103 protein-coding genes, 2 tRNA genes and 1 riboswitch (2 of these 106 only partly in view) are annotated in these 115,343 nt (G+C 41.8%); of the genes, 98 read left to right on the top strand and 7 right to left on the bottom strand.

All coding sequences use genetic code 11. The annotated features are described in order from the left end of the window. The 32 genes from atpG to BRLA_RS21260 all read left to right on the top strand — a co-directional run. Positions 1–592, top strand: the 3' portion of a protein-coding gene (gene atpG, locus BRLA_RS21415) for an ATP synthase F1 subunit gamma (protein ID WP_003334250.1). It extends 275 nt beyond the left edge of the window; only the last 592 of its 867 coding nucleotides appear in the window; its start codon lies off the left edge, out of view; the stop codon is at positions 590–592. A 51-nt stretch (positions 593–643) separates the two neighbouring features. Next, positions 644–2,053, top strand: a complete 1,410-nt coding sequence (gene atpD / locus BRLA_RS21410; RefSeq protein WP_003334251.1) for a F0F1 ATP synthase subunit beta — start codon at positions 644–646, stop codon at positions 2,051–2,053. A gap of 25 nt (positions 2,054–2,078) precedes the next feature. After that, positions 2,079–2,483: a F0F1 ATP synthase subunit epsilon gene (locus BRLA_RS21405; protein ID WP_003334253.1), complete on the top strand. Its 405-nt coding sequence runs from the start codon at positions 2,079–2,081 to the stop codon at positions 2,481–2,483. A gap of 150 nt (positions 2,484–2,633) precedes the next feature. Continuing rightward, on the top strand, positions 2,634–3,380 hold the full coding sequence (locus tag BRLA_RS21400) for a DUF6042 family protein (protein ID WP_003334254.1): 747 nt from the start codon (positions 2,634–2,636) through the stop codon (positions 3,378–3,380). 226 nt (positions 3,381–3,606) lie between these two features. Next, positions 3,607–6,906: a S8 family serine peptidase gene (locus tag BRLA_RS21395; RefSeq protein ID WP_003334255.1), complete on the top strand. Its 3,300-nt coding sequence runs from the start codon at positions 3,607–3,609 to the stop codon at positions 6,904–6,906. 262 nt (positions 6,907–7,168) lie between these two features. After that, positions 7,169–7,540 (top strand): NADH-quinone oxidoreductase subunit A, encoded by a 372-nt coding sequence (locus tag BRLA_RS21390; RefSeq protein WP_003334256.1) that lies wholly within the window; start codon positions 7,169–7,171, stop codon positions 7,538–7,540. After that, a complete protein-coding gene (locus BRLA_RS21385; RefSeq protein WP_003334257.1) occupies positions 7,531–8,049 on the top strand; it encodes a NuoB/complex I 20 kDa subunit family protein in 519 nt (172 codons plus the stop codon). The genes BRLA_RS21390 and BRLA_RS21385 overlap by 10 nt, the downstream gene beginning before the upstream one ends. Continuing rightward, complete coding sequence (locus BRLA_RS21380; protein ID WP_003334258.1) at positions 8,046–9,215, top strand: NADH-quinone oxidoreductase subunit C; 1,170 nt, start codon at positions 8,046–8,048, stop codon at positions 9,213–9,215. Before BRLA_RS21385 ends, BRLA_RS21380 begins: the two co-directional genes overlap by 4 nt. Before the next feature lie 14 nt (positions 9,216–9,229). Continuing rightward, positions 9,230–10,339, top strand: a complete 1,110-nt coding sequence (locus tag BRLA_RS21375; protein WP_041752698.1) for an NADH-quinone oxidoreductase subunit D — start codon at positions 9,230–9,232, stop codon at positions 10,337–10,339. After that, positions 10,340–11,347, top strand: coding sequence for an NADH-quinone oxidoreductase subunit NuoH (gene nuoH / locus BRLA_RS21370; protein ID WP_003334260.1), 1,008 nt, complete (start codon positions 10,340–10,342; stop codon positions 11,345–11,347). A gap of 46 nt (positions 11,348–11,393) precedes the next feature. Further along, positions 11,394–11,807 carry an NADH-quinone oxidoreductase subunit NuoI gene (gene nuoI / locus BRLA_RS21365; protein WP_003334261.1) on the top strand — a complete coding sequence of 138 codons (414 nt, stop codon included), beginning with the start codon at positions 11,394–11,396 and terminating at the stop codon, positions 11,805–11,807. Positions 11,808–11,810: 3 nt separating this feature from the next. Further along, positions 11,811–12,317 (top strand): NADH-quinone oxidoreductase subunit J, encoded by a 507-nt coding sequence (locus tag BRLA_RS21360; protein WP_031309634.1) that lies wholly within the window; start codon positions 11,811–11,813, stop codon positions 12,315–12,317. A gap of 5 nt (positions 12,318–12,322) precedes the next feature. Continuing rightward, positions 12,323–12,634, top strand: a complete 312-nt coding sequence (nuoK, locus tag BRLA_RS21355) for an NADH-quinone oxidoreductase subunit NuoK (protein ID WP_003334264.1) — start codon at positions 12,323–12,325, stop codon at positions 12,632–12,634. Between the two features lie 24 nt (positions 12,635–12,658). Continuing rightward, a complete protein-coding gene (nuoL, locus tag BRLA_RS21350; protein ID WP_003334265.1) occupies positions 12,659–14,575 on the top strand; it encodes an NADH-quinone oxidoreductase subunit L in 1,917 nt (638 codons plus the stop codon). Further along, positions 14,565–16,118 carry a complex I subunit 4 family protein gene (locus tag BRLA_RS21345; protein ID WP_003334266.1) on the top strand — a complete coding sequence of 518 codons (1,554 nt, stop codon included), beginning with the start codon at positions 14,565–14,567 and terminating at the stop codon, positions 16,116–16,118. The genes nuoL and BRLA_RS21345 overlap by 11 nt, the downstream gene beginning before the upstream one ends. 3 nt (positions 16,119–16,121) lie before the next feature. Then, a complete protein-coding gene (gene nuoN / locus BRLA_RS21340; protein ID WP_003334267.1) occupies positions 16,122–17,642 on the top strand; it encodes an NADH-quinone oxidoreductase subunit NuoN in 1,521 nt (506 codons plus the stop codon). 272 nt (positions 17,643–17,914) lie between these two features. Then, positions 17,915–18,154, top strand: a complete 240-nt coding sequence (locus tag BRLA_RS21335; protein ID WP_003342326.1) for a DUF1146 family protein — start codon at positions 17,915–17,917, stop codon at positions 18,152–18,154. Between the two features lie 75 nt (positions 18,155–18,229). Further along, complete coding sequence (locus BRLA_RS21330) at positions 18,230–18,979, top strand: YwmB family TATA-box binding protein (protein WP_003334269.1); 750 nt, start codon at positions 18,230–18,232, stop codon at positions 18,977–18,979. Between the two features lie 20 nt (positions 18,980–18,999). Beyond that, complete coding sequence (murA, locus tag BRLA_RS21325; protein WP_003334270.1) at positions 19,000–20,334, top strand: UDP-N-acetylglucosamine 1-carboxyvinyltransferase; 1,335 nt, start codon at positions 19,000–19,002, stop codon at positions 20,332–20,334. A gap of 158 nt (positions 20,335–20,492) precedes the next feature. Further along, complete coding sequence (locus BRLA_RS21320) at positions 20,493–20,993, top strand: Lrp/AsnC family transcriptional regulator (protein WP_003334271.1); 501 nt, start codon at positions 20,493–20,495, stop codon at positions 20,991–20,993. Beyond that, complete coding sequence (locus BRLA_RS21315) at positions 20,990–22,165, top strand: aminotransferase (RefSeq protein ID WP_003334272.1); 1,176 nt, start codon at positions 20,990–20,992, stop codon at positions 22,163–22,165. Before BRLA_RS21320 ends, BRLA_RS21315 begins: the two co-directional genes overlap by 4 nt. A 100-nt stretch (positions 22,166–22,265) precedes the next feature. Continuing rightward, the gene (gene spoIID, locus BRLA_RS21310; RefSeq protein WP_003334274.1) at positions 22,266–23,264 is read left to right on the top strand and encodes a stage II sporulation protein D; all 999 of its coding nucleotides are present in this window, start codon (positions 22,266–22,268) and stop codon (positions 23,262–23,264) included. An 86-nt stretch (positions 23,265–23,350) separates the two neighbouring features. Continuing rightward, positions 23,351–24,070, top strand: a complete 720-nt coding sequence (locus BRLA_RS21305) for a M23 family metallopeptidase (RefSeq protein ID WP_003334275.1) — start codon at positions 23,351–23,353, stop codon at positions 24,068–24,070. Between the two features lie 261 nt (positions 24,071–24,331). After that, positions 24,332–24,616 carry a sporulation transcriptional regulator SpoIIID gene (spoIIID, locus tag BRLA_RS21300; RefSeq protein WP_003334276.1) on the top strand — a complete coding sequence of 95 codons (285 nt, stop codon included), beginning with the start codon at positions 24,332–24,334 and terminating at the stop codon, positions 24,614–24,616. A gap of 96 nt (positions 24,617–24,712) precedes the next feature. After that, positions 24,713–25,720, top strand: coding sequence for a rod shape-determining protein (locus BRLA_RS21295; RefSeq protein ID WP_003334277.1), 1,008 nt, complete (start codon positions 24,713–24,715; stop codon positions 25,718–25,720). A gap of 12 nt (positions 25,721–25,732) precedes the next feature. Then, the gene (locus tag BRLA_RS21290; RefSeq protein WP_003334278.1) at positions 25,733–26,635 is read left to right on the top strand and encodes a flagellar hook-basal body protein; all 903 of its coding nucleotides are present in this window, start codon (positions 25,733–25,735) and stop codon (positions 26,633–26,635) included. 18 nt (positions 26,636–26,653) lie between these two features. After that, positions 26,654–27,508: a flagellar hook-basal body protein gene (locus BRLA_RS21285; RefSeq protein ID WP_003334279.1), complete on the top strand. Its 855-nt coding sequence runs from the start codon at positions 26,654–26,656 to the stop codon at positions 27,506–27,508. 26 nt (positions 27,509–27,534) lie between these two features. Further along, complete coding sequence (locus BRLA_RS21280) at positions 27,535–27,777, top strand: DNA-directed RNA polymerase subunit beta (protein ID WP_022586165.1); 243 nt, start codon at positions 27,535–27,537, stop codon at positions 27,775–27,777. A gap of 235 nt (positions 27,778–28,012) precedes the next feature. After that, positions 28,013–28,540, top strand: a complete 528-nt coding sequence (locus BRLA_RS21275) for a CDP-alcohol phosphatidyltransferase family protein (protein WP_003334281.1) — start codon at positions 28,013–28,015, stop codon at positions 28,538–28,540. Positions 28,541–28,686: 146 nt separating this feature from the next. After that, positions 28,687–29,115: a 3-hydroxyacyl-ACP dehydratase FabZ gene (fabZ, locus tag BRLA_RS21270; RefSeq protein WP_035301648.1), complete on the top strand. Its 429-nt coding sequence runs from the start codon at positions 28,687–28,689 to the stop codon at positions 29,113–29,115. A gap of 133 nt (positions 29,116–29,248) precedes the next feature. Further along, a complete protein-coding gene (locus BRLA_RS21265) occupies positions 29,249–29,989 on the top strand; it encodes a WecB/TagA/CpsF family glycosyltransferase (RefSeq protein ID WP_003334283.1) in 741 nt (246 codons plus the stop codon). Positions 29,990–30,003: 14 nt separating this feature from the next. Next, complete coding sequence (locus BRLA_RS21260; RefSeq protein ID WP_003334284.1) at positions 30,004–31,119, top strand: glycosyltransferase family 4 protein; 1,116 nt, start codon at positions 30,004–30,006, stop codon at positions 31,117–31,119. A gap of 477 nt (positions 31,120–31,596) precedes the next feature. Here BRLA_RS21260 and BRLA_RS21255 read toward each other — a convergent pair whose 3' ends face one another. Then, the gene (locus tag BRLA_RS21255) at positions 31,597–32,253 is read right to left on the bottom strand and encodes a YigZ family protein (RefSeq protein WP_003334286.1); all 657 of its coding nucleotides are present in this window, start codon (positions 32,251–32,253) and stop codon (positions 31,597–31,599) included. 311 nt (positions 32,254–32,564) lie between these two features. Between BRLA_RS21255 and BRLA_RS21250 the strand changes: the two genes are divergently transcribed. From BRLA_RS21250 to BRLA_RS24440, 3 genes are all read left to right on the top strand, one after another. Beyond that, on the top strand, positions 32,565–33,728 hold the full coding sequence (locus tag BRLA_RS21250; protein WP_003334287.1) for a TolC family protein: 1,164 nt from the start codon (positions 32,565–32,567) through the stop codon (positions 33,726–33,728). A gap of 513 nt (positions 33,729–34,241) precedes the next feature. Next, positions 34,242–37,391 carry an S-layer homology domain-containing protein gene (locus tag BRLA_RS21245; protein ID WP_003334288.1) on the top strand — a complete coding sequence of 1,050 codons (3,150 nt, stop codon included), beginning with the start codon at positions 34,242–34,244 and terminating at the stop codon, positions 37,389–37,391. A 135-nt stretch (positions 37,392–37,526) separates the two neighbouring features. Then, complete coding sequence (locus BRLA_RS24440; RefSeq protein WP_003334289.1) at positions 37,527–40,865, top strand: Ig-like domain-containing protein; 3,339 nt, start codon at positions 37,527–37,529, stop codon at positions 40,863–40,865. A 152-nt stretch (positions 40,866–41,017) separates the two neighbouring features. Here the strand turns inward: BRLA_RS24440 and BRLA_RS21235 are convergent, their stop codons facing one another. Next, a complete protein-coding gene (locus BRLA_RS21235) occupies positions 41,018–41,245 on the bottom strand; it encodes a hypothetical protein (protein ID WP_041752422.1) in 228 nt (75 codons plus the stop codon). A gap of 236 nt (positions 41,246–41,481) precedes the next feature. On the opposite strand from BRLA_RS21235, the gene BRLA_RS21230 reads away from it, so the two are divergent. From BRLA_RS21230 to BRLA_RS24915, 14 genes are all read left to right on the top strand, one after another. Further along, the gene (locus BRLA_RS21230; RefSeq protein ID WP_041752420.1) at positions 41,482–42,852 is read left to right on the top strand and encodes an MATE family efflux transporter; all 1,371 of its coding nucleotides are present in this window, start codon (positions 41,482–41,484) and stop codon (positions 42,850–42,852) included. A gap of 286 nt (positions 42,853–43,138) precedes the next feature. Continuing rightward, positions 43,139–43,747 (top strand): TetR/AcrR family transcriptional regulator, encoded by a 609-nt coding sequence (locus tag BRLA_RS21225; protein WP_003334292.1) that lies wholly within the window; start codon positions 43,139–43,141, stop codon positions 43,745–43,747. Positions 43,748–43,984: 237 nt separating this feature from the next. Beyond that, positions 43,985–44,950 (top strand): NAD-dependent epimerase/dehydratase family protein, encoded by a 966-nt coding sequence (locus BRLA_RS21220; protein WP_003334293.1) that lies wholly within the window; start codon positions 43,985–43,987, stop codon positions 44,948–44,950. Positions 44,951–45,048: 98 nt separating this feature from the next. Further along, a complete protein-coding gene (locus BRLA_RS21215; protein ID WP_003334294.1) occupies positions 45,049–46,020 on the top strand; it encodes an accessory Sec system S-layer assembly protein in 972 nt (323 codons plus the stop codon). A 106-nt stretch (positions 46,021–46,126) separates the two neighbouring features. Next, positions 46,127–47,059 (top strand): SLAP domain-containing protein, encoded by a 933-nt coding sequence (locus BRLA_RS21210; protein WP_003334295.1) that lies wholly within the window; start codon positions 46,127–46,129, stop codon positions 47,057–47,059. A 64-nt stretch (positions 47,060–47,123) separates the two neighbouring features. Further along, positions 47,124–48,128 (top strand): SLAP domain-containing protein, encoded by a 1,005-nt coding sequence (locus tag BRLA_RS21205; RefSeq protein ID WP_003334296.1) that lies wholly within the window; start codon positions 47,124–47,126, stop codon positions 48,126–48,128. Between the two features lie 185 nt (positions 48,129–48,313). Continuing rightward, positions 48,314–50,866: a S8 family peptidase gene (locus BRLA_RS21200; protein WP_003334297.1), complete on the top strand. Its 2,553-nt coding sequence runs from the start codon at positions 48,314–48,316 to the stop codon at positions 50,864–50,866. Positions 50,867–50,939: 73 nt separating this feature from the next. Beyond that, positions 50,940–51,060, top strand: a riboswitch (SAM riboswitch). Between the two features lie 129 nt (positions 51,061–51,189). Beyond that, positions 51,190–52,395, top strand: coding sequence for a methionine adenosyltransferase (metK, locus tag BRLA_RS21195; RefSeq protein ID WP_003334298.1), 1,206 nt, complete (start codon positions 51,190–51,192; stop codon positions 52,393–52,395). 162 nt (positions 52,396–52,557) lie between these two features. Next, positions 52,558–53,568 carry a polysaccharide deacetylase family protein gene (locus BRLA_RS21190; protein WP_003334300.1) on the top strand — a complete coding sequence of 337 codons (1,011 nt, stop codon included), beginning with the start codon at positions 52,558–52,560 and terminating at the stop codon, positions 53,566–53,568. Positions 53,569–53,579: 11 nt separating this feature from the next. After that, on the top strand, positions 53,580–54,758 hold the full coding sequence (locus tag BRLA_RS21185) for a sensor histidine kinase (protein ID WP_003334301.1): 1,179 nt from the start codon (positions 53,580–53,582) through the stop codon (positions 54,756–54,758). A 5-nt stretch (positions 54,759–54,763) separates the two neighbouring features. Continuing rightward, on the top strand, positions 54,764–55,471 hold the full coding sequence (locus BRLA_RS21180; RefSeq protein WP_003334302.1) for a response regulator: 708 nt from the start codon (positions 54,764–54,766) through the stop codon (positions 55,469–55,471). Positions 55,472–55,563: 92 nt separating this feature from the next. Beyond that, complete coding sequence (locus BRLA_RS21175) at positions 55,564–55,944, top strand: hypothetical protein (RefSeq protein ID WP_236867697.1); 381 nt, start codon at positions 55,564–55,566, stop codon at positions 55,942–55,944. 76 nt (positions 55,945–56,020) lie between these two features. After that, positions 56,021–57,967: an ATP-dependent helicase ComFA gene (locus BRLA_RS21170; protein WP_003334304.1), complete on the top strand. Its 1,947-nt coding sequence runs from the start codon at positions 56,021–56,023 to the stop codon at positions 57,965–57,967. Between the two features lie 438 nt (positions 57,968–58,405). Next, on the top strand, positions 58,406–58,786 hold the full coding sequence (locus BRLA_RS24915; protein ID WP_236867692.1) for a ComF family protein: 381 nt from the start codon (positions 58,406–58,408) through the stop codon (positions 58,784–58,786). Between the two features lie 88 nt (positions 58,787–58,874). Here BRLA_RS24915 and map read toward each other — a convergent pair whose 3' ends face one another. Next, on the bottom strand, positions 58,875–59,624 hold the full coding sequence (gene map / locus BRLA_RS21160) for a type I methionyl aminopeptidase (RefSeq protein WP_003334306.1): 750 nt from the start codon (positions 59,622–59,624) through the stop codon (positions 58,875–58,877). A gap of 156 nt (positions 59,625–59,780) precedes the next feature. On the opposite strand from map, the gene BRLA_RS21155 reads away from it, so the two are divergent. The 14 genes from BRLA_RS21155 to BRLA_RS21090 all read left to right on the top strand — a co-directional run bounded on the left by BRLA_RS21155 (position 59,781) and on the right by BRLA_RS21090 (position 69,899). Further along, positions 59,781–60,194, top strand: a complete 414-nt coding sequence (locus BRLA_RS21155) for a TIGR03826 family flagellar region protein (protein WP_003334307.1) — start codon at positions 59,781–59,783, stop codon at positions 60,192–60,194. A 189-nt stretch (positions 60,195–60,383) separates the two neighbouring features. Beyond that, positions 60,384–60,662, top strand: a complete 279-nt coding sequence (gene flgM / locus BRLA_RS21150) for a flagellar biosynthesis anti-sigma factor FlgM (protein WP_003334308.1) — start codon at positions 60,384–60,386, stop codon at positions 60,660–60,662. Between the two features lie 18 nt (positions 60,663–60,680). Beyond that, positions 60,681–61,184, top strand: a complete 504-nt coding sequence (locus BRLA_RS21145) for a flagellar protein FlgN (protein WP_003334310.1) — start codon at positions 60,681–60,683, stop codon at positions 61,182–61,184. Positions 61,185–61,198: 14 nt separating this feature from the next. Next, on the top strand, positions 61,199–62,680 hold the full coding sequence (flgK, locus tag BRLA_RS21140) for a flagellar hook-associated protein FlgK (protein ID WP_003334311.1): 1,482 nt from the start codon (positions 61,199–61,201) through the stop codon (positions 62,678–62,680). Between the two features lie 157 nt (positions 62,681–62,837). Then, positions 62,838–63,746 (top strand): flagellar hook-associated protein FlgL, encoded by a 909-nt coding sequence (gene flgL / locus BRLA_RS21135; RefSeq protein WP_003334312.1) that lies wholly within the window; start codon positions 62,838–62,840, stop codon positions 63,744–63,746. A gap of 21 nt (positions 63,747–63,767) precedes the next feature. After that, complete coding sequence (locus BRLA_RS21130; protein WP_003334313.1) at positions 63,768–64,346, top strand: DUF6470 family protein; 579 nt, start codon at positions 63,768–63,770, stop codon at positions 64,344–64,346. Positions 64,347–64,359: 13 nt separating this feature from the next. After that, the gene (locus tag BRLA_RS21125) at positions 64,360–64,779 is read left to right on the top strand and encodes a flagellar assembly protein FliW (protein WP_003334314.1); all 420 of its coding nucleotides are present in this window, start codon (positions 64,360–64,362) and stop codon (positions 64,777–64,779) included. A 9-nt stretch (positions 64,780–64,788) separates the two neighbouring features. Beyond that, on the top strand, positions 64,789–65,034 hold the full coding sequence (gene csrA / locus BRLA_RS21120; protein WP_003334315.1) for a carbon storage regulator CsrA: 246 nt from the start codon (positions 64,789–64,791) through the stop codon (positions 65,032–65,034). A gap of 199 nt (positions 65,035–65,233) precedes the next feature. Then, positions 65,234–65,605 (top strand): DUF8042 domain-containing protein, encoded by a 372-nt coding sequence (locus BRLA_RS21115; RefSeq protein WP_022586185.1) that lies wholly within the window; start codon positions 65,234–65,236, stop codon positions 65,603–65,605. Positions 65,606–65,658: 53 nt separating this feature from the next. After that, positions 65,659–66,903 (top strand): flagellin lysine-N-methylase, encoded by a 1,245-nt coding sequence (gene fliB / locus BRLA_RS21110; RefSeq protein ID WP_003334317.1) that lies wholly within the window; start codon positions 65,659–65,661, stop codon positions 66,901–66,903. A 239-nt stretch (positions 66,904–67,142) separates the two neighbouring features. Continuing rightward, complete coding sequence (flaG, locus tag BRLA_RS21105) at positions 67,143–67,499, top strand: flagellar protein FlaG (RefSeq protein ID WP_003334318.1); 357 nt, start codon at positions 67,143–67,145, stop codon at positions 67,497–67,499. Between the two features lie 12 nt (positions 67,500–67,511). After that, positions 67,512–69,110 carry a flagellar filament capping protein FliD gene (gene fliD / locus BRLA_RS21100; RefSeq protein ID WP_003334319.1) on the top strand — a complete coding sequence of 533 codons (1,599 nt, stop codon included), beginning with the start codon at positions 67,512–67,514 and terminating at the stop codon, positions 69,108–69,110. A gap of 28 nt (positions 69,111–69,138) precedes the next feature. Further along, on the top strand, positions 69,139–69,531 hold the full coding sequence (gene fliS / locus BRLA_RS21095; RefSeq protein ID WP_003334320.1) for a flagellar export chaperone FliS: 393 nt from the start codon (positions 69,139–69,141) through the stop codon (positions 69,529–69,531). Next, complete coding sequence (locus tag BRLA_RS21090) at positions 69,531–69,899, top strand: flagellar protein FliT (protein WP_003334322.1); 369 nt, start codon at positions 69,531–69,533, stop codon at positions 69,897–69,899. The genes fliS and BRLA_RS21090 overlap by 1 nt, the downstream gene beginning before the upstream one ends. Positions 69,900–69,985: 86 nt before the next feature. On the opposite strand, the gene BRLA_RS21085 is transcribed toward BRLA_RS21090, so the two are convergent. Beyond that, positions 69,986–70,546 carry an acyltransferase gene (locus tag BRLA_RS21085; protein WP_003334324.1) on the bottom strand — a complete coding sequence of 187 codons (561 nt, stop codon included), beginning with the start codon at positions 70,544–70,546 and terminating at the stop codon, positions 69,986–69,988. 139 nt (positions 70,547–70,685) lie between these two features. On the opposite strand from BRLA_RS21085, the gene BRLA_RS21080 reads away from it, so the two are divergent. The 7 genes from BRLA_RS21080 (at position 70,686) to cls (ending at position 79,583) form a co-directional block, all read left to right on the top strand. After that, positions 70,686–71,804 (top strand): DegT/DnrJ/EryC1/StrS family aminotransferase, encoded by a 1,119-nt coding sequence (locus tag BRLA_RS21080; RefSeq protein ID WP_003334325.1) that lies wholly within the window; start codon positions 70,686–70,688, stop codon positions 71,802–71,804. A gap of 161 nt (positions 71,805–71,965) precedes the next feature. Continuing rightward, positions 71,966–72,796 (top strand): motility protein A, encoded by an 831-nt coding sequence (locus BRLA_RS21075; protein ID WP_003334326.1) that lies wholly within the window; start codon positions 71,966–71,968, stop codon positions 72,794–72,796. After that, positions 72,786–73,541 (top strand): OmpA/MotB family protein, encoded by a 756-nt coding sequence (locus BRLA_RS21070; protein ID WP_003344513.1) that lies wholly within the window; start codon positions 72,786–72,788, stop codon positions 73,539–73,541. The genes BRLA_RS21075 and BRLA_RS21070 overlap by 11 nt, the downstream gene beginning before the upstream one ends. Positions 73,542–74,394: 853 nt before the next feature. Further along, positions 74,395–74,592 carry a cold shock domain-containing protein gene (locus BRLA_RS21065; RefSeq protein WP_003334330.1) on the top strand — a complete coding sequence of 66 codons (198 nt, stop codon included), beginning with the start codon at positions 74,395–74,397 and terminating at the stop codon, positions 74,590–74,592. 268 nt (positions 74,593–74,860) lie between these two features. Continuing rightward, entirely contained in the window at positions 74,861–75,412 is a 552-nt protein-coding gene (hpf, locus tag BRLA_RS21060; RefSeq protein WP_003334332.1) for a ribosome hibernation-promoting factor, HPF/YfiA family, read from the top strand. Between the two features lie 153 nt (positions 75,413–75,565). After that, positions 75,566–78,040 carry a preprotein translocase subunit SecA gene (secA, locus tag BRLA_RS21055; RefSeq protein WP_003334333.1) on the top strand — a complete coding sequence of 825 codons (2,475 nt, stop codon included), beginning with the start codon at positions 75,566–75,568 and terminating at the stop codon, positions 78,038–78,040. Between the two features lie 88 nt (positions 78,041–78,128). Beyond that, positions 78,129–79,583, top strand: coding sequence for a cardiolipin synthase (gene cls, locus BRLA_RS21050; protein ID WP_003334334.1), 1,455 nt, complete (start codon positions 78,129–78,131; stop codon positions 79,581–79,583). An 11-nt stretch (positions 79,584–79,594) separates the two neighbouring features. On the opposite strand, the gene BRLA_RS21045 is transcribed toward cls, so the two are convergent. Together BRLA_RS21045 and BRLA_RS21040 are read right to left on the bottom strand one after the other, a co-directional pair. Then, on the bottom strand, positions 79,595–81,013 hold the full coding sequence (locus BRLA_RS21045) for a sensor histidine kinase (RefSeq protein WP_003334335.1): 1,419 nt from the start codon (positions 81,011–81,013) through the stop codon (positions 79,595–79,597). After that, on the bottom strand, positions 81,003–81,743 hold the full coding sequence (locus BRLA_RS21040) for a response regulator transcription factor (protein WP_003334336.1): 741 nt from the start codon (positions 81,741–81,743) through the stop codon (positions 81,003–81,005). The genes BRLA_RS21045 and BRLA_RS21040 overlap by 11 nt, the downstream gene beginning before the upstream one ends. Before the next feature lie 187 nt (positions 81,744–81,930). Here BRLA_RS21040 and prfB point away from each other — a divergent pair. The 17 genes from prfB (at position 81,931) to BRLA_RS20955 (ending at position 101,795) form a co-directional block, all read left to right on the top strand. Continuing rightward, positions 81,931–83,041 (top strand): peptide chain release factor 2 gene (gene prfB, locus BRLA_RS21035; protein ID WP_101669268.1). Its coding sequence is split into 2 segments (ribosomal slippage): positions 81,931–82,011 and positions 82,013–83,041, totalling 1,110 coding nucleotides; the frame shifts between segments, so codons are not numbered across the junction. A gap of 146 nt (positions 83,042–83,187) precedes the next feature. Continuing rightward, positions 83,188–83,270, top strand: a tRNA-Leu gene (locus tag BRLA_RS21030). 7 nt (positions 83,271–83,277) lie between these two features. Continuing rightward, a tRNA-Leu gene (locus BRLA_RS21025) sits at positions 83,278–83,364 on the top strand. Positions 83,365–83,689: 325 nt separating this feature from the next. Beyond that, positions 83,690–84,043 (top strand): cytochrome c551, encoded by a 354-nt coding sequence (gene cccB / locus BRLA_RS21020; protein ID WP_003334339.1) that lies wholly within the window; start codon positions 83,690–83,692, stop codon positions 84,041–84,043. A gap of 122 nt (positions 84,044–84,165) precedes the next feature. Beyond that, positions 84,166–85,218, top strand: coding sequence for an N-acetyl-gamma-glutamyl-phosphate reductase (gene argC, locus BRLA_RS21015; protein WP_003334340.1), 1,053 nt, complete (start codon positions 84,166–84,168; stop codon positions 85,216–85,218). Positions 85,219–85,286: 68 nt separating this feature from the next. Next, the gene (gene argB / locus BRLA_RS21010) at positions 85,287–86,123 is read left to right on the top strand and encodes an acetylglutamate kinase (protein WP_003334341.1); all 837 of its coding nucleotides are present in this window, start codon (positions 85,287–85,289) and stop codon (positions 86,121–86,123) included. 22 nt (positions 86,124–86,145) lie between these two features. Then, a complete protein-coding gene (locus BRLA_RS21005) occupies positions 86,146–87,333 on the top strand; it encodes an aspartate aminotransferase family protein (protein ID WP_003334343.1) in 1,188 nt (395 codons plus the stop codon). A 159-nt stretch (positions 87,334–87,492) separates the two neighbouring features. Next, a complete protein-coding gene (locus BRLA_RS21000; RefSeq protein WP_003334344.1) occupies positions 87,493–88,599 on the top strand; it encodes a carbamoyl phosphate synthase small subunit in 1,107 nt (368 codons plus the stop codon). After that, positions 88,592–91,831, top strand: a complete 3,240-nt coding sequence (carB, locus tag BRLA_RS20995) for a carbamoyl-phosphate synthase (glutamine-hydrolyzing) large subunit (protein WP_003334345.1) — start codon at positions 88,592–88,594, stop codon at positions 91,829–91,831. The genes BRLA_RS21000 and carB overlap by 8 nt, the downstream gene beginning before the upstream one ends. Then, positions 91,776–92,747, top strand: a complete 972-nt coding sequence (gene argF, locus BRLA_RS20990) for an ornithine carbamoyltransferase (RefSeq protein ID WP_003334346.1) — start codon at positions 91,776–91,778, stop codon at positions 92,745–92,747. The genes carB and argF overlap by 56 nt, the downstream gene beginning before the upstream one ends. An 86-nt stretch (positions 92,748–92,833) precedes the next feature. Next, positions 92,834–94,123 (top strand): argininosuccinate synthase, encoded by a 1,290-nt coding sequence (locus BRLA_RS20985; protein WP_003334347.1) that lies wholly within the window; start codon positions 92,834–92,836, stop codon positions 94,121–94,123. Next, complete coding sequence (argH, locus tag BRLA_RS20980) at positions 94,120–95,568, top strand: argininosuccinate lyase (protein WP_003334348.1); 1,449 nt, start codon at positions 94,120–94,122, stop codon at positions 95,566–95,568. Before BRLA_RS20985 ends, argH begins: the two co-directional genes overlap by 4 nt. A 386-nt stretch (positions 95,569–95,954) precedes the next feature. Beyond that, complete coding sequence (ftsE, locus tag BRLA_RS20975; protein WP_003334350.1) at positions 95,955–96,641, top strand: cell division ATP-binding protein FtsE; 687 nt, start codon at positions 95,955–95,957, stop codon at positions 96,639–96,641. Then, complete coding sequence (gene ftsX, locus BRLA_RS20970; protein WP_003334351.1) at positions 96,631–97,524, top strand: permease-like cell division protein FtsX; 894 nt, start codon at positions 96,631–96,633, stop codon at positions 97,522–97,524. Before ftsE ends, ftsX begins: the two co-directional genes overlap by 11 nt. A 46-nt stretch (positions 97,525–97,570) precedes the next feature. Next, a complete protein-coding gene (locus tag BRLA_RS20965) occupies positions 97,571–98,758 on the top strand; it encodes a murein hydrolase activator EnvC family protein (protein WP_003334353.1) in 1,188 nt (395 codons plus the stop codon). 83 nt (positions 98,759–98,841) lie between these two features. Then, positions 98,842–100,323 carry a S41 family peptidase gene (locus BRLA_RS20960; protein ID WP_003334354.1) on the top strand — a complete coding sequence of 494 codons (1,482 nt, stop codon included), beginning with the start codon at positions 98,842–98,844 and terminating at the stop codon, positions 100,321–100,323. A gap of 188 nt (positions 100,324–100,511) precedes the next feature. Next, complete coding sequence (locus BRLA_RS20955) at positions 100,512–101,795, top strand: PDZ domain-containing protein (protein ID WP_041752695.1); 1,284 nt, start codon at positions 100,512–100,514, stop codon at positions 101,793–101,795. A 121-nt stretch (positions 101,796–101,916) separates the two neighbouring features. Here the strand turns inward: BRLA_RS20955 and BRLA_RS20950 are convergent, their stop codons facing one another. Further along, the gene (locus tag BRLA_RS20950; RefSeq protein WP_003334356.1) at positions 101,917–102,882 is read right to left on the bottom strand and encodes a flagellar hook assembly protein FlgD; all 966 of its coding nucleotides are present in this window, start codon (positions 102,880–102,882) and stop codon (positions 101,917–101,919) included. Between the two features lie 174 nt (positions 102,883–103,056). Here BRLA_RS20950 and uvrB point away from each other — a divergent pair, with 174 nt between their 5' ends. From uvrB to hisF, 11 genes are all read left to right on the top strand, one after another. Further along, complete coding sequence (uvrB, locus tag BRLA_RS20945) at positions 103,057–105,033, top strand: excinuclease ABC subunit UvrB (protein WP_003334357.1); 1,977 nt, start codon at positions 103,057–103,059, stop codon at positions 105,031–105,033. A 12-nt stretch (positions 105,034–105,045) separates the two neighbouring features. Continuing rightward, positions 105,046–107,934 carry an excinuclease ABC subunit UvrA gene (uvrA, locus tag BRLA_RS20940; RefSeq protein ID WP_003334358.1) on the top strand — a complete coding sequence of 963 codons (2,889 nt, stop codon included), beginning with the start codon at positions 105,046–105,048 and terminating at the stop codon, positions 107,932–107,934. A gap of 189 nt (positions 107,935–108,123) precedes the next feature. Next, entirely contained in the window at positions 108,124–109,050 is a 927-nt protein-coding gene (hprK, locus tag BRLA_RS20935) for an HPr(Ser) kinase/phosphatase (protein WP_003334359.1), read from the top strand. Between the two features lie 47 nt (positions 109,051–109,097). Continuing rightward, a complete protein-coding gene (locus BRLA_RS20930) occupies positions 109,098–109,580 on the top strand; it encodes an acyltransferase (protein ID WP_022586206.1) in 483 nt (160 codons plus the stop codon). 247 nt (positions 109,581–109,827) lie between these two features. After that, on the top strand, positions 109,828–111,000 hold the full coding sequence (locus tag BRLA_RS20925; RefSeq protein WP_003334361.1) for an ATP phosphoribosyltransferase regulatory subunit: 1,173 nt from the start codon (positions 109,828–109,830) through the stop codon (positions 110,998–111,000). A 35-nt stretch (positions 111,001–111,035) separates the two neighbouring features. Beyond that, positions 111,036–111,653, top strand: a complete 618-nt coding sequence (hisG, locus tag BRLA_RS20920; RefSeq protein WP_050816534.1) for an ATP phosphoribosyltransferase — start codon at positions 111,036–111,038, stop codon at positions 111,651–111,653. 19 nt (positions 111,654–111,672) lie between these two features. Then, complete coding sequence (hisD, locus tag BRLA_RS20915; RefSeq protein ID WP_003334363.1) at positions 111,673–112,956, top strand: histidinol dehydrogenase; 1,284 nt, start codon at positions 111,673–111,675, stop codon at positions 112,954–112,956. A gap of 48 nt (positions 112,957–113,004) precedes the next feature. Continuing rightward, complete coding sequence (hisB, locus tag BRLA_RS20910; protein ID WP_003334364.1) at positions 113,005–113,604, top strand: imidazoleglycerol-phosphate dehydratase HisB; 600 nt, start codon at positions 113,005–113,007, stop codon at positions 113,602–113,604. Positions 113,605–113,608: 4 nt separating this feature from the next. Beyond that, complete coding sequence (gene hisH / locus BRLA_RS20905) at positions 113,609–114,229, top strand: imidazole glycerol phosphate synthase subunit HisH (protein WP_003334365.1); 621 nt, start codon at positions 113,609–113,611, stop codon at positions 114,227–114,229. Further along, positions 114,226–114,972, top strand: coding sequence for a 1-(5-phosphoribosyl)-5-[(5-phosphoribosylamino)methylideneamino]imidazole-4-carboxamide isomerase (gene hisA / locus BRLA_RS20900; protein WP_003334366.1), 747 nt, complete (start codon positions 114,226–114,228; stop codon positions 114,970–114,972). Before hisH ends, hisA begins: the two co-directional genes overlap by 4 nt. Further along, positions 114,966–115,343: the 5' end (the start) of an imidazole glycerol phosphate synthase subunit HisF gene (gene hisF / locus BRLA_RS20895; RefSeq protein WP_003334367.1), read on the top strand. The gene runs 414 nt beyond the window's last position; only the first 378 of its 792 coding nucleotides appear in the window; its start codon is at positions 114,966–114,968; its stop codon lies off the right edge, out of view. Before hisA ends, hisF begins: the two co-directional genes overlap by 7 nt.

Genomic DNA, 115,343 nt, shown 5'->3' with positions numbered 1-115,343 from the left:
TAACGGGAATATCATCCGTAAGGTTCTTCAGGCGGCTAACGAAAAGCATAAATCTAAAGATGAGTATGCGATCTTTGTTATCGGACGCAAAGGCCGCGATTTCTTTGTGAAACGTAACTATCCTGTTATTGAAGAGGTAGTTGGAATGCCGGAAAACCCTAGTTTTTCTGACATTAAGCAAATTGCGTACACAGCAGTTAAATTATATGCGGAAGAACAGATCGACGAACTCTATCTCTGCTATAACGAATTTGAATCTGCTATCTCGCAAGTTCCACAGGTGAAACGCCTGTTGCCACTTCAATCAATTGAATCGGATTCACAGGCCTCTACAGTTAACTATGATTATGAGCCTTCTGCAGAAGAGGTTCTCGCAGTGCTTTTGCCAAAATATGCAGAAACGCTAATCTATAGTGCTGTATTGGATGCAAAAGCTTCAGAGCACGGAGCGCGTATGACCTCGATGGGTAATGCGACTGATAATGCATCTGATATTATCGATCGTTTGACACTCTTCTATAACCGTGCTCGTCAGGCAGCCATCACGCAAGAAATCTCCGAGATTGTTGCGGGTGCGAACTCACAAGTATAACAAAGACAGTTATAAAGGCTTCCAATTAGCTTTTAGGAGGGAAGATTTAAGATGGCGAAAGGGCGCGTAGTTCAGGTAATGGGACCGGTTGTTGACATTGAATTCGACAATGGTCACCTGCCTGCTATCTATAATGCGATCAAAATTTCTTATAAAGCACAAAGCTCCGGGGAACGCGACATTGATCTAGTATGTGAAGTTGCGCTTCATTTGGGAGATAACCAAGTTCGTACAGTTGCGATGTCTTCTACAGACGGTTTAATCCGTGGTATCGAAGCAATCGACACAGGTGCACCAATTTCTGTACCTGTAGGTGAAGTTACATTGGGCCGTGTATTTAACGTATTAGGCGATCCAATCGACGAAGTAGAAATGAACGATGTTCCTCGTCGTGATCCGATTCACCGTCAAGCACCTGCTTATGAAGACCAAGCAACTTCTACTGAGATCCTAGAAACAGGTATCAAGGTTGTTGACTTGCTAGCACCATACGTAAAAGGTGGTAAAATTGGTCTATTTGGTGGTGCGGGTGTAGGTAAAACCGTACTAATTCAGGAATTGATCAATAACATCGCGCAAGAGCACGGCGGTATCTCAGTATTCGCTGGTGTAGGTGAGCGTACTCGTGAGGGTAATGACCTTTACCACGAAATGAAGGATTCCGGTGTTATCGCTAAAACAGCGATGGTATTTGGACAAATGAACGAACCACCAGGTGCACGTCTACGTATCGCACTGACTGGTCTTACAATGGCTGAGTATTTCCGTGATGAAGAAGGCCGTGACGTACTTCTGTTCATCGATAACATTTTCCGTTTCACGCAAGCTGGTTCTGAGGTATCCGCCCTTCTTGGACGTATGCCATCTGCGGTAGGTTACCAACCAACACTTGCTTCTGAAATGGGTAGCTTGCAAGAGCGTATCACTTCCACGAAAAAAGGTTCTGTTACTTCTATTCAAGCGATCTACGTACCAGCGGATGACTATACTGACCCAGCACCTGCTACTACGTTTGCTCACTTGGATGCAACAACTAACCTGGATCGTGGTATTTCCGAGTTGGGTATCTATCCAGCGGTTGACCCGCTAGCTTCTACTTCTCGTGCACTAGCACCTGACATTGTAGGTCAAGAACACTATGAAGTAGCTCGTGGCGTACAGACAATCCTACAACGTTATAAGGAATTGCAAGATATCATCGCGATCCTAGGTATGGATGAGTTGAGCGATGAGGACAAACAAACCGTAGCGCGCGCACGCCGTGTACAACGTTTCTTGTCCCAGCCTTTCCACGTTGCTGAACAATTTACTGGATTCCCTGGTAAATATGTACCAGTTAAGGAGACTGTACGTAGCTTTAAAGAAATTCTTGATGGTAAACATGATGATTTGCCAGAGTCAGCTTTCCTATTTGTAGGTACGATTGAAGAAGCAGTTGAAAAAGCAAAGAACATGAAGTAAGACAACCCTGAAAGGGGAGACGGTAATGAGCAAAATGGTAATAGAGATCGTTACTCCTGAACGGGTTGTCTATAGCGGAGAAGCCACAATGGTCATTGCACGAGGCGTTGAAGGTGAGTTAGGTATTCTTCCTAACCATACGCCGCTAGTGACTCCGTTAAAAATTGCTCCTGTTCGGATTAAGCAAGAAGGCGACAAAGAGACCGTAATCGCAGTTAGCGGCGGCTTCATGGAAGTTCGCGGCCAAGAGGTAACGATTTTAGCAGAAGCAGCAGAGCAATCAACAGACATTGATGCAGCTCGTGCAGAATTAGCAAAACAACGTGCCGAAAAACGTCTCAATGAGAAGTTTCCAGATCTTGACGTTCATCGCGCTGAGTATGCCCTACAACGCGCAGTTGTACGTTTAGATGTGGCACGCCACAAGTAAGCGAAAATCCCCAGGCATTTTAATATGCTTGGGGATTTTCTTTTGGAAGTTGGAAATCTGCCTCTAGTTATGTGTATAATAAACCTAATGTACTTGAGGATTACTAAGAGGTACTCTGTGAAACGCAGTTGTGGATAAGGAGAGTGTAATATGCAAACGATACAAGATCTTCGCACAAAAGGTAGCGACGATATTATTATTCCGAAAGGCTATGACATGCATGGCTGGAGCACCGTGTTCTCTCATGAGATGAACGTATTGTTTAAAGCCGTTTGCTATGCGGTGAGCAAGCTAGAGACAAAAGAAGAAATGTTAAAGTCCATCTATTCTACTAGAGCATTGGAAGGAACTTTCGATACATTGGATAAAAATAAATTCCATGACGAAGAGAACTATGAAAACTATGTGGCTCTATTGGAGAAGTACGCTAACTTTTTGAAGCGTTCTAACTATGAGTATCCGGCAACAGCTCAGGAAGCGTTAGATATGTTCATTAAGTGGGGACTAGTAATTGATAAAGGAACAAGCCTAGATGTACCAGTAGATCCCTTCCCAGAAGTAGTAGATACATTCGAGCTTCGTGATGATGAAATGTTCGCTTTGTATCACATTCGTTTGGAGTCGTTGATTCATCCAGTATTTAGCCAGTTAGTAATGTATCTACATGAAAAAGAAGAGAATGAATTCTCGTTATCCAAAAATGAGATCAAGGAAATTCTAGGAGGCATTAACGATAATATGCTAACAGAAGTCTTGATCAAATTAACACCATACCTAGAAGAGCCGATTGAACGTTTCCAAGAAATTCCGGATAATGAAAAAATGGAATTCAAAGTGGTATGGGAGCGTATTTACGAGGATTTCTTGGGTACAGATAATCCGCAAGCTCTTCAATAAACGTTATTCAAAATACAAATTTTACCATAAAAAAATTAAAAATGACTGCCCTTTAACGTATAGACAATTATACGGAAGGGCAGTTTTTTTAAATTTTGTAAAAACATGACTTTAGGCCTAAAGGAATAAAGAAAAATATAGAGAAATTAATATGTACTGATTTTTTAGAAAACTCAGTATGCCATTATATTTTTTTAAAATTTATTATTTTTAGGAGGGATCATAGTTGTTACGAAAACCGAAAAAGATTACATCAATAGCACTAGCTACTAGCTTGTTGCTAGGAGTTATCCCGTATAATGTTATGGCGGCGACTCCAAAAGAAGGTCTAGAATTGGACGCCCTATTAGACGTTAACGAGTTAACAAAGGCAAAGGTAACGGGGGAAACTGATGAGGAAGTTTCTACTGGCCCTGCGTACATATCTCCTGCTTTGGATACCAAGTCTTCTAAAATGGTCACGGTTATTGTCCAATTAAAAGCTGACCCAGTTGTTGTAACGAAAGGAAAGTCGAAAAGTTCTGAAAGAGAAGCCCGTTCACTAGTATCTGATGATCAGGATGATTTTGAAGGACTTATTGAAGACAAGGGCCTTGATGTAGATATCGAGAAGAAGTTTGAAGAAGTATTTAATGGAATGGTAGTGACTCTGCCTGCAAATGAAATCCCTAAGCTGGCTGAACTGCCTAATGTAAAAGCTGTTTATAACAACATTAACTACTATTCCCAACCAGAGGTAGAGGTTGTATCTGAGACAGCCGATCTACCACCAGGACATTATGACGCGAACCCTCTGAAAGCAATGAAAATACCTGAGATGTGGAAGCTAGGCTACACGGGAAAAGGCTTAAAAGTAGGTGTTATTGACACCGGTGTGGACTATTTGCACCCTGACTTAAAGGATGCCTATAAAGGTGGTTATGACTCCTACGACGATGATGATGACCCATATGAGCAAAAGCCAATCCCAGTTGAAGAAGATCCAGAGGGGAAAGGTTATAAAGGCTCACATCACGGTACTCACGTAGCTGGCACAATTGTGGGACGAGCTTCCAATAAAACATCTGATGTTCATGTTCGTGGAATTGCCTATGAGTCTGACCTTTATTCATACCGTGTATTAGGACGACATGGCGGAAGCTCGGCTCAAGTAATTGATGGAATTGAACGTGCTGTTAAAGATGGCATGGATGTTATCAATTTGTCGTTAGGCTCTGATTTGGAAAAGAGCCCTGACTCACCTGATGCTATCGCATTAAATAATGCTGTATTGGCTGGGGTTATTCCAGTGGTAGCTAACGGAAATGCTGCTAATAATAATCCAAATCAATATTATTATACAGCCGGATCTCCAGCAGGAGCTAAGTTAGTTATTTCTGTAGGAGCAACTACGCCACCAGTAGAGTTGTATACCAGTACAGCTACTACCTCTTTCGGTAAAAACTATGAATTTAAAGTAGCAAGTTATGAAACAGGTCTAAATGATTTTGCGAAGATAGTGGGTACAGATGCCCTCTCGCTTGTATTTGCTAACCTAGGAATGAATTCTGATTTTGCTAAAGTAGATGTGAAGGGAAAAGTGGTCTTAGTTTCACGCGGTGGAGTACCCTTTGTGGACAAGATCTCCAGTGCGAAAAAAGCGGGAGCAAAAGCGATTATTATTTATAATGGCAATGATGCAAATGGAGACGGCATTGCGGATCCAGATCCGGTAGGTCGTGACGATTACTTTAATTCCTATCTTGGCGATCAAATGGATGCAATTCCTACCTTTGATATGAAAGGAAAAGAAGGCCGTGAATTGGTGAAGCTAATTCAAGCTGATCCAAGCAAAGCTACCATTACGTTTAGCAGCGAGTATCCTAAGACGGAAGAAAAAGGCGATCTAATGGCTGACTTTAGTTCGCGTGGACCAGCTATGGATGATGAGTACTCAATTAAGCCAGATGTTTCGGCTCCAGGGGTAAGTATCCTGTCAGCTAAGCCAACATGGAAAAAGGATTTCCCAGATGCGAATTACGATCATGCATACCAACGCCTAAACGGTACAAGTATGGCGACACCGCATGTAGCAGGTCTAGTATTGCTTTTAAAACAGGCTCACCCAGATTGGACGCCATTTGATGTAAAGGCGGCTATGGCTAATACTGCTGTTGAAATCAAGGATGGCAATGGTGTTCTATATGATGTGTATTCCCAAGGTTCTGGTCGTGTAGATGGTTTGGCAGCGCTAAAAACACCAGCTCTGCTACAAACAGTTGAAAAGACCAAAATCCTAGATAAAAACATGAATGAAAAGTATGTTACCAACTACGGAACAAATGTTAGCTTTGGCTTAGTTTCCAGAGACATGAAAAAACCATTAGTTAGAACTCTTCAATTAAAAAATACTTCCGATGAAGAGGTTGAATACGAAGCAGAAGTTATTATGCACGAAAAGGTAACGTCTGTACCAGGAAAACCAGCAACAACTACTAATGTGGACAACCTGAAAGTGAAGCTGTCAGAGGATGACTTCACCGTAAAACCTGGAAAGTCCCTACAATTTAATTTGCAGATAGAGGCTAAGAAAAAAGTAAAGGACGGCGTATATGAAGGTGAAGTTCGTCTGAAGAGCCAGGATGGACACCCTGACTTGCATCTGCCGTTTGTTATTCATGTAGGTGATGAAAGAGAAGAAAACAAATTCGGTTTTGATAGCTTTAAGCTCTCCAGCACTCAGGTTAATCCGGATTCACTCACTTTCTCTGCATCTGCCGATTTGCAGGCAAAGGATATTAATCTCATTGAGCTACAGATTTGGGGTCTAAATGACGAGAAGCTAGGTACAATGGCTGTAGAGAAGAAGACAGACAAAAAAGGAAATCTTCAGTTATTGAAACCAGGAAAGCTTTCCTTTAAAAATCTAACTGGGGAGTATGTAAGTACAAAAACTGGTAAACTGACAAAGCCGGAAAACGGAAAATATAAAGTAAGAATCTTTGGATATCAGTATGATCCAGAGAATCCAGTTGAAAAAGAGGAAGATATAAAAATTAAATATGAGGCTTGGAGTGCTATTTCCATTCAAGGTCCAGTTGATGAAGAAGACCGTGAAGACATCAGGGAATTAGTTAACGAAGCAGCCGATGATTTCTCTGCAAAGATTGTCAATGTAAGCGAATTGAATAAGCAAGTGTTGAAGCTACCGAATGAAACAGATGAAATTACTTATAAAGTGGTAGAAAGCTCTAACCCTGATTTGATCGACAACGATGGCTTCCTAGTAAAATTGCCAAAGAAAAAACAGAAAAAGCCAGTGTATCTTACCGTTTATGTATCTTCTGTAAAGGTGCCTTCGATTAAAAAGGCAGTCGTTGTAGATGTAGTGCTGCAACCGAATAAAGGTAAGGGAAAAGGAAAAGGAAAAGGTAGACTTCCTGCTCCAAGCGAAGTAGAAGAACAAGTTGAACAACAAGTTGAGCAGCAACTTAAGCAGCAAGCTGAACAAACTGAGCAACAAGTGGCCGAACCTACTGTTCAGTAAGACAGTTGCATGTTTAGGAGGAACTAACGCCAAGTAACAAAGGGTCTTACCTGCACATCTCTGCTGCAGGTAAGACCCTTATATTTTATTCGCGTAATATTTTTTCATAAAATAAACAAAAATCTGATAAAATAAGTATATAAATGTACGTAGGCTAATAAAAGTCTGAGTTTTTGTAAGGGCTTTCGTTGTACAGAAATGTACTGATTTGCTATAATTATGAAGAAATTCGAAGACCTACAGCACAATGGAGGGAAATAAGATGGATGCTATTTATGCAAACAATTATGTGATTGTAGCCATCTTTCTGCTTCTTGGTGTTTTGCTTCCTGTTGCCACGGTAAGCATCATTGGGCCTTTATTACGTCCTAATAAACCGAGCGCTGAAAAGCAAACAACATACGAGAGCGGAAATATCCCGATTGGAGACAGTTGGGTTCGTTTTAACGTAAAGTATTATATCTTTGCTCTACTGTTCGTTATTTTTGATGTAGAAACGTTGTTTTTGTATCCGTGGGCAGTAGCTTTTAATGAATTAGGGCTTTTTGCTCTCGTGGAAATGTGTATTTTCATTGTTCTTCTGATTATTGGACTGTTGTACGCATGGAGAAAGAAGGTGCTTGAATGGAATTAGATTTGAAAAGCATCGAACCAGATTTACAGGAAGAATTAAATCGGAATGTTCTGTTTACGAGTTTAGAGACATTAAAAGGATGGGTAAGAAGCAACTCGCTATGGCCGCTTACGTTTGGGTTAGCCTGTTGTGGGATTGAAATGATGGGGACAGGCGGTTCTCACTATGACCTAGATCGATTCGGCGTCATTTTTCGCCCTTCTCCTAGACAGTCAGATGTGATGATTGTGGCCGGAACAGTAACCAAAAAAATGGCGCCATTATTAAGACGTTTGTATGATCAGATGCCAGAGCCAAAATGGGTTATTGCCATGGGTTCCTGTGCAACGGCGGGTGGTCCCTATATTAAATCGTATAGTGTAGTAAAGGGTGTTGATCAAATATGCCCTGTCGATGTTTATATTCCAGGTTGCCCGCCAAGTCCAGTTGCGTTGATCTATGGTATTAATAAATTGCAAGAAAAAATCCGCTATGAAGCAAAGACCGGAAAGCGGGTGGATCAGCAATGAGTGAAGAAAAAAGAAAGCCTACACCGGAAGAAAAGGCAGCAGCAGTGGCGGAAGCGAAGGCAAAAGCGGCAGCGGCTGTAAAAGCTAAATTGGCACAGCAAGCAGAAGCGAATGTAGCTGATGAGGAAACAAACGAACCTCCAACACAAACAATGACACAAGATGAGCCTTCCTCTAGTTCTTCCGTACCCGATGAACAATCGATAGCGAAAGCAAAGGCGGCGGCAGCAGCAAAGGCCAAGGCAGCCGCGGCGGCGAAAGCAAAGCTCGAAAGAAATATTACGACGGAAGCGAGTGAGGAGCTGGCCGTCCAAGAGAAGGGCTTACAAGCAAGTGAAGAGATGAACGCAGGACTACCTTCAGAAGCTGATGCAGATGCCAAGGCTAAAGCAGTAGCGAAAGCAAAAGCGGCGGCAGCAGCAAAGGCCAAGGCAGCCGCGGCAGCAAAAGCAAAGCTCGAAAGTGGCGCTACGACTACAGAAAACCCTGCGCAGTCTATTCAAGAAAAAAATACACAAGCAAGTGAAGAAGTGACCACAGGACTACCAACAGAGGCTGATACAGATGCCAAGGCTAAAGCAGCAGAAAAAGCGAAAGCAGTAGCAGCGGCGAAAGCAAAAGCGGCAGCAGCCGCGGCGGCAAAGGCGAAAACAAGCGAAGAAACTGTAACAGCAGAAGTTCCCCCCTCAAAGAATCAACCCTACCTAGATCGTTTTGTACAAATCATTACAGAGAGATTTGGCAAAGAAAGCATCGAAGAATCCTACGTTAACACTTTATCAAAAGAAGTTCCCACCATGACGATAAAAAATCAGCTTTGGCAAGACATTGCACTCTTTTTAAAGCAGGAGTCAAGCTTACAATTTGATTACCTTTCCAACCTACACGGCGTCGATTATGAAGACCGGATGGAAGTCTACTATCATTTGTACTCGTATGCGCATCAGCAAAGCTTGGCCATTAAGGTGAAAACTACGCGTGAAGCACCATCTGTGGCTTCTGTTGTAGATGTGTGGCGAGGGGCAGATTGGAATGAGCGCGAAACATATGATTTGTTAGGAATCCACTTTATAGGACATCCCAATCTGGTTAGAATCATGATGCCAGATGAGTGGATTGGACATCCGTTGCGTAAAGATTATGAGCCTTTTGATGAGGGGGTATAACCTTGAGTACTCCAATGACGACTAGTATTCGCACAGAGGAAATGATCCTGAATGTTGGACCTCAGCATCCAAGTACCCATGGCGTATTTCGTTTAATTGTAAAGATAGACGGGGAAACCATTAAAGAGGCTATCCCTGTAATGGGCTATTTGCATCGTGGCACAGAAAAGCTAGCTGAGAATCTGACTTACACGCAAATCATTCCCTATACAGATCGACTGGACTATCTCTCGTCTATGACCAATAATTATGTGTTGTGTCATGCCGTTGAAACGATGATGGGACTAGAAATTCCGGAAAAGGCTGAGTATTTACGTGTAATTGTAATGGAGCTAAATCGTGTCGCTAGCCATTTAGTTTGGTGGGGCACCTTTCTTTTGGACATCGGGGCGATGGGACCATTTTTGTATGCGTTCCGTGATCGAGAAACCATTATTAATTTGTTCAATGAGATTTCTGGGGCACGTTTGACGTACAATTATATGAGAATTGGTGGAGTAAAATGGGATGCTCCTCCTGGATGGATTGATAAAGCAAAGGCATTTGTTCAATATCTAAAAAAGGAATTAGCTAATTACCACCGTTTGGTGAGCGGGAATGAAATTTTTATTAGTCGATTAACCGGTATTGGTACGTATGATCGTCAAACGGCTCTTGATTATTCTCTGTCTGGTGTCATGCTTCGCTGTACGGGAGAGAACTGGGATATTCGTAAAAATGAGCCATACTCCATTTACGATCGTTTTGAATTTGATGTTCCTGTATCTACAGATGGGGACTGCATGGCTCGCTATCATTTGCGTCTCCAAGAAATTGAGCAATCACTGCGTATTTTAGAGCAAGCTCTAGATCAATTTCCTTCAGAAGGAGAGGTTATTGGTAAAGTTCCTCGGGTGATTCGGCCGCCAGCAGGTGAAGCATACGTACGAATTGAAGCACCACGTGGAGAATTAGGTGTGTATATAGCTAGTCAGGGTAAGGATAAGCCATGGAGAATGAAACTGCGAAGACCATCCTTTGTGAATTTGCAGATTTTACCTTCCTTATTGAAAGGTGTTAATATGTCCAATATGGTGGTCATTTTGGGTAGCATTGATATTGTGGTAGGGGAGGTAGATGCATAAATGACTAGTTGGCTCCAGCAAACCCCATCATTTACCAATGTTTTACTGTTCTCCATGGCCGCAATAGTGTTACTGTTAGTGGTGCTTGCCTTTGTTACATATGCGATCTATTTTGAACGAAAAGTAATTGGCTGGATGCAATTGCGCTATGGTCCTAATCGTGTAGGTCCACTAGGTCTTTTACAAACGGTATCTGATGTTGCCAAATTGCTTATTAAAGAAGATACTCGACCCAAAAATGCAGACCGCGCCCTGTTTACACTTGCCCCTATATTGGCGTATGCTCCTGCGTTTGCGGTACTGGCGGTTATGCCATTTACGGATAAGCTACAATTTGCCGACTTAGGGATTGGGGTCTTGTATTACATTGCCTTGTCTGGTATTTCAGTCATGGGTGTCATTACTGCTGGATGGGCTTCTAATAATAAATATTCCTTAATCGGCGGCATGCGTTCCGCAGCGCAAATGATTAGCTATGAGGTGCCGTTGGTTATGTCAGTTGTGGGTGTTGTGTTAATGACTGGCAGCCTTAATCTAAAAGATATCGTCTATGCACAGCAGGACATGTGGAATATTATTCCGCAAATCTTAGGATTTGGTGTATTCTTAATTGCAGCACAGGCGGAATTGAATCGTTCCCCATTTGATTTGCCAGAAGCTGAGTCGGAGCTTGTCGCAGGGTATCATGTGGAGTACTCTGGCTTCCGTTTTGCCATGTTTATGTTATCTGAATACGTGTACATGTTTGGCATGGGGGCATTGATTACCATTCTGTTTTTGGGAGGATGGCTACCTATTCATCCGAGCTTGAGCTTTATTCCGCCGATTATTTGGTTTATCCTTAAATTTATGTGCTACGTATTTTTGCAGTTCTGGATTAGGGCTACGATGCCGCGATTCCGTGCAGACCAATTAATGGGCTTTGCTTGGAAAGGGCTTCTACCAATCGCTCTATTGAATATCTTGCTTACGGCTGTAGTCATCTCATTTCAAAAGGGTTTTATATAGAGTTTTAGCTAAAAGCTATCTATTTTGATAATGAGGAGGAATTTACGTGCTAGGATTTGCCAAAGGACTAGGATACACGCTCAAAAAGCTGTCTGAGAAGAAGTTAACGACGATGTACCCAGATGTACCCTTCCAGATGCCGCCTCGATTCCGAGGAATCCAGCATTTCTCTCCGGAAAAATGTATCGTGTGCAATCAGTGTGCCAGGGTCTGTCCGACTGAGTGCATTCAGTTAACGGGGAAGCCGCACCCTGATCCCGAGAAAAAAGGCAAAATCATTGATACCTATGATATTAACTTTGAAATCTGTATTTTATGTGATCTATGTACGGAGGTCTGTCCAACAAATGCAATCGTCATGACTAATAATTTTGAGCTGGCAGTGTATAGTCGAGATGAATTGTACAAGGATTTAAAATGGTTGGACGATAACAATACCAATGTGAGGGAGGAAAACTAATTGATAAGCGGGTCGTATGCCGTGTTCTTTATACTGGGCCTTCTGACCATTGGTGGGGCGATTTTTATGATTAACTTTAATCGAGTGGTTCACATGGTGATCTCTATTGGGGTAACGTTTATTAGTATCGCAGGTTTGTTTGTGCTACTTGGTGCTGAATTCGTTGCTGTTTCCCAAATACTGGTTTACTCAGGGGCTATCTCGATTCTGATGTTATTCGGAATCATGCTGACAAAGCACAATGCGACAGAAGAAGGGAAAAAAAGAAGAGCACGGTTTTGGTTTAGCTTGGCAGGAGTTGTGACGTTGTTTACAACGATTTTTATGGCTATTCAAAACACAAATTGGTCTTCTGTGCCGGCAAGAACCCCCAATCCATCTGTTAGTAACGTCAAGGAAATCGGAATCGAAGTATTTACAAAGTTTGTTATTCCATTTGAATTGCTGTCCGTGCTGTTACTAGTAGCTTTGGTAGGCGCAATCGTGTTGGCGAAGAAAGAGGAGGAGTAACACAGATGGATATTCATATCTCTTCTTATTTGCTTGTTGCCCTCATTTTATTTTGTGTTGGGCTGTTCGGAGCATTGACCAAACGAAATGCCATTATCGTCTTGCTCTCCATTGAGCTTATGCTGAATGCTGTAAATATTAATTTAGTAGCATTCTCGAAATATGGTTTGCATGCGGCTGTTACTGGTCAAATATTCACTTTGTTTACCATGACGGTAGCTGCGGCAGAGGTGGCTGTTGGGATTGCAGTATTGATCGCTCTCTATCGTAATCGTGATACGGTGAACGTTGACGAGATGGATAAATTAAAAGATTAACCAGGAAAAAGGATAGGTGAAAATATGGAAACAAGTATGCAGTACGCTTGGCTCGTACCGCTTTTTCCTCTGATCGCTTTTGCCATCATCCTCTCGTTCGGACGGCAATTAAAAGAGGGAGCGGGGTACATAAGCATTCTATTGACGGCGGCATCTCTGGTGCTGGCTTGTATTACGTTCGTGGCTCGTTTTCAGGAAGGGGCACAGGATTACGTACTCAGCATGAAATGGCTCCAAGTAGGGGATTATGTCATTCCTGTAGGCTTTGAAGTCAATCAATTAAACGCCATGATGCTGGTGATCGTTTCCGTTGTGAGCTTGTTAGTACAGATTTATTCGCGTGGATATATGCAGGGAGATCAGCGTTTTCCTGTTTTTTATCAATATTTAGCGCTATTTACCTTCTCCATGCTTGGTTTGGTGATCTCACCAAATCTCCTACAACTCTATATCTTTTGGGAGTTGGTGGGTGTTTGTTCTTTCCTTTTGGTAGGGTATTACTACTTTAAACCAGAGGCTAAGGCGGCGGCCAAAAAAGCTTTTATCGTCACTCGAATAGGTGATGTTGGATTATTTATTGCCATTTGCCTGCTGTTTTGGCAAACAGGACGCTTTGAATTTGATAATATTTTTACGGCTATTCAGGGCGGGAAAGTAGAACCGTTTATCATTACCTTGGCTGCTATTCTCATTTTTGTCGGAGCGGCAGGAAAATCAGGTCAATTTCCGCTCCATACATGGTTGCCTGATGCGATGGAAGGCCCAACCCCTGTGTCTGCTTTAATTCATGCGGCTACAATGGTAGCGGCTGGGGTATATCTGGTTGCGACAACATTTCCACTATTTATTGAGTCGCCAATCGCCTTAGATGTAGTGGCATATGTTGGTGGATTTACAGCCATTTTTGCCGCCTTTATTGGACTCACGCAACGTGATATGAAACGTGTTCTTGCCTACTCTACAGTTAGTCAGCTTGGTTTTATGATGATGGCCTTGGGAGTAGCTGGGGCGGCGGGTTATGTGGCAGGAACCTTTCATCTGATGACGCATGCTTTTTTTAAAGCATTATTATTCCTTGCCGCGGGTAGCGTGATACATGCGGTACACACTCAGGATGTATTTAAAATGGGTGGGTTATCGAAACGTATGCCGGTTACATCCGTTGTTTTTTTGATTGGTTGTCTTGCTATAGCTGGTATCCCTCCCTTCTCTGGCTTCTGGTCGAAGGAAGAGATTTTTGGAGCGGTGTATGCAGCCGGGCGATATGACTTATTAATCATTGCGATTGTCGCTGCATTCTTTACCGCTTTTTATATGTTCCGTTTGTATTTTCTTACGTTTAGAGGAGCGCCTGCTTCTGAAGGGGCTAAAAAAGCATATGAATCACCAAGTGTTATGACGATTCCGATGCTCCTGCTAGCTTTGCTGGCAATTGGTGCCGGGTTTATTAATCTACCGAATGCACCTATGCTAGGGGAATGGATGATGAGTGGCTCTGTCGGTCAGTTCATTATCGATAAATTTGGAGAAGAAGCTGGGCATAGTGCATTATGGTTGCAGATTGTAGCTGTAATCATTTCGTTGTTTGGAATAGGACTCGCTTATCTGATGTATGGCAAAAAAAATCTGCCAACCGATATTATATCCGAACAACTGCCATGGCTTTATCAGCTTTCGTACCGTAAATTTTACATGGATGAGCTCTATACATTTGTATTTATTCGTCCGCTAAAAGGCATTGGTCTTGCTTTTAACTGGCTGGATCACTACATCATTGGTGGTCTGGTTAGAAGCATTGGCGGATTGACCAACATGGTTGGAAGGTTACTAAGTCGCTTACAGTCCGGTCAGATGCAGACCTATGGCTTTGTAGTCTTGCTGGGGCTCGTTGTTCTAATGGTCAGTCTTACGGCGCTAGGAGGTGTTCCTTTTGTTAAATAGCTATCTGTTATCACTCCTGACGTTTTCGCCTATTCTGGCTCTCCTGATCTTATTGTTCGTTCCGAAGCAGCAGGTTAGCATTGTTAAACAAATTGGAGTTCTAGGAACGTTGGTGCCGTTGATTCTGGCATTTATGATGTTTGGTGCCTTTGACTATCAACAGAGAGGCAATCAATTTGAGGAACATGCGACATGGATTCAAATACCTGCATCCATCACGGCCGATCAAGAGCTATACAATTTGCATATTGATTATGAAATGGGTGTAGATGGAATTTCCATGCCTTTGATCCTGATGACAGCTATTATTGGAACACTAGCGGCCGTAGCCTCGTGGGGGGTAAAAAAGAGGGCGAAAGAGTATTTTGTGTTCTTTCATCTATTATTGATCGGGATGTTTGGGGTTTTTGCTGCTCAGAATTTGCTCTTGTTCTTCTTGTTCTTTGAGATAACTCTGGTAGCTATGTATTTCCTCATTGGAATTTGGGGTTATACAGATCGAGAAAAAGCGGCAAACCGTTTTCTTCTATATAACGGGGTTGGCTCAGCTCTCATGTTGGTCGGATTTATCACGTTGTTTTTTGTGAGTGCAATTGTGACACAAGAACCAACTATGAGCATTCCCGTCCTGACAGAAGCACTAACCTCTCCGAACAATGCGTTTATTGAACATGTTCCAGAGACGTTCCGTTGGGGATTGTTCCTGGTGCTATTTATCGCTTTTGGAATTAAGCTTCCGATCTTTCCTTTTCATACGTGGATGCTAAGAGTGCATGTTCAGGCTCCACCGGCTATCGTCATGATTCACTCCGGTATCCTCTTAAAAATGGGCGCATATGGGCTGTTACGCATGGGGATTGGATTTTTTCCCGAAACAGTTCAATATTTTGCGACAGGAATGGCAATTCTGGGGTTAGTTAATATTTTGTACGGGGCAGCGCTTGCCTTTGTCCAAAAGGATCTGAAAATGGTGCTAGCCTACTCCAGTATTAGCCACATGGGTATTATCTTATTAGGATTTGCTTCTATGAATCAGTTTGGTTTTCAAGGAGCTTTATTCCAAGTGATATCACATGGCTTTATTTCAGCGCTCATGTTCTTTTTAGTGGGAATCATTTGGGACCGCACGGGTACTTCTCAGCTGGATCAGCTAGGGGGATTAGCTAAATCAATGCCTTTCGTAAGTGGAGTTTTCCTAGCGGCTGGGATGGCTTCCTTAGGATTGCCGGGGATGTCGGGCTTTATCAGTGAGTTTTTTGCTTTCCTAGGTCTATTTGCGAGTCAGCCTGTTTTAGCGGCGATTGGTTCCTTAGGTATTATCTTTACTGCAGTCTATGTGTTGCGTGCCGTGCTGGCGATAACCTATGGACCGACAAACGAAAAGCATCTGGATTTGGCCGATGCACAGCCGATGGAGGTAATCCCGATTGTTGTATTGCTTGGTTTTATCATCCTGATCGGTGTTTATCCAGCGATGTTAAGCAATCCCTTGCAAGAAACGCTTAAAACCATTGTCATCCATGTGACGGGAATAGGAGGGTAAACGATGGACGTAAAAGATATTTTTTCCTATAACTGGAGCTATCTCCTGCCCGAGTTTACGATTCTTGGTTTTGCCACTGTCCTGTCCATAGTTGACTTGATTGCAGGTAAGCGTCTGAATCGAACGATCATGGGTTGGCTATCACTATTAGGCGTGCTTATAGCTGGGTATTTCATTGTATCTAATGTGACCTCGCTCAAAGAACCTGTCATATATATGGCAGATATGATGCGTGTTGATCATTTTGGTAGTGCATTTAAACTGATATTGTTAGCTGGGGTCGCGTTTGCTTTACTAATGTCGATCAGCTATATAAAGAAAACAGATGAGGTTGTCCATTCTGGAGAGTTCTACTATTTGATGCTAATGGGGCTAGTTGGGTGTATGGTGATGGCCTCTTCGGCTGATTTAATCACGTTATTCGTAGGGCTAGAGCTACTCTCTTTGGCATCGTATATCATGGTCGGTATGCGGAAAAAACGGACCGACAGCAACGAAGCTGCCTTTAAATACGTGGTAGCAGGTGGGATTGCTACAGCTGTTACGCTGTTTGGAATGTCCTATCTATACGGATTTAGCGGTACAACCAATCTGTACGAAATGACCCAACGTTTGTCAGAAGCCTACCAAAGTGGATTCGGTCCAATGATTCTGATCGGTTTTGTCTTTCTCGTGGCAGGTTTGACGTATAAAATCTCAGCGGTACCTAATCATATGTGGGCACCTGACGTGTATCAGGGAGCCGCTACGCCAGTTACTGCTTTTTTAGCGGTCGTTTCCAAGGGGGCTGGTTTTGCGCTCCTCATTCGCGTGATGATTTTAAGCTTTGCGGGGCTATTTAATCAAGAAACCAATCAAAGCGTCTTTGGTGGGATGCTATGGCTTCTATCTATCGTTGCCGGCTTGTCTATGATTGTCGGAAATACGCTGGCGCTACGACAAAAAAATGTGAAGCGTCTCATGGCTTACTCTGGGATAGCCCAAGCAGGTTACCTGTTAGTGCCACTGGTTATTTTGCATCAGACCTTCTTTTTTGAACAAATCATTTTCTATCTAGTTGCCTACCTGATGATGGCTTTTGGTGCTTTTGCACTGATTATGGTGGTGACAGAGGATAGAAAAACACAGGATATTAAAGCCTTTGCCGGTTTATACCATCGTTCTCCGTTGGCGGCAGTGGCTATGACACTATTCTTGCTTTCATTAGCAGGCATTCCTATTTCCGCTGGCTTCTTTGGGAAGTTTTATATTTTCCTAAGCGCAATTGGCAGCGGTAGCTTCTGGCTGGCAGGAATCATGCTTGCGACGAGTGTCGTTTCTTATTATTACTACTTTGGAATCATTCGACAGATGTATATGAGAGCTGGAGAGACAGAGGAGACATTACGATTGCCAATAGGAGTAACAATCATTGTAGTGCTGGCGGCGCTTGGAACCTTTGTCTTCGGACTTGTGCCAGAGGTTCTCATCCAGTACATCCATACTCACTTTAATCCAATGTTTAATTGGGGCGATATGCTGTAAGCAAGAATGTCAGGGAATAGAGAAAACACAGAGGATGGCTATCGGCTGTCCTCTTTTTATTAGAAAAAAGCGTATGTTTGTTCTGTCCTACTAATGGATCAGAGGCTGAGAAATCGTTAATTTTTTTACTACCTATAAAGTTTCTAACATCTCTATGATATCTAGCGCCTTTTCCTTTCAATGCCAACAGGTCTATGGTAAAGTAGTAAAAGAATTCACGCAGGGAAACATTACAAAAATGGAAAATGAGTTTATAGAAAGAAGTGAGAGTTTTGTTGCTCGGTTCAAATGGACTTTACTCCTTGATGATGATTCTTATTTCTGTCATCTGTATAGGTATTAGCTGGTGGGCTATACAAGCTTTTCGCTTTGATCTATTTGTAAAACGTGCAGATAGTGCCCAAACCAAGCTGTTACAAATCTTGCTTTCCATTGTTATCGGACATGGAGTAGCACGTTTTTTCATGGACTATTTAGGTTATTCTCTGTTACTGAATCAATTGTTTCAGTAGATTGGTATAACCCTCCAATTTTACGTACACAATGACTATTAAGATATAGAAAAAGTGTACGGGGAGAGGGAAAGAATGAAAAAGCATATATCTATGGTCTATGTTGTCTTGTTGTGTATTGGGCTGTTTGTTGCAAGTGGCTTTTCCTATTGGACACAAGTAACCAAAGCATCTGTGGCAGCGCAGTTAATAGAAGCTGCCGAAGCCACTGAGGCTACCATAACCGACATTGAGCATCGGACCAGTATACAGCTTGCAACTCTTAGCACGGCTACAGAGTTTCTTTCTCTCGGTCATGAATGGAGCGGTATTCTGGGGATACCTTCTGCACAAGCAGTAACCGCAGAGGGAAAACAGCTCATCTATCAAACCGAAGGAAAAGTGGGTCAAACCAAGCTTCATATTCGCTTGATAGGATTACCTGAGCCCCATAACATCAGCGTATATTTGGTGATCTCGTTGGAAGGGAAGCGGATTCATGCGCAAGATATGGAAAGAGCGTATGAAAAAGTTGTGGCTGAGACCAAAAGAAGGGGTCTGATTCCGCAATTTAGCACTTGTATTCGCGGAATATACAATGATACACTGAGTGATGGTTGGCAGGAGGCTAGGATTAATAAGGTTTTTGCCCTCCTCCAAGCACAAGAAGTTGAGCGATTACAGGATGAATCTGTGACTAGTATTTCGGGCTTTACCGCGCAATGGAAGCCGTATATAATAACCAACGATCAGAAAATGAATGTGCAAGTAGCGACACATGTGGATTCGTTGAACCAATTGACTAGGATCACCTTAGGGACACCTATCATCACAGCGGAATACTAAGCACGCGGAGGGGTATAACATTGGAAAAAATTATTGTCCGCGGTGGTAAGGCATTAGCAGGAAACGTAAAGGTTTCTGGTGCGAAGAATGCGGTTCTACCGATTATTGCTGCATCTATTTTGGCAGAAGAAGGAATATCTATCATTCATGACGTTCCTGGATTGGATGATGTCCATACAATTTGTGAATTGCTTAAAACCCTGCAAATTGACATTACATATCAAAATGAAATGTTAACCATTAATGCGACTGATTTAAAGGGTGTAGAAGCGCCTTATGAATTGGTACGCAAAATGAGAGCATCATTCCTTGTGATGGGACCTTTGCTTGCGCGTAAAGGAAAAGCTCGTATTGCGTTGCCTGGTGGATGTGCGATTGGTACGCGTCCAATTGATCAGCACCTTAAAGGTTTTGAAGCGATGGGTGCTAAAATTGAGATTGGCCAAGGATTTATTGAAGCGAATGTTAATGGTCGCCTGCAAGGAGCAAAAATCTATCTGGATGTTGCAAGTGTAGGGGCTACTGAAAATATTATGATGGCTGCATGTCTAGCTGAAGGAACAACAATTATTGAAAATGCAGCAGAAGAGCCAGAGATTGTGGATTTGGCTAACTTCTTAAATGGCATGGGCGCTAAAATTCGTGGAGCTGGTACAGGTTCCATTCGAATTGAAGGCGTAGAGAGCATGAAGGGCTGCACACATTGTGTGATCCCTGACCGCATTGAAGCCGGAACCTTTATGGTGGCAGCAGCTATTACAGGTGGAGATGTGTTTATTGAAGGAATTATTTCCGATCATGTCAAATCTGTAACTGCTAAGCTTCGTGAAATGGGTGTTACTGTTGATGAACAAGAAAACGGCATTCGTGTTACTCGCAAGGGTTCATTGAAAGCAGTAGACTTGAAAACATTACCGCATCCAGGGTTTCCAACTGATATGCAGTCGCAAATGATGGCGTTACAGCTTGCTTCGGAAGGGACAAGCATTATTACGGAAACTGTATTTGAAAATCGTTTCATGCATGTCGAGGAATTTAGACGCATGAGTGCTAATATCAAGATTGAAGGTCGCAGTGCTATTGTCGAAGGGAATGTGCCACTCACTGGTGCTAAAGTGAGTGCTACTGACCTGCGTGCCGGTGCTGCACTGATTTTGGCTGGACTGATTGCTGAAGGTGAGACAGAAGTAGGCGGCTTGCATCACCTTGACCGAGGTTATGTGAACTTCACTGAAAAATTGCAAATGCTAGGTGCAAATGTAAAGCGTGTGAAGGTAGAAGAGCAAGTAGCTCCAAGCTCTGAAAAAGTAACAGCGAAAGCCTTGAAAGTAAATCTATCTCCTAATTTTGCGTAACGTATAAATTAGGCTGGATAGGTCTGGGAATCCCTTGCCTTTTGGTGAGGGATTTTCTACATTTGTACTGGGATGAGTTCGAAACCCGTGGTAAGATGATGGATAAGCAAAAATAACTGATAACAAAATCAGCATGTAATGGATGGGAGAAGAAGATCATGGAGACTGTGAAAAGCAAAAAACTGCTAATGCTCCTGGAAGAAAATTGCCGACTGAGCAATAAACAACTTGCGCTCTTGTTGGATAGTACAGAAGAAGAGATTGAAGCAGAGATTAAGCGTCTGCAATCTGAGAAGATTATTGTGAAATATCCAGCACTGATCAACTGGGATCGTGTTGAGGATAATCATAATGTAACAGCCATGATTGATGTGAAAGTAACACCGATTCGTGAGGTTGGTTTTGAAAAGGTAGCAGAGCGCATCTCGCGTTTTCCTGAAGTAAAGGCCGTATACCTGATGTCAGGAGCTGGCTATGATATTTCAGTAGTATTAGAAGGCAAAACAATGCATGAGGTTGCTAACTTTGTTACGAAGAAATTAGCTGTTTTAGATAACGTTGTTTCTACAGCGACTCACTTTATTTTGAAGCGCTACAAGCACGATGGTACTATTTTAGAAGATAATGATGACGATCGCAGGATGGTGGTAACGCCATGAGTCAGGTGACTAATAAAAGCCGTTTGTCAGCCATCGTAGGAGAACTTAAACCTTCTGGCATTCGCCGCTTTTTTGATTTGGCAGCTTCTATGGAAGGTGTCATTTCTCTAGGGGTAGGAGAGCCTGACTTCGTGACGCCTTGGCGTATTCGTGAGGCATCTATCTCTTCTTTGGAATGCGGCTATACGGCTTATACCTCCAATGCAGGACTCATGGATTTGCGAAAAGAGATTCAGCGCTACACAGAGGAGCTAATCGGTGTTTCCTACGACCCTGCCAAAGAAATTATGGTGACAGTAGGAGCGAGTGAAGCGATTGATATTGCGCTTCGAGCGATTATTAATCCAGGTGACGAGGTGCTAATTGTTGAGCCATGCTATGTTTCCTACGAGCCTGTCATTCGTTTGGCTGGTGGAGTGCCTGTCTTTTTACACACGTATGCAGAAAACCAATTTAAACTGACACCACAGGAACTAGAAGCCAAAATTACGGAGAAAACTCGCGCGATTATTTTTTGTTATCCGAACAATCCGACTGGCAGCATTATGAGCTTGGAGGAATGGAAGGAATTAGAGCCGATCTTAACCAAGCATGATTTACTCGTCCTCTCTGATGAAATTTATGCTGAGCTAACCTTTGACCAAAAGCATGAGAGTATTGTGAGCTTACCAGGGATGAAGGAGCGTACGATCCTGATTTCTGGATTCTCTAAATCTTTTGCTATGACAGGCTGGCGTCTAGGTTATGTATGTGCTCCGGAAGATTTATTGCAGGGTATGTTAAAAATCCATCAATATACGATGCTTTGTGCCCCGATTACTGGACAGATGGGAGCCCTAGAAGCCTTGCGTGGAGGGCGTGACGATGTAGATCGTATGGTAGAGAGCTATGGCCAACGCCGTAACTTTGTTGTCAAAAGCTTCTCTGAAATGGGACTTTCATGCCATAGACCAGCGGGAGCCTTCTATGCCTTCCCATCTATCGCTTCTACTGGATTAGCATCCGCTGAATTTGCAGAGCGTTTGCTAATGGAAGAAAAGGTAGCAGTTGTTCCAGGCGATGTATTTGGTACTAGTGGAGAGGGATATATTCGTTGCTCATACGCTACATCCTTTGAACAATTGGAGAGGGCGCTAGAGCGTATGGGTCGCTTCGTAGGACGTCTCTCTTAACTTGCTTTTTCTAATCTTGTAAATCGTTCTATCCTCTTGCCTTCATTCATAGACTAGTACAGCAGCAGGTTGTCTAGTTGAAAAGGCAGGGGGATTTTTTATGAGGCGTTACCTTCTTTTTCTCATCTTCGCTCTACCGATTCTCCTTGTTTTTGTACCGGCGGCTCTAGTCATGTATCACACGCCCGATCCAGCAGTAGCCCCTGTTGTGATGGTGGAACAGCAGGGTGAATCCTATTCGGACAACCAGCCTCAGATAAATGTCTTTCGTAGCAAATCAAATAAGATTGAAAAAATGCCGCTAGAGACGTATATCGAGGGTGTGGTTGCGGCGGAAATGCCAGCCGAATTTGAGCTAGAGGCACTGAAAGCCCAAGCAATGGCAGCTCGAACCTATATTGTCCGGCGATTGGCGGAGGGTGATTTTAAAGACGTACCTAAGGGGTCGCATGTTCTTGATACAGTGAAGCACCAAGCCTTCTTAGGAGAAGCAGAGCGAAAGAAAATGTGGGGAAAGCAGTATGAGTGGAAGCAAAATCGGATTCATCAAGCTGTTAAAGGTACTATTGGCAAAGTACTAACCTATGAAGGTAAGCCAATTGAAGCTACCTTTTTTTCAACCAGTAATGGATTTACCGAGAATGCAGAGGATTACTGGTCATCCCGTATTCCCTATTTGCGGAGTGTAGCTAGTCCTTGGGATATTGATTCTCCTAGGTATGAACAAAGCGTTCAGATTCCAATTGAACAATTTCAACAAAGGCTAGGTGTAATGATTGTAGCGACTGCTTCTGATGGCCATTGGTATTCCATTGAGGAGCGAACAGCCGGTAACCGGATTGGACGTATTAAAGTAGGGGAAAAGGAGTTTAGCGGAAAGGAAATAAGAGAAAAGCTGCGTTTATCCTCTAGTTCATTTTCTATGAAAATCAAACAAGGAAATGTAGTGATCACCACAAAAGGCTACGGTCATGGAGTAGGCATGAGTCAATGGGGAGCCAATGGCATGGCGAAAGCAGGTAAATCAGCAGAGCAGATCGTGAAATACTACTATAAAGGAATTACCCTGCAAGATTATCAGAAGGTTATGAAAGTATAAGGTGTGAGAAAATTTTTTTAGTTTTCCCTTGTTTCTCAGGTTTATACGTCAAAAAACTGGCGATACTGAGGGATGAGGTGATCAAAATGGAAGATAAAAGAAATCAAAAACAACCTGTTTCTATGAAAAAGTCAACATGGAGAAGTATCCTAGGCAAAAAATGGGCATTCCCAGCTATCTACATCGGTACAGCAGCAATTATCCTAGCATTCGTGATGTGGTATCAAGGAAGCTTACTAAATCAAGCAACCAAGACTCCACAACAAATTGACAAGGTGACGGTAGTCAATGGTGAAAACAAACCAGCTACTGTTCATGAGAACGAGGAAGCTGTTGCGGTCAACAACACGACACCGACACTTGCGTGGCCGGTAGCAAAAGAAGTCATGTATGAGATTGGCATGGGTTTCTTCAATGAAGAAGCGAATGCTGATGAACAATCTAAGTCATTAGTCAAATTTAACGATTCTTTCGTACCGCATACAGGGATTGATTTAATCTCTACGAACGGTAAAGGATTTGATGTAGCAGCTGCTGGTGACGGGAAAGTTATGAAAGTTTACAATGATCAATTGGTAGGAAATTTAGTGGAAATCGAGCATGCCAATAAGCTGGTAAGTGTATATCAGAGCTTGGAGAAAGTTACCGTGAAGGAAAATGATGAAGTTAAGCAAGGGCAGGTCATCGGTACAGCAGGGCGTAATGTATTTGAGAAGGATGCAAAAGCACATCTCCACTTTGAAGTTCGCATGGATGGAAACTCCGTTGATCCGCACAAGTTTTTAAAAGAAGCACAACCGCAATAAACGGAAAATGTTTCAGTACAGCTGTCGCATAGCCTTAGGAAAAAAGGGTTGGGAGAAATCTCAGCTCTTTTTTTATGGCAGGTCTGTTGTTGTGTAAAAGCAGCCAAACCCTAGATGTGGTGCGGATAATTGCCTAGCTAGTGTACAAACCCTCAAAAAAAGATGGGTACTTGTTGGCTTGTCACATGAGGATATGTAGAATATGTGTCCCCCTCAACCCATATATTGTATCAGACAATTTGATGCTGGGAGGCGAGGGGCGTGCACGATTACATCAAAGAGCGAACCATTAAAATAGGTAGATATATTGTGGAAACGCGCAATACGGTTCGCATGATCGCCAAGGAGTTTGGAGTGTCCAAAAGTACGGTCCACAAGGATTTGACGGAAAGGCTGCCAGAGATCAATCCCGAACTGGCTAACCAAGTAAAAGAGATTTTAGAATATCATAAAGCAATTCGTCATTTACGTGGTGGAGAGGCTACCAAAATCAAGTATAAGCGCAAGAATAAAAAGGCTCGCAGAGAGCAGGAAGAGAGTGTGTAAGAAATATTTTATCTAATGAAGGTTTTCCTTGTACATTTCCAAAATAATTCCTATAGTATTAGGTAGCAAGGTTAGTAAGTACAGGGAGGCCCTTTCATGTTGAGTAAAGATATTGGAATCGACTTAGGAACTGCCAATGTGTTAATTTATGTTAAAGGCAGAGGCATTGTTTTAGATGAACCGTCCGTAGTAGCAATAGATGATCATACCAAAAAGGTTTTGGCTGTCGGGAACGAAGCACATCGTATGGTCGGCCGTACACCAGGAAACATTATTGCGATTCGTCCTTTGCGTGATGGGGTTATAGCTGATTTCGAGATTACAGAAGCAATGTTAAAACACTTTATGGCTAAAATCGGAGCAAAAAGCTTTTTCGCGCGTCCTCGTATTCTTATCTGCTGCCCAACCAATATTACATCTGTTGAGCAAAAAGCAATCCGTGAGGCTGCTGAGCGAAGTGGAGGGGCACGTGAAGTGTTCATTGAAGAAGAACCAAAGGTGGCAGCTATCGGAGCTGGAATGGATATTTACCAACCATCTGGTAATATGGTAGTTGATATAGGCGGTGGAACCACGGATGTAGCGGTTCTATCCATGGGAGATATCGTCACCGCCTCATCGATCAAAGTAGCTGGTGATAAATTCGACCTAGCCATTATGAGGTACATAAAGAGTAAATATAAAATGTTAATCGGAGAACGGACGGCTGAAGACATCAAAGTACAGATCGGAACTGTCTATGGTTCACGCCAGGATGAAATGGACATCCGCGGACGTGATATGGTAAGTGGCTTGCCGCAAACCATCACGATTCGTTCGCAGGAGGTACAGATTTCCCTGGCTGAATCAGTGAGTCAGATCGTACAAGCTTCAAAAAATGTTTTAGAACGAACACCTCCAGAGCTTTCTGCCGATATTATTGATAAGGGAGTTTTCTTGACCGGCGGAGGAGCGCTCCTGCACGGTTTAGATCAAATGCTGATGGACGAGCTGAAGGTACCTGTATTGGTTGCAGAAGAACCCATGAACTGCGTAGCCAAAGGAACAGGCTTGATGCTTGATTATCTGGATAAACTTCCTAGTCGTAAAAAGTTTTTTGGATAAGGAGGAGTTCTCTTGATTAGAGGGCTATACACGGCCGGCTCCGGCATGGTGGCATTGCAGAACCGTCAAGAGGCGTTGGCTAACAATTTGGCCAACATAAATACACCAGGATACAAACAGAATGAGGGCGTGCTACGCTCGTTTCCTGAAGAGCTATTGATGCGTATGAATGATGAAGAAGGTCCCGAGGTAAAGGGCTACCCGAAGATTGACAGGCATTCGGTACAAATCGGCAGACTGCATCAAGGTGTCTATATGTCTGAATCGATTTCTAACTTTATTCAAGGCGATATTGCTGAGAGTAATAATCCGTATGATGTTGCTTTGACGGATAACCTGCCAATCCCGGAAAATGCCCCCCTCTTTAATCGGAAACCAGTTCAGCCTAAGCTATTTGTTAGTGTAGCTAAATTGGAAAACGTAAACGGGACGGCAACAGCGGAACAAATTCGCTATGGACGCAATGGGAATTGGAATGTAAATACCCAAGGATATCTGGTGAATTCTGATGGCTACTATCTGTTAGGCAATGATAATCGTCCTATTCAGATTAGTGATGACACGGGTCTATTAGATGGGAAAATAACGATTGATGCTGATGGACTCATTCACCTGTCAGACGGTACGACACGTCAATTAGGACTTGTAAAAGCAAATAATCCTTTTCAAATGGTGCGTGAGGGAAACAATGTATTTCGTCCGCAAAATCCTGAGGATGTACAAGCTCTTGACGGTACTGACACTGGGCGCTATGCTATCCGACAAGGATGGATTGAGCGTGCCAATGTTGATCCAACCCGTACAATGACTGATATGATGACGGTAATGAGATCGTATGAAGCAAATCAGCGCGTAATTACCACATTGGACGGTACGATGGATAAAGCCGTAAATGAAGTTGGACGTGTAACCTAATAGAAAAGGGGAGCCTGCATGCAATCATTAAATATTTCTACATCTGCCCTGCGTGCTGTCCAACAGGTGCTTGACGTTACATCAAATAACATTGCTAATGTGAACACTGTAGGTTTTAAGGGGAGCAGCGCAGATTTTTCCGAGTTGTTGTCAGACACTATGGACAAACAACCAGTTACGGATCAAGTCAATCGTAATACGCCAGCGGGCATCTCTATTGGAAGCGGTGTGAAGCTGGGCATGACCCGCACCAGTCTAAAGCAAGGTGGAGTGCTTACGACAGAAGCTCCCACTGACCTTATGATTGAAGGCGACGGCATGTTTATAGTCCGCAAGCAAATGATGGATGAAAACGGACAAGTCATTTTCCGTAATGGACGCCCTGCAGAAGAGTATTATGCAACACGTAATGGTAATTTCCATTTGCAAAAGAATGCAAATGAGCGGTATAATCTGCTAACGGCTACTGGTGAAGTACTTGTCGACGCTTCAGGTATTGAAATTGATATCGATGACCCGCAAGGCGGACAAATTACTGTCAACGATCACGGTGAAATCCTTGTTAATGGAAAGTCAGCATCTATCAGTACAATTCCTTTATTTAAGATTAAAAACCAAGATCGATATGAGAGAGTAGGTCAAAATAATCTACGTATTACGAATAACGCCGCTGATTTGGCAGGTATGACCAGAATTGATTATGCTAGTGGTGAAGGTCAACTGCGCCAAGGCATGCTGGAAACTTCAAACGTAGAGCTGAATCACGAAATGACTCAGCTTATGCTAGCTCAACGTGCCTACCAATTTAATGCACGTGCGCTATCAATTAGCGATCAGATGATGAGTACAGCAAATATGCTACGTAGCCGATAGGAAATTAGTAAGGAGGACCCCAAGCAGTGAACCAGGTGAGAGGACGTAACACACAACGTGAAGAGTTGGATGCAAAAGAGGTAAAGTCGAAAAAAGGTAGGAGCTTCCCAAGAGTGCTTGTAAAAGTAACCATGGTGCCTATCCTGTTATTTATCTCTCTTGCGATAGGCCTTGCTATCGGGTTTTCTGTCGTGGGAAAGATGCCTCTATCCCAAGCATTCCAGTTTGAGACGTATAAGCATATTTACGATTTGATGTTTTCAAATTAATAAAGTACAAGCATGATCAGATAGAAGTCCTTTTCTGTAGGGGAAGAGGGCTTCTTTTTTCATGATGAGGGTGCAAAATGGAATAGATTTGATTCCTTCCTTACTCCTAGTTGCTGTTTGTTCGCTGAAAAGGGTATAATGAGAAGTGCTTGTGTGAACATAAGATGAACGATTTTCTCTGGAAAATACTCTTCTCGCTCTTGTTACAGAGCCGGAATAAACGGAGGTATGCTCGGTGAATGTTCCTAATGCGTTAACTCTTTTACGCATCGCATTGGTCCCGATCTACCTGATTGTGTTCTTTTCCGACCATATTATCTGGGCCTATTTCATTCTTATCTTCGCAGGCCTTACGGATGTGGTGGATGGATATATAGCACGTACTTATAAAATGACTACTGCAACAGGTGAAATGCTCGATCCACTAGCCGATAAATTGATGATGTTAGCCGTTATCTTTTCGTTCTTGCTATCTGGTCGTATCAGCATTTGGGCTGCATCCGTATTCTTTTTACGAGATTTAGCAATGATTATTCTTTCTGCCTTTTTTCATTTTCGTGGAAAGAAGCTCGTATCGGCTAATATTTATGGGAAGGTAACCACCGTGTTATTTTATATCGTGTTTACTTCCATCATGTTTCAATACACATATGGTGAATTATTTTTATGGATCGTTATTTTGTTCTCCATTTTGACCAGTGCCATTTATTTAATGAAAGTATTATTGTTAAACAAGGATATAGGAGAAAAGAGCACTCCGTAACCGAAGTGCCCCTTTATAGGAAACCCTCGTCCTGATTGGGACAAGACAAGGGAGTACTTATATTGTAAGTAGATCGAACAACTCACATACATAGCATAGCTAGTGAAAATATGGAAGTGGAGGAAAAACGCGTGGAATATCCAACAATCTTAGATGCTGTACAAATTCAGGAGATCATCCCTCATCGCTATCCATTTCTTTTAGTGGATCGAATTGTAGAGGTAGAATACGGGAAACGCTCTGTTGGATTGAAAAATGTAACGATGAATGAACCATTTTTTCAGGGGCATTTTCCCGGCTATCCTGTTATGCCAGGCGTATTAATTGTGGAAGCACTTGCTCAAGTCGGTGCAGTAGCAATTTTGGGTAAAGAAGAGAATAAAGGGAAATTAGCTTTTTTTGCAGGTATTGACAATTTCCGTTTTAAAGAACAAGTAAAGCCAGGTGACACATTGCTGTTAGAAGTAGTAATGACAAGGGTTCGCGGTTCTGTTGGAAAAGGAAATGCAGTGGCGCGAGTTGGCGAAAAAGTAGTGGCAGAAGGCGAAATTATGTTTGCCATCGCCAATAAATAAGCAAATTAGACAAAGAAGAACATGGGCACATTCTGGAATTGATCTTGAATGTGCCTTTCTTTTAGAGTAAAATTGGCTACGTGCAACCTGTCTCTTTAAGGCCTACATAATAGAATTAGTGGGGGCATATATTATGAAAGTCGCGCGAATCCTGGGGGTTCCGTTTTCTACTAAAGGTTTGCAGGATACGGTGCAGCATTTGACCGATCTTGTCAGACTTGGGGAGCGTACACACGTCGTTACCGCCAATCCAGAAATCGTGATGCTATCTCAAGGAAACAAAAACATGGCACGCTTGATGGAACAAGCCTATGTAGTGCCAGATGGCATTGGAATTATTTATGCAGCTCGGTGGTTAAACGCCCCGATACGCGAACGTGTTACAGGTGTTGAATTATTAGAGCATCTCATGATACAAGCCAATGAAAATCATTGGGGAATTTATTTATTAGGGGCTTCGCCGGATGTAAATGAGAAAGCGGCTGAAGTTCTACAGGAACGTTTTCCACAAGCAAACATTGTTGGTCGACAACATGGATATTTTAAGCCTGAGGAAGAGGCCAGAATTGTCGCAGATATACAAGAAAAGAAACCAAATTTACTATTTGTAGCCATGGGTGCACCAAAACAAGATGAATGGATAGCAAAATACTGGGATGCACTTCCTGTTTCACTTGCTATGGGAGTTGGAGGATGCTTAGATGTCATTTCTGGTAAAGTAAAACGTGCCCCACAAATGTGGCAGCAATTACACTTGGAATGGCTATATCGCTTACTAAAAGATCCATCGAGATGGAGAAGACAACTGGCAATACCACACTTTGTCGCCACAGTGCTGTGGAGCCGTTTGAAGAAACGTTCCGAGTCTCAGTAGAGAGGGGAAACATCATGTCTGGTTATGTCTTCGGACTGTTGACTGCAATGGTTGTGGCTTTTATCGCTACACCATATGTAAAAAAACTAGCAATAAAAATTGGAGCAGTTGATGCTCCCAACGATAGAAAAGTACACACCAAAATTATGCCGCGCATGGGTGGACTTGCGATTTTTATAGGATTTGTAGTGGCGCTGTTTATTTTCTTAAAGCCTTTAACAAATGAAATGCTGGGAATCTTTATAGGTGGAACGATTGTGCTAATCACCGGGATTCTCGATGATAAGTATCAGTTGTCCCCTAAGTGGAAGCTGCTTGGGCAAATCATCGGAACAGCGGTTGTCGTAATCGGGTTTGGCTTAAAGATTGGAGTAGTGAATCTTCCATTCGGGGATGTTGGCTTAGACTTCTCCACAGGCTGGTTAGCTGTACTAGCTATTCCTATTACGATGGTATGGATTATTGGGGTCACTAATGCCATTAATCTGATTGATGGATTAGACGGACTGTCTGCTGGTGTGTCTGGTATTGCCACAGCTACTATGGGTGTTATGGCGATTATCATGAAGGATACTGGTGTTGCGATGTATTGCTTCATTTTGCTTGGAGCAATCATTGGCTTCCTTTATTTTAACTTCCATCCAGCCAAAATTTTTATGGGTGATACAGGAGCGTTATTCTTAGGATTTAATTTAGCGGCTCTTTCCATTATGGGCTTTAAAGAAGCGGTATTTGTTTCCTTTATCATTCCAATTGTGGTTCTGGGGGTTCCGTTGTGGGATACGTTCTTCGCGATTGTACGTCGTATTCTGAATAACAAACCAATTTCCAGTGCAGATAAAGGGCACTTGCACCACTGCTTGTTGAATATGGGACTCTCCCATCGAACAACAGTTATCACAATCTATGGAATGAGTGCGTTTTTTGGTGGAGCAGCTATCCTGCTTACAAAGGTAACCAACGCACAGCATACCATTTGGATGACGCTTATTATTCTGGCTGTTTTAGGGTTTGTCATTCACATGGTGACCGAAATTGTAGGCTTGGTTGGTCGTAAGCACCGTCCAATCCTCAATGCTTATGAACGTTTAAAATTAAAAGTAAGCAACTCGATGCGTCGAGGTCAATAATAGTAAGAGCCGCTCTTCAATTAGCGGCTCTTTTTTATTTTAGACACGGCTGAAAAAATTACGAACGATAAACATGAAGCCCAAGATTTAAAAGGTAGTGATAAAAAATTGATGGATCACTTTTCATCTCCTAGACATTAGGAGAGAAAAGTAGGCAAACAAAAACGGATTATGTATGTGTTAGGGTTGAAAATAAGCGGGAAATGAACTGTTGCGTGTTTGATTTTTTTAAGAAATAAATCTTTGTCTGTAAATTTTCCTTCATTAATATAGGTGCAAAGTTAGAAATAAAAAACACCTGCCGTAATTTGGCAAGTGCTTGTTCATACGAGTAAGGTCTAGTATTTCACAAATAATCCTTATATAGTTGTATAGGAAACCATTTGTCTAATAGGAAGGTGCAACCTTCAAATGGTTTTATGCGTATAGTTAAGTAGATACTGGTTTTGTATAATCTTTCAAGATGTCATCCCTTTTTTATTCGGTATCTTCCTGAATGGCTTCGACGGGTAGCTCTACATACTCTTTATTTCCGAGGGTCAGTGTAGCCTTACCATTTGTAAGATCTGTGATTCGTTCGATAAAGGCTGTTTCCTCTCCTTGTGGCAACTGTACCCGAACGGTTACGGAATCGGCGTAATCAATACCTGCTACTCGGTGGTTTCCCAGTCGCAGCTCGTTTTCCACCTTCCCCCACCAATGATAATCTAATGAAATGATTACTTCTTGGTGAAGAATGTGGGCAACGATGCCGGCTGCTTTCAATGCTGTGACCGTACCTGCTGTATAAGCGCGTACCAGCCCGCCTGCTCCTAATTTGATACCACCAAAGTAGCGAGTTACGACAACAACCGTATCTTTTACCCCATTTTTCTTGATGCATTCTAATATGGGCTTTCCAGCTGTGCCGCTTGGTTCACCATCGTCGCTGGAACGCTGGATTTGGTCATTCTCCCCTATGACGAATGCAGAACAGTTATGGGTTGCGTCCCAATGCTTTTTCTTTATCATAGCGATGAAAGCAGTCGCTTCTTCTTCTGTAGTTACACGCTGTGCGTAACCAATGAAGCGGGACCGTTCAATAACGATCTCATCTTCTCCGTAGCCAGCCAGGGTTTTATAATGTTGTAACATTTGCATCACCTCATGCTACCAGCATAACGAGAAACAGAGAACCTTGCAAACGTTGTGTAATTTTTTGCAGATAGTAGACGTATTGTAAATGAGTACAAGGAAAAATGCATTTGCAATACAAGCAATTTGCATAAGAGACCTGAGTGTTGTATACAAGACTTAGGATGAAGTAAATCAAAGTCTAAGCAAATCTGTAACAAAATACGAATGATTTGCCAGAGACCAATTTACGCCAAATATGGTATGGTACTAATGTAGATAGACGTGAAAGTTTCATAAATCGAATGGTAAGAGAGAAGGAGTGTACAGATATGAATTTTCCTTATTCAAAAAAATGGGTTGCTCTAACAGTAGCAGCGATGGTTATGACTTCAGGTAGTGGACTTGCTGCGGCAGCCACTACAGCAGCACCAACAACAACTCAACAAGTGACTGTTAAGAAGGAACAAGAAGTAGGAGCTAACGATCTTACTATTGAAAAAGCGGTACAGCTTACATTAGAAAATAATCTGGACTATAAAAAAGCAAAGATTGCTGTAGATAATGCGATGATTGCCGCAAACGCGGCTGCTTTCGCTAGTACTAAAGTCAAGGAAGGCATGATTGAAGATGTTGGCACTGCGAATAGTAAATATGTAGGAACGGTTAAAGCGGAGGGACAGGAGAAGCTTGGGAAGCTTGCCTTGAAACGTTCTGAGGGTAGCTTTAAGCTAGGTGCAGAGAAACTATACTTTGATTTGTTAAATGCTGAGGATGATTTAACATTAAAAAAACAAAGTCTGGAACGTTCCGAATCTCAGTTGAAAATTGCTAATGCAGCATTTGGTGTAGGTACACGTGCAAAAACGGATGTATTGCAAGCAGAAGCAGGGGTAGCTCAGGCTAAGGCTACAGTTGCTCAAGCTGAGTCTGCAAAAGACATCGCCAGACTAGAGCTTAACAAATTTATGGGTGTAGACCTGAATAAAAAATGGAACCTACTGACAAAACAAACAAGTGAAAATGTAGAAGTGATGGATGTTGAAAAAGCAATCAACAAAGCATTAAAAGAACATGTAGACATCCTAACTGCTCAACAAGAAATTACAAACTCAGAAAAAGAACTGGAAGTCATTGAGAAGTACTCGATCCTCTCTGGATTCGGGGGCCAAAAAGCTAAGAATGACTACGAAACAAATAAATTAGCTTTAACACAAACACAAAATCAAGTTAAAGTGGATCTCATGCAGTCCTACTACAACTTAAATTCAATTAAAACTGCACTAGAAGCCCTTAAAAAGGGTACAGAAGCTGCAACAGAGAACTATCGTTTAACTAAGTTACGCTTCGAGAACGGCTTGGCAACAGCAGTTGAGGTAGTTACTGCTGAGGAAGAGCTATCTAAGGCGGAAAACAGCTATCAAAAGAATTTGCATCAGCTAAACCTGGCTGTTATGTCATACGAAAATGCCGTTTTGCAATCAACTAAAGGTTAATAAAACACACAAAAATAGGGGAATTACCAACTGTTTGTAGGCAAACAGTTAAAGAGGGGATAGATTATTCTATCCCCTCTTTTTTGGTATGCGGTAGCAAAAATGGAAAAAGATTGTAGGTGACAATTGGAAATTCGATATTTATAATTACCTTTGTGACTCAATTCATCCAGAATTATCAACTTACGAAAAGTTTTTTAAAAAAATGTACGCAACAACCGCAACTTTTTAAAATCCTATGCGTTTAATAGTATGTCGAAGTAATTACGGTTAGATTCCTAAAAAAGGATTCACGAAGTCTAGCAACTATGATACACTAATGACTGTTGCACTTTTATGACATGATTCGCTAGTTTTGCGTAATTTATGAAGGATTTTGTTCTTTCTATATGCGATCCTGCGAAAGGGGGTGAAACGCGCTTGCAGGATTCGGGCTGGAAAAAGAAAGAGACAACTAGTAATAAGATATCCCAAAATCAATTGTTATATACTAGAGGAGGAGAACCTAAGGTTATGAAAAAGGTTGTTAATAGCTTATTGGCAAGTGCACTAGCACTATCCGTAGTTCCTGTTGTTGCAGGAGCAGAAGAAGCAGCAAAAACTACAGAAGAAACAAAAACTACTGCACCACAATTAGATCCAAGCATGGAGAAAGTTATCAAACGTTTGCAAGCACTTGGTTTGGCTGCAGGGGATGAAAAAGGTAACCTTAACCTTGACCAAACAATCAAACGTTCTGAGTTCGCTACTTTGATGGTACGTGCTCGTGGACTTGAGCAAGCTGCAAACACTGCAACTTTCAATCCATTCTTTAAAGACGTTACTGCTACTGACTGGTTCAAAGGTTGGGTTAGCATCGCAGTTAGCGAAGACCTTGCAAAAGGTTACCCAGACAAAACTTTCCGTCCAAACAACACAGTAACATATGCTGAAGCAGCTACTATGTTGGTTCGTGCACTAGGTTATGAGCCAATGGCACTTCAAAAAGGTACTTGGCCAAACAACTTCATCGCACAAGCGTCCACTTTGGGAATTTCCAATGGCGTAACTATCGATGCTAACAAACCAGCTGTTCGTGGTGACGTATTGAAGATGTTAGACAACTCTCTTCGTGTTGATCTAATGAAACAAACAACTGTTGGATCTAACAACAATCACGAAGTTCTTGCTGGTAAGAACCTTCTAACTGAGTACCTACATGTACATGTTTACGATACAAAATGGACTATGACTGATCGTAACAAACCTGAAGATCTTCCTTCAGTTTCTAACGTACCAGTAATCGGTCTTGGATCTTTGAAATACAACGAAGTAGAATTGACTTCTGACAGCAAATCTTTCTTCAACAAAGTGAAGTACAAAGTTGCTGACAGCATCAATGCTAACGACTACGCTGGTCAACGCGTACAAGTATGGATCAAAGACAAAGACAACACTGTAGTATGGATGGAAGGTTCCGAAGACGAAACAGTTGTTTTCGATAAATACAAAGCTATCCATGTTAATGGTAAAAAATTGTCTCCTTCTAAAGACAAAGACCAAATCAAAAAAGACAAGTTCGAGAAACTTACTCTAGAACTTGATAGCGAGAAAAAATACGATTTGGCTGAAGATGTAACTGTAACGTTCAACTTTGAGCGCGCTACAAAAGCATCTGATGTACAAGATGCTCTACAAAGATTGCTAGAAGCTGACGATGCTTATTCTGTTAAGCTAGTTCTTAACACTAAGAATGAAGTTCGTTACCTAAGCATCGTTGACGATCGCAGTGGCGACCAAAACTGGGTAAACAACCACTTCGGTTCTGAGCTTATCAAAAAAGTGTCTGACAAGAAAGTCACTACTTTGGTAGGTAAAGATCTATCTCTTGATGGTAAAAAAGAAGGCGTTGACTACCTAGTATTCTTGGATGGTAAACCAGCTAAATTGGCTGACCTTAAAGAAATGGACGTTTACCATGCATACCGTGCAGACGGTAACAAAGACAAACTTTTAATCTTCGCTAACCGTACTGTAGTTGAAGGTAAAGTTGAAAAAGTTCGTACGAAGTCTGAAAGCGACTACCGCATCAGCATCGACGGTAAAGAATACCGTTTCAGAAATGCTTCTTTCGCGAAAGACAAAGACAAGGAAATCGAAGACACTATCTCTTCTGATGATGTTAAGAACCTTGAAGGTACAAAAGTTAAAATCTATCTTGACGCTGTAGGCCGTATTCGCCACATCGAAGGATATGAAGCTAACGATCGCAAACAATTGGCAGTTATCTCTACTTCCGGTACTTGGGATAATGTCAACGATAGATATGTCTTCAAAGTTTTCACTGAAAAAGGTAAAACTACTTCAGTTAAACTAGAAGGCAAATATATCAAAAACGAAAAAGGCGACAAGTTCAGCGACTTGAAGAAAAAAGAAGACGAACTTGCTAAAGAATACCTAACTTTGTCCAACGACAAAAAATTTATCCTTGCACAAATCGAAATGAATGCAAGTGGTGATATTGAAAAAGTTGAAATGAAAGACCCTTCTAAAGTAAAATCTCTATCCAAATCTGAATGGAGCAAAAACTCCAAGAAGAGCGATGAGACAGTTAAAATCAACGGTAAAACGTATGAATACAATAGCAGCACTGTCTTGATCGACGGAACTAAAGATCTTACTTCTTCCGGTAGCAAACCTGAACTGAAAAGTCCTAAGATCTTGAAATGGAAAGACGTTGCTGAGAAAGACGCTGAAGTTTACTACACTGTAGACGGTAGCGATCTAGAAGCAGTATTCGTTGTAGATTCCAAAGGTCTTGCATCTGGTTCTGAGTTTGGTGTGGTTACTGAAGCTTACACTAAAGGAAGCACAGACTACCTAAAAATCAAACACCGTGATGACAACAACAAATGGGTTGAAGAAGACTTCAAATATGATGGTGACAACGGCGACAAGCTTGAGAAAACTTTCATCCGTTACAGCGTAGATAGCGACAAGCTAATCGAAGAGGATGATGTTAAAATCATCGTTAACGCTCGTGGTGACGAGTACAAATACGAAACTATCAAATCTTCTGAACATGAAGATGCTGGTGTAGAAGCAGTAATTCCTGCACTTGTAACAAAAACAGAATCTAAGAAGATCTACTTCAACACTGCAGATTCTAAGAAAGAAAGCGTAAGACTTAACAAAGACGTTGTTTACTTCGACAAAGACGGTAAAGACCTTGGCGGAGTTGACACTGATGACTATGTAGTACTAGTTGATACTGATGATGATTCTGACGATATCGATTATGTATTGTATGTAATCAGCACTGACGATGCAAAAACTGAGGGTTACCTGAAGAAAGATGAAAACAAAGAAACCCTAATGGATCAATTCCTAAAACAAAAATGGAATGGTGAAAAACCAGATCCAAGTGAAGATGCTGATCTAGACATCACTACACAAAAAGCTACTGAAGTACTTGCAGGAGTTTATGGTTATGAGATCGCTGGTAAATTAACTGGTGATTTGAAAGATGAAAAAGAAGTAACAATCGTTCTTGGCGACAAAGAATTTACTGCAGAAGTTAAAGACGGTAAATTTGATTTCACTAAGAGCTACAAAAAAGTTGACGAAGCTTATGTAAAAGTAGGCAAAGAAAAATTTGATCTAAATATCAAATTTAACAAATAAGGTACAGTCGTCAATCTTATAAGCCAAAATGTATGGATAGATTAGAGACTTCGGTCTCTAATCTATCTAATACATAAATGTTATGTAAACAAGCAAATTAGATTCTTCAATATACGATATTTGGAGGGGTAGTAAGTGAATAAAAAAGTAATCCTATCAGTGCTATCTACAGCACTAGTAACTAGTATGGCTACTTCTGCTTTCGCAGCATCTGGCGGAATTTATATTGGTGGAAAAGTGGACAGATTCTATTCTGACGATGCATTCATTAAACAAAATGCAATGCTAGTTAAAGATTTATATGATTCCGGTCTAGAGAATGTTGAAAACAGCGTTCTTTATGTAAACTGGGATGGTGAAGTAGCTACATTGCAAGAATTGATGGACGCTAAACTAGCTGGTAAAGAAGTTAAATACAGAACGGTAACTAGCGAAGACTTCGAGAAAATCGGTGGCGAAGAAGGTTTCTACGCTGTAGATGCTCAAGGTAAAGTTTCTACTGAAAAAGAAATGCAACCTGAGCAAAAACCTCTTAATCCAGATGCAATTCTAAAACAAGCTGAAGAAGCAGTTGTTGCTTACGAAGCTGCTGCACTTGACACTCCAGAAGCAATCGCTAAAGCGGAAGCTCTTGGTGTAACTGCAGTTGCTAAAGTTAGCGCTGTAACTGACGCTGACAAAAAAGCAGCTCTTGAAGCTCGTGTAGCTAAGAAAAAAGCTGCTGTTGATGCTGCTAAAGCTGGTGATTTGAAAGTTGAAAGCGTAAGTGCTATTAACTTAAAACAAATCAAAGTTAACTTTACAAAAGCTGTTGATGAAGCAAGTATTAAAACAGATAAATTTAAGGTAACTGGTTCAAACACTGTAATCGATGCTAAACTATCGGACGACAAAACATCTGTTGTATTGACTCTAGGAACAGCACTTGTTAATCAAACAGGTAAAATATCAGTAACTGTAGACGGGAAAATTAAAGATACTGCAGGAGTAGAATTAGGAGACGATTTTACCGTACAAAATATTTCTCTAACAGACCTTACTCTTCCAACAGTATCTGCAGTTAAAACTGTTGGTAACAAAAAATTAGAGGTAGTATTCAGTGAACCAGTTAAAGATACTGCTGTAAAAGTACCATCTAACTACACAATTGATGGTCAACTATTCTCTGCTACTTCATTGGAACTTGATGCTACTGGTACAAAATTAACAATTCAACTTGCTAATGCTCTAACAGCAGGTGAGCATACGTTAAAAGTAAAAGCAAATGTATTGGAAGACTACGCTACATTAAAAAATGTTGAGTTAGAGTCTAAATTCTCTGTTGATGGAATTGTAACTGCACCAACAGCTACTCTAGTAAGTGCTTCTACAACAGCAGTTACTTTCAAATTCGATCGTGAAGTAAAAACTACTCCTGTTGTAAAATTTGGAGCAGTAACTGCAACTGTTGAACAAGACAGATTAGATAGAACCAAATATACAGCTACTTTTGGTACTAATTTCCCGAATGCTGGTGGAGAAATCGTTATTGCTAAAGGTATTGAAGATTTTTACGGAAATAAAACTACTGAAGATATCAAAATCTCCTTTAAGCCAGAAATTGATACCGAAAAACCTTTTGTGAATGCAGTTACAGCAGATTCTGAGGAGAAAATTATTGTTTCCTTCAATGAAAAAGTTAAACTTGCTGGTGCAAAAGTTACTTTAAAAAATAAAGACGGTAAACTTATCAGCATTCAACCAATAGCATTTGAACAAGTATCTGGTACAGATGATGAAACTAAAGTAGTTGTCAAATTACCAGGTGGTGCTAAGTTTAATCCAGAAGAATCTCCTTTCAAACTTAGTATTTCTGAAATTAAAGATTTAGCAGGTAACCCAATGGATGCAGTTGTTGACCATTTGGTAATCGTTCCAGATAAGACAGCTCCGGCAGTTGCTAGCAAAATCAAAGATTCTGCTAAGAACAAAGTAGTTATTGCATTTAATGAAAAATTGGATCTAACTTCTGCTACAAATGTTGCTAGTTTCAAATATGCAATTGCTAATAAAGGTATCTACAACCTACCAGCTGGTGCAACAGTTGATCTAGATGCAACAGGTAAATCTGTTGTATTCACATTCCCTACTTCTTGGAAACAAGGAAATACTCCTGTTTCAACTGCTGATGTAGCATCTATCTACTTAGCTGGAATTAAAGACTTAGCAGGTAATACAATCGATGATCAAGAAGTTTCTTTGGTTGGCGCAGTAGCTGAAACATTAGCAACTGTAGAGAAAGCTGAAGCAGTAGATGCAAAAACAATTAAAATCACTCTTTCTAAAGATGGTGGAGTACCTTCTATTCTTTACGCTGGTGATTTTGTAGTAACAGATGGTAGCAAGGATGTAAAATTGGCTAATGCAACTATCGATGGTCGTGTAATTACACTAACACTTGTGGATGAGCTTAAAGATAAATCTGTAGCAAATGTTAAGGTAAAAACAATTGCTACACCTGTTGGAACTGAGACTGCATTAGGCAATGCTTTTGTAATTAACACTGATGCATCTGTAGCAGATAAAATTGCTCCATCTCTAATTCCGGTTGAAGAATTTGAAGTTGGTACTGATGGATATTCTGTTGCTGTTAAATTTGACGAAGCCCTAACTGCAAATGAAGCGGTAGCTGCTCAAGCATTAACAGTTAAAGATTCTAAAGGTAACGTTTTAATCCCTGGTACAGATTACAAAGCAACCGTTACTCCTTCTGATACAATTACACTAGTATTTGAACAAAAAGGGTTGAATGATGTTCTGTCAATTGCGCTTCTAAACAACAACAGCTTGAAAGATAAAAATGGTAACTTAGTAAACAATTTCAATGCTATTTCTACTAATAAAGAGGTTGTAGTTGCTCAGACTCCAGCAAACAATGCTCCAACAGTAGCTACAGCTATTGATGACAAAACTGGAACAGTAGGTACTGATGTAACTGTTGATGTAACTGGTACTTTCACAGATGCTGATGGAGATACTTTGACACTTACTGCAGCAAGCAACGACTCTGGGATTGCTACAGTAGCTGTATCAGGTAACAATATCGTAGTTACTCCAGTAGCTAAGGGAGCAGCAACTATCACTGTAACTGCAAAAGATGGTAAAGGTGGAGAAGTATCTGAGACCTTTACTATTACAGTAAACGAAGCAGCGAAAACAAATAATGCTCCAACAGTAGCTGCAGCTATTGATGACAAAACTGGAACAGTAGGTACTGATGTAACTGTTGATGCATCTGGTACTTTCACAGATGCTGATGGAGATACTTTGACACTTACTGCAAAAAGCGACGACGCTGGGATTGCTACAGTAGCTGTATCAGGTAACGATATCGTAGTTACTCCAGTAGCTAAGGGAACAGCAACTATCACTGTAACTGCAAAAGATGGTCAAGGCGGAGAAGTATCTGAAACCTTTACTATTACAGTCTCTTAATAAAATCATTTGAGTGAAATAAGAAAACCCTTTAGACAACTTCAATAGATGTCTAAAGGGTTTTTTCCTCTATCTATCTTGTTGAAATTAATTGGTGAATTTCAATCCATGAGAACAGCCTACGTTAGTAAGGAAGTATAAAAAGAATGTGATTACAGATCAGTAGCGAATTTTTGACACTGAGCAGCATTGGCAAGTAAGTTCTTGCGGCGCATATAGATGTCTAGTGTTTTGTAGTTTTTATGTCCCAATTCCTTAGCTAAAAGGTCTCTGGATTTGCCCTCTACCAGTTCACGCAGTATAGCACCTACCTTCACAACGATTTGTAATATACTGTAAATTATAAAATCCTTTCCATTACCAATCTTTGTCAGTAGCATGTTACTCTTTCATTTGTAAAAAAAAGGAATAAGGACTATATAAATTAATATTATGTTTACAAATAAGCAAAATATAGCGAATATAATAGACAGAATTGTATCTAATTACGTAAAATATAATTTATACCCTATATCTTATTTCAAAAGGTTTTATCCTCACATAAACTACCATTAAAAAATCCAAACTATGTTATAATTAGACTTTGTAATTATCCAAAAAAATACAGGGGTCAATTATGAATCAAACTTACAACTTATCTCAAAAATCGAAACATTTTTTACTCATTTTGTTGCCAATCATGGTTACACAGGTGGCTCTTTTTGCAATGTCCTTTTTTGATACGATTATGTCTGGACATGCCGGGGCGAATGATTTAGCGGGCGTAGCAATTGCGACTAGTATATGGGCGCCTGTTTTTACCGGATTAAACGGAATTCTGTTAGCGGTCACTCCAATCATCGCTCAAATGATTGGGGCGCAGAAGAAAGAAAAGGTTCCTTATATTGTTTTTCAAGGAATCTATCTAGGTGTGGCAATCGCGCTCTCTGTCATTGTGATTGGTATATTTGCCATTCCTGCCATCCTGGGCGGCATGAGGCTGGAACCAGAGGTGCACCGGGTTGCTCAGAACTTTTTATTGGCACTTGCTTTTGGTATCATTCCGCTTTTTGTCTACACCGTTTTGCGCTGCTTCATCGATGCTTTGGGTGAGACTAGAGTCACTATGTTTATCTCCCTCATCTCTTTACCGATTAATGTTGTATTAAATTACTTATTAATCTTCGGTAAATTCGGCTTGCCACGATTAGGTGGGGTTGGTGCAGGGGTAGCGACGACTATTACCTATTGGATTATTTTGGTGATTACTTATTTTGTTATTTTACGCGTAGGGAATTTTCGGGAGTACGGATTGTTTAGTAAGCTTCATAAGCTCTCCTTTAAGACATGGGGAGAAATTTTAAAATTAGGCTTGCCGATTGGATTCTCCATTTTCTTTGAGACCAGTATTTTTGCGGCTGTTACTCTGCTGATGAGTCGATTCGATACCATTACGATTGCTGCCCATCAGGTGGCAATGAATTTTGCTTCCTTCCTATATATGATACCGATGAGTATCGCCATGGCATTAACGATTGTGGTTGGTCATGAGGTAGGGGCAAAACGAATGAAGGATGCACGTCAGTACAGTTTTTTAGGAATCGGCATTGCCGTAGCATTGGGGTTATTATTTTCAGTAGCTTTGGTTATCTTCAACAAAGAAGTGGCTTCCCTTTACACGAATGACATTGAAGTATTTGAGCTGGCTCAGCATTTCTTATTATATGCCATCTTTTTTCAGTTGTCTGATGCGATTGCCGCCCCTATTCAAGGAGCGCTGCGCGGTTATAAGGACGTAAACATTACTTTTATTGTTGCTTTGATTTCATATTGGGTGATTGGTTTACCACTCGGATTTTTGTTGGTACAAATTACCGATTTAGGTGCATTCGGCTATTGGATTGGTTTAATTGTAGGTCTTGCCGTTGGGGCTATTTTCCTAATGTGGCGATTGTTGCATTTGCAGAGGAAAACCGCGAGAATGGTCAATGAGGGTAATACGGAGTAAGAAATACTGCATAATAAACACCGCAGAATAAACGACAAAAGAGACGAGCGAGCTTTACGCTCGTTTTTTTTGTACAAAGATGTAATGAAGTATAGATCATAAGATCGCCTGCATAAAGCAATATATAATAAGGAAGTGATTTGAATAGGTTGTCTGTTCTTTGGGACACGATGAGGAAAATAACGGATATTACTCTTTGACAAGTAAAGAAATGCAAGATATACTGAAAACATTAATTGACCATTGGTTAAATAAACTGAAGTTAGTTTGTAAGGAGTGAAGCACGATGGCGGCAAGAAGGGCGGTAACCAAGGAACTGAGCCGTGAACAGATTGTAAAAGTAGCTCGCGAACTATTTGCAACACAAGGCTATCGAGCGGTTTCCATGCGAAGTATTGCACAAAAACTAGGCTATAGTCACGGATCACTATATTATCATTTCAAAGAAAAGGCTGAGCTATTTAACGCTATTGTGCAAGAGGATTATCGTACATTGCAGGAACAAATGAAAAAATCAATCGAACAGACGGATACTGCGAGCCGGCCCCAGCATAAATTAGAGTCGCTAATGGAGACCTTTATCCATTTTGGCCTTAGCCATCCGCATCATTATGAAATGATGTTTTGTTCGAATGAGCCGGAGACATTGGAGTACGCTCGACCAGAGCAGGACAGTTGTTATGAAACGTTTGCAAGCCTTGTCAGGGAAGAGGCGGGAGATGCGCTACAAAGGATTGGAAATACGTTCACAATACCATGGGTCATATTCCTTTCTTTACATGGGTTTGTCGTCCATTACATTCAAACGAAGCAAACGTACGAAGATGTGGAAGCACTTGTTAAGGTGCATGTGAGATTTCTGGCTAACCAATTGACTGGCGAGCACGAGGCTTGAAGTTTGAAGCGAATTGAATAATCAAGCAACGTCATGAACAATACCAAAAGAAAAGCTGAAAATGAAAGAATAGATGGAACAAGAAACCAGAATCTAGAATCAAGAAACAAGAATCCAGAGACAAGAAACCAGAATCCAGAGGCAAGAATCAAAAAACCATCAAAAAAACCTCGGCAGTAGTAGTCGAGTTTTTTCTCAAGTATTAATTGACCACTGGTTAAAAAGGAGAGAAGGATCATGGACAAAGCATTGGTATTTGGAGCTACAGGTAGCATTGGAACAGAATTAGTTTTAGAATTACTTCGCAACGGGATTCATACGGTAGCTTTTGCACGCTCTACTACAAAGCTGACGAAATTACAAGCCGAATGGGAATTGGAAACGAAGAAACGAGACTATTCCCCAGCTTTGTCCTTATACACAGGAGATGCCTATAGCCTAGAAGATTTGCTACAAGCCGCTAAGGGTGTGGATGTGATTTTTCATTGTGTCAGTGTTCCATATCCGGAATGGAAAACAGGCCATCCAGCATTGATGAACAATGTTTTAACTGCTGCCAAGCATCATGGAGCCAAAGTGGTTGTGATCGACAACATCTATGCATACGGTAGAGCCAAAACACCGTTAGTAAATGAACAGCACTCTAAAGAACCACATACGACAAAGGGGAAGATTCGGTTACAGATAGAACAGCTTGTGTGGAAAGCGAACGAGTCGGGTACCCCATGTATGCTTGTTCATTTACCTGACTTTTATGGTCCACACGCAACGAATACAGTTTTACATGTCACGCTAGAGTCTTTGGCTAAAGGGAAGCCCAGTATCTTTATTGGCGATCCTACTGTTAAACGTGAATACATCTATACACCAGATGCAGCCAAAGCGATTATTCGATTGGCTAAACGTCCGAATACGTATGGAACGACTTGGAATATTCCAGGTTCGGGGACGATTTCAGCAAAACAAATCAGGGAGATGGCGCGTCTATATAATGGAAGAAAAAATTTCATGGTCCCAATTGGCCGGAAAGTAATGACAGTGCTTGGCTGGTTCCAGCCCTTTATGAGGGAAATGGTGGAGATGATGTATGTCACAGAATCTACCATTCAGTTAGACGGCAGTAAATATGAACACGAGCTAGGGCGTATTGTACATACCCCTTATGAACAGGGTATAATGGAATGCCTGAAACGATTGAGTTAAGGAAAATATGGGCTTTTGTGTTTTGAAGGTTACTTATGATAATATGAAAAGATAAGAATATAGGTAGACAATACTATACATGTGGGAGCGGACAAATCATGTTTTCCTTTTTGAAAAATATATTGTCAGGTGATGAAAAAGACACCTCTACTTTGCCGAAAAGTAAGGAACAGTCTGTGTTGCCTGTTACAAACACGGATAAACAAGCTTCGGATAAGAAGAATGACAAAGCCAAGAAGACTACGAAACAAAAATCAACTGATGTCACTACACGCGTGACAGCGCTATCCCTACACCCGTTATGGGAAAATGAGCTAGATAATATGCAGAAATATTCGATGTCCTTTATGGCTAACCAATTGGAGCCTTTGGAAGAGGGCAATATTGCTATCTCTGGATTTAATATGGTGCCTCATGAGGACGGCGTTGAAATAGCGGCTTTTGTACGAAATGCAAGCGATCAGCCTGTTGCGTTGGGGAAAATGACCTTGCTTATCCTGTTTGAGGGCGATAAGCTATTTACCCGACAAGAATTTGATCTAAGCGAGCTTGGAGAAATTCCGGCGTTCCATGCTCGACCGTGGAATTTTGTATTTACAAGAGAACACTTTATCACGACAAATGTTCTGCTGCAAAACTGGAAACTTGCCTTTGAATTGGCTCAAAATAAAATGGTACTGCCGAAAAATTTGGAGCTGGAAGAATCTTGGGTAAAATCGTTAACTGACGATCAAAAGAAATACTTTATCGAGCTGGCAAAAAGTCTTCCTGAGCTAAAAGAAGGGGAAGTAAATGTTCAGAGCGTTCAAGCGAAGCAAAACGATGAAGGCGTAATTCGAGCGATTCTCTTAATTCGGAATGGATCGACTCAAAATCTTTCTTTTGAACAACTGCCACTGGCTCTTTATGATGCCACAGGTGATAAGGTAGCAGAGGGTGTATTCCAGCTAAAGGATTTTGTTGTAAATGCCCAAACAAGCAAGCCTTGGATGTTTATTTTTCCAAAAGAGAGCATCCTAAAGGAAAATGTTGATTTATCCCAGTGGAAAGTGCAGCTTGCTCAAAATTAATCTTTTTCCCGGCGAATAACTCCTAGTCACTGACTAGAGATCGTACTACGTTAAAAACGGAATTGATTATATAGGAATTTTGTATCACAGCAAAGAGGGGGATCTTATGTTTAACTTTTTAAAGAATTGGTTTACTAACGATAATGAAATGCGAAGTCACGAGGATCTCAAGAAAGACCTTTCTCAGACTACGCATAATCGGATTGAAGAAGCGACAGAAAAAATGTTAAAATCAAGCGATCTGGAAGTTTCTTTCAACCCAGCATGGAACGAAATGCTGGATCAAGAGAAAAAGTATACCTTGCGCTTCTTAAATGATAGCTTGCCAGATATTCCTGAGGGAACATTAGGACTTACGGGTTTTAGCTTGATTCCTCGTGAAGGGGCTGTTACCGTAGCTTTATTTATTCGTAACGCCTCATCAATACCGGTAGAAATGGGTAAATTAGACCTAGCAATTGCTGTTGAAGGTCATTTATTTGCTAAAGGTGAATTTGATCTGAGTCCAGTTGGAATAATTCCACCAATGAGCAGTCGTCCGTGGGAAATTACTTTCCCAGAAGATTTGGTGACAAACGAAAGATCTATGGACGTTAGACAATGGAAACTGATTATTGGACTGCCACAACGTGAGTTTGTCTGGCCAAAAAATCTAGAGATTGATCCAGCTATGGAAAAACGTTTGACCGTAACGCAAAAGGATCGTCTGGAAAATATGATGTACAATCTCCCTTTCTTGGCTCCAGGTACAGTTAGTTTCACCGGTTTTGATATTGGCTTAAAAGAGGATGGGCGTTTAATCGTGGCGATGCTAATCCGCAGCGCTTTGGAAGATACCTTCCAACCAAAAGCATTGCGTGTAGTAGTGCGTGAACGAAACAAGGAGAAGGTAATAGCGGAAGGAATCGTGGATGGAAGTAAGATCAGTCTGAAAAGCGGTTCTAGCAAGCCATGGATATTAGCGTTCCCGCCAAAAGTTGTTAACATGAATCAAACATTGAATAAATCCAATTGGGAATTGGATGTAGAAGTTTTATAGAGAAAGCGTTCAAGGTGACTGCTGAAAAGCATGTCGCCTTGCCTTATGCACAGGAGGTTATAGAATGAGTTGGCAATTAGTTAATTGGTTTGGTTCTAAACAGGGGTTAGAACAGGCCCGTGAGGATATTCATGAGTTTCTACAAAAAGAGTTTTACCTAGGTGTATCTGGCATTGAACAGCCTGAGCAATCGTCAAACCGCATCCCTTCCAAGGAATTGTTTCTAAACTTGAATAGTTTAGCTTCCAAGAATTTGGAAGAGATGGACATTGAGTTGTTGCAATTCATTCATGATGAGTTGCCACCGGTTGTCCGTGATGAGGTAGGGATTTTTCCGTTCTTTACGAATGTATTAAATACGGGCTTCCTGGTAATGACATTTGTTCGTAATGCTACACATCAGGATATTATGTTAAATAAATTACCACTTGCTTTGGTTACCTCTGATGGTAAGGTAGTGGCACGCAAATCCTTTGAGATGCTAACAATGGGTGGTTTGCAAGATATGTCTGCAAGTCCATGTGAATTCCTTTTCACATGGGAGGATTTCTTGTTCATGCCTGAGGATGATACGCAATTATTTATGGTTTATGATAAAGAAAGACTAGATCAATATAAAATGGAAGAAAAGCTAGTGGAGAAACACAACGGCTTAACAGATGAAGAGGAAGAGTCTTATATCCAAAAGGTAAAAGACCTGTTCCCGATCCGTGACGGTCAAGTTGAACTGACAGCTATTGATTTAGTTCAGGTTCCAGATGGCGGCCTAAAAGTAATTGTAGCCTTCATGAATGGTTTAGATAAACGTGTAGAATTCACAGAAGTACCTGTGTATATCCGTGACGAGATTGGTAGAGACGTTGCACGCATGCATTTTGGCCTGCATAGCCTCTACATTAAACCTAAAACTCAACGCGTATGGGGATTCTATATTCCAGCAAGTTCGCTAGAAGGCAAAGATCTGGACTTGTCTACATGCAAAGCTTATGTACCAGATGCAAGACAGGATAAAGATGTAAAAGCTCAGAAGCTAGAATTACATGAAAATAACAAGGGATTCATTCAGTAATCCTTTTATGACCCCTTTCGTGATGAGAGGGGTCTTTATCTATTGTATTTGGGAAAAATTAGGTGCAGGAAATGGTTGTCTCTTGAGCAAGCCTATACTATGCTATATAAAGAACAATTGAAAGATTAAGAACGCTAATCCTTCCTGATTTACTTCTTTACAGGAGAAGGAGGAAAGGGCACCATATGCGATATACACAGTTGACAAAAAGAATGATTATTCCGGTTGTTGTTACTTTACTTGCTTTTACGGTTGGTGAAAAGCCTGCCCAAGCAGCCGCGATGCCAAACGATCCCTACTTTTCAAAACAGCTTCATTTAACGCAGATTAAGGCAGTGGAGGCTTGGGGGATCGTCAACAGCAATACAGCGATTAAAATTGCGGTGCTTGATTCCGGGGTAGACTCTTCCCATCCAGATTTGAAGGACAATCTGTTGCCTACTATTAATTTAGTGCAAGAGGAAAGTGCTTCAGATTTAAACGGGCATGGCACCAATGTGATCGGGATATTGGGAGCTAAAGGAAACAACGGTTTAGGGGTAACAGGGGTTTTATGGAACGCTAAAATATTGCCTATTAAAATTTTGGATAAAAAAGGACTTTCATCATCTGATCGTTTAGCAGCGGGAATTAGACGAGCAGTTAATGAAGGAGCCAAAGTTGTTTTGATGTCCGCCAGCGCAATATATTATTCGAAGGCACTGGAGGATGCAATAGATTTTGCAGAGGATAGGGGAGTTGTTGTTGTAGCGGCTACTGGAAATGAAGGGAGTCGTGTTAACTATCCTGCTGCCTTTCCTACGGTGATTGCGGTTGGCGCCGTTACGAACTCTAATACCATCCATAGCCGTTCTAATTTTGGACCAGAAATTAACCTAGTGGCCCCAGGCGTGAATGTGTATACGACAACAAGAGGTGGCGGGTACGATTCGATGAAGGGTACCTCTGCAGCGGCTCCTCAGGTAGCTGGTGCGGCGGCGTTAATTCTTGCTAGGAACCCAAATATGAAACCGTTGGAGGTACGCCAGCTTCTGTACCATTCAGCAACGAAATTAAATGGAGTGAGATGGGACAGGCGGACAGGATATGGTCTTTTAAATATTCAGAAGGCAGTAATGAGTAGACTGCCTGATGATATAAATGAGCCAAACAATACACAGCGTACCGCAGCCGCATTCCCCATGGAAAGTCAGATTCACGGCACTCTAAGCGATAAAGATAAGAGCGATTGGTTTTACACGGATATTCCTTATGAGGGAACCTTAGAATTAAAAGCAGAGGTTTCCGTGGATACGCAGGCTCCATTGGCGGCTAGTGTTTATCAGGACGGAAAGCCTCAGGATACGTATTATCTTGGTAATAAAGCCACTGCAACAATTGCAGTGAAACCGGGCAAGGTTCACATTCACTTCCAACGGTCTGCGGTGTCTAGCACATTACGCTATACCATTACCAATCGTTTTGCCATTGCACCTGATCGATATGAGCCAAATAATAGTATTGATCAAGTCCGACCCCTGCCTCCAGGTAATAACATTGAGATCAAGGGGAATTTTCACACAGCACAGGACGTTGATTGGTTTTCCTATTTTGTACGTGATCCAGGCAAGCTTTATCTGCGAGTGGATACAGATACTCTACGATTAGACCCGGAAATTAAGGTGCGTAAAGAACGCGATAAGACATCTGGCGGAATTTCCCTTAATAGCAGCTCGCCCACTGATCCATTAAAAAGCCTGGAGATGAATGTCACGCCAGGTCGCTATTTGTTCCAAATTCAGAACAGCTATCCTGCTGCTGTGAGCGGCGAGTACTTTTTTCAGCTAAATTATATGCCTGAACGAAAAGACCCAAATGAACCAAACGATACTTATCGTTTAGCTACAAAACTAGGGGACAACAGTCTGATTACAGGCACAATTCCTTCAGAAGCAGATAACGATTGGTTTACATTTTCGGTTCCAAAAGAAACGTATGTTACCATTCGGGCACCTTATGTACCGCCACAGGTAAAGATCATGATGAGTATTTACGATAGTCGCGATATGAAATATGCAATTCGAGCGGAAAAGGTTTTTGGACAAGATAATAGCATTGTCTTTGAAAAAAAATTAGCTGCAGGGACATACTATATAAAGCTGACCAGTACTACGCCATTCCGCTATGATGCGTATCGATTTACATTAACTCGTCAGGAAATGTACGGCGGCTTTCGAGACATACATGGGCATTGGGCTAGAAATGATATAGGTCGTTTAACTCAACGTGGAGTCATTACCGTACCTAATACGTATAGCTTCCGTCCAGATGCTAATATGACGCGAGCTGAATTCGCAGACATGCTCCTTCGCTCGATGAAGGCCAAAAAGCTTCCAATTGGTCGAGTAGGTCTTAATACCTATAAGGATTTAGATAAAAAGCATTGGGCATATGAGAGTTTGTTACAGGCTTCTCAGTTGGGGATTATGAGCGGCTTCAATGGGAAAATTGAACCGGATCGACCTGTTAATCGAGCAGAAATGGCTTTGATGATTGCACGTGCTAAAAAAATAAACGTGTCAAGATCGTCCAGTCCTTCTTATCGTGATGTGCCTCAATCACATTGGGCGGTGGCTGCAATCGAAACACTTTCACACTATGGCTGGTTACATGGTTATCAGGATGGAACCTTTAAGCCAGATCGTCCTGTGAAACGCGGGGAAATGGTCACTGTATTAGCTAAGTCCTTCCAATTGTAAAATGCCGGGTTTTTTTACAAAAGTACATTGACACCCTTCTAAAAAAAGATTATTCTATAAATCATGGATATTACTCTTATCCAGAGTAGGTGGAGGGACTGGCCCAATGAAGCCCGGCAACCGTTTTGAGCGGTGCTAACCAGCAGAGAAAGGATAACTATCTAAATAGTTAGACTCACTCTGGCCGATAAGAGGGTTAAGGAACGCATTAGAAAAGCAACCTTTTCCTCAGCGGAGGGAAAGGTTTTTCTTTTTGTCGTGATGGAAACCTGGCTCGGCAAACATACTATATATCATGTTTCCAGTTGAAGGAGGTTTTAAGTATGGAATTGCAAAAAGGGCGTCGCTTGTTTACATCTGAGTCCGTTACTGAAGGACATCCAGATAAGATTTGTGACCAAGTTTCTGATTCTATTCTTGATGCGATCTTATCTAAAGATCCGAATGCTCGTGTAGCATGCGAGACATCTGTTACCACCGGATTAGTACTTGTGGCAGGTGAAATCACAACTTCTACATATGTAGATATCCAAAAGCTAGTAAGAGATACGATTCGTGAAATTGGTTACGATCGTGCAAAATATGGTTTTGATGCAGATACATGCGGTGTTATTACTGCAATCGGCGAGCAATCAGCAGATATCGCACTAGGTGTTGACCAAGCGTTGGAAGCACGTGAGGGTAGCATGACTGATGCTGAAATCGAAGCAATCGGTGCAGGTGACCAGGGTCTAATGTTTGGTTATGCTTGCAACGAAACACCAGAATTAATGCCTCTTCCAATCAGCATGGCTCACCAGTTGGCACGTCGTCTGACAGAAGTGCGTAAAAATGGTACGCTTGAATACCTTCGTCCAGATGGTAAAACGCAAGTAACTGTTGAATACGATGGCGATAAACCAGTTCGCATCGATACAATTGTTATTTCTACTCAACATGCTCCAGAAGTAGAACTAGATCAGATTAAAAAGGATCTAATGGAGCAAGTAATTAAACCGATCGTTCCTACAAATCTGTTAGACGATCAAACGAAATACTTCATTAACCCAACCGGACGTTTCGTTATCGGTGGTCCTCAAGGGGATGCCGGTTTAACTGGTCGTAAAATCATCGTAGATACGTATGGCGGTTATGCTCGTCATGGCGGTGGTGCATTCTCCGGTAAGGATCCTACAAAAGTAGACCGTTCTGGTGCTTATGCAGCTCGCTATGTAGCGAAAAACATTGTAGCTGCAGGTCTTGCTGAACATTGCGAAGTACAGGTAGCTTATGCAATCGGGGTAGCTCAACCGGTATCTATCGCTGTAAATACATTTGGAACAGGAAAAATTGCGGAATCTGATTTGGTAGCATTGGTTCGCAAGCACTTTGATCTGCGCCCAGCAGGCATTATTAAGCAATTAGACCTACGCCGTCCGATCTATAAACAAACCGCAGCATATGGTCATTTCGGACGCAATGATCTGAATGTACCATGGGAGCGTACAGATAAAGCAGAAGATCTAAAAAAAGACGCTGCTAGCCTGTAAAAAATACAGAGAAGCCTAGGATTTTCCTGGGCTTCTTTTTTCTTATGAAAATTGCGAAAAAGGCTAGGCAAGTACAACTTCAATGGGGTAGACTACGTAGAGGATTCTGTAAATCTTTGTCGAAAAGCACTATAATAAGATCGAAAGGAACATGGGCGCATCATGAAGAAAAAACCTTTCTTTCTCGTCTTTTTCCTTCTTCTTCTTCTGTTTTCTATCCTTGTGTATTGGTTTAGACCAGAGAATGTAGGGATAGAAAATACGGATTATGTGCAACAAAAGACGGGGGATCATACGTCTCATTCATTAGAACCTAAAGGGCCAGACGTAGAGCAAATTCCTTCTAGAACTAGTAAACCAGAAGAAAAGCTACCAAACGAGAGATGGTATAAAGACAAGGTTGTCATCTTGAATTATCATCACATTGATCGTGACAGTAATAAGCCATTTGTAATAACACCAGAGCAGTTTGGTGAGCATTTACAATTTATAAAGGAACATAACTTTCATCCTATTAGCCTAAGAGAGTTTTTTACTTTTATGCAAACAGGCGTAACTGCCAAGGAGAATGCAGTTTTATTTACGTTTGATGACGGCTATGAAAGTTATTACACACATGCATATCCGTTGCTTTCCAAATATGGGTATCCATCTGCATCTTTTGTAATTGCAGGTAGATTGCGAGATACCATGGATCGAAAGCGAGAAAATATGACCGTTCCTTTAGCTTATCAACAAATTGACGAAATGCTGGCTTCCGGCTTAGTTGATATTGGCTCGCACACATTCAGTTTACATGAGCATAAAGAGCTGGATGAGTGGGGAGTACAGAAAGCGGGAACGGAGCCTGTATATCTAGAAGAATTCCAACGTGCAGAGAATGAGGAAGAGTACCAAAGTCGTTTATTTGTTGATTTTAAGATGTCGAAAATAGGCTTAGAGCAACTTGTGAAAAAGCCTATAGCCTCTCTCTCCTTACCCCAAGGCTATAAAAGCAAGATTGTGATTGACTCGGCAAAGGAAGCAGGATATCAGTATGTCTTTACATCTAGAAGAGACGTTGTGAAGCCAAATGAAGATCCATATTCCATCCCGAGATTTGATGTAGGAATACGCAAGGTAGGTGCACCCCAGCTCCTTGAACTATTTACTAAAGTAAAAATGGAAGAATAAGGGGGAAACCCATGGATAAAGGCATTGATATCAGCCTTCTAGATGGGGTCATAAAAAAAACGATTCGAACGGTTGAAATGAGCAAAGAGCAAATATTTCAGATAGCAGAAGGTGCTCGTTCGGAAAGTAATGCAATCAAAAAAGAGATTGTTGAAATACGGCAAATATTGTCAGAAGTGATCCAGAATGTTGATAATTTAGAGTTACAGTCCCGCCGATCCAGGTCGAGATTGGTACAAGTAAGCCGTAATTTTCAAAGCTTTACTGAAAACGATATTCGAGCAGCTTATGAGGAAGCTCATAATGTTCAGATAGAGCTTTCCTTAATGCGTGAGCGGGAAAATAATCTAAAGAAACGCCGCGACGAACTAGAGTTTCGTTTGCGGAATATTTTAGAGACAATTACTAGAGCAGAAGGGTTACTAAGCCAGATCAGCGTGGTTCACAGCTTTTTAGCAGGAGATTTGTCCAAAGTAGAGGAAGCCTTGGAATCTGCCAAGCAGCATCAGCTTATGGGACTTAAAATTATTCAGGCCCAGGAAGAAGAGCGTAAGCGGGTAGCCCGAGAGATCCATGATGGACCTGCACAATCCATGGCCAATGTAGTATTGCGTACAGAAATTGTAGAAAAAATGTTGAAAAATGACGCAATCCAGGATGCTCAACAGGAATTAGGCAGCTTAAAGGAAATTGTAAGAATGAGTTTAGCAGATGTCAGAAAAATTATTTTTGACTTGAGACCAATGGCTTTAGATGACTTAGGACTCATTCCAACTTTGCAAAAGTATATACAAACCTTTGAGGATCGTAGTAAATTACATATTGATCTAATTGTTTTTGGTAAAGAACATAAGTTGGAAAGTTCATTTAAGGCAGCAGCTTTTCGCTTAGTTCAGGAATGCCTAAACAATGTGTACAAGCATGCGAAAGCTAATTTTGTCCAAATAAAGGTTGAGTTTCAGCTGGAAAACATGTTTATTGTCGTAAAAGATGATGGAATTGGATTTAATGTGAGTGAGGTTAGCAAAAAGGGACAATCGTTCGGAATAATGGGAATGAAGGAACGTTGCCAATTACTGAATGGCAGAATCGGCATTACGTCCAATAGCCAAGAAGGGACTAGAGTGGTGTTTCAAATACCGCTACAGCCCGCGTCAGTATTCAAAAGTACCGGCAAACAGGGAGGGTAATAACGGTGGAAAAATTGTTGGATGAAATTAAAATCGTGTTAGTAGACGATCATCAATTGTTTCGTGAAGGCGTAAAGAGAATACTCGATATGGAATCTGGTTTCAAAGTGGTGGGCGAAGGTTCAGATGGAATGGAGGCTCCCAAGCTAGTAGCTGAATACAGACCAGATGTATTATTGATGGATATTAATATGCCAAATGTAAACGGTGTTTCGGCTGCAGAAGAGGTAGTAAAAATTAGCCCAGAAACAAAAGTAATCATTTTATCCATTCATGATGATGAAGGATATGTCTACCGCACACTGCGTTCAGGAGCATCCGGTTATTTACTAAAGGATATGGGGACTTCTGAATTGGTAGAAGCGGTACGCGTAGTTGCCCAAGGTGGAGCGTATATCCATCCAAAAGTGACCGGTAAGTTAATCGACGAATTCCGTCGCTTAAGTGAGCAGGAGGAGTCAATGGATCGTAGTATTACGTTCGAAGAGTCACCAGTGATGGATCCGCGTATCATTGAATCCTTGACGCGTCGTGAGCGTGAAGTTTTGCAATTAATGGCAGAAGGAAAAAGCAACCGAATGATCGGTGAATATTTATTCATCAGTGAAAAAACGGTTAAAAACCATGTAAGCAGTATTTTACAAAAGCTAAATGTACAGGATCGTACTCAAGCTGTGGTTATATCCATCAAGAATGGCTGGGTAAAGCTGTAAGATTTTTAAGCGGATCATACATCATTTATGAAAAATGAGTGTGGAGAAAGCAACCAAGTCAAGCAGTACGGCATACCTTATTACAGGAGGGGATGACCGTGTTGGCTGATTTTATGATCTGGTTGTTTGCAGCATACGGCTGCTCCGCTCTTTTGCTGAAAATGTTCTATATCTGGATGGAGTCAGGCAGGGCCACTTCTATTATGGAGCCTTTGACCTTGACACATTATCAACTACTTTTGCATAATTCAGAGCATCGAGTTGAAGAGGCTGTACGTACCCTGATGTTTCAATCTGGTTTATATGGACAGCCAATTAGTATTAGTTTTGTGGATGAAGGCTCTTCTGACGATACGCCGCGGATGACGGAGATATTATACCGAGTCCATCCAGATACCATAAGAGAACAACAAGCAGGAAGAGAATCGGTCGTTGTCATCGATTTACGAACAGTTGGGAAAGAGGCTAGCTAGGTTATAGGCTGGTCTCTTTTTTCTTGCATGCTCCCTTTGTCTTTTTTAAGAATAAGGACAAGGGGGGATCGACATTATGCATGAATATGTTCTTTATTTAAAAGAAGATGGACATTCTGTCTTAGCATATATTACTCCGTGTTTCCAGGTAGACAAGCAATTTTGGAATGAGCAGAACGGGCAAAGATTGCACATTATTGGAAAAAGTACATCACTCTCCTTACTTTTCGGGATAAGAGACAGGGTGAACAGAAAAATTATGCAGCAAGCTGCCGCTGGTCAAGTTGCTTCTCATACACTCAAGCAGGCACGTCTGGTGGCTCAAGGCTACACGCAAGAGGTAAATCGTCTATCCGTAAGGGAGACAGGTGAAAATTATTCCTACGGGCGATCCTGCTCCTTTAGCTTCGAAGAATTGGAGGGGGAGGGGAGGGCTTGCGAATCTCATATGCTTGAAAAACAAAATGTAATAGAATTCCTTGCTAGCAACAAGCAGCAGACGCATCAGCTTTATCTTAAGCTACAAGGCAGGGCGTTATTATTAGAAGAAGTTAAAAGGTTGAGCTTTGAGAAATCCCCCTATATAACCCTAAATCATTCAGATCACCTTATCATGTCATTGCAATGGCTTGTTTTACAGGGAAAAGCAGAGTGGCGCCCAAGTGTTAGTCTTGAACTACATCGTTGTTGGTGGCAGCATCAACTGTCCTATCATTGTGAGCGGTGCAATAGTTTCAGGGAAATTGAACAAACAAGCTGCTATAGCTGTCAACAACCCTGCGCCTACTGCTATAATTGCCTTTCGATGGGGAGATGCAAGAGCTGTGTACCTCTAATATTTGTGCCTGCAAGTCTGTCCGGTCATCTGGATGCTGATGCGCAACATTGCATTTCCTCAAAAACCATCCTCCAATGGAATGGACAATTTTCTAAGAGGCAAGCAATCGTAGCCAAAAAGGTAAGAGAATTCGTTTTTTCCAAAGAACGGAGATTTCTAATCTGGGCGGTTTGTGGGGCAGGGAAAACAGAGCTCGTGTTTCCAGCGGTCGATGCAGAATTGGCACGTGGAGGAGCTGTGTGTATCGCTACCCCTCGTAAAGATGTCGTTTTAGAACTAGCACCACGTATACAAAACGTATTTCCTTCCATTTCAGTCGTGGCTATTCACGGGAGCAGTCAGCAAAAATGGGAGCAAAGCCAACTGATGATTTCGACTACCCACCAGATGTTACGTTGCTACCAGCGTTATTCTTTGATAGTAGTTGACGAGGTAGATTCTTATCCTTACCACCAAAATAAGACTTTGTATCATGCTGTGAAGCGCTCGTTACTACCACATGGCAAGATTTTATATCTTAGCGCTACACCCCCACGCTATCTTCAGCAAGAACTAGTAAAAAAACGAATGGATAATCAAGTATTCCCTTTTCACAAAAAGCTTTCTCTTACTTCCTCTACACATGCTATTCTGCCAGCTAGGTTTCATGGACATCCACTTCCTATTCCAACAAAGCTTGTTACAACACACTTGCGTCAAAGTATTCATGTATTACAGCCCATTACTCCCTTATTATTTTTTTTACGAAATAGTATACAGGCACACAGGCAGGTCTTTATATTTGTACCGCGAATTGAGGAAATCCCCTTTGTGGTAGCTTATGTTCGGCACTTTTTTACGGATATGAGAGATAAAGTAGAAGGAGTACATGCTTCAGATCCTGCACGTGAACATAAGGTGCGTGCTTTTCGAGAAAAGGAGTACATGATCTTAGTAACGACTACGATTCTGGAACGCGGAGTAACCATTCCTCGTAGCGATTGCATTGTACTAGAGGCAGATGCCCCTATCTTCGACGAAGCTTCACTAGTCCAGATAGCAGGAAGAGTGGGACGGTCCAGTGATTCTCCAAAGGGACAGATTCTCTATCTCATGAATAAGAAAGCTTCTGGTCCTGCTCAAGCTATCAGGCATATTAAACAAATGAATCGCTTGGCAGAAGAGACTGCAACAATGATAGAATGAGGGGAATAAATGATGAAATATTGTTTGGTCTGTAAAAATCCGATTCAAATTGCTACAAAAACAAGACAAGTAATTCATCATCTATCAAAGAATGTGCCTGCTTTCTTTTATCCAAGGTGCTTCTATCAGCTAATGCAGCTACTTTTATGTGAGAAATGTGTTTCAAATACTATACTTTTGCTGAAGCATATCTGTAAAATGTGTGGTAGAGCATGTGCAGGACAACCAGAGCTATGCCGAGATTGTAGTCGACATAGGGAAGGGCTGAAAGGGAATCGAAGCGTAATCCAGTATAATGAATGGGCGAAAGACGTAATAAAACAGTGGAAGTATCAGGGCGATGAGCGATTGTATTCTATCTGTGCAACTTTGATATTATTAGGTTATCGGTTTCATTATGGTCTGAGGAGAAGGATTGATCTTATAAGTTACGTTCCAATGCACAGGATTCGGTTACAAGAACGGGGATTTAATCAAGCGCAGAAGCTAGCCGAATATGTGGGGTATCATCAGAAAATTCCTTGTGTTCCGCTATGGGAGCGTCAAAAGGAAACCGAAAAGCAAAGTAAGCAAAAAGGACGGGCAGCACGTTTTGAAAGTATGCAGGATGCATTCGTGATTCATCCGAGCCTGCATACTACATCTCATTGTTTTCAGCCATTTTCTATTTGGCCAAAAAAAACCAGTTGGCATGTACTGATAGTAGATGATATTTTTACAACAGGGGCAACAATTGAAGCATGTGCTAAGGTACTTTCGTACTATGCGAAAAAACAAAATCTTCAGTTATCCGTCTGTAGTCTCACATTGGCTCGTTAAATTATGGAAAAAAGAAAAACGGCAAATCTATTAATGCAAATTTGCCGATGAAAATAATAGGTAATTATGTTTTTCTGGTACAGAAGACTTATAATTGAGTTAGGATTTGTGGCCCATCTGCCGTAATAGCAAGAGTGTGTTCGTACTGAGCTGATAATTTCCCGTCACGCGTACGTGCTGTCCACCCATCTTCCTCATCTACGACTGCATGATAAGTTCCTACATTCAGCATGGGCTCAATGGTGAGAACCATGCCTTCCTTCAAGCGAACTCCTTTACCAGCAGGCCCAAAGTGTGGAACATAAGGATCTTCATGCATTTTTTGGCCAATTCCATGGCCGGTAAAATCGCGGACGACTGAGTATCCGCGCTCTTCGGCGAATGTTTGAATAGCATGGGAGATATCGCCGATACGATTGCCAACAACTGCTTGCTCAATCCCTAGATACAGAGCATCTTTGGTGGTAGTCAATAGACGATCAGCTTCCTCTGAGATTTGTCCTACTCCATATGACCAAGCAGAGTCGGCCAACCATCCGTTAAGATTAACAACCATGTCAATCGTTACGATGTCACCATTTTTTAATTCCTTTTTAGAAGGGAATCCGTGGCAAATGACATCGTTAATTGATGCGCATGTGGCATAAGGATAGCCATGATAGCCTTTTTGCTCAGGTTTGGCACCATGTTCTTTTAGGTAACGTTCTACGAATTGATCAATTTCCCAAGTCGTAATACCTGGTTGAATCATGGTAGCAATTTTTTGGTGGATACTAGCCAAAATGATGCCAGCCTGACGCATGAGTTCAATTTCTTCCTTGGTTTTAATAACGATCATGGTAAGACCTCCATGTACTTGATATTTGCCTAAAGTTTATTCAGTCGACTAGAAAAACTGTACACGGCGCTGAATTCAAGCAATAAACATAAGTATAAGTAATGATAACATATATTTTTCATGCCAAAAACAAAGTGAATTAGGGAGGAATAAATTATGGGATTAGGACAACTAGCAAACTGTCCAATATGTGATGTGCTGTTTGTGAAAGGAATAAGAGATGTATGTCCATCATGCTATAAAGAACAAGAGAAGCAATACGAATTATGTGCTAGCTTCCTGAGAAAAAGGGAAAATCGCGGTGCTACCATTTATCAATTGAGCGAAGGTACGGGTGTCGAGGTGAAAGAGATTACTCGATTTATTCGTGAAGGACGGATTTCAGTTCAAAGCAACCCGAACCTTGGATACCCATGTGAAAGCTGTGGGGAAATTATTCAATCAGGGGCTATGTGTACAAATTGTTCAGGTAAGCTACAACGTGAAATTACACAACAAATTGACGTTGAACGTCGTCTTACGGATGATGAGCGAAAAACAAATCAGGTCTATAAGTTTAGAAAAGAATAGGACTATCCAACCAAACGATTTTGGATGATTAGAAACATTAATCGTTTTCATAAGAAAAGCCGATGTTACTACTAGAGCAAGCAAACGGTGATTTTCTATCCTGTAGCTAAGAACATGCGGTCCGCTTCTTAAATATGGGGGGAGCCGTAAGTTCTTTCTAGCGCAAGTCTCAATGATCGAGGTGATAATATGCGTATTAATGAAACCAACCGCACAGGAATGATACAAGCCTATAATAAGGCTAATAAGGTGCAGCAGAATAGTCAATTAAAGCATAAATGGGGAAAAGATGAAGTTTCAATTTCTACTGAGGGAATGGAACTTCTGAAGCTAGGGGAAGAACAAGAAATGGACTCAGCTCGTCTAGCTAAAATTTCTGAACTAAAAAGCAAGGTTGAAAACGGTACATATCAAGTGCCTAGCGATCAAATCGCTGAGAAATTCATTGCTTTTTGGAAAAAATCGTAGAGGAGCGACAGGGAGCTCATGGCGCATGTAAACGAACTCTTTGCCGTGTTGGATAATTTGACGGAGCTTCACCAAGCGCTATATACACTAGCGATGGAGAAGCGAGAAGTTTTGGTAAAAAACGATATGCAACAATTAACTGACCTTGTCAAAAAAGAGCAACAGTTGTTAAAGGCTGTTCAGAGAACTGAGCTATTGCGTAAAGATATGACCAACACGATCTTTAATGAAAAGGGTGTAGCTGTTACGGATGGAACCCTACAAGATGTTATTAGATTGTGTACGGATGTAGAGATGAAAAATCAGTTAGCTCAGCGTCGGGAAGAATTACTCAGAGTCATTGGAAAATTGAAGGAAGAGAACGAGCAAAATCAGCAGTTATTGGAGTACTCCCTTGACTTTGTCAATATGAGCCTTGACTTGTTCACTGATCGACCGGAAGAGGACTTTATTTATAAAAACCCAGTGAATCAACAGTTACACTCGTCAACGAATCGTTCTATTTTTAACCATAAGGCATAGAAAGGAGTGTCCATATGAGATCAACCTTCCATCTACTTGAAGTAAGTAAGAGAGCGTTGTTTGCACAACAGGCTGCTTTAAACGTAACAGGACACAACGTTGCAAATACCAATACCATTGGATATACTCGTCAGCGCGTTAATATGGCTGCTTCAACTCCAATCCCGGGACCTGGAATGAATGCAGACCGTGCACCGGGTTTACTTGGTACCGGGGTGTATGCAACAGATATTCAACGCATTCGGGAAGATTACATAGATGGTCAATATCGGGCTGCGGCTAAAAATACAGGCTATTGGAATGACATGGTTAAAACGATTAATAACATAGAGGATATTATGAATGAACCGTCCGAAAATGGCTTACAGAAGGTTATGGATCAAATGTGGAAAGGGTGGGAGGATTTATCCGGAGACCCAAGGAACCAATCTGTACGTTCTGTTTTACGGGAACGAGCGGTGGCAGTAGCCGACACATTTAATCATATGCACAACCGCCTTACACAACTACAAGATGATTTAAATAATGAGGTAGCCGTACAAGCCAACTCTATTGATTCTATTGCCAAGCAAATCGCGTCCATTAATAAACAAATTGGTGATGTTGTACCACATGGTTACCAGCCGAATGATTTATATGACCAACGCGATGTTCTCATTGATAAGCTTTCTGCGATGGCTGAGGTTAAGGTTACGCCAACAGAACATGGCATGGTCAATATTACCATAGGTGGACAACCACTTGTGAACAATTCTACTTCTGTTGAAGTGAAAGCCACAAAAAACACCGCAACAGGAAAATTTGATGTTACCTTGGGTGGAGGAGAGTTTAAACCGCTTAAGGGAACGGGAACATTGTCAGCAGCAATTGAAGGAAGAGATGAAACTACGGCTAATATGCTACAAAAGGTGAATTCTCTCGCTGTTAATTTAGCTCGTGAGATAAATGAAGTTCATAAAACGGGCTACAACCTTGATGATATTAAAAATGGTACTCAGGAAGGTCTTAATTTCTTTGTTATTGACGGGGGAAAAGACAATCCGACAAGTGCAGCAAATATTAAAGTAAATCCTGAGATTTTAAAAAGCTTAGATAAAATTGCAGCAGCTAGAGCTGATGAAACAGGGAAAGTTAATGATGGAAATAACCAAAATGCTCTGGAGATCTCCAAAATTAAAAATAAACTAATTCCCGCGGGAACAGGCAACAATCCGAATGATTTTCCGCAATCCTCAACCATTGACGACTTTTATCGCCACACGATCGCTCAATTGGGTGTAGATGGTCAGGAAGCAATCCGTAATTTTAAAAATGCAGAAACGTCTTCAGACATGATTCTTATGAACCGTGAGTCTGTATCAGGAGTTGATACCGATGAAGAAATGACGAACCTTATCAAGTTTCAGAAGGCATATGGCGCAGCGGCTCGTGTAATGACCAGCATGGATGAGATCTTAGACAAAATCATTAATGGTATGGGGCGTGTAGGTTTGTAGGTTATTTGAGAAGAGCGTCGTATGTTGCGACGCTTTTTTTAAAACGGTATTTTGTACCACAGGAAGAGATGAAAGGGAATAACTTGTGTTTCTAACTCACGGGAGCATTACGCAATAAATAAAAATTGAGCTAGACATGTACAAGGAGGCAAACCAGATGGCGATACGTATCACACAGAATATGATGAATAACACCATGGTACGCAATATTAATAACTCTATGAGCCAGATGAGTAAATCTTATCAGCAACTTTCTACAGGGAAACTAGTGTCTCGTCCGTCTGATGACCCAATCGTTGCTGCTAGAGGGATGTATTATCGAACTTCTCTAGTGGAAAATGAGCAATTTCTGCGCAATGCTGGACAAGCCAAAACATGGATGGAATCCTATGATACATCTATGGACGAGGTTGGAAAAGTATTTGGCCGGGTTCGTGATCTATTAACTGGTTCAGGTAATGGTACGTATTCAAAAGAAGAAACACAGAGTATTGCTGCTGAGATTGAAGAATTAAAAAAACATTTGGGTGATTTGGCTAACCAGACCGTGAATGGGAAGTATATTTACGGAGGCGACAATAATAATAAGCCACCGTTTGAAATTAAAAAACAACCTGGTACTGGTAAAGACGAGTTCGTTTTTACATCCAACGAAGGCAAAGTAGAAATGGAAATGAGTCAAGGGGTATTTTTCCAAGTAAACATTAGTGGGAAAAACATTTTTGATTCGCCAGCAGGTGAAAATATTTTTAAAACCTTAGAAGACATCGTAGGAGATCTAAACGCAGGGAATTCTGCAGCGGATTATTTAGAAAGAATGGACAATCACATTAATAACTTGCTGTTAGAGCGTGCTGCTTTAGGAGCGCGTTCTAATCGTTTAGAATTAATGACTGATCGACTTGATGCTGATAGTGTCAGCATTATTTCCATGATGTCTAGTAATGAAGATGCAGATGAGGCAGAAGTTATTACGAACTTAAAAATGCAAGAAAATGTACACCGAGCTGCTTTAGGGGCAGGCGCACGAATTATTCAACCATCGTTACTTGATTTTCTAAGATAAAGGCGGAAGGGGAGTAGTAGAATGCAACTAGCTTCTTTATCTATGAGATCTACTCCTCTCTTGCTAAACTTGCAAAGTAAGCAAGGGAAGCAAGAGATTGAGCAGCCAAGAGCAAGCATGGAAATAAAACAGGAAGCGGCTATTCTGGAAATTCGCCAGCCTCAAGGGGAATTGCAGATTGATTCCAATGAAGCACGTGAAAATATCGATATGAGAGGCCCGTTACGGCGGTCTAGTGATAATGCCGAGTATGGCTATAACAAAGTAATGGAAGCGATTGAGCAAGCCGGAGTTGAAGGAGATCAACTGCGTGCTTTTGAACGTGGGGGTAACGCTATCGCTGAGATCGCTTTTGAAAAAAGCATCATGTTTTCAGGTGAAGGAGTCGTAGCTGCGGGTTCTCTTATTGGTGATGGTATTGAAATACGTTATGAAGCCAAGCCCGTAGAGATCAAATTTACACCAAGAGGGGCAAAAATTGAGACAACCGTCAACCCACCTGTTCACAAATATACGCCTGCCAAGGTAGAGGCGTATGTAAAACAGTGGAATCGGCTGGATATCGAAGTCGTAGGTTTAAATGTGGACGTAGCTAGATAAGAGGTGTTGTCTAATGATGTATCAACAGGAAAAAATGGGAAAACTTTATATTGTAGAGGGTATGATTGGTTTTTCTAATTTGCATGAGTATCAATTAGTGCAAGAAAATCCAGAAATGCCTTTTTTGTCTCTTCAGTCATTGGAAGAACAGGGGATTAGTTTTTGGGTGGTAGATCCGTTTCTTTTCTTTAAGGATTATGAATTTGATCTACCTCGTTCAGTGAGAGAAGCCTTGGAGATTACGGAAGAATCTCAGGTGGTGATTTTGTCAGTCATGACAATACGAGGAAAAGACCAAATCACAGTTAATTTAAAATCACCTCTTGTCATTAATGTGGAAAACAGAAAAGCTACACAATTTATTCTGCAAGGAGATCATTACAATTTGCGGCAGCCCCTCCTTTTACAAAAAGAGAAGCCAGTGACAAAGTAGGTGATAAATATGTTGGTATTAGCGCGTAAAAAAAATGAGTCCATCATGATTGGCGATCAGATAGAGATAAAAGTGATTGCAGTTGAGAAAGACTTTGTCCGTATCGGCATATCGGCTCCACGCGATATTAACGTTCATCGAAAAGAAGTATATGTAGCCATTCAAGAAGAGAATCAATTAGCTGTACAAACAAAAGTAGATTGGACCCAACTAGCCCAATGGTTAGGAACTGAAAAAAAACTTGAAGATGAATAAGCTTCAAGTTTTTTTTTTGTCTTTTTTAGTTTCCTTCATTTGTAAATAAATAGTTTTGTTAAAAAAGCTATGAAAGGTATAACGAATTACCGATATATGTAGTATGAGAAGTTAGTAAGCTAATGTTACATGCGATTAGAAATTGACTGAGCTGAGCCATTAATGATCTATTGTCTTGGAAAGGAAATATTTGAATACCATGGAAAAATATTGGGGTGTTATGCGAGGAATGATTGGACTGTCAACGACTTGTGGAGAGGCAATCGAATTACTACATGAGCGTTTGCATCAGAATCAGATCCATGAAATGGCCTATTTAATGGCAGATATCGCTGATGCATGCAATCAATTAGAAAAGTCAACAGGGATGATTTCGCCTTTTTTGCTAAAAGACAACCGTCTGGAAGAGTTAACAAAATTCAGAACTGAAATACTAGAGAAGTTGGTAGGTGCTTTTGAACAATCGGATCAGGTGCTAGCAATTCAAGTATTATCGTCCCAAATGATCCCATTACAAAAAGAGTGGCAGGAGGAAATGACACGTCATGTAGTCCCTCACGTACTCTCATAAGTATGTCTTCAACAAAATTTGATAAACAGTAAGGAATATGGGGGAATCTGCAAATGTCGACAACAACTAAGAAAACGCTTGTGCCGGAGTATATGCTATCTTTCCAATGCATCGGTACAGAGTGCGAGGATACTTGTTGTGCTGGATGGAAGGTCACGGTTGATCAGGATACGTATAAGAAATATAAACGTTTGAAAGATGAAGAATTGTCACCAATTATAGATCGGAATATAAAACGAGTTCGCTCTAAGGCCTCAACTGGTAATTATGCCAAAATTATGATGGATTCTTCAAATAGCTGTGTGTTTTTGAACGAACAGAAATTATGTAGTATCCAACTAAAAAAAGGGGAAGATTATCTCTGTAACACCTGTAAAACCTACCCTCGCACCTGGAACAATGTGAATGATGTTGTTGAGCGAGCAGCAACCATCTCCTGCCCAGAAATAGCGAGATTAGCACTTCTTAACCCAGAAGGAATAGGATTTCAAGAGCAATTAGAGAGTGTTGAGGTAGGTTTGAACTTCGCTGGCCATATCGATACCTCTAAGCATATAAAAGGGAAAAAACTCCAAAAATACTTCTGGGAACTGCGAATTTTTACGATTCAAGTCTTGCAGTACCGACAATATAAGTTTGAGGATCGCTTACTATTTTTAGGGTTATTCTTTCAAAAGGTTCAAGAATATGTGAACAATTCTGAGGTAGATCAAGTTTTACAGCTTATAGGTTCCTATACCAATATGCTGCAAAGCGGTACCATTGATCAAATGTTTGCCGATGTGCCTGTTAACCATACCATTCAGATGAAGTTGTTAAAAAAGTTGACGGATCAACGTTTCATCGAAGGTGGAGTTCATGGCCGCTATATAGAGTGTTATACAGAGTGCTTGTTGGGACTTGAGCATTTCGAGGGTATGGAAGAGGAAGGCACTCTTTCTAGATATATAGACGCTTATGAAAACCATTACCAACCATTCATGCAGAATCATGAGTATATTCTAGAAAATTATTTGGTAAATCATGTGTTTTCCAAGCTCTTCCCAACTGCTCTTGATAAGGATATTTTTGAAGAATATGTTATGCTCGTTATTCGTTATGCATTGATTAAATTGCAATTAATCGGAATGGCTAGACACCATAAAACAGCGTTTTCTACAGACCATGTTGTGAAGCTTATTCAATCATTTGGACGAGCTGTCGAGCATAATCAGTCCTATTTAACGAAAATGAAAGGCTTGTTGGAGGAAAATGGGTTCACGACAATGGGATATATGTCCATTTTAATTAAAAATTAAAACACAGAGTCAAAAGTCATACAGAGCTGTAGCTCTATCCAAATAATAGGAACCAGTCAGGCCTGCTATATGGCTGTTCGTTATTATTTTAACGACCATACCTACCTGAACGAAAGGGGCCCTCTCATTTGATGGGGTCCCTTTTTTTATTTTAATGAGGAAAAGAGCGCTACCACTCAATTTCTACCAGCAATATGCCGATACTTTAGATAGAAGATGAAGATGACGGAGGGATTACTGTGGAAATTCGTCAAAATGGAAATGCAGGTTCGAATCCTCAAGAGCTAACCAAGCCACCATTAGATGCTACTATAAAACCGAAGCCTTCAACAGAAAAAGACGTGGTTCAAGCTATTGAGCATAAGGATGCTTTTCAAAAAGAATTACAAAAGGAAATATCAGCTTTAAATAAATTTATGCAAGCCAAAGAAACGCATTTAAAATTCAACCTACATGAAAAATTAGGTGAGTACTATGTACAGGTGATTGATAATCAGACTGATGAAGTGGTCAGAGAGATCCCATCTAAAAAGATGATGGATACAGTTGCCCAAATGTACGAACTAATTGGTATTATGGTTGATCGAAAAATTTAGGAGGGGTTCAAAATGGCAGGTCCAATGAGAATATCTGGTCTAGCTTCAGGTCTTGATACTGAAACAATGATTCAAAAATTAATGAAAGCGGAACGATCTCCAATGGAGAAATTGCTTCGTAAGCGTCAAAAAGAAGAATGGACGCGCGACAGCTATCGCGAGCAAAATGCATTATTGCTAGAGCTAAATAATAAAGTAAGTAAATTGCGTCTGACTTCCGATTTTACAAAGCAAAAAGTATCTTCTTCCGATGACGCTAAAGTAACAGCAAGTATTACAAAGAAGAATTCTACAACGCAGTACGATGTATCTAATGTTCAGCTTGCGAAACCGGGTACTGGTGTTTCCGTGAAGTTTAAGGTTAGCGATGATATCAAGGATAGTAATACTGAAATAAATAGTTCCTTTGATTTTACACTGAAGGGTAATGATGGCTCAGACGAAGTCACCATTTCAGTAGGTGAAAAAGACACAATTGAGTCGGTTTTAAATAAAATTAATAGTGAGTCCAGTAAGACCGGCGTTAAAGCTTTTTATTCTAATACCGACAAATCTATTGTTTTCACATCTCAGGTACCTCCAACTGAGGAAAATAAATCACTAGTGTCAGCTATTCAAATTACGACTAGCAGCACAGATAATAAGCTTAAGATCACGAATGGTGAAGTTAAACAAAGTGCTAATGATGCAGACCCTATTATTAATGATTTTTCTAAAGATCAAGTTTTTAAAGGCATCGTAAAACAAGCCGGAAAAGCTACTGTAAATGGTGTTGAATTTGCTTTAGATTCCAAAAACACACTTGATTTTGATGGTATGAGCTTTACTTTTAAAGATAATATCGGTGTCGGTGATAAAAACGTAGTCATTTCTACAGTCAAAGATACGGAGTCAGTTATGACTGCTATCAAAGAGTTCGTTGATACCTATAACAAGGTAATCGATCAATTTAATAACAAGCTGACAGAAAAAGTGTACCGCGATTTCTACCCGCTTATTGATGAAGAAAAAGAAGCAATGAAAGAAAAACAAATCGATAAATGGGAAGAGAAAGCGAAGAGCGGTCTGTTAAAAAGGGACAGTATTTTATCTGATGTGCTCACACAGATGCGCAGCTCGTTCTATACTCCTGTAGAAGGAGTAGAACCGCCAAAAAATACACTTGCTAGCATTGGAATCGGTCCAAAGAAATCCGATGGTCTGGGCAGTAAGTTTGATTACATGGAAAACGGTAAGATCCACATTGATGAAGAAAAGCTTAAAGATGCCTTGTCAAATGATCAGGAAAGAGTTATTGCTCTCTTCACAAATGGTAGCGGGATTACTTCAGGATCTGATTCATTCAAATCCCAAGGTCTTGCTCAACGTATTTATAGTCAGACGAATGCTGCTATGAAAAAAATTGGGGAAAAAGCGGGTCGGACAGGTACAACCAGTGATAATAGCCTAATTTCAAAGGATATCCGAGATATCAACACTCGCATTAAGGCTTGGGAGAATAAACTAAAAGATAAAGAAACAAGTCTGTGGAAAAAATACTCGGCCATGGAGCAAGCGATTAATAAGCTAAATGCTCAAGGCTCCAACCTGTTATCTAAATTCGGTGCGTAATGGTTTTGAGGAATAAGGAGGGGAATGCATGAATCAGACGGCTGCACAAATCTATCAACAGAACCAAGTGAAAACAGCCTCGCCAGGCGAGCTTACGTTAATGCTGTACAATGGAGGCATCCGTTTTAGTAAAGAAGCAAAGATAGCTTTGGAGAAACAGGACGTTCAAAAAGCTCATCAGAGCATTATTAAGGTACAGGATATTATCCGAGAATTAATGGTTACGTTAGATCAAAACGTAGCAATTTCTGAGCAGTTTATGCTGATGTATGATTATATGTATAATCGTACAATTGAAGCGAATTTGAAAAAGGACGGCGCCATCATCACGGAAGTAGAAGAATTTTTTGTGCAATTCCGCGATACATGGAAACAAGCAATACTGATTGCCAGAAGGCAGCCGGAAGGAAATCAGATATAATGACGAATGTTTCTGCGATGGATGTAGCGAGCAATATCCTTATCCTTACTGAAAAACTAATGGAAATCCTGAAGCATGATGAAGAGCCGAATCCCGATGAGTGGAACTCCGTCCTTGAACAGCGAGAAGAGCAAATTGCGCACCTAGGTAAACTGCAAGCACTAGGCATAGACCTACAAGCACAGGAAAAGGAATTATTGCAGAAAAGCTATCAGCTTGATCAAGAAATCCTTTCTCTGATGAAGCAGCAGCAAGCAAAAATTGAAGAACAGCTACAACAGGTAAACAAGGCGAAAGTAGCAAACAAACAGTACGCTGGTGAAACGACTCATGTTGCCTATGGAGCTTTCTTTGACAAAAAAAATTAAGATATATGCTAGTTTTTACACGAAAAAATGGTCGAGCAATCGACCATTTTGTTTCTTGCTAAAGCCCTTGGTGAGCCAAAAAGAATTTATGGCATCACATCTGCTGGAATACGTTGACCGCAAGCCTGACAAGGCTTGTGGTATTCAATTCTCTCACCACAATAACAAACAAGACCAATCATACGAGCAGGGCTTCCTACCACAAGCTGATGAGCCCCTACGTCCCTGATGACCACAGAGCCTGCTCCTACCATAGAATAGGCACCGATGGTTGTTCCACATACGATAGTGGCGTTCGCTCCTATGGATGCTCCTATCTCGACTTTGGTCGGTACTACTTTCCAAGCGCTACTGCATGCACGTGGGAACAAATCGTTCGTAAATGTCATATGGGGTCCGAGAAATACATGATCGTCAATCTCGACCCCATGATAGACAGAAACACCATTCTGAATTTTGACGTTATTCCCGATTTTTACCCCTTGATCGATGTAAACATCCTTACTAATGATGCATTGGCTCCCGATTGTACTTTGCTCTCGAATTTGTGCATTGTTCCAGATTTTTGTTCCAGCTCCAATCATGGCATGCTTAGACACTTCTGCTGTTGGATGAATAAAGACATTTTCATGTGTCTGGTGAGACATAGTTTGCCCCCCTCGTCGGTCAGTTTCCCTTTTTGGAAAAGGAGTATTTTTTCCTTCCACAAATTACGCAGATGTTGCACGATGCTCCTCTTCTTAACGTATTACTAATAGAGGGATTTAATTACGGAGACGAGGGGGAATGAACGTGAGGATACCCATCATTGATTTGACGGACGAGGTAGAATTGCTCTGGAATGAGATTAACAGTGCTGTCCAGGAAGTGCTACGTTCGGGCCATTTCGTACTTGGTAACGAGGGAAAAACGTTTGAGAAGGAAGTAGCTGACTATTTGGGATGCAAACATGCAATCACGGTAAATTCAGGTACGGATGCGTTATTTATCGCGTTGAGGGCTTTGGAAATTGGAGCAGGAGATGAAGTGATCGTCCCCTCCTTTACCTTTTATGCTACGGCTGAAGCTGTTGAGCTAGTCGGAGCGACGCCGGTGTTTGCTGAGATTAACCCAGATACATTCAATGTAGAACCGGCTGATATAGAGTCCAAAATTACCGAGCGGACAAGAGCAATTATTCCTGTTCATCTATATGGACATGCGGCTAAAATGGAACCGATGATTACGATTGCACAACAATATGGGTTAGGGCTTATCGAGGACACCGCACAGGCATTTGGTGGAGAGTACTGTGGCAAGAAGCTAGGAACCTTTGGGCATTTTGGATGTTTTTCCTTTTATCCCACTAAGAATTTGGGAGCATATGGTGATGGAGGCATGTTAACCACAGATAACGATGAACTGGCAGAAATAGCTCGCAAATTACGTACCCACGGCTCGTTGATTCCTTATCAAAATGAACTTACAGGTTACAATTCGCGTTTAGACGAATTGCAAGCCTGTATTTTACGTGTGAAGCTACCTTATATTAACCAATGGAACGAAGCAAGAAGAGAAGCTGCCCAGCAATACAATCAGATGCTAAAAGACGTACCAGGCATTGTAACGCCAAAGGTAGCAGGATATGCCAAGCATGTGTATCATCAATACACGATACGGGTGAAACATGGCTTACGCGATGAATTGCACCGTTATCTGCATCAGCAAGGAATTGGTGCAATGTTATATTATCCTACTCCTGTGCATCAACTGCCAGTATACCAAGCAACACAACAGCCTAAGCTAGCTGTTACGGAGCAAATGGCAACTGAGGCGTTAAGTTTGCCGATGTGGCCGCGTATTACCTTAGAAATACAACAGCGGGTAGTACATGCAATACAGAGCTTTATGGCTAAAGTAGGATAGGGCAAAGGGGCGAAACTTGCTGGTGAAAAGCAGGGGTTCGCTTTTTTCTTTGTTTTTTTTGACAGTAGAAATATTTTTTACTTTTTCATCTAACTCTGGATATTCATTTGCTATAATGAATTCGTTCAGAAATACATGCTTGGGCAAGTGAGGTTACTAACATGAATGTAAAAACATTTTTTGCGGGAAGAAATCGTTCGTTGTTACTTGTTCTATTTATTGTGTTGGTTTTAATACATACCATTTATTTAAATGGAAGTGTAAGTCAACTGCTACATCCGGCGGCAATTGAATTAGTTGGGCTATCTGTCATTATCTCGTATGCTATTAAGTGTAAACATATTAAAATCAAACATTTATTTCGATTATTGATCCACGGCAGAGAAAATAACATCGAAGAGACGATCAAGCGTTTTTATCAATACTCGGTTGTTTTAAAAGAGAAAGGCTACATTTCCTTGGAAAAAGAATTGATGGACGAGCCTGATTCATTTGTTCAGCGGGGGGCGTTGCTGGCGATCGAAGGTGTGTCGGAGCAAGAACTTCGTATGATTTTAGAAAACGAGTGTAAGGGTGAACAGCATCGCTACCAGCAAATGGGCGGAATGTTTCGATTGGTTGCCCTGCTGGCGCCTGGAATGGGGCTGGTTGGGACGTTATTGGGGATGACAGGAGTATTACAAACCCTGTCTGATTTTACGCAGACAGGCCAGAGCCTAAGCACAGCGGTGGTAGCTACCTTGTATGGAGCCTTGCTAGCCAATCTGTTGGCGTTGCCATGTTACTATCGGTTAATGGATATTCATGATCAGGAAATGTTTGAAAAGCGGCTTTATATGGAAGGATGCGTAGGGCTACAGCGCATGGAAACTCCACGAATTTTGTTTGAAAAACTAAATTCCTTTTTACCTGCTGATCAAAAGCTAGTACTCTTAAAAATGCCTGGCAGCATGAAAGGAATTATTGAAAGGCAGAGCGAGTATGCAGGATGATCGTCTGTATGATGAAAAGGAGCTAGAGAAAAGCTGGCTATTAAGCTACAGTGATTTAATTACCTTGCTGTTTATCATTGTCATAATCATTGCGGCGATGTATTCGGCTCAGGTCAAGCAACAACAGCAAGAGCTTCAGCAGAAGGCATCTGAAACGACGGAAAAGGCCGAAATAGCAAAAGCTGAGCAAGCCGTAGCTGAAATGAAAAAGAAAGCATTGGAAGCAGAAATCCGCGAGCTGTCTGCAAAGCGTGATGTCAAGGCGATTGGTGCCGGGCAACAAGACGAACCGGTAGAGCGAAATATACAGGTAGTGAAGGAAAAAGTGGGAGAGGCCTTGCAGGAGTTCCATATCCCCTTTGTAGAGCAAAGCGATGGAGTGATGATCCGTTTACCGGAAAATTTGTTGTTTGCTAGCGGATCAGCCGATTTAGCTCCAGATGGTCAAAAAGTCATAGACAGGCTAGCTGATGTATTACAAAAATTTCCTCATCAAGTGCGAATTGAGGGGCACACAGATGACAGTCCCATTACAAAAAGCCAGTATGTCGCTAACTGGGATCTATCTCTTGCGCGTGCAAAGGCCGTTATGCAGGAATTTGTTCAAGAACGAGGGTTATCTCCAGCACGATTCATTGTCGCAGGCTTTGGAGAAACGAAGCCTCTTGTAGAGAATACAACAGAAAAAAATCGCCAACAAAATCGCCGTGTGGAAATTACTGTACTAAGCGAGCAGACAGAATGATGGTATGATCAGCATAACGATTCATAGTAATGAATGATATATGTTTCTTTATAAGACCTCCTTTTTGAGATGAACAATAGGAGGTCTTTTTTATTTATAGATGAGACAAAAAAACTGTGGTGAACGAGAAAGAAATGCTTTTTCAGAGTTATACACAAAAAACGAGTTCTTGTGCACAACTTCTTGTGGATAATGTGGACAACTTTGTGGAAATGCGCAATTATGGGCAAGGTTACCCACAGATGAGAAAGCTAGAGAATAAATTATTTAAAAAATGAAGTGGATAGACAGCGATGTGAGCGAGTGTCGAACCTAGATTATGCTATAGCTGTGGATAAAGAATAAAAAAGCAAAAAAGTCTTATGTGTCCAATGTGTGACATGATTTTGTTATATAGATTGAAGAAATTTTTCGAGCTAGAATACAATTAATCGACAATATCTGTAGGTGGGGAAGCCGTTTTCGAGAGCCAAATAAATTTTAAATCTCACACTGGTAATTATAGCTAAAAATGTATCGTAATTCCCTGCGTTTATAGGGTAAAGACCACGTCTCTCAACGCTAGATCGAGTCTCTTGTAGCACTCCATTTTCTGGTAAAATTACATATATGGAAATATGTTTAGCAAAAAATATGTGGGAGCGCTTTCCTGCTTTTACTACGGCAGTAAAGGCTTATTTGCTTGTAACATTAAGCCTTTCTAAGGCTGCTATGAGATGTTTAACAAAAAAATAAAGACCACGTTGAAATTTGTCGATAATCCAGCATTTGACTTTACCATAGGCAAGGTGTATAGTCAGATCATGGATTAACAAATAGTCCACAGTTTTCTTATGAAAGGAATGTTTAATACATGCAAGGAAAAGTAAAATGGTTTAATGCAGAAAAAGGTTTTGGTTTCATCGAGCGCGATGGAGGCGACGATGTATTCGTACATTTCTCCGCTATCCAATCTGAAGGTTTCAAAAGCTTGGATGAAGGTCAAACTGTAGAGTTTGATATCGTTGAAGGCGATCGTGGTCCTCAAGCGGCTAACGTAACTAAAATCTAATTGATTTTATAATCAATACCCCCTAGGATAACTTAGGGGGTTTTTGGTGTTTATTTCCACTAAAATTCCTTGTTTCAAAAAAATCGAAATAGGTTTAAAATAGAGACAAGCCTTACTTGCTGTGTTGACGAAAGATTAAAATCAAGTGAAAATTTTTAAACATTTTGTCTTTTTTTCACGAATTTTGTTAAAACGAAAAGAAGAAACAGCAGGTTTTAATTACGTCTATGTAGAATACAAATAGCATAGACGGAAGGAGGTTGTGTCCATGAACTACAATATTCGTGGCGAAAACATTCAAGTTACAGAAGCTCTTCGGGAGTATGTAGAGAAAAAGATAAGCCGTCTCGAACGCTATTTTGACAATCTAGGGCATGTAGAGGTACATGTGACAATGCGCGTGCTTCGTGGAGAAGGAACCATTGAGGTAACCATTCCGATGACTGGCGTTATTCTCCGAGCTGAGGAAACTCACGACGATATGTACGCAGCAATTGATTTGGTTGTTGAAAAATTAGAGCGTCAAATGCGTAAGTACAAAACAAAAATCAACCGTAAACAGCGTCATGAATCAGGGGCTAAAGCGATGCCGAATATGGAAGCTTCCTCTGTAGCTGTAGCGGATGAAGAGGATGATGTACAGTTTGATATCGTAAGAACGAAGCGATTCAACTTAAAACCGATGGATTCAGAAGAGGCCATTATGCAAATGGAACTTCTGGGCCACAACTTCTTCGTCTTTGAAAACAGTGAAAGCAATGATGTAAATGTAGTCTATCGTCGAAATGATGGACGATACGGGTTAATAGAACCAAAATAAACGTATACAATCATTAAAAAAATTAAAAATATATACAAAAAGTGGTAAAGGGGTTGTCGATTGGCAACTCCTTTACTTGTGTTTACTGATAGAGATTTGGTAAAATAGATTGTTAGAAAGTACCCTTAGGGGAACGGTGGAAGGGGTGTCCCTATGTTAGGGCTTGTAAAGAAGCTTTTTGGCGATACAAATGAACGTGAATTAAAGAAATTAGTTAAGCGTGTAGACAAAATTAATGCGTTAGAACCCCAAGTAACATTACTTACTGATGACCAATTAAAGGAAAAAACGGCGGAATTCCGTGCTCGTTTGGAAAAGGGAGAAACGCTGAATGATATATTAAACGAAGCTTTTGCTGTAGTGCGTGAAGCGTCCAAACGTGTATTGGGGATGCGTCACTTTGACGTACAGCTAATTGGTGGTATGGTCCTGCAAGAAGGACGCATTGCTGAAATGAAGACTGGTGAAGGTAAAACCCTTGTAGCGACCTTAGCTACGTACTTGAATGCCTTGGCTGGTAAGGGTGTTCACATTGTAACAGTAAACGAATACTTAGCTGAGCGTGACTCCAAGATTATGGGTGAGCTGTACCAATTTCTTGGCATGACAGTAGGTTTGAACATAAACGGTATGAGTGCTGAACAAAAACGTGAGGCATACTACTGCGATATTACGTATGGTACAAACAACGAGTTTGGATTTGACTACCTGCGTGACAACATGGTGCTTTATAAAGAGCAAATGACACAACGTCCTTTGCACTATGCAATCATTGACGAAGTGGATAGTATCCTAGTCGACGAAGCGCGTACTCCACTGATCATTTCCGGATCAGCTAATAAATCTACTGAACTTTATTATATTTGCTCCCATTTTGTAAAAAGACTGGAGTCTGAAACGGATTTTAGTATTGATGAAAAACTAAAAATCGCTACTTTAACCGATGAAGGTGTGAGCAAGGTTGAAAAAGCGTTTAACGTGGACAATTTGTACGATACCAACCATGTTACACTTAACCACCATATTACATCGGCTTTGAAGGCTCAGGTTCTGTTTAAACGTGACGTTGATTATGTTGTGCAGGATGGCGAGGTTGTGATCGTAGACGAGTTCACAGGGCGTCTGATGGTGGGTCGTCGTTACAGTGATGGTTTGCATCAGGCGATTGAAGCGAAGGAAGGGCTAAAAGTACAGAGCGAAAGCATGACCTTGGCAACAATTACGCTGCAAAACTACTTCCGTATGTATCAAAAGTTGAGCGGTATGACCGGTACAGCTAAGACTGAGGAAGAGGAATTCAAAAAAATCTATGGATTGGACGTAGTTGTGATTCCTACAAACCGCCCAATTCAACGTATAGATATGGCGGATGCAATATATAAATCCGAGGATGCCAAATATCGTGCGGTAGTAAAAGAGATCGTGGAGCGCCATAAAAAAGGACAACCTATTTTGGTTGGTACCATTTCCATCGAAAACTCAGAGAAACTATCTCACCTATTGCGCCAAAAAGGTGTACCACATAATGTACTCAATGCGAAGCAGCATGAACGTGAAGCAGAGATTGTTGCTCGCGCGGGTCAATTCGGTGCAGTAACCATCGCTACAAACATGGCTGGTCGCGGTACAGACATTCAGTTGGGTGAAGGGGTACCTGCAATAGGTGGTCTGCATATCATCGGTACAGAGCGCCATGAGAGCCGTCGTATTGATAACCAGCTACGTGGACGTGCAGGTCGTCAAGGGGACCCGGGTTCCTCTCAATTCTTCTTGTCCCTACAGGATGAGCTTATGCGCCGTTTCGGAGCTGACAACATCATGAATATGATGGACAGACTCGGAATGGAAGAAGATATGCCGATTGAAAGCCGTCTTGTATCCCGTGCTGTTGAATCTGCTCAAAAACGAGTAGAGGGTAGCAACTTTGATGCACGTAAAGTTGTCTTGCAATATGACGACGTAATGAATAAGCAACGCGAAGTCATCTATAAGCAGCGTAAAGAGATTCTTGAGCGCGATAACCTGCATGATATCGTTGAGGGCATGATAAATAGCGTGATTGAACGTATAGTTCAGGCGTATTGCCCGAAAGAACAGATTCCAGAAGAATGGGATCTAGAGGGTCTGCTTGAAACATGCGTAAGCACATTCTTGTTCGAGGATGCGATTACGGTTTCTAATCTGAAAGGAAAAGAAGCGGAAGAGATTGAGGAGATGTTGAAAGAGATTGCTCATACGCAATTGAAACAACGTCAGGAAGAAATTGGCGATATGATGGCCGAATTTGAAAAAGTGGTTGTTCTACGTGCTGTTGATAGCAAGTGGATGGATCACATTGATGCAATGGAACAATTGCGCCAAGGTATCCACCTGCGTGCCTATGCTCAGACTGATCCATTGCGTGAGTATCAATTTGAGGGATATGAAATGTTCCAAGGCATGATTGCAAGCATTGAAGAGGAAGTATCCTTGTATATCATGAAATCGGAAGTTGGACAAAACCTTGAGCGTCAGGAAGTAATTGATGCTGAGAAGTTAAAAACGTCTGGACCATCTGATGAGGCTGGAGCATCTGAGCCAGAGCAAAAAAACAGAGCACAACGCCGTGCAGATAAAAAGAAAAAATAAAACAGGCCTGAGAAGAAAGCTGCTGTTCAGTTGAATGGCAGCTTTTTTGGCATATAATAAGAGCAATAAGACTGAAATGGGGGAGACAATGGTAACAGCGGAGATAACCTCATGGCTCTTAAAAATTTTATTCTTATTAAACTTTTTGTTTGCCATCGTGGTTGTTTTTTTAGAGAGACGTACCCCTGTTTCTACATGGGCATGGTTAATGATCTTATGGTTTATTCCTGTTCTTGGATTTGTTTTATATCTTATGCTGGGACAAAATTTAAGTCGAAAGAAAATTTTTAAGTGGGATAAGCATGTTTATGCTTATATGAAGCGAGAAGTAGTTAAACAGATGGAGCAGCTCAAAGCTAAGAAGCTCCAGTTCCATGACCCTGTTGGCAAAGAGTATCAGGACTTAGTGTATTTACATCTAAACAATGATGAAGCACTACTGACCCAAGATAATCAGGTAGAGATTATTACGGATGGCTTGCATAAATTTGAACGCTTGTTTGAAGATATTCGCCGGGCGAGCAAACATGTCCATTTGCTGTATTACATCATCAAAAGCGATGAGCTTGGCAATCGACTGGCTGATCTATTATGCGAAAAATCACGGGAGGGAATAGAGGTTCGAGTCCTGTACGATGAGAGTGGGTCACGTTGGCTGTCTAAGGGGCTGATACGTCGAATTAGGCAAGCAGGTGGACAGATTGAGCCTTTCTTTCCTTCCAAGATTCCGCTACTCAACCTGCGTGCAAATAACCGCAATCACCGAAAGATAGTTGTTATTGACGGAGAAGTTGGCTATATTGGGGGCTTTAACATTGGAGATGAGTATCTGGGTAAAAACCCTGCCTTCGGTTATTGGAGAGATACGCATCTAAGAATACAAGGCTCAGCGGTGGATGATTTGCAATCACGCTTTATGCTAGATTGGAAGCAAGCATCTGGGCGGGACATGGCCTTTCGAAATTATTATCAAGCTTCGTCTGCTCCCCGTGGGGATATTCCCCTACAAATCGTTTCAAGTGGCCCTGATTCACAATGGGAGCAAATTAAAAATGGGTACATGAAACTAATAGTAACAGCTAAAGACTATGTGTATATCCAGACCCCGTATCTAATCCCTGATGACAGTATTTTGGATGCGTTGCGCATTGCAGCGTTATCTGGTGTCGATGTCAAAATTATGATTCCGAATAAGCCGGATCATCCCTTTGTTTATTGGGCTACTTATTCAAACGCAGGTGAGCTATTACGAGCTGGGGCAAAGGTATACACCTATGAGAATGGCTTTATGCACGCTAAAACGATTGTTGTAGACGATAAGCTTTCCACAGTAGGAACTGCTAATATCGATGTGAGGAGCTTTCGTTTAAATTTTGAAGTGAATGCGTTTCTCTACCATTCCCATACGGCTAAACAATTGGCTAAACATTTCTTAGCTGATATAGAGCTTTCATCTGAATTAACACTGGAAAAGTATAGACAACGTCCATTATCTATTCGATTAAAAGAATCGATTTCACGGTTACTGTCAGCCATTTTATAGGAGCCCACATGCTATTCTGGGCTCCTTTTTTGTTTGATAAGAGTAATACGAAAAACGGTTTTTTCTAAAGGATTTTCATCCAATTCCAGTAGACCTCCGTGCAATTTAACAATCTTATGAGCGATTGACAGGCCTAAGCCTGTTCCGCCATCGGTTTGTCGAGAATGATCTCCTCTGACGAAGGGATCAAATATATGACGCTGTACATGGGCAGGAATGCCGGTACCATTGTCTGCAATCTCAATGATGATGGAATCGTTCTGCTCCTGAACAGCAATTCGGACGTTCGTTCCTGGCGGATTATATTTAATCGTATTGGAAATAAGATTGCTTATGACTCTGCTCATATGCCGGTAATCAAAATCGTACAAAATTTCGTTTTCGGGCACCTGAATATGTAATTTAAATTGTTTTTCTTCCATGTCATCTAAAAAATCGACTGTAATTTCTCTGATGAATTCACATAGATCATAGGTACGAATGGAGAGGGGATACTGACCATCATCTAGTGTTAAAAAGTCAAATAACGAATTAATCAAAGCATTTACACTCTGCGATTTATTGTAAATAAGCTGCAAATAACGTCTTTTCTTTTCTTCATCCACCACCATATCATCCTGTAGGGCAGAGGCGTATCCCTGAATGCTTGTGATCGGTGTTTTAAGATCATGAGATATATCCATGAGCATACGTTGCTTACTTTCTTCCAATTTTTCCTTCTCAGCGCGAGTCGCTTCTAATTTATCTGCCAAAAAGTTAAAAGCATCACGGATTTTTCCGAATTCACTTTCCGCTTTTAGATGAATACGAGCTTGATAGTCTCCATCGATCATCTTTTTAATAGCAACGGTGATCGTATGAAGAGGAACACTAATTTTGCGAGCTGTCCACCGACTATATAAAAAGATGATAATAATGATCGGGACAAATAGGAGCAAACATGATTTAAGGATAATCTTGCTGACCTGAGATACCGTATGATCAAAATTTTTAAAGTATTGAATGTCAATGTTAATGCTGTCTCGGGGAATTTTGACCAAGCAAATATATTTCTTATTACTTTTGGTAGTAAATGGCGCAATGGAGTAGTAATAGAGCTGCTCCTCCGTATTGTCTAAAAACTGATAGAGCTGTTCCTCCGTATAATGGTAAATGGAATCCATTTTCACACCGATAACATGGATGATTTGGTGGTTAGAATTGAGGATTTCTACCCAGCCCCCGTTTTCCAAAATGGCATTTGCCCTAATATTTTCGTAGTCATCCGATACGATGTCCTTCGCCCGGTAAATGGGAGATAAGCCTTGTTCAACGCTTGAGTTGATTTGATAGACGAGATAACCGAGAGCTATCGTTAAAATGGAGCTAATAATAAATATAAAGATGCTATAATTCCATAATAATGTAGAGTGTATTTTTTTATGTTTCATTGTGAGCTGACCCTCTTTGTTTGGATGAAAAATGAACCAGTTTATAGCCTAGACCTCGAACTGTTTTTACATAAAGCGGTTTTTTGGGGTCTGGCTCTATCTTATCCCGCAATTTACTAATATGAACCATGATGGTGTTATCGTCACTGTAAAAGGGATCGCCCCATACCTTTTCAAAGATCTGGCGTTTGGTAAAAACACGATTGGGCTGCTCCATAAACATCTCAAGCATTTTATACTCCGTTGATGTTAAGGGGATTTCCACCTGATTCCTGCATAGGATGCATTGCTGCTTATGTAAAGTTAAATCGCCTACAGTAAGAACGGATAGAGCCTGTGTTGTCTCATCGTTTAATGGATTCAGATGGTAGGAACGTCGTAGTTGTGCTTTGATTCGTGCTACGACCTCTAAGGGATTAAACGGCTTGGTAATATAATCATCTGCCCCCATGCCTAATCCTAAAATAATGTCGTGATCTTGACTGCGAGCTGACAAGAAAATGACGGGGAGCGTGTAGTCCTGACGTATTTGCGTAAGCAGGTGCAAACCATTTAGCTTAGGCATCATAATATCAATTAAAACTAGATCTATTGATTGATTCTGGATACAGAGAAGGGCTGCTTCTCCATCTGAGGCTTCAATGACTCGCAGGTTTTCTTTTTCTAGATATAGCCGCAGTAGCTCGACTATCTCCTGCTCATCATCGGCAACCAGGATTGTCCGATTCATTCTCTTTTCCCTCCGCTAAGTCTATAAGTAAAACACTACTCACTATTCTACACGTTTTGGAAAAACGTGGTGATATTTTTAGGAAATAGATAAAATTTCATCGTCAACAAAACCTAGAAAGGTTGCACCTGTCTTATTTTCAGCTACAATAAACAATAAGAAAATGAGTTTTAAAGGAGTAGATAGAATGGCACTGATCGACGTGGCTGATGTAAAGCAAGAAATGGCTAGTCTGTCCAAACGACTAACGGATATTAGGGGGTCTCTTTGACCTCCCAGAAAAGCTAGAGCGCATTGGTGAATTGGAGGAGCGGATGTTAGCTCCAGATTTTTGGGATGATAATGATGTTGCACAAAAAACCATTGGAGAGCTTAATGGGATCAAAAGTCTAACAGATACGATGGGACGTCTGGATGCCTCTTATGACGACTTACAGATGATGCTGGAGCTAGTGATTGAAGAAGGCGATAGTTCTCTTATTTCCGATCTGTATCAGAGTACACAGGATTTAAAGAAGAACTTTGAGGACTTTGAGCTAGAATTGTTATTGAGCGATCAATACGATAAAAATAACGCTATTTTGGAGTTGCATCCAGGAGCTGGTGGAACGGAGTCGCAGGATTGGGGTTCTATGCTACTGCGGATGTACACACGCTGGGCTGAACGCAAAGGCTTCAAAGTAGAGACGCTGGATTATCTGCCAGGTGATGAGGCAGGGATCAAAAGTGTTACGCTGTTAATTAAAGGACACAATGCGTACGGATATTTAAAGGCGGAAAAAGGGGTGCACCGATTAGTGCGTATCTCGCCGTTTGATGCTTCAGGACGCCGTCATACTTCCTTCGTATCGTGCAACGTCCTACCAGAGATTGAAAACGATAAAGAAGTAGATATTCGAACTGAGGATTTAAAGATTGATACGTACCGTTCCAGTGGTGCAGGGGGACAGCATATCAACACGACAGATTCTGCCGTTCGTATTACTCATTTACCAACTGGTATAGTTGTGACGTGCCAAACCGAGCGTTCTCAGATTAAAAACCGCGATCGGGCTATGAAGATGCTATTAGGCAAGCTGTTCGAGCTACAGAAGCAGGAGCAAGAGAAAACACTAGCTTCGATTCAGGGAGAACAGAAGGACATTGCTTGGGGCAGTCAAATTCGTTCGTATGTATTCCACCCGTACAGCATGGTGAAGGATCATCGGACCAATATGGAGGTAGGCAATGTGCAGGCAGTGATGGATGGAGAGCTTGATCCATTTATTGATGCTTATCTACGCTCCCAATTGCAATAAGCGTGCGTGCATGCTGACAGAAGGAGAGGCTGAAGAATGCTAGTTTTTTCAGCCTCTTTTTTACTAGAAAAGAATTTAGAAATAAAAAATAGAAAAAGTATTGCATTTACCAGATTGCTATGTTAGACTATAGAAGTCAACACGATGCGGGTGTGGCGGAATTGGCAGACGCACCAGATTTAGGTTCTGGCGGGCGACCGTGGGGGTTCAAGTCCCTCCACCCGCACCATTTATCTGCCGGAGTGGCGGAATAGGCAGACGCAACAGACTTAAAATCTGTCGGGAGTAATCCCGTACCGGTTCAAGTCCGGTCTTCGGCACCATATAAGAACAGTGAGCACTTTTGCATAATTGCAAAAGTGCTTTTTCGTTTTTTGTGTAGTTTTTTAAGTGCGATAGTTTTGATTTATTGCTCTTTTCTAAAATGTTTTACAATCTTATGAACACTGATACAGAAGCTGAGAAAACGCATACTACTATGATATACTACATTTAGCAAATTACACCAATTTGGATGTAGCTTAGCTAATGGTAAAAACAGAGAAGCAAGTGAAGTAAAGTAGCACAGGTACAAACGGTAATGGCTATATAGTCTACTGCTCGTTTGTACCTATTTTTAGTTGCAAAGGAAAGGGAGGCATTCAAAAAATGAAACGTTTAGCAACTGTATTGATGGTAGGAGCGCTTGCTGTGGGATTAACAGCCTGTGGTGGACAACAATCACAACCTGCACCGGAAGAGAAGCCGGCGGCAGAGAAGGCAAGTGGAGATACAGCGACTGCATCAGCGGGAGAAGAAAAATTCAAACAAAGCAGTTGTGTTGGCTGTCACGGTGTGGACTTGAAGGGAGCAACCGGTCCTTCCCTAGAAACAATAGGTAGCAAATACAATAAAGATGAAATATTAGAGATCATTAAAAATGGAAAAGGCAGCATGCCAGCCAACATGTCTAAAGGCGAAGATGCAGAAACAATTGCAACTTGGCTAGCAGAAAAGAAATAGAACGAACGAATAGGGTGAGGTCCTTGGATCTCATCCTTTTTAGCCAAAATAATATTTGTAATCAATTAGAATTTTTATTATTATAAATGTATATTTATGCATAAAAATTAGGAGTGAGAGCGATGAAACGTATTGGGATTATTGGAGCCACTGGATACAGCGGTATTGAACTCATTCGTATCTTATTGCAGCATCCTGAGATATACATACAAAGTCTTTATTCTAGTTCGGCAGAAGGCAGATCATTGGCTGAATTCTTCCCTCATTTGCAGAGTGCAGATTTACCCATGCTACAGGGCATTCAGCCAGAGAAAATTGCGCAGGAGAATGATGTCGTGTTCTTAGCAACTCCGGCTGGGGTGAGTGCTGAAATAACGCCTGTTTTAATAAAGGGGGGAGTGAAGATTATCGATTTATCTGGTGATCTTAGGCTCCGATCTCCTGAGGCTTATCAGGAATGGTATAAGAAGTTACCAGCAACGAAGGAAGTATTGCAGCAGGCTGTCTATGGCTTGCCTGAATGGAACAAATCTAAAGTAAGAGAAGCTTCGGTGGTGGCTAATCCAGGCTGCTATCCAACTGCTACCCTGCTTTCCCTGTTACCGCTGCTTCAAACAGAGTGGATCAAGCCCGACAGTATCATTGTTGATGCTAAATCAGGAGTCTCGGGTGCTGGTCGTGGAGCGTCGCTTGGTGTTCATTACAGCGAATTAAATGATAGCTTTCACGCTTATAAAGTAGGGCAACATCAGCATACGCCAGAGATCGAGCAGGGAATTTTACAAATGACGAAGAAAGAGATAGCTATTCAGTTCACCCCTCATCTGGTGCCGATGACCAGAGGAATTTTGACCACTAGCTATATTCAAATAGATAAAAGTCAGGATGTAGGCTTTACCGTTGAAGGCTTACAAAAGCTGTATGAACATGCATATCAGAATGCTCCCTTTGTCCGTGTAAGGCCATTTGGGTCCTATCCACGCACAAAAGAGGTGCTTGGAACAAATTACTGTGATATCGCTCTTCATTTTGATGAAAGAACGGGTCGGATTATCATTTTATCCGTTATTGATAACATGGTTAAAGGTGCGGCGGGTCAGGCAATCCAAAATATGAATTTGTTGTTTGGATTTGAAGAGACGCTTGGGTTACCGAAACATGCTCTTTATCCGTAGTGTATGTGACGCTTTTACGCGAAGCGAGGTATTCTAGGTCAACTACTTATGAATAGGAGACTTGTAAAATGCTACATGAGGTTATGGTAATTAAATGCGGTGGAAGCATGCTGGAGCAATTGCCTGAATCTTTCTACAACAAACTTGCTTTCCTGCAAGCAGAAGGAAAATCTATTGTAATTGTACATGGAGGCGGACCGGCGATAAATCAAATGCTAGATCAATTGAAGATCGAGCCAATCTTTTCTAACGGATTGCGAGTAACGGATGAGGCTACCATGCAAGCCGTGGAAATGGTATTAAGCGGTCCAATGAATAAATTGATCGTTCGAAAGCTATTGCATGCAGGGGGAAAAGCATGGGGATTAAGCGGAGTAGATGGTTCCTTATTGCAAGCAGTAGAGAAAATGGATGGCTTAGGACTGGTAGGAAAGATTACAGCAGTGAATCCAGCACCTCTTCAATTGTTGCTTGCGAATGGCTATATTCCAGTCGTGTCACCTATTGCCGTATCAGAGGATGGTAACACACGATTTAACTGCAACGCAGATACAGCAGCAGGGGCGATTGCATCTGCCCTAGGCGCGAAACAAATGCTGATGCTAACAGATGTGCCAGGAATTTGGGAGGAGAATGAGCTAGGGGAAAAACAACTGCTGCCAAGCGTCACGATTGAAGACATCCAAATGATGATTCAGAACCAAATGATTACGGGGGGAATGATTCCGAAGGTTCAAGCAGCTTTAGACGCACTGGCCCAGGGAGTTCAGGAGGTTGTTATTTGTAAGGGAGCGGCAGAAACGCTTGATGGTTTGGTAAAAGGAAGAGCTGTAGGTACTTCCATTTCGGCCGGGATGCCGCGTGGAGAGGACTCACAAGCCTTCGTTGCAACAGAAATTGATTAGGGAAAAAGGAGAGAGATCGCTCATGACTGTTTATACAGAAAAAATGCATGTGATGAATACTTATGCGCGTTGGGATGTTACGATTGTCAAAGGGAGCGGTACCACGGTCTGGGATCATACAGGAAAAGCGTATTTAGACTGCACATCTGGTATCGGTGTGACATCGCTTGGGCATTGTCCTCCTGCCGTATCAGCAAAACTGCATCAGCAGTTAGATACCTTATGGCATAGCTCCAATGTAACGCAACATCCGCTGCAAGAGGAATTAGGAAAAAAACTGACTGAATTGTCTGGTTTAGATCAAGTGTTCTTTTGCAACAGCGGGGCGGAAGCGAATGAAGCGGCGATTAAACTAGCGCGGCGTTATGCCCAAAAAACGAAGAATGAGGATCGTTTCGAAATAATTACGTTTGAGCAGTCCTTCCATGGCAGAACCCTAGCTACGTTAACAGCTACAGGTCAGCAAAAGGTAAAAGAGGGCTTTAATCCTTTGCCGGCCGGATTTATCACTGTGCCATACGGAGATGTAGAAGCTGTGAAGAACGTGACGACAAACCAAACATGCGCCGTATTGCTAGAGCTTGTACAAGGAGAAGGCGGCGTTCATCCAGCCTCAATGGAGTTCGTGACCGAATTATATGCGTGGTGCAAATCAAATGATATTTTATTGATGATTGATGAAGTGCAGACAGGTATTGGTCGAACGGGTGAATGGTTTAGTTATCAGCACTATGGAATCGTACCCGATGTGATAACGCTGGCTAAAGGATTAGGCAGTGGCTTTCCGATAGGAGCAATGCTTGCGACGGAGGCGGTAGCCGCGGCCTTTTCTCCAGGCTCACATGGGACCACCTTTGGAGGGAATCAATTAGCTACAACAGCGGGAATGGCAACACTTTTGGAAATGGAGCAACAGAACGTATTATCGCATGTAAAAGCTATGAGCGAATACCTGCTTGATGCGTTAAAAGACATAGCCAAGCAATATCCCCATCAAATAAAAGGGGTACGCGGGCTCGGGTTGATGGTTGGTTTAGAAATGACTGGCGAGGTAAGCGGGTATCTAAAAGCGGCTCAGCAAAAAGGCGTATTATTGCTACAGGCAGGTCCAAATGTTATCCGATTATTGCCGGCGCTCATCATTCAAAAGTCAGAGATCGACCAATTAGTGCTAGTGCTAAAAGAGATTTTGCAGTCAGGAGAGAAGTAAGATAGCCGGATATCAGAAATAATCATGCAACGATTTTTGATTTTATTCAGAAAAATCGTTGCATTTTTTTTGGAGTGAATGTATGATTATACAAAAATAACGAATATATATTCATAAAGCAGAGTGTTGGGAACTTTTTGTCGATAGGAGCTGGTTGCGTTGGATAAGTATTTACACGGCAACAATACAGGGTTTCTTACGTTAGAGAGCGGAGAAGTATTTGCAGGTAAGCTGTATGGAGTACCACTTACCTCATACGGAGAGGTGGTTTTTCATACAGGAATGACTGGGTATCAGGAGGTGATGAGCGATCCTTCCTTTTATGGTCAGATCGTCACCTTCACCTATCCGTTGATTGGGAATTATGGTGTTAATGAAATCGACTATGAATCAACTCAGCCTGCTATTTCTGGTATGGTTGTTAGTCAGCTTTGTCAAAACCCTAGCCATTTTCGTTCCCGGATATCTTTAGATACGGCTGCAAAGCAGTTCGGCTTCCCTATTTTAGCTGGAGTAGACACACGGTCGATTACACAAAAGGTTCGGCAGGGTGGTCTGCTTTACGGTGTTCTAGCTGATCAGCCGATGACAGCAGAGGAGATTGCTTTGCATAGGCTTCGTCAGGAGGAGCGCATTTTTGTAGAGCATGTTTCCAGAACTCGCTCCATCACCTATCGAGGAGAAGGGGAGCATATTGTAGTCATTGATTTGGGTATGAAGCACTCTATTTTGCAAGCCCTGTTAAAGCTTGGCTGCAAGGTAACGGTTGTGCCTTATCAGACGCGTATGGAGGAAATTAGGGCTCTACAGCCAGATGGTATCGTCTTCTCCAATGGGCCTGGTAACCCTGAACAATTACGAAAATATTGTCGACAATGGCGTAAATTAGCCGAAGCATTTCCGACATTAGGGATTTGTTTGGGGCATCAAGTATTGTCGTTGATGTTTGGGGGACAGACAGAACGACTTCCCTTTGGGCATCGCGGAAGCAACCATCCTGTAAAAGAGCTGAGCACTGGTAAAGTATATATAACTTCGCAGAATCATAGCTATGTGGTGAAGGAGGGGGGATTAGATAAGCAAAACCTAATGGTCACCTATCGAAATGTAAATGATGGCAGTGTGGAAGGGCTACGACATATGTATCTGCCCATTATGAGCGTACAATTCCATCCAGAAGCACATCCGGGACCAGATGATACCTCACATATTATTGCGACCTTCTTGGAATCGGTACAAACGATAGGAGCGAAGCATTATGCCTAAACAACAACACATTCATAAAGTGCTGGTAATCGGTTCGGGTCCGATTGTGATTGGGCAGGCAGCGGAGTTTGATTATTCCGGGGCACAAGCTTGTCTTTCACTAAAGGAGGAAGGCGTAGAAGTTGTGCTAGTGAATAACAATCCAGCTACTATCATGACCGATGAGCAGATTGCAGATAAGGTGTATCTGGAACCATTAACTGTCACTTCTATCACAAAAATTATTCAAAAGGAACGACCGGATGGATTGCTACCAACACTAGGCGGACAGACAGGACTTAATTTGGCTGTGGAATTAGCTGAGGCAGGCGTATTAGAGCGCTTTGGAGTAGCTTTATTAGGGACTCCCTTGACTGCTATTCAGAACGGTGAGGATCGCGAGTTATTTAAACGAATGATGAATAACATTCATGAACCTGTTCCTGAGAGCATAACAGTGAGTACTATACAGGAAGCTCTACATTTTGCGAATCAGATTGGTTATCCCGTGATTGTTCGTCCAGCTTATACACTTGGAGGAGCAGGGGGAGGAATTGCTTCTGATCAACAGGCTCTTGAAAAAATCGCTGAACAAGGACTGGCAGCAAGTCCAATACAACAGGTGCTAGTGGAAAGAAGTGTGAAGGGCTGGAAGGAAATTGAGTATGAAGTCATGCGGGATGCAAATGATACCTGCATTATCGTTTGTAACATGGAAAATATAGACCCAGTTGGTGTTCATACGGGAGATAGTATCGTTGTAGCGCCTTCTCAAACCTTAACAGATCGTCAATATCAAATGCTACGCAGTGTTTCTACCAAAGTGATTCGAGCGTTAGGTGTAGTGGGTGGTTGTAATATTCAATTTGCCTTAGACCCACATTCAGATCGCTATTACCTCATTGAAGTAAATCCGAGGGTTAGTCGTTCCTCAGCCTTAGCTTCCAAAGCGACAGGCTATCCGATCGCAAGGATCGCTGCAAAATTAGCATTGGGCTATCACTTGGACGAGGTGCTCAACCCTATCACCGGTAATACCTATGCTAGCTTTGAACCAGCATTGGATTATGTAGTTGTCAAAATTCCACGTTGGCCCTTTGATAAATTCCCATTAGCTGACCGCAATCTAGGAACACAAATGAAAGCAACAGGCGAGGTAATGGCCATTGCTCGAACTTTTGAGGCTGCTTTGTTAAAGGCTCTCCGTTCTTTAGAAATTGGCTGTCATTATCTCTACCGAAAGGATATTGCGTCTCTATCTTTGGAGGAGTTGGAGAAACTATTAAAGATTGCCACGGACCTTCGTTTATTTGCTGTAGCAGAAGCGTTACGTCGGGGTATGAGTATACAAGAGCTTCACATGAAAACAGAAATTGACCCTTTCTATTTAGGTCATATTAAGTCCATTATCCAGTGGGAGAAAAGGTTGAAAGCATCATGCAAAGACACATTACGTATGGAGGAATTGAGAGCTTGTAAGGAAATTGGCATTACGGATCAGACGATTGCCTGGATGATGAAGCTTCCTGTAAGTGAAATTTGGAAAATGCGTCAGAAATGGGGTCTCATGCCGGTCTATAACATGGTCGATACGTGTGCGGGAGAGTTTGATGCAAAGACAGCTTATTATTACTCCACATGGCAAGGCAAGAATGAGGTGGTATCTTTATCAGCAAAAAAAATATTGGTGCTAGGCTCGGGGCCCATCCGTATTGGGCAGGGGATTGAATTTGATTATTGTTCTGTGCATGCAGCTAAGGCTTTGCAAAAACAGAAGCTGAAAGCCATCGTGATTAACAATAACCCAGAGACAGTGAGTACCGATTACGAGACGGCCGATCATCTTTATTTTGAGCCTTTGCATATTGAAGATGTGCTGCATGTAGCTAGGCAAGAAGGAGTGGCTGGGGTATTCGTCCAATTCGGTGGTCAGACTGCGATTAACCTGGCAGGTGCTATCCAAGAAGCGGGGCTGACCGTCTTGGGAACAGCCTTAGAGCAAATGAAACGGGTCGAGGATCGAGAACTGTTTTATCAGATGCTCCAAAAGCTAAATATTCCCCACATACCAGGGAAGGGAGTCTATTCCACAGAAGAGGCGATTCATGTTGCTACTAGCATTGGCTATCCTGTATTGCTGCGCCCCTCCTACGTTATTGGAGGCCAAGGAATGACGGTTGTGCATGATGAGGGCGAGCTACGTGCAGCGATGCAAGGCTGGATTGATGAACAGGTTGACACCAGTTGTTTTCCTTTGCTGATCGATCAATTTATATCGGGTATGGAAGTCGAGCTAGATGCGATAACGGATGGCTATGATGTATTAATTCCCGGAATTTTTGAACATGTTGAGAAAGCGGGAATACATTCAGGAGATAGTATTGCCTTGTTTCCTGCCCAGCATCTCACAGAACAACAGAAGCGGCTAATAGTCCACTATACCAAGAAAATCGCTAAGGAAATGCAAGCAATCGGGATTGTGAATCTCCAGTTCGTCCTACAGGATTCAAATGTTTATGTGTTAGAGGTAAATCCGCGTGCTTCTCGTACAGTGCCAATTACGAGTAAGGTGACCAATATCCCAATGGTGGAATTGGCTGTGCGAGTCTCTCTTGGAGAGCGTTTAGCAGATATGGGCTATGAGCTAGGACTTTCAGAAGACATTCATTTTTTTGTGGTAAAGGCTCCTGTATTTTCTTCCACGAAGCTAGTGGGTGTAGACCCTTTATTAGGACCTGAAATGAAATCTACAGGTGAGATTCTGGGACTTGGTCGAACTGTAAAAGAGGCATTCAGTAAAGCTTTTGCCTACAAACAAGGTGCGAATAAACGGCTAGCTAGTGGAGATGGTTTATTTCTTTCACTAAACGATGCTGACAAAGCAAGCGTATTACCCTACCTTCGGAAAGGAAAAGTATCGGGGGTACGTATCTATGCAACAGAAGGCACGGCGCAGTTTTTGAATAATCACGGCATTGAAATTACGCAAATATGTAAAGGATTACCTGACTATACATCGTTGGTTAAAGCGGGATTCATTCAAACGTCATTAATTACCGCTACAAAAGGAAATCAGGCAGAGCGTACAGGGTTTCAACTGCGTAGCTTATCTGTTCAGCATGGCATTACGTTGTTCACTGTTGTCGAGACATTTGCGGCCTATTTACAAATTTGTCAAGAAAAGGAGAGCGAAAGTAATGAAGCCTGTGAAGAACTTGGATCTCTATGCAGAAGTTCAACCCCCTCTTTATAGAGGAAAAAATACACTGCAAATTGACGAGTGGAGTAGGGAGGAGATGCTCGAACTACTGCATTATGCTAGTCAAATAAAGTCGATGCAAAAAAACGGCACGGTCTACCAGCCATTAGCTGGAAAAACATTAGCGATGATCTTCACGAAATCCTCCACGCGTACTCGTGTTTCTTTTGAAGTAGGGATGTATCAATTAGGGGGAAGCAGTTTATTTCTGACTGATAAAGACCTACAGCTAGGGCGCGGTGAAACAATTTCAGATACAGCGAAAATTTTATCTAGTTATGTAGATGGAATTATGATACGAACTCATGCTCACGAAAATGTCGTAGAGCTAGCAAAGCATGCTAGTGTACCGGTTATTAATGGGCTAACTGATTTGTATCATCCTTGCCAGGCTTTGGCTGATCTTTTAACGATACAGGAACACAAGGGCAGATTGCAGGGAATTAAGCTAGCCTTCATCGGAGACGGCAATAATGTGGCAAATTCGCTTGCTCTAGGTGCCTTGATTCTCGGATTAGATGTACGTATTGCCACACCTCCAGGATATGAGATGCAAAATGCTATTGCTGCAAAGGCAGTGGAATACGCTACTCAATATGGTGGAAAATTTATGATGACTCACGATGCAAATGAAGCTGTTGATCAAGCAGACGTGATTTATACCGATGTATGGACCAGCATGGGCTTTGAAGAAGAGAATGAGCAACGTTTGAAAGATTTCACCGCCTATCAGGTAAATGAAAAACTGGTATCCAGAGCCGATTCAGATTATATCTTTATGCATTGTCTCCCTGTGCACCGTGGTGAAGAGGTGACAGCAGAGATTATCGATGGACCTCATTCTGTGGTGTTTGAAGAAGCGGAGAATCGTCTCCATGCACAAAAAGCATTGTTGGCATCTGTAATGTAAATTCCGTCTTATATGGAATTAATGTTATTTTATAGTACAATATGAATAATTACCCAGAAAAAATACTACGAAATGGAGAGACAACGATGAAAAAAGATAAAATTGTATTAGCGTATTCTGGTGGTTTAGATACTTCTGTAGCAATTAAATGGTTACAAGATACCTATAACTACGATGTAATCGCGGTCGCCCTCGATGTGGGGGAAGGAAAGGATTTAGATTTTATCCAGAAAAAAGCGATGCAAGTGGGTGCATATAAATCCATCGTTATAGACGCGAAGGAAGCTTTCGCGAGTGAATATGTTTTGCCAGCTCTACAAGCCAATGCCATGTATGAGGGAAAATATCCATTGGTATCCGCTCTGTCTCGCTACTTGATTTCTAAAATTTTGATTGAGGTTGCGAATCAGGAGGGGGCAGTAGCTGTTGCTCATGGATGCACGGGTAAAGGAAACGATCAGGTGCGTTTTGACCTTTCTTTTACTGCTCTAAATCCAAATATTCAAATTGTTGCGCCAGTTCGTGAGTGGGGCTGGACACGTGATGAAGAGATTGAGTACGCGAAGAAAAATAATATTCCAATCCCGATTAATCTGGATAACCCATATTCAATCGACCAGAATCTTTGGGGAAGAAGCTGCGAGTGCGGTGTTCTCGAAGATCCGTGGGCTGCACCGCCTGAGGGAGCTTATGAGTTAACAGCCTCGATTGAAAATGCTCCAGATCAAGCGGAAGAGATAGAGATTAGCTTTACCAAAGGTGTTCCGACTGCTTTAAATGGGGAAGCAATGACGCTTGCTGAGCTCATTCTAGCTCTAAATAAGATAGCAGGCAAACACGGAGTTGGCCGGATTGACCATGTGGAAAATCGCTTAGTAGGGATTAAATCTCGTGAGGTATATGAGACACCGGCGGCTACTACACTCATTCTAGCGCATCGGGAGCTAGAGTTTTTGACACAGCCTCGTGAAGTCGCTCAATTTAAACCAATCGTGGAACAAAAAATGGCTCAGGTGATTTATGAGGGTCTCTGGTATTCCCCGATTCGTTCTGCTCTGCAAGCATTTATAGAAGAGACTCAGGCAAATGTAACAGGTACTGTTCGTGTTAAGTTTTATAAGGGTCAGGCCATTGTAGTCGGACGTAAATCAGATGCATCCTTGTACAGCCATGAGCTGGCTACCTATAATACCGGCGATCAATTTGATCATAAGGCGGCACTTGGCTTTATTAAATTGTGGGGCTTGCCTACAAAGGTGTATTCACAGGTGAATAACAATTCTGTACAAGAAAACCATGTCGAGCTTGAAAGCAACTCTGGTTCAGCGGCTTCTCCTTCTACAAGTAAAACAGAAAAGGAAGCGATCAAGCCATGAAACTTTGGGGAGGACGTTTTACTAAACCAACCAATCAACTCGTAGATGAATATACAGCCTCTATTTCGTTTGACCAAAGATTGTGGCGTCAGGATATTGTGGGTAGCTCGGCGCATGTCGCAATGCTCGGAAAATGTGGCATTCTCTCGATGGATGAGGTGCGTCAAATCATTGCTGGTTTGAAAAAGGTCAAAGAAAAAATTGAAAGCAAGCAGGTTCAATTTGAAGTCGCTCATGAAGATATTCATATGAACATTGAGAAGCTATTAATTGAAGAAATAGGACCTTTGGGCGGTAAACTTCACACAGGCAGAAGCAGAAATGATCAGGTAGCGCTAGATATGCATTTATATCTGCGTGAAAAACTGATGGAAATTATCGAATTAACCATGTACCTGCAGCAGGCTTTATTGGAGCAAGCCCAGAATCATTTGGAAACGGTTATGCCCGGGTATACGCATTTACAAAGGGCCCAGCCAGTGCTTTTTGGCTATCATTTGATGGCCTATGTATCTATGCTGCAACGTGATTTGGAACGGATGCAGGATTCGTTTAAAAGGGTAAATATCTTGCCTTTGGGAGCGGGGGCACTTGCTGGGACTACGTTTCCGATAGATCGGCAGTTCGTTGCCTCTATGCTTCAATTTGATGGGATCTATCAAAATAGCATGGATGCGGTAAGTGATCGAGATTTTATTGTTGAGTTTTTATCTCATGCTTCCTTATTAATGACCCATCTCTCTCGCTTGTGCGAAGAGCTAGTGATCTGGAGTAGTCAGGAATTTTCCTTCATTGAATTAGACGATGCATTTTGCACTGGTTCAAGCATCATGCCACAGAAAAAGAATCCGGATGTAGCAGAGCTTGTGCGTGGTAAGACAGGTCGTGTTTATGGAAATTTAATCGGAATGCTAACGGTGCTAAAAGGCTTGCCGCTGGCCTATAACAAAGACATGCAAGAGGATAAAGAGGGCATGTTCGATACTGTGGAGACGTTGCATGGAGCATTGGCTTTGTTAACGCCGATGATTTCTACTATGCAGGTGAAAACAGAGCAGATGCGAAAAGCGGTCACCCAGGATTTCTCTAATGCAACAGACCTGGCAGATTATCTAGTCACAAAACAAATTCCGTTTAGGAAGGCGCATGAAATCGTAGGAAATGCGGTTCTCTATTGCTTGGAACGGCACAAATATTTGCTTGACCTTTCCTTAGAGGAGTTCCGTGCGTTTTCCCCACTCATCGACCGAGATGTCTACCAAGCGCTAGATATTGATACGGTAGTGAATGCACGGAATGTGTTAGGGGGAACGGCTAAACAACAGGTTGAACAGCAGATTCAATTTTATCAGGAGAAAGGTAAAGAAAACAGGACTTGGGTAGCAACACATAGTCAGAAGGTTATGGTGGAGGCGCTGGTAGATATTAAGTCGCCTGTGGTATAGATAAAAATAGAGGGCAAACTTGCAAACGTTCGTAGGATCAGCTAATCGAAAGCTGATCCTTTTTGCTGTGAACGCTCTAGTTACAAAAAAATCTATGAGTGGGGAATTGCACGCAGATCAGCTCGTGCAATAATACGCTAGATACTGGATTTCTTTAAATAAGAACTTATGTAAAAAATAGTAAGAAAATAGTTGTCAATATAAAAAAGTGGGTATAAGATCACAATTTTTTGTTGTTTTTTTCCATTTTACCGACAAGAAATGCGATAATTAGGGGATAACAACACAGAAACTCAGTGGTATAATAGAAAAAGTGATCAGATGATAGTATTTTTTGTCTTTTTCTGATGCCTCAAGAACATAAGCGATAATAGGGTGTGATTTTTTTGATCGAGATGTATGATGTCTGGAAAACATATCCCAATGGCACCAATGCGCTAAAGGGGATTAATGTAAAAATTGATAAGGGTGAATTTGTTTATGTTGTAGGTCCAAGTGGTGCTGGTAAATCAACCTTTATTAAATTAATGTATCGGGAAGAAAGACCAACCAAGGGACAAATCTTTTTAAACGGATTTAATGTCAGTCGCATTAAAGAAAAACAAATACCAAATGTACGCCGCAGTATCGGAGTTGTTTTTCAGGATTTTAAACTATTGCCAACTTTAACGGTATTTGAAAATGTTGCATTTGCAATGGAAGTTATTGAGGCGAATAAGAAGATCATCAAGCCTCGTGTTTTAGATGTGCTTAATCTTGTTAAATTAAAGCATAAAGCAAAAATGCTGCCAGGAGAATTATCGGGTGGGGAGCAACAACGAGTCGCTTTGGCGCGGGCTATCGTTAACAATCCAAGTATCATTATTGCGGACGAGCCTACGGGTAACCTTGATCCCGAAACTTCTTGGGATATTATGCGCTTGTTTGAAGAGATCAATCAGCGTGGAACGACCGTTGTGATGGCAACACATAACCGTGAGATTGTTAATACGATTCGCCGTCGTGTCATCGCGATTGAAGCTGGTGAAATTGCCCGCGATGAACAGAGAGGGGAATACGGTTATGAAGATTAGTACATACGGACGCCATGTGCGGGAAGGTGTAAAAAATCTGGGACGGAATGGCTGGATGACTTTCGCTTCAGTTAGTGCCGTAACCATTACCTTATTGATCTTAGGTGTATTTTTACTACTCGCACTAAACGTTAATCACATGGCAAAATTGGTGGAAAATCAGGTTGAAATACGTGTTTTTATGGATGTTACCTCAGATAAGGCGGTAGCGGAGAGCTTACAAAAACAAGTGAAGGCATTGCCAGCTGTAGAGACCGTTACCTTTGTTCCGAAAGCCCAAGGGTTAAAGGATTTGCGGGAGCAGCTAGGTGAAAATGGGAAGCTTTTGGATGGCTTGGAGAAGGAAAATCCACTACCAGATGCATTGGTGGTGAAAACCAAAGAACCAAAAGATGTAGATTTTGTCGCTAAGCAGGTCAAAGAGATGGAACATATTGAAGATGTCGACTACGGAGCGGAAACGGTAAACAATTTGTTTACTGCGACCAATATTTTGCGTAATGTAGGCATTTTCTTCATTATTGGATTAGCTTTTACGGCGATGTTCCTTATTGCTAATACCATTAAACTAACCATTGTTGCACGCCGTCGTGAAATTGAAATTATGAAGCTAGTAGGAGCAACCAACTGGTTTATTCGTTGGCCTTTCTTTATTGAAGGTCTGTTTATGGGTGTATTGGGAGCGATTATTCCTATTACCATCCTTGCAGGAGGTTACTACTATTTATTGGAACAAATACACGCTAGTATGTACAGCTCTATGCTTCCGTTATTGCCAATGAATCCGTTTGCCTATCAGGTAGGACTGTTATTGGTAGGGATTGGTGCTTTTATTGGTATTTGGGGAAGTATGCTTTCCGTTCGCAAATTCTTGAAGGTGTAGATGATAGAGCAATTGATAGAATAAGGCTATGGGAGGGCACGTGAAAATGAAAAAGAATAACCTCATTCTTTCTGTTTTAGCGACCAGTATGCTGGCATGGGGACTAGCGCCTGCTCCTGCGGGGTATGCCAGCAAGAAATCTCTACAAACGATTAATCGAGAGCTAGAACAAATTCGGTCGCAGAAAAAGAAGCAACAGCAACAGGTAAGTAATATTAAGAATCAAATTAATACAGTGAGAAATGAGCAGAAAAATTTAGATCATGAACTATTTGCCATCGATCTAAAGCGAGAAGAAACACAGCAGAAGCTGGACAAGCTGGATAAAGACATTCACCTGACAGCTAAAAAGGCTGTGGTTGCACAGGAAGATTTAGATTCCGCTGTAGATCGAGTGGCTAAGCGTGATGAGCTATTAAAAACACGAGTCAAAGCAATGTATAAACGAGGTAAGGTATCCTATCTGGATGTGCTGATGGGCTCCTCTGATTTTGGCGATTTGTTGACACGCATGCACGGCATGAAGCTGATCGTGGAACAGGATAATCGGATTTTGGAGGAGAACAAAAAGGATAAACAAACCATTGAAAAACGGAAGAAAGACGTGGATAATTTACTTACTTCCTATAAAACAATGTTCTCAAAAAGTGAAGATTTAAAAGAAGAGCTCGATCGACAATATAATCGCAGTGTCGTTATAAAAGCCGAGCTTAAGAAGAAAGAAAACAATCTCATAGAAATCGAAGCAGAGGCACAAGAAGCCATGAGAGCAATGATTCAAGCAGAATCTGCTAAGCTATTGGAAAAGCGCAATTTAAGCAGTGTAAGTAATTACAAAGGTGGAAAATTGGGAGTTCCGCTTGACTCGTTCGTTCTTACTTCCTCATTTGGTTATCGGGCCGATCCATTCACAGGCAAAGCCGCAGGACACGATGGACTAGACATGGCAGCACCAAAGGGAACAACGATCAAAGCAGCCGAGGATGGTATCGTTATTTTTGCTTCAACGATGCGGGGATATGGTAATGCAGTTGTTATACAGCACAATAATGAAATCAGTACGTTATACGGGCATATTCGTGAAGGTGGGATTAAGGTTCGTGTTGGACAAGCTGTAAAACGTGGTGAAAAGATTGCAGAGGTAGGTTCCACTGGACGCTCAACTGGGAACCATCTGCATTTCACCGTGTATAAAAACAATCGACCGGTTGATCCCGCACCATACATCCGCTAGGATTGTCACAAATATTGTAGCTCCACTTTGCATACACTAGTTGCATAGCTTTTCCATGGCAGACAAAAAGGATGGTGTATAGTATGAAATGGAACGGACGCAAGGTGCTTGCCCTTGTGCTAGCCGGTATGTTGACCAGCAGTCTCCTAACTGTGATTGCTGTGAAAACAGTTCCGTTAAGCTCTGCAACAAATGCGGTAGTGGCTGGCGGGAGCAACGGTCTTTTCTCTCTTGGTGGTGGACAAGGTTCGCCCAAAGACTTTGCTAAGCTACAGGAAGTATATAAAATAATCAAATCGCGTTACGTGCATGAGGTAGCTGATGACAAGCTCATGGAGGGAGCCATCAACGGCATGATCTCTGCGTTGGATGATCCGTATTCAGACTATATGGATCCTGAGGCAGCAGCGGAATTTAATGCATCTCTTAATTCTTCATTTGAAGGAATTGGGGCAGAAGTAACAATGAAGAATGGTAAGCTTACCATCGTATCACCGATAAAAACCTCCCCGGCGGAAAAAGCGGGGCTTCGTCCAAACGATCAGGTGCTTAGCGTTAATGGTGAATCTTTGGAAGGCTTAGATTTGCATAAAGCGGTAGGGAAAATTCGTGGTCCTAAAGGAACGAAGGCTACTCTGAAAATTTTGCGTACGGGAAATCCCGAACCGATTACTGTTGTGATTGTTCGAGATGATATTCCAATTGAGACCGTCCATAGCTCCATCCTAGAGAGTAACGGTAAGAAAATCGGGAAATTAGAAATGACCTCCTTCGCTAGTGCTACGGCTGACGATTTTAATAGAGAATTAGCCGAACTAGAGAAAAAAGGCATTCAAGGATTAATCATTGATGTTCGTGGTAACCCAGGCGGCTATCTAAAAGCAACGACTAGTATCAGCGAGGTTTTGATCCCTAACAAGGCTAAAATTGTTGAAATCTCCTATGGAAATAATAATGAACAGGTAGAGACGTTTTATTCCAAAGCGGATAAGGGAAAACCGTATCCCATCACTGTTTTAATTGATGGAGGATCTGCTAGTGCCTCCGAAATTTTAGCAGGTGCCCTGTCCGAGAGTGCAGGTGCAAAATTGGTTGGCGAAAAAACGTTTGGTAAGGGTACCGTTCAGAACACGATGGAAATGAAGGATAAAAGCCAATTAAAGCTAACAATTGCTAAATGGTTAACACCTAAAGGAGAATGGATTCATAAAAAAGGAATCCAGCCTGATGAGGTTGTCACTCAGCCAGATTATTTTAAGGCAACACAGCTTCCGCATGATAAAGTATTATCACGCGATATGAATGGGATAGAAGTAAAGAACCTCCAATTAATTCTTGAAGGTCTGCAATTGAAGCCAGATCGTTTGGATGGCTATTATGATGCTTCTACTGAAGCCGCAGTGAAAAAATTCCAACAGGCTCACAAGCTTGAAGTGACGGGAAAAGTAGATCAAAAAACGGGTCTAGCGATGCAAAATGCTTTAATTAAAGTAATGAGAGATCCGAACAACGATCGCCAATTGCAACGTGCATTGGAGATCACTGCGCAGTCAAAGGCAAAATAATCCAAAGAAAAAAAGCAGGGAAACCTTTCTATTCTGTAGAAAGTAAGAACCACGAACAAAACGGTCGTGGTTCTTTTTTGTATAAGGATAATGGCTTGGACCTGATAGTAAAAGTGCAATAAGTTTTGCCGGCACTAGAGGTTTGGCAGATGCCAAGCTCTTTTATATTTTTAGAGGGGGAGAGAAAATTGAGTGTGCTCTGGAACCTGATAAGCAATTATTTGTACGCATTGGTACATTTTCTGTTAAATCCGCTCCTATATGCGTTTCTCATACTGATTTACCTGCATTATCGCAAACAAATGCTATGGGAGCGTCAATTGTTTTCTGTACGAATCCATTCGCCATTAGCACAAACACTGCGTTCTGTTGGTCTGGGGATAGTGGGCGGTTTGTTCGTTAGCCTTGTAGCTGGGTTATTAGGTATCTTTATTCAGGTATCTGACATGTGGATTGCTTGGGCGATTGCTTTATTACTTGCCTTTGTAAGATTTCGCTTTCTATGTTTGGCCTATGGAACGGCTATTTTTACCGGCTTACATGGGCTTGCCAAACTATTTCCCATAGCCGAAGAGGTATCTGGCATCGCTAAAGTATGGGGGTGGTTTGCTCATGCTAATCCAGCACCGCTACTAGCTTTAGTCGCTCTATTACATATTGTAGAAGCATGGTTTATTAGAAGTCATGGAGACAGACATGCATCTCCGTTATTTGTAGAAGGAAAACGCGGAAGAGTTGTAGGTGCTTACCAGCTTCATTCCTTTTGGTTAACACCTGTCATTGTACTAACCCCTGTTACAGAAGGGGCATTGCAGGTACCTGCACTATTTCAGGGATGGCCGTTGTTTTCTCCGGATTGGTCGATGGCTACGCTTGGGATGTTGCTTTTACCAGCAATTACGGGTTTTTCTGCTATTACGAAAACAAAAACACCACAGGAAAAAGCGAGCTCTTTATCCAAGCATTTATTTCTGTATTCATTCATTTTGCTTGGAATAAGCTATGTAGCAGTCATTGTTCCTTCTCTTGTGTATGTAGCTGCCCTCTTTGCCTTTTTTGGGCACGAATGGTTGGGGTGGCTAAGCGCACGCCAAGAGGAGAGATTGCCTCCCTACTACGTTCCTACTGGTAAAGGCCTGAAAGTGCTGGCTGTACTCCCAGGGACGCCAGCCGATGTAATGGGGATTAGGAGCGGCGAGGTAATTGTTAAGGTAAATGGATACCCGATCTCGGTAAAGGGAGATTTATATCCGGCGTTACAAGCTAACCCAGCTTTCTGTAAAATGGAAGTTTTGACACTGGATCATGAAATAAAATTTACGCAGAGTGCGATCTATGCGGGACAGCATCATCAGCTTGGTATTATTGTGGTACCAGACGAACGGACAACGCATTTTGTGTCTATGCAAGAAATTGGTTTCCTTGGAGTAAGGAAGCATAAACCGAAAGACGAGCACGAGCTGGGCATGTAGCAGGGAAAACCCTGCGTTACCCGTGGAAAAAGCATGGAAACAACAAAAAGATGACCTCAAGCTTGTATGAGGTCATCTTTTTCGTTTGAGAAGAACAGTTTTGGACTGTTCTTCTTATCATTTACGCAGAGGGTTTATCTGTGTTACCCTCAGACTTTTCCTTGTCATCAGGCGTTTGGGAATCTCCAGGTTTTCCTGATTCATCAGGTTTCTGGGAGTCGGGATTTTCACTTTCACCAGCACCCTCAGAACCATCGGTGCCGCCGCTCTCGCCCGTGCCTTCAGAACCACCGGTACCGCCGCTTTCGTCAGTACCTTCAGAACCGTCCGGCTCAGTAGGAGCTTCTTCCTCTTCTTCAGGCTTTACTACCTCAAGTCCAACGATATCTGTAGATTTAATCTTTTTACCGTCAGCTAGAACAAATTCTACCAAACCATTTTTCATGCTGACTGCCTGAATGATACCAGTTGACTCAGTTGAGGTTGGTTTGCCGTCCTCGCCTGTTCCTTGTTCTGTATACGTTACTTTATAACCAATCATATTGGCGTATTTTAGCGTTTGGTCAACACCAGTTTGAGACGTAAGAGATTCTAGGCCATGGATTTGCTGTTGGGAGATAATATCTTTACCTACGATAAACCAGATTCTGCCATCAACCATTTTTACTCCGTCAACGGTACCAGAAGCTGTTGTTACATAAATTTGACCGGAGTCATCCTTACGAGCCACTTCATAAGTAGCTTTTTTACCGATGATTTCCTCGTACTCTTTTACGTTTAACAGACTGCTATTTGACTCCTTCATAAGAAGCTCGATATTCGTCACTTTTTCTACCATGGTCATCATAGCGGTTTGCATCATAAATTGAGAGTTATCCATCGGTGACATCGGGTCTTGATTCTTTATTTGGGCAATCATTAGCTTCATAAAAGATTCGCTATCCAAGCCCGTTGAAAATTCTTTTGTATTAGCATAGCTATATTCTGCTTGTACGGAAGACTTTGTTTTCGGCGTTGTGTTTTGTGCTGTCGCTTTGGCTGCTGCTCTCGCTGCTCCCAGCGATTTTTGTATGCTGTTGGTCGGCATTCATTTTCCTCCCAAATGGGTAAAAATTATCAGACAGATAGACTTGCTATCTTTCTATATTATCGGTAAAATCACTTATATCGAATAGACAAACAAACGTTCGAGTTTTTGCTTACATTTTAAATGATTGTGCTATAATGAAGGATAGGATATAAAAAGGAGGATGAGGGGACCGTGGATCGTTTTGAGTTAGTTTCGGAGTATACGCCTTCGGGTGATCAGCCTATTGCAATTGCAGAGCTAGTGGAAGGAATAAAGGCGGGTAAACGCCATCAAACTCTGCTGGGTGCTACCGGAACAGGTAAAACCTTTACTGCTGCTCATATGATAGCTCAGGTGAACAAACCTACACTAGTCATGGCGCATAACAAGACCTTAGCTGCTCAGTTGGCAGCAGAATTTCGTGAATTTTTCCCGAATAACGCGGTAGAATACTTCGTTAGTTACTACGATTACTATCAACCGGAAGCCTACATTCCTCATTCGGATACTTATATTGAAAAGGATTCAAGCGTTAATGATGAGATTGATAAATTGCGTCACTCAGCAACTAGCGCGTTATTAGAGAGACGAGATGTCATCATTGTAGCATCCGTTTCCTGCATATACGGTTTGGGTTCCCCGATTGAATATAGAGAGATGGTGCTTTCCCTGCGTACGGGCATGGAAAAAAGCAGAGATGAGGTTTTGCATCGTCTCGTTGATATTCAATATGACCGCAATGATATTAACTTTACTCGTGGGACGTTTCGTGTTCGAGGAGACGTACTGGAAATATTCCCGGCGTCGCGCAGTGAACAGGCAATACGAGTAGAGTTTTTTGGTGATGAGATTGAGCGCATCACAGAGATTGATGTATTAACTGGGGAGATTCTGGGAAGTAGGGACCACGTAGCGATTTTTCCTGCGTCTCACTTCGTTACCCGTGAAGAAAAAATGAAGAAAGCTGTTGAAAATATTGAACAGGAGCTAGAACTAAGGCTGTTAGAATTGCAAGCAGCAGGCAAGTTATTGGAAGCGCAACGGCTAGAACAGCGTACGAGATACGATATAGAGATGATGCTGGAAATGGGCTTTTGCTCAGGAATTGAGAACTACTCCCGTCATTTGACTGGATTACCAGAGGGACATCCTCCATACACGCTGCTTGATTATTTTCCGGATGATTTTTTAATGGTGATAGACGAGTCTCACATGACCCTCCCACAAATTCGCGGGATGTACAATGGAGATAGAGCCCGCAAGGATGTACTGGTGGAGCATGGCTTCCGATTGCCGTCCGCCCGCGATAACCGTCCGCTTAGGTTTGAGGAGTTCGAAAAGAAAGTAAAGCAAGCTGTCTATATTTCAGCCACACCAGGAGTATATGAACTGGAGCATACGCCTAAAATGGCAGAGCAGGTCATTCGTCCAACAGGTTTAGTGGATCCAACAATCACCGTTCGTCCAATAAAAGGACAAATTGATGATTTAATCGGGGAAATTCAGGCAACCATTGCTAAAGACGAACGTGTTTTAGTAACGACTCTTACCAAGAAGATGTCAGAAGACCTAACCGATTATCTGAAGGAGATTGGCATTAAAGTACGTTATTTGCACTCTGATATTAAGACTATAGAGCGCATGCAGATTTTACGTGCCCTGCGTTTGGGCGAATTTGATGTTTTGGTCGGGATTAACTTGTTGCGGGAAGGGCTGGATTTACCGGAAGTATCTTTAGTTGCCATTTTAGACGCAGATAAAGAAGGCTTCCTGCGCAATGAGCGGTCATTAATCCAAACCATCGGACGTGCTGCGAGGAATGCAGAGGGTCGCGTAATTATGTACGCTGACAAAATGACTGATTCCATGTCGAAAGCCATACAAGAAACGGAACGGCGCCGTAGTATCCAGCTTGCTTACAATGAAAAGCACGGTATCACACCACAAACGATTCAAAAAGCCATTCGCGGAGTTATTGAAGCAACAAAAGTGGCGGAGGAGAAAGCTGATTATCTACCACACTTAGATGTAAAGAAGATGCCGAAAAAGGATCGCATAGTAGTCATCGAGCGAATGGAAGAGGAAATGAAGGAAGCCGCACGCAATCTCATGTTCGAGCGTGCAGCAGAGCTTCGTGATTTGCTATTGGAGTTGAAAGCTGACTTGTAGGGAGTGAAATACATGCCATTAGATCGAATCGTGGTGAAGGGTGCACGCGCTCATAATTTAAAAAACATAGATGTCGTCATCCCACGAGATAAATTTGTTGTTTTAACGGGACTATCCGGTTCAGGAAAATCGTCTCTTGCTTTTGATACGATCTATGCGGAAGGACAGCGTCGTTATGTAGAGTCGCTATCTGCCTATGCTCGTCAATTTCTTGGACAAATGGATAAGCCTGATGTAGATTCCATTGATGGTCTCTCTCCAGCTATTTCGATTGATCAGAAGACCACGAGTCGCAATCCACGTTCTACCGTAGGAACTGTGACGGAAATCTATGATTATTTGCGTCTGTTATATGCACGTATTGGAAGACCTGTTTGCCCAACTCATGGGATAGAAATTAGTTCCCAGACGATCGAACAAATGGTAGATCGTATTATGGAATTTCCGGAACGTACCCGTATGCAAATTCTGGCTCCACTAGTCCAGGGACGTAAAGGAGAACACGTCAAGCTGTTAGAAGATATTCGAAAACAAGGGTATGTTCGGGTTCGGGTTGATGGTGAAGTCCGGGATTTATCTGAGGAGATTCGTCTGGAAAAAAACAAAAAGCATAGCATTGAAGTTGTCATTGACCGGATTGTTGTCAAACCTGATTCTCAGACGCGCATTGCTGATTCCTTAGAAACAGCGTTGCGTTTAGCAGATGGTAAGGTAATTGTCGATGTGATTGATCAGGAAGAGCTGCTATTTAGCGAGAAGCATGCTTGTCCGCTCTGTGGATTCTCGATTGGCGAGTTAGAGCCGAGAATCTTCTCATTTAACAGCCCGTACGGAGCCTGCTCAGAGTGTGACGGATTGGGAGTGAGGATGGAGGTTGACCCGGACCTGGTTGTTCCAGATTCCGCTAAGACATTATCAGAGGGGGCTATAGCAGCCTGGGAGCCAAAGTCTTCTACCTACTACCCTCAACTATTAGAATCAGCTTGCCGCCATTTTAGCATTCCTACAGATGTGCCGGTGGAAGAGCTAGATGATGAGCAATTGCAAATCGTTTTATATGGCAGCAAAGGGGAAAAAATTCAATTCCGTTATGAGAATGAATTTGGTCAAGTACGTGAGGCTACAGTGGCATTTGAAGGTGTAATCCCGAATCTGCAAAGACGCCACCTAGAAACCAGCTCTGATTATATACGTGAACAAATTGAAGGCTTCATGGGGCAAAAAGCCTGCCCGGTTTGTAAAGGCCAGCGTTTGCGTCAAGAGAGCCTTGCTGTTTTGATCGGCAAACGTAATATTTCAGAGCTTACCAGTCTATCTATTGTGGATGCCCATCAATTTTTTGATCAGGTTGAATTAAGTGAGAAAGAGATAAAGATCGCTCATATGATTTTAAAGGAGATCAAAGCAAGATTGAATTTCCTTATTGATGTGGGGCTTGATTACCTAACATTAAGCCGAGCGGCAGGTACATTATCAGGTGGAGAAGCGCAACGCATTCGATTAGCTACACAGATTGGCTCTAGTCTAATGGGAGTCTTATATATTTTGGACGAGCCAAGCATTGGTCTACATCAGCGTGATAATGCTCGCTTGATTAAGACGCTGGAGCATATGACAAGCTTAGGAAATACACTGATTGTGGTAGAGCATGACGAGGATACGATGCTAGCCTGCGATTACATTATTGACATTGGTCCTGGAGCAGGGATTCACGGTGGACAGATAGTGGCGGAAGGAACTCCACAAGAAGTAATGGAAAATCCCAACTCTCTGACAGGAGCTTATTTAAGTGGGCGTAAATTCATCCCTGTACCTCTTGAAAGACGTAAGCCTGCTCAAAATGGTGAAGCCTGCGATAAATGGATAGTGATTGAAGGGGCAAAAGAAAACAACCTAAAAAATGTGAATGTCAAGATTCCATTAGGCGTATTCGTTGCTGTAACGGGTGTCTCTGGTTCTGGAAAAAGTACTCTCATTAACGAAATCCTACACAAGGCATTGGCGCGTGAATTAAATCGGGCAAAGGCTAAGCCTGGAGAATTTAAACGAATGAATGGCTTGGAGCATTTGGACAAGGTAGTTGATATTGATCAATCGCCAATTGGGCGTACACCTCGTTCCAACCCAGCTACGTATACGGGTGTGTTTGATGATATTCGTGACCTATTTGCCTCCACAAATGAAGCAAAAGTGCGTGGATACAAGAAAGGACGTTTTAGCTTTAACGTAAAAGGCGGGCGTTGTGAAGCTTGCACAGGAGACGGTATTATTAAGATTGAGATGCATTTTCTGCCGGACGTGTACGTACCCTGCGAGATTTGTAATGGAAAACGCTACAATCGTGAGACCTTAGAGGTTAAATATAAAGGCAAAAGCATTTCTGATATTTTAGAAACAACAGTGGAAGATGCAGTTGAGTTTTTCAAAAATGTACCGAAAATCCAAAGAAAAATTCAAACGCTGCTTGATGTTGGTTTAGGCTACATGAAGTTAGGACAACCGGCCACTACTTTATCAGGCGGAGAAGCCCAACGCGTGAAATTAGCTTCGGAATTACATCGCCGCAGTACGGGGCGCACCATATACATCCTAGATGAACCAACTACAGGATTGCATACCTATGACATTGACCGCTTGCTAAAAGTCTTGCAACGATTAGTAGAAAATGGCGATACGGTTTTGGTTATTGAACATAATCTGGATGTTATTAAGACAGCAGACCATATAATCGACCTTGGGCCAGAAGGCGGAACACGGGGAGGCAGTATTGTAGCTACGGGCACTCCAGAAGAGGTTGCCAAGGTTAAGGGATCGTATACAGGAGAGTTTTTGGGTCCTATCCTTGAGCGTGATCGCAAGCGTACTCAAGAACGGATTCAAGAGCTAGTTAATCAAACCTAAGGTAAAAGCTTTACAGTACAACACTAAAAAGGCATCCTAGTTAACCGGGGTGTCTTTTCTTTTACATAAGTATGATAGTTCCAAGCCAATTCATCTAGACGGTTGTTTGCACAAGATGGGTTCGTTACAATAGGGGTAAGAAATAACGGAAAACAGCGATCTCGGCTGGGAAAGTGGTGTTTGATACAAATGGTAAATGTCAGTCATCTTGTCGAACATTTTCAACTGAAAATAGTAAGTGGCGAACAGGGATTAAGTCGCCCGATCAGCGTTACTGATTTAAGTCGGCCTGGATTACAGCTAGCGGGATATAAATCCCATTATCCTGGAGAACGCATCCAAATTCTCGGAATGACTGAAATGGAATTTTTACATACATTGCCTAATGAAACCATAGTGGATAGACTCAGCTTTTTAATGAGTGAGGAGACACCTTGCTTATGTGTAGCGCGTAATTTGGAATTGCCACAAGAAGTGCTAGACGTATCTAACAGCAGAGGGGTGCCGGTCATTCAATCTCCTTTACCAACGACCAGCTTGGTTAGTAAGCTGACAAATTATCTGGAGGATCGTCTCGCGCCAACAGCTACGATTCATGGGGTTCTTACGGATGTATACGGAGTGGGTGTCTTTATCCTTGGTGCTAGTGGAATCGGGAAAAGTGAGACAGCACTGGAACTGGTAAAGCGTGGTCATCGTCTTGTAGCCGATGACGCTGTAGAAATTCGTCAAACCCAAGAAGGTCACTTAACAGGGATGGCCCCTGATTTAATTCAACATTTATTGGAAATCCGCGGAGTAGGTATTATCAATGTAATGACGATGTTTGGTGCAGGAGCTGTACGTAATACGAAAAACATTGATATGGTCGTGAAGCTAGAGCTGTGGGATCAGCATAAGCACTACGAGCGTTTAGGACTAGATGAAGAAAAAATGAAAGTAATGGATACTGATGTGCCAGTCATTACTGTCCCTGTTCGTCCAGGGCGAAATTTAGCCGTCATTATCGAGGTAGCTGCTATGAACTACCGCCTAAAACGCATGGGCTACAATGCTGCCGTACATTTCTCCAAGCGTTTGACAGATACAATTGAAGATCATGATTCATTTATCTAAGATGATGCGATCCCTATAGGGAGAGGTAAAGGAGCAAGCTGACGCATATGCGTAACACCAAACGATATCCCGTAGCGGGAGGAGTCAATCCGCTTTGGCATATGTATAAAACCGTGAGTTTTTGGAAGGTTTGTAGAAACTTTGTTGTTATCCAACTGGCGCGTTATTGTCCGTTTGTGTTTGTGAAGAATTGGATGTATCGTACCTTTCTGGGAATCAAGGTAGGCGATCAATCTGCTGTAGCATTGATGGTTATGATGGATATTATGTATCCTGAACTCATTACGATTGGACGAAATTGCGTAATTGGCTATAATACTACTATTTTAGCCCATGAATATTTAGTGGACGAGTATCGCCTTGGGGAAGTTATGATTGGCGATCGTGTTTTAATTGGGGCCAATACCACAATTTTGCCTGGAGTAGCCATTGGTGATAATGCCGTGGTTGCAGCAGGCAGTGTTGTTCACCGCGATGTACCAGCAGGAGCATTTGTGGGTGGAAATCCGCTACAAACCATTCGACAGTAAAGTAGAGCTAGAGGACCTTTGTCTCGTCAGGAGCCAAAGGTTTTTTTTGTGGGAAAATAAAGCTCCTGAAGGGGATAGTGCCAAAAAAATTTTGCTACTAGGTTAAGTAGGTAAACACATGATCCACGGACATGCTGTCGTAAAAAGGTGTTGACCTCTTCGATATTTAGTAGTATATTTTCTACTAATTCACTCGCTTTAGTTTATTAGCAGAGTAAAGCGTCTAGAGGAGTAGGAGGGAACGAGGATGGCTACACCCTTGGTTTTTGAAAAGCCTTTAGGCATGCGAGATATATTGCCTGAGGTATTACAAAAGCAACGTATAATTGAACGAATTTTGCGTCAATGCATATCGAGGTGGGGGTATGACGAAATTGCCACACCTGCGCTAGAGTACTTTGAAACGGTGGGGGTAGCAAGTGCGACTCTGACCGACCATATGTTCAAGCTGTTAGATAAACAGGGGCATACTGTCATTTTACGTCCCGAGGTAACAGCGCCTATAGCCCGTGTTGTCTCTTCCTTGTATAAGCACGTACCTTATCCTATCCGATTATTTTATCAAGCGAATGTATTTCGTGCGCAAGAGAAAGAAGCTGGCCGTCCTGCTGAATTTTATCAGACAGGAGTAGAGCTTATCGGGGATGCTAGTGTAGATGCGGATGCTGAAGTAATTGTTTTAGCGATTTCATGCTTGCAGGATGCTGGAGTATCTGCCTTTAAACTAACAATTGGTCATGTAGACGTGGTAACTGGCTTGTTAGAAGAAATCATAGGTGATCAGCAGGAGAGACAAAGCTTGGAGAAATGCCTTCAGCATAGAGATTATGTAGGGTATCGTCAACTCGTGAGTAGTCTATCTGTCACAGAGAAAGAAAAAGAGAGGCTGCTTTTCCTGCTTCAATTGCGTGGCGGTAAAGAGATCGTTAGGGAAGGCATGCAGCTCTTGCGAAATTCAAAAGCGGTGGAAGCTATGCAAACCATCTCAACATTGTGGGATGCGTTGGAGGCTTATGGTGTAGAGAAGCATATCCAATTAGACTTAACGCTCATTGGACGATTTGATTATTATACAGGCATTGTTTTTGAAGGATATGCAGCAGAACTGGGTTCGTCCTTGTTAAGCGGCGGCCGATATGATCGGTTGTTAGAGCAATTTGGTCGTCCAGCAGTAGCCACAGGTTTTGCACTCGAAGTTGATTGTTTATTACAGGTAGCAAATATAGAAGCCCCATTTTCTAAAAAACGATATGTCGTTTTATATAAGCAGGACCAACGAGCAGAAGCACTTCGCTATGCACAGAAAAAACGTGATCAACAAAATGTCGTTATTACAGCAAGATGGTCAGCAGAGGCAGAGCATGCTTTTAGAAATTGCAAACACAATCATATTGTTATCTGGGGAGGCGAGGGACCGTGAAGGAAACGGAATCATTGCAAAAGCTAACGATAGCGATGCCAAAGGGGCGCATATTTGAAGAGTCACTAGTCTTTTTACAAGAATCAGGCATCGTGGTTGGTGAAAATTTGAAAGATTCCCGCAAATTGATCATTCCTGTTCCGCATTTTCAGATGGAATTTATTTTGGCAAAGCCAACTGACGTACCGACTTATGTGGAGTATGGCGTAGCAGATGTTGGTGTGGTAGGCAAAGATGTTTTATTGGAAGAAAACAGGGATGTCTACGAATTACTTGATCTTGAAATTGGCAGATGTCGCATGGTGGTTGCTGGTTTGGCCGAGTATCAGCCAACTGTTCAGCCTAGAGTAGCTACCAAATATCCTACGATTGCATCGCGTTATTTTCGAGAACAAGGTCAGCAGGTCGAGATCATTAAGCTAAATGGTTCTGTCGAATTAGCTCCATTGATCGGGCTTGCAGAACGGATTGTTGATATTGTCTCCACAGGGCAGACGTTACGAGAGAATGGTCTGATAGAGATGGAACATATTTGCGATATAACTACAAGGCTTATTGCCAATCGCTCCAGTTATCGAATGAAAAGTAAGGCTGTAGAAAGCGTTGCCCAAAAATTTATACAGGCCATTCCAAAAGCAGGCGTACTCAGATGAATAGGAGGTACTAGACAGCATGCTAAGGATTACAAATGCACACAAGCTTAGTATTGCCCGCAGTATTGACCGTGGCACTACAGAACAGCAATGTGTTGTCCGGGAGATTTTAGCAGCGGTTAAAGAGAGTGGCGATAAAGCAGTTCGTGCCTTTACCCAAAAATATGATGAGGTAACCATCGAAAAGATTCGCGTAACAGAAGAAGAATTCCTAGCTGCCAAGGCTCACGTTCCTATTGAGGTACGGAGCGCTTTGCAAGAAGCGGCCGACAATATTCGTGCATACCATCAGCATCAGGCGCGTACATCCTGGTTTATGACAAGAGAGTCTGGAACTATGCTGGGCCAAATGATTCGGCCTCTACAAAGCGTGGGGCTTTATGTTCCAGGCGGCTCCGCTTCCTATCCCTCCTCTGTTCTCATGAATGCCATTCCAGCACAAGTCGCAGGGGTGGAAAAAATTGTGATGGTCACACCGCCAGATCGAGAAGGGAGGATTGCTCCAGCCGTTATAGTTGCTGCTGAAATTGCTGGTGTGACGGAGATTTATAAGGTAGGTGGAGCCCAAGCAATTGGCGCACTTACGTATGGAACGCAAACGATTCCTGCTGTAGATAAAATTGTTGGACCGGGCAATATCTATGTCGCGCTAGCCAAACGTGAGGTGTTTGGAATAGTCAGCATTGATATGATAGCAGGTCCTAGTGAAATCGTAGTGTTAGCAGATGAAACAGCTTCGCCCAGCTACATTGCTGCCGACCTCCTATCTCAAGCGGAACACGATCCGCTGGCGTCAGCTATCTTACTTACGACCTCACAAAAAGTAGCTGAGGAAGTAGCTTTTGAATTAGAAAGACAAATCATGAACCTGCCAAGAAAAAAGATTGCAGAAGCTTCTCTGCGCTCTCATGGAGCTATCTGTGTTGTGGCTAATTTGGAAGAAGGCTTTGCAGTGGTTAATCGTTTAGCCCCTGAGCATTTAGAGCTACTTGTAGAAGATGCCCACAGTCATTTAGGAAAAATTAAAAATGCTGGAGCTGTGTTTTTAGGCCCATACAGCTCTGAGCCTGTAGGCGATTATTTTGCCGGACCGAATCATGTTTTACCGACAAACGGAACAGCACGTTTTTCTTCTCCTTTGTCGGTTGACGATTTTATTAAAAAAATGAGTGTTATTTCATATAGTAAGGCCGATCTTGTTGAACATGGAGAAAAAATTATGAGACTGGCGGAAACTGAGGGGCTAACGGCTCATGCTAAAGCCATTCAAGTCAGACTGGCTAGTGTTAGCGATAAATCCTGATAAATATGATGACAGACTGTTGTCAGACTAGCTGAAAGGAAGAAAGCGATGGAACAGGCTATGAGTAGAACAGCGACTATAAAGCGTAAAACCAATGAGACAAACGTGGCTTTGCAGTTTACAGTGGACGGAAATGGAGAGAGCAAGCTGAATACAGGTGTCCCTTTTTTGTCGCATATGCTTGATTTATTTACACGCCATGGCCATTTTCAATTGCAAGTGGAAGCAGAAGGGGACATCGAGATCGACTATCATCATACGGTTGAGGATATCGGGATTTGTTTAGGTCAGGCCGTACGTGAGGCATTAGGTGATAAAACGGGGATTAATCGCTATGGGAATGCATTTGTCCCTATGGACGATGCGTTGGCCCAGGTGGTGATTGATATAAGTAATCGGCCCCATTTGGAATACCGAGCTACTTTTCCTTCATGTCAGGTTGGACAATTTCCTACCGAGCTGGTGCATGAATTCTTATGGAAATTTGCTTTAGAATCACGGATGAACGTTCATGTCATTTTGCATTATGGTCAAAATACCCATCATATGATTGAAGGAATATTTAAATCATTTGGACGCGCGCTTGATGAAGCTACCCAACTCGATCCACGAGTAAAAGGAGTCCCCTCTACGAAAGGAATGCTATAGAAATATGATTGGAATTATCGACTATGGGATGGGAAATTTGTTTAGTTTACGCAAAGCATTGGAACGTTTAGGGGCGGCACATGAGATTGTTAGTCAACCAGAGCAGTTAAATAGCTATAGCGGGTTATTGCTGCCGGGTGTGGGTGCCTTTGGCGATGCCATGAGATATATCCGAACAATCGGCTTAGATCAAGCGATCCGGGAATATGTACAGACAGATCGTCCGCTGTTGGGGATATGCTTAGGAATGCAGCTTTTGTTTAGCGAAAGTGAAGAGCATGGGATGCATAAGGGGTTGGATTTGCTCCCGGGGCGAGCTGTGCGCTTTCAGGGAGATTTTAAAATTCCTCATATGGGCTGGAATGAACTTACGCTAAGAAATCGAGAGCATCCTTTAGTAAAAGGAGTAGTAGATGGAGAGTATGCGTACTTTGTGCATTCTTATTATGTACAGGTACAAAACTTGGTTCATTTGCTTGCAACAACGGATTACGATCATGATGTAGCGGCGATTGTCTCGTCTGGAAAAGTTACCGGTATGCAGTTTCATCCAGAGAAAAGCGGGTCAACAGGCATGACCTTATTAGCTAATTTTGTGCAGCAATGCAAGGAGGGGCTGGCATGACATTCACTATCTATCCTGCTATTGATATACGTGGAGGGAAGTGCGTCCGCTTATATCAAGGGGATTTCAATCAAGAAACAGTATATGGGGAGTCACCTTATGATGTAGCACAAATGTGGTCGGAATCGGGAGCAGCTTGGTTGCATGTGGTGGATTTGGATGGAGCAAAAGAAGGAACCCCTGTACATTTTGAACTGATTGGTGAAATGGCTAAGTCGATATCTGTCCCCATTCAAGTCGGGGGTGGCATTCGTACTTTACACGATATCGAAGCATATATGGAGTGTGGGATCGCAAGAATTATCTTAGGGACAGCGGCTTTAGAGGATCGTAGCTTTACAATAGAGGCATTACGTCGTTACGGTTCGCGTATCGCCATTGGCTTGGATTGCCGAAATGGCTACGTTGCGACCAGAGGATGGCTATCCACAACCCAAGTGCAGGCAACAGAAATAGCTAAACATTTGGCAGAGCTCGGAGCCGAATTATTTATTTATACAGATATCGGGAGGGATGGAACACTTACAGGACCTAATATAGAAGAGATTGTTCACATAGGAATGGCTACTGGCAAAAAAGTCATTGCTTCAGGAGGAGTTGGCCATATGAATGACTTGCTTTCTTTAATCAATCAAATAGAGTGTGGCGTAGAGGGGGCTATTGTTGGCAAGGCACTTTACACGAAAGCTATTTCCCTTTCCGAAGCCTTAGATAAAGTAAGGGAGGCTACACAAATATGTTAACCAAGCGCATTATTCCTTGTTTGGATGTTAAAGAGGGCCGGGTAGTAAAAGGGGTTCAGTTTGTAGGCCTACGAGATGCAGGTGATCCGGTTGAACTCGCGAAAAAATACTGCCGGGAGGGTGCTGATGAGCTGGTGTTTCTGGATATATCAGCCTCTCATGAAGGACGAAAAATAATGATAGATGTTATAGAAAGGACTGCCGCCCATATAACGATTCCTTTTACAGTGGGAGGCGGTATTCATTCTATTGAAGATATGAAACGAATTTTGCGAGCTGGCGCAGACAAGATATCGCTTAATACAGCCGCAGTATTACATCCCCAGCTGATTCAAGAAGGAGCCGCTTTTTTTGGAAGTCAATGTATAGTC

This window comes from Brevibacillus laterosporus LMG 15441, assembly GCF_000219535.2.
In the GTDB taxonomy this organism is placed as follows: Bacteria; Bacillota; Bacilli; order Brevibacillales; family Brevibacillaceae; genus Brevibacillus_B; species Brevibacillus_B halotolerans.
This window is presented reverse-complemented; position numbering and strand designations above follow the sequence as displayed.

Bases quoted from the DNA above. Each gene is read 5' to 3' on its own strand.
- BRLA_RS21225 (WP_003334292.1), top strand. From the start codon at position 43,139: ATGGCGGCAAGAAGGGCGGTAACCAAGGAACTGAGCCGTGAACAGATT.
- BRLA_RS21265 (WP_003334283.1), top strand. From the start codon at position 29,249: ATGAAAGTCGCGCGAATCCTGGGGGTTCCGTTTTCTACTAAAGGTTTG.
- atpD (WP_003334251.1), top strand. From the start codon at position 644: ATGGCGAAAGGGCGCGTAGTTCAGGTAATGGGACCGGTTGTTGACATT.
- hisB (WP_003334364.1), top strand. From the start codon at position 113,005: ATGGAACAGGCTATGAGTAGAACAGCGACTATAAAGCGTAAAACCAAT.
- BRLA_RS21185 (WP_003334301.1), top strand. From the start codon at position 53,580: ATGGATAAAGGCATTGATATCAGCCTTCTAGATGGGGTCATAAAAAAA.
- BRLA_RS21260 (WP_003334284.1), top strand. From the start codon at position 30,004: ATGTCTGGTTATGTCTTCGGACTGTTGACTGCAATGGTTGTGGCTTTT.
- BRLA_RS20930 (WP_022586206.1), top strand. From the start codon at position 109,098: ATGCGTAACACCAAACGATATCCCGTAGCGGGAGGAGTCAATCCGCTT.
- fliB (WP_003334317.1), top strand. From the start codon at position 65,659: ATGTCGACAACAACTAAGAAAACGCTTGTGCCGGAGTATATGCTATCT.
- argC (WP_003334340.1), top strand. From the start codon at position 84,166: ATGAAACGTATTGGGATTATTGGAGCCACTGGATACAGCGGTATTGAA.
- hprK (WP_003334359.1), top strand. From the start codon at position 108,124: ATGGTAAATGTCAGTCATCTTGTCGAACATTTTCAACTGAAAATAGTA.
- nuoK (WP_003334264.1), top strand. From the start codon at position 12,323: ATGGATATTCATATCTCTTCTTATTTGCTTGTTGCCCTCATTTTATTT.
- BRLA_RS21075 (WP_003334326.1), top strand. From the start codon at position 71,966: ATGAATGTAAAAACATTTTTTGCGGGAAGAAATCGTTCGTTGTTACTT.
- BRLA_RS21405 (WP_003334253.1), top strand. From the start codon at position 2,079: ATGAGCAAAATGGTAATAGAGATCGTTACTCCTGAACGGGTTGTCTAT.
- secA (WP_003334333.1), top strand. From the start codon at position 75,566: ATGTTAGGGCTTGTAAAGAAGCTTTTTGGCGATACAAATGAACGTGAA.
- BRLA_RS21040 (WP_003334336.1), bottom strand. From the start codon at position 81,743: ATGAATCGGACAATCCTGGTTGCCGATGATGAGCAGGAGATAGTCGAG.
- BRLA_RS21115 (WP_022586185.1), top strand. From the start codon at position 65,234: ATGGAAAAATATTGGGGTGTTATGCGAGGAATGATTGGACTGTCAACG.
- hisA (WP_003334366.1), top strand. From the start codon at position 114,226: ATGACATTCACTATCTATCCTGCTATTGATATACGTGGAGGGAAGTGC.
- hisG (WP_050816534.1), top strand. From the start codon at position 111,036: ATGCCAAAGGGGCGCATATTTGAAGAGTCACTAGTCTTTTTACAAGAA.
- BRLA_RS21305 (WP_003334275.1), top strand. From the start codon at position 23,351: ATGGAAGATAAAAGAAATCAAAAACAACCTGTTTCTATGAAAAAGTCA.
- metK (WP_003334298.1), top strand. From the start codon at position 51,190: ATGGAATTGCAAAAAGGGCGTCGCTTGTTTACATCTGAGTCCGTTACT.
- BRLA_RS20925 (WP_003334361.1), top strand. From the start codon at position 109,828: ATGGCTACACCCTTGGTTTTTGAAAAGCCTTTAGGCATGCGAGATATA.
- BRLA_RS21295 (WP_003334277.1), top strand. From the start codon at position 24,713: ATGTTGAGTAAAGATATTGGAATCGACTTAGGAACTGCCAATGTGTTA.
- hpf (WP_003334332.1), top strand. From the start codon at position 74,861: ATGAACTACAATATTCGTGGCGAAAACATTCAAGTTACAGAAGCTCTT.
- BRLA_RS21175 (WP_236867697.1), top strand. From the start codon at position 55,564: ATGACCGTGTTGGCTGATTTTATGATCTGGTTGTTTGCAGCATACGGC.
- carB (WP_003334345.1), top strand. From the start codon at position 88,592: ATGCCTAAACAACAACACATTCATAAAGTGCTGGTAATCGGTTCGGGT.
- BRLA_RS21245 (WP_003334288.1), top strand. From the start codon at position 34,242: ATGAAAAAGGTTGTTAATAGCTTATTGGCAAGTGCACTAGCACTATCC.
- BRLA_RS21390 (WP_003334256.1), top strand. From the start codon at position 7,169: ATGGATGCTATTTATGCAAACAATTATGTGATTGTAGCCATCTTTCTG.
- BRLA_RS20985 (WP_003334347.1), top strand. From the start codon at position 92,834: ATGAAAAAAGATAAAATTGTATTAGCGTATTCTGGTGGTTTAGATACT.
- BRLA_RS21385 (WP_003334257.1), top strand. From the start codon at position 7,531: ATGGAATTAGATTTGAAAAGCATCGAACCAGATTTACAGGAAGAATTA.
- cccB (WP_003334339.1), top strand. From the start codon at position 83,690: ATGAAACGTTTAGCAACTGTATTGATGGTAGGAGCGCTTGCTGTGGGA.
- BRLA_RS20950 (WP_003334356.1), bottom strand. From the start codon at position 102,882: ATGCCGACCAACAGCATACAAAAATCGCTGGGAGCAGCGAGAGCAGCA.
- BRLA_RS21220 (WP_003334293.1), top strand. From the start codon at position 43,985: ATGGACAAAGCATTGGTATTTGGAGCTACAGGTAGCATTGGAACAGAA.
- hisH (WP_003334365.1), top strand. From the start codon at position 113,609: ATGATTGGAATTATCGACTATGGGATGGGAAATTTGTTTAGTTTACGC.
- BRLA_RS21080 (WP_003334325.1), top strand. From the start codon at position 70,686: ATGAACGTGAGGATACCCATCATTGATTTGACGGACGAGGTAGAATTG.
- BRLA_RS21330 (WP_003334269.1), top strand. From the start codon at position 18,230: ATGAAAAAGCATATATCTATGGTCTATGTTGTCTTGTTGTGTATTGGG.
- ftsX (WP_003334351.1), top strand. From the start codon at position 96,631: ATGAAGATTAGTACATACGGACGCCATGTGCGGGAAGGTGTAAAAAAT.
- BRLA_RS21210 (WP_003334295.1), top strand. From the start codon at position 46,127: ATGTTTAACTTTTTAAAGAATTGGTTTACTAACGATAATGAAATGCGA.
- BRLA_RS21125 (WP_003334314.1), top strand. From the start codon at position 64,360: ATGATGTATCAACAGGAAAAAATGGGAAAACTTTATATTGTAGAGGGT.
- fliD (WP_003334319.1), top strand. From the start codon at position 67,512: ATGGCAGGTCCAATGAGAATATCTGGTCTAGCTTCAGGTCTTGATACT.
- csrA (WP_003334315.1), top strand. From the start codon at position 64,789: ATGTTGGTATTAGCGCGTAAAAAAAATGAGTCCATCATGATTGGCGAT.
- BRLA_RS21380 (WP_003334258.1), top strand. From the start codon at position 8,046: ATGAGTGAAGAAAAAAGAAAGCCTACACCGGAAGAAAAGGCAGCAGCA.
- BRLA_RS21005 (WP_003334343.1), top strand. From the start codon at position 86,146: ATGACTGTTTATACAGAAAAAATGCATGTGATGAATACTTATGCGCGT.
- BRLA_RS21235 (WP_041752422.1), bottom strand. From the start codon at position 41,245: ATGCTACTGACAAAGATTGGTAATGGAAAGGATTTTATAATTTACAGT.
- BRLA_RS21315 (WP_003334272.1), top strand. From the start codon at position 20,990: ATGAGTCAGGTGACTAATAAAAGCCGTTTGTCAGCCATCGTAGGAGAA.
- BRLA_RS21215 (WP_003334294.1), top strand. From the start codon at position 45,049: ATGTTTTCCTTTTTGAAAAATATATTGTCAGGTGATGAAAAAGACACC.
- nuoL (WP_003334265.1), top strand. From the start codon at position 12,659: ATGGAAACAAGTATGCAGTACGCTTGGCTCGTACCGCTTTTTCCTCTG.
- cls (WP_003334334.1), top strand. From the start codon at position 78,129: ATGGTAACAGCGGAGATAACCTCATGGCTCTTAAAAATTTTATTCTTA.
- BRLA_RS20960 (WP_003334354.1), top strand. From the start codon at position 98,842: ATGAAATGGAACGGACGCAAGGTGCTTGCCCTTGTGCTAGCCGGTATG.
- BRLA_RS24915 (WP_236867692.1), top strand. From the start codon at position 58,406: ATGCACAGGATTCGGTTACAAGAACGGGGATTTAATCAAGCGCAGAAG.
- BRLA_RS21145 (WP_003334310.1), top strand. From the start codon at position 60,681: ATGGCGCATGTAAACGAACTCTTTGCCGTGTTGGATAATTTGACGGAG.
- BRLA_RS21085 (WP_003334324.1), bottom strand. From the start codon at position 70,546: ATGTCTCACCAGACACATGAAAATGTCTTTATTCATCCAACAGCAGAA.
- BRLA_RS21045 (WP_003334335.1), bottom strand. From the start codon at position 81,013: ATGAAACATAAAAAAATACACTCTACATTATTATGGAATTATAGCATC.
- hisD (WP_003334363.1), top strand. From the start codon at position 111,673: ATGCTAAGGATTACAAATGCACACAAGCTTAGTATTGCCCGCAGTATT.
- spoIID (WP_003334274.1), top strand. From the start codon at position 22,266: ATGAGGCGTTACCTTCTTTTTCTCATCTTCGCTCTACCGATTCTCCTT.
- BRLA_RS21285 (WP_003334279.1), top strand. From the start codon at position 26,654: ATGCAATCATTAAATATTTCTACATCTGCCCTGCGTGCTGTCCAACAG.
- BRLA_RS21230 (WP_041752420.1), top strand. From the start codon at position 41,482: ATGAATCAAACTTACAACTTATCTCAAAAATCGAAACATTTTTTACTC.
- BRLA_RS21205 (WP_003334296.1), top strand. From the start codon at position 47,124: ATGAGTTGGCAATTAGTTAATTGGTTTGGTTCTAAACAGGGGTTAGAA.
- BRLA_RS21190 (WP_003334300.1), top strand. From the start codon at position 52,558: ATGAAGAAAAAACCTTTCTTTCTCGTCTTTTTCCTTCTTCTTCTTCTG.
- flgL (WP_003334312.1), top strand. From the start codon at position 62,838: ATGGCGATACGTATCACACAGAATATGATGAATAACACCATGGTACGC.
- BRLA_RS21320 (WP_003334271.1), top strand. From the start codon at position 20,493: ATGGAGACTGTGAAAAGCAAAAAACTGCTAATGCTCCTGGAAGAAAAT.
- argH (WP_003334348.1), top strand. From the start codon at position 94,120: ATGAAACTTTGGGGAGGACGTTTTACTAAACCAACCAATCAACTCGTA.
- argF (WP_003334346.1), top strand. From the start codon at position 91,776: ATGAAGCCTGTGAAGAACTTGGATCTCTATGCAGAAGTTCAACCCCCT.
- nuoH (WP_003334260.1), top strand. From the start codon at position 10,340: ATGACTAGTTGGCTCCAGCAAACCCCATCATTTACCAATGTTTTACTG.
- nuoN (WP_003334267.1), top strand. From the start codon at position 16,122: ATGGACGTAAAAGATATTTTTTCCTATAACTGGAGCTATCTCCTGCCC.
- flgK (WP_003334311.1), top strand. From the start codon at position 61,199: ATGAGATCAACCTTCCATCTACTTGAAGTAAGTAAGAGAGCGTTGTTT.
- BRLA_RS20965 (WP_003334353.1), top strand. From the start codon at position 97,571: ATGAAAAAGAATAACCTCATTCTTTCTGTTTTAGCGACCAGTATGCTG.
- fliS (WP_003334320.1), top strand. From the start codon at position 69,139: ATGAATCAGACGGCTGCACAAATCTATCAACAGAACCAAGTGAAAACA.
- BRLA_RS21255 (WP_003334286.1), bottom strand. From the start codon at position 32,253: ATGTTACAACATTATAAAACCCTGGCTGGCTACGGAGAAGATGAGATC.
- BRLA_RS21400 (WP_003334254.1), top strand. From the start codon at position 2,634: ATGCAAACGATACAAGATCTTCGCACAAAAGGTAGCGACGATATTATT.
- BRLA_RS21170 (WP_003334304.1), top strand. From the start codon at position 56,021: ATGCATGAATATGTTCTTTATTTAAAAGAAGATGGACATTCTGTCTTA.
- uvrA (WP_003334358.1), top strand. From the start codon at position 105,046: ATGCCATTAGATCGAATCGTGGTGAAGGGTGCACGCGCTCATAATTTA.
- BRLA_RS21065 (WP_003334330.1), top strand. From the start codon at position 74,395: ATGCAAGGAAAAGTAAAATGGTTTAATGCAGAAAAAGGTTTTGGTTTC.
- BRLA_RS21130 (WP_003334313.1), top strand. From the start codon at position 63,768: ATGCAACTAGCTTCTTTATCTATGAGATCTACTCCTCTCTTGCTAAAC.
- flgM (WP_003334308.1), top strand. From the start codon at position 60,384: ATGCGTATTAATGAAACCAACCGCACAGGAATGATACAAGCCTATAAT.
- map (WP_003334306.1), bottom strand. From the start codon at position 59,624: ATGATCGTTATTAAAACCAAGGAAGAAATTGAACTCATGCGTCAGGCT.
- BRLA_RS21200 (WP_003334297.1), top strand. From the start codon at position 48,314: ATGCGATATACACAGTTGACAAAAAGAATGATTATTCCGGTTGTTGTT.
- BRLA_RS21155 (WP_003334307.1), top strand. From the start codon at position 59,781: ATGGGATTAGGACAACTAGCAAACTGTCCAATATGTGATGTGCTGTTT.
- BRLA_RS21250 (WP_003334287.1), top strand. From the start codon at position 32,565: ATGAATTTTCCTTATTCAAAAAAATGGGTTGCTCTAACAGTAGCAGCG.
- BRLA_RS21070 (WP_003344513.1), top strand. From the start codon at position 72,786: ATGCAGGATGATCGTCTGTATGATGAAAAGGAGCTAGAGAAAAGCTGG.
- argB (WP_003334341.1), top strand. From the start codon at position 85,287: ATGCTACATGAGGTTATGGTAATTAAATGCGGTGGAAGCATGCTGGAG.
- BRLA_RS21375 (WP_041752698.1), top strand. From the start codon at position 9,230: ATGACGACTAGTATTCGCACAGAGGAAATGATCCTGAATGTTGGACCT.
- BRLA_RS21090 (WP_003334322.1), top strand. From the start codon at position 69,531: ATGACGAATGTTTCTGCGATGGATGTAGCGAGCAATATCCTTATCCTT.